The sequence below is a fragment of the Corynebacterium sp. 5QC2CO genome, assembly GCF_024580435.1.
In the GTDB taxonomy this organism is placed as follows: domain Bacteria; phylum Actinomycetota; class Actinomycetes; order Mycobacteriales; family Mycobacteriaceae; genus Corynebacterium; species Corynebacterium jeikeium_D.
This window is the reverse complement of record NZ_JANIKI010000002.1, coordinates 173,015-288,357: the sequence shown is the minus strand read 5'-3', so window position 1 is coordinate 288,357 and position 115,343 is coordinate 173,015. Positions and strand designations below refer to the sequence as shown.

The 115,343-nt window shown below is 58.0% G+C and carries 106 protein-coding genes, 5 tRNA genes and 1 pseudogene (2 of these 112 running past the window's edge); 85 read left to right on the top strand and 27 right to left on the bottom strand.

All coding sequences use genetic code 11. The features are described 5' to 3' along the window. Nucleotides 1-205, bottom strand: partial view of an RNA helicase gene (locus tag NQ014_RS03280; protein ID WP_257073778.1) — the beginning only. Its footprint begins 2,315 nt before the window's first position; 205 of the gene's 2,520 nt are visible here — the first part of the coding sequence; the start codon lies at nucleotides 203-205; its stop codon lies beyond the left edge, outside the window. A gap of 42 nt (nucleotides 206-247) precedes the next feature. Continuing rightward, nucleotides 248-1,450: a PAC2 family protein gene (locus NQ014_RS03275; protein ID WP_257073714.1), complete on the bottom strand. Its 1,203-nt coding sequence runs from the start codon at nucleotides 1,448-1,450 to the stop codon at nucleotides 248-250. Nucleotides 1,451-1,679: 229 nt separating this feature from the next. Between NQ014_RS03275 and NQ014_RS03270 the strand changes: the two genes are divergently transcribed. Beyond that, the gene (locus tag NQ014_RS03270) at nucleotides 1,680-2,792 is read left to right on the top strand and encodes a DUF4192 domain-containing protein (protein ID WP_257073712.1); all 1,113 of its coding nucleotides are present in this window, start codon (nucleotides 1,680-1,682) and stop codon (nucleotides 2,790-2,792) included. A gap of 26 nt (nucleotides 2,793-2,818) precedes the next feature. Here NQ014_RS03270 and galE read toward each other — a convergent pair whose 3' ends face one another. The 6 genes from galE to NQ014_RS03240 form a co-directional block, all read right to left on the bottom strand. After that, nucleotides 2,819-3,802 (bottom strand): UDP-glucose 4-epimerase GalE, encoded by a 984-nt coding sequence (gene galE, locus NQ014_RS03265; protein WP_257073710.1) that lies wholly within the window; start codon nucleotides 3,800-3,802, stop codon nucleotides 2,819-2,821. After that, entirely contained in the window at nucleotides 3,799-4,479 is a 681-nt protein-coding gene (locus tag NQ014_RS03260) for a metal-dependent transcriptional regulator (RefSeq protein ID WP_257073708.1), read from the bottom strand. The genes galE and NQ014_RS03260 overlap by 4 nt, the downstream gene beginning before the upstream one ends. 303 nt (nucleotides 4,480-4,782) lie before the next feature. Beyond that, nucleotides 4,783-5,772, bottom strand: a complete 990-nt coding sequence (locus tag NQ014_RS03255; RefSeq protein WP_257073706.1) for a sigma-70 family RNA polymerase sigma factor — start codon at nucleotides 5,770-5,772, stop codon at nucleotides 4,783-4,785. 136 nt (nucleotides 5,773-5,908) lie between these two features. Then, nucleotides 5,909-6,343: a D-aminoacyl-tRNA deacylase gene (gene dtd, locus NQ014_RS03250; RefSeq protein ID WP_257073705.1), complete on the bottom strand. Its 435-nt coding sequence runs from the start codon at nucleotides 6,341-6,343 to the stop codon at nucleotides 5,909-5,911. Further along, nucleotides 6,344-7,909 carry a class I SAM-dependent methyltransferase gene (locus NQ014_RS03245; protein ID WP_257073704.1) on the bottom strand — a complete coding sequence of 522 codons (1,566 nt, stop codon included), beginning with the start codon at nucleotides 7,907-7,909 and terminating at the stop codon, nucleotides 6,344-6,346. It abuts the gene before it with no gap. Between the two features lie 38 nt (nucleotides 7,910-7,947). Further along, a complete protein-coding gene (locus NQ014_RS03240; RefSeq protein ID WP_257073703.1) occupies nucleotides 7,948-8,487 on the bottom strand; it encodes a DUF3099 domain-containing protein in 540 nt (179 codons plus the stop codon). Between the two features lie 174 nt (nucleotides 8,488-8,661). Between NQ014_RS03240 and NQ014_RS03235 the strand changes: the two genes are divergently transcribed. The 4 genes from NQ014_RS03235 (at nucleotide 8,662) to NQ014_RS03220 (ending at nucleotide 13,033) form a co-directional block, all read left to right on the top strand. Beyond that, a complete protein-coding gene (locus NQ014_RS03235) occupies nucleotides 8,662-8,910 on the top strand; it encodes a DUF3039 domain-containing protein (protein ID WP_005509477.1) in 249 nt (82 codons plus the stop codon). Then, nucleotides 8,907-10,652, top strand: a complete 1,746-nt coding sequence (locus tag NQ014_RS03230; RefSeq protein WP_048733265.1) for a DEAD/DEAH box helicase — start codon at nucleotides 8,907-8,909, stop codon at nucleotides 10,650-10,652. The genes NQ014_RS03235 and NQ014_RS03230 overlap by 4 nt, the downstream gene beginning before the upstream one ends. Nucleotides 10,653-10,703: 51 nt before the next feature. Beyond that, the gene (locus NQ014_RS03225; protein WP_257073702.1) at nucleotides 10,704-11,135 is read left to right on the top strand and encodes a hypothetical protein; all 432 of its coding nucleotides are present in this window, start codon (nucleotides 10,704-10,706) and stop codon (nucleotides 11,133-11,135) included. Nucleotides 11,136-11,425: 290 nt separating this feature from the next. Further along, nucleotides 11,426-13,033 (top strand): SLC13 family permease, encoded by a 1,608-nt coding sequence (locus tag NQ014_RS03220; protein ID WP_257073701.1) that lies wholly within the window; start codon nucleotides 11,426-11,428, stop codon nucleotides 13,031-13,033. 362 nt (nucleotides 13,034-13,395) lie between these two features. Here the strand turns inward: NQ014_RS03220 and NQ014_RS03215 are convergent, their stop codons facing one another. Then, nucleotides 13,396-14,958, bottom strand: a complete 1,563-nt coding sequence (locus NQ014_RS03215; RefSeq protein WP_257073700.1) for an RNA polymerase sigma factor — start codon at nucleotides 14,956-14,958, stop codon at nucleotides 13,396-13,398. Between the two features lie 395 nt (nucleotides 14,959-15,353). Continuing rightward, on the bottom strand, nucleotides 15,354-16,109 hold the full coding sequence (ppgK, locus tag NQ014_RS03210) for a polyphosphate--glucose phosphotransferase (RefSeq protein ID WP_257073699.1): 756 nt from the start codon (nucleotides 16,107-16,109) through the stop codon (nucleotides 15,354-15,356). 118 nt (nucleotides 16,110-16,227) lie between these two features. Here ppgK and NQ014_RS03205 point away from each other — a divergent pair, with 118 nt between their 5' ends. After that, nucleotides 16,228-17,121: an inositol monophosphatase family protein gene (locus NQ014_RS03205; protein ID WP_257073697.1), complete on the top strand. Its 894-nt coding sequence runs from the start codon at nucleotides 16,228-16,230 to the stop codon at nucleotides 17,119-17,121. A 9-nt stretch (nucleotides 17,122-17,130) separates the two neighbouring features. Here the strand turns inward: NQ014_RS03205 and cei are convergent, their stop codons facing one another. Further along, nucleotides 17,131-17,739 carry an envelope integrity protein Cei gene (gene cei / locus NQ014_RS03200; RefSeq protein WP_257073696.1) on the bottom strand — a complete coding sequence of 203 codons (609 nt, stop codon included), beginning with the start codon at nucleotides 17,737-17,739 and terminating at the stop codon, nucleotides 17,131-17,133. A 203-nt stretch (nucleotides 17,740-17,942) separates the two neighbouring features. On the opposite strand from cei, the gene NQ014_RS03195 reads away from it, so the two are divergent. After that, nucleotides 17,943-18,239 carry a DUF4193 family protein gene (locus NQ014_RS03195; protein ID WP_016422655.1) on the top strand — a complete coding sequence of 99 codons (297 nt, stop codon included), beginning with the start codon at nucleotides 17,943-17,945 and terminating at the stop codon, nucleotides 18,237-18,239. A 109-nt stretch (nucleotides 18,240-18,348) separates the two neighbouring features. Here the strand turns inward: NQ014_RS03195 and NQ014_RS03190 are convergent, their stop codons facing one another. Then, nucleotides 18,349-18,825 (bottom strand): DUF3093 domain-containing protein, encoded by a 477-nt coding sequence (locus NQ014_RS03190; RefSeq protein WP_257073695.1) that lies wholly within the window; start codon nucleotides 18,823-18,825, stop codon nucleotides 18,349-18,351. A gap of 166 nt (nucleotides 18,826-18,991) precedes the next feature. Between NQ014_RS03190 and dut the strand changes: the two genes are divergently transcribed. The 3 genes from dut to NQ014_RS03175 all read left to right on the top strand — a co-directional run bounded on the left by dut (nucleotide 18,992) and on the right by NQ014_RS03175 (nucleotide 21,742). Beyond that, nucleotides 18,992-19,444 (top strand): dUTP diphosphatase, encoded by a 453-nt coding sequence (gene dut, locus NQ014_RS03185; protein ID WP_257073694.1) that lies wholly within the window; start codon nucleotides 18,992-18,994, stop codon nucleotides 19,442-19,444. Nucleotides 19,445-19,562: 118 nt separating this feature from the next. Next, nucleotides 19,563-20,342, top strand: coding sequence for a DUF3710 domain-containing protein (locus NQ014_RS03180; RefSeq protein ID WP_257073693.1), 780 nt, complete (start codon nucleotides 19,563-19,565; stop codon nucleotides 20,340-20,342). A gap of 134 nt (nucleotides 20,343-20,476) precedes the next feature. Further along, entirely contained in the window at nucleotides 20,477-21,742 is a 1,266-nt protein-coding gene (locus tag NQ014_RS03175; protein WP_257073692.1) for a class I SAM-dependent RNA methyltransferase, read from the top strand. On the opposite strand, the gene NQ014_RS03170 is transcribed toward NQ014_RS03175, so the two are convergent. Together NQ014_RS03170 and NQ014_RS03165 are read right to left on the bottom strand one after the other, a co-directional pair. Continuing rightward, nucleotides 21,743-23,044 (bottom strand): HRDC domain-containing protein, encoded by a 1,302-nt coding sequence (locus NQ014_RS03170; RefSeq protein WP_257073691.1) that lies wholly within the window; start codon nucleotides 23,042-23,044, stop codon nucleotides 21,743-21,745. 40 nt (nucleotides 23,045-23,084) lie between these two features. Continuing rightward, complete coding sequence (locus NQ014_RS03165) at nucleotides 23,085-23,675, bottom strand: DUF3000 domain-containing protein (protein WP_101688165.1); 591 nt, start codon at nucleotides 23,673-23,675, stop codon at nucleotides 23,085-23,087. A gap of 134 nt (nucleotides 23,676-23,809) precedes the next feature. Between NQ014_RS03165 and hemE the strand changes: the two genes are divergently transcribed. The 3 genes from hemE (at nucleotide 23,810) to hemQ (ending at nucleotide 27,286) form a co-directional block, all read left to right on the top strand. Then, nucleotides 23,810-24,919 (top strand): uroporphyrinogen decarboxylase, encoded by a 1,110-nt coding sequence (hemE, locus tag NQ014_RS03160; protein ID WP_257073688.1) that lies wholly within the window; start codon nucleotides 23,810-23,812, stop codon nucleotides 24,917-24,919. Between the two features lie 105 nt (nucleotides 24,920-25,024). Next, the gene (gene hemG, locus NQ014_RS03155; protein ID WP_257073686.1) at nucleotides 25,025-26,503 is read left to right on the top strand and encodes a protoporphyrinogen oxidase; all 1,479 of its coding nucleotides are present in this window, start codon (nucleotides 25,025-25,027) and stop codon (nucleotides 26,501-26,503) included. A gap of 84 nt (nucleotides 26,504-26,587) precedes the next feature. Further along, complete coding sequence (gene hemQ / locus NQ014_RS03150; protein WP_257073685.1) at nucleotides 26,588-27,286, top strand: hydrogen peroxide-dependent heme synthase; 699 nt, start codon at nucleotides 26,588-26,590, stop codon at nucleotides 27,284-27,286. 91 nt (nucleotides 27,287-27,377) lie between these two features. Here hemQ and msrB read toward each other — a convergent pair whose 3' ends face one another. The 3 genes from msrB to NQ014_RS03135 are packed head-to-tail and all read right to left on the bottom strand — an operon-like array spanning nucleotide 27,378 to nucleotide 30,008. After that, nucleotides 27,378-27,803 carry a peptide-methionine (R)-S-oxide reductase MsrB gene (msrB, locus tag NQ014_RS03145; protein ID WP_257073683.1) on the bottom strand — a complete coding sequence of 142 codons (426 nt, stop codon included), beginning with the start codon at nucleotides 27,801-27,803 and terminating at the stop codon, nucleotides 27,378-27,380. Next, the gene (locus NQ014_RS03140; protein ID WP_257073682.1) at nucleotides 27,796-29,184 is read right to left on the bottom strand and encodes a glycosyltransferase family 87 protein; all 1,389 of its coding nucleotides are present in this window, start codon (nucleotides 29,182-29,184) and stop codon (nucleotides 27,796-27,798) included. The genes msrB and NQ014_RS03140 overlap by 8 nt, the downstream gene beginning before the upstream one ends. 11 nt (nucleotides 29,185-29,195) lie before the next feature. After that, on the bottom strand, nucleotides 29,196-30,008 hold the full coding sequence (locus NQ014_RS03135) for a dihydrofolate reductase family protein (protein ID WP_257073681.1): 813 nt from the start codon (nucleotides 30,006-30,008) through the stop codon (nucleotides 29,196-29,198). Nucleotides 30,009-30,111: 103 nt separating this feature from the next. On the opposite strand from NQ014_RS03135, the gene NQ014_RS03130 reads away from it, so the two are divergent. After that, entirely contained in the window at nucleotides 30,112-30,609 is a 498-nt protein-coding gene (locus NQ014_RS03130) for a ferritin (protein WP_005509579.1), read from the top strand. Nucleotides 30,610-30,942: 333 nt separating this feature from the next. Here the strand turns inward: NQ014_RS03130 and NQ014_RS03125 are convergent. The 4 genes from NQ014_RS03125 to NQ014_RS03110 all read right to left on the bottom strand — a co-directional run bounded on the left by NQ014_RS03125 (nucleotide 30,943) and on the right by NQ014_RS03110 (nucleotide 31,359). Next, nucleotides 30,943-31,015 (bottom strand) — tRNA-Gly (locus NQ014_RS03125). Between the two features lie 27 nt (nucleotides 31,016-31,042). Beyond that, nucleotides 31,043-31,117, bottom strand: a tRNA-Val gene (locus NQ014_RS03120). A gap of 32 nt (nucleotides 31,118-31,149) precedes the next feature. Continuing rightward, nucleotides 31,150-31,220 (bottom strand) — tRNA-Cys (locus NQ014_RS03115). A 66-nt stretch (nucleotides 31,221-31,286) separates the two neighbouring features. Then, nucleotides 31,287-31,359 (bottom strand) — tRNA-Gly (locus NQ014_RS03110). A gap of 357 nt (nucleotides 31,360-31,716) precedes the next feature. Here NQ014_RS03110 and NQ014_RS03105 point away from each other — a divergent pair. The 14 genes from NQ014_RS03105 to NQ014_RS03040 all read left to right on the top strand — a co-directional run bounded on the left by NQ014_RS03105 (nucleotide 31,717) and on the right by NQ014_RS03040 (nucleotide 44,321). After that, nucleotides 31,717-31,791 (top strand) — tRNA-Val (locus NQ014_RS03105). Nucleotides 31,792-31,977: 186 nt separating this feature from the next. Beyond that, nucleotides 31,978-32,568, top strand: a complete 591-nt coding sequence (locus NQ014_RS03100) for a copper resistance CopC family protein (protein ID WP_257073679.1) — start codon at nucleotides 31,978-31,980, stop codon at nucleotides 32,566-32,568. 4 nt (nucleotides 32,569-32,572) lie between these two features. Beyond that, on the top strand, nucleotides 32,573-33,181 hold the full coding sequence (locus NQ014_RS03095; RefSeq protein WP_257073677.1) for a copper chaperone PCu(A)C: 609 nt from the start codon (nucleotides 32,573-32,575) through the stop codon (nucleotides 33,179-33,181). Nucleotides 33,182-33,467: 286 nt separating this feature from the next. Then, nucleotides 33,468-34,694 (top strand): Dyp-type peroxidase, encoded by a 1,227-nt coding sequence (locus NQ014_RS03090; protein ID WP_257073676.1) that lies wholly within the window; start codon nucleotides 33,468-33,470, stop codon nucleotides 34,692-34,694. Between the two features lie 159 nt (nucleotides 34,695-34,853). Beyond that, the gene (gene thrS, locus NQ014_RS03085; RefSeq protein WP_257073777.1) at nucleotides 34,854-36,848 is read left to right on the top strand and encodes a threonine--tRNA ligase; all 1,995 of its coding nucleotides are present in this window, start codon (nucleotides 34,854-34,856) and stop codon (nucleotides 36,846-36,848) included. 157 nt (nucleotides 36,849-37,005) lie between these two features. Next, nucleotides 37,006-37,635, top strand: a complete 630-nt coding sequence (locus NQ014_RS03080; protein ID WP_005511478.1) for an HIT domain-containing protein — start codon at nucleotides 37,006-37,008, stop codon at nucleotides 37,633-37,635. Next, nucleotides 37,629-38,330 carry a phosphatidylinositol phosphate synthase gene (gene pgsA / locus NQ014_RS03075; protein ID WP_257073675.1) on the top strand — a complete coding sequence of 234 codons (702 nt, stop codon included), beginning with the start codon at nucleotides 37,629-37,631 and terminating at the stop codon, nucleotides 38,328-38,330. The genes NQ014_RS03080 and pgsA overlap by 7 nt, the downstream gene beginning before the upstream one ends. A gap of 11 nt (nucleotides 38,331-38,341) precedes the next feature. After that, nucleotides 38,342-39,244, top strand: a complete 903-nt coding sequence (locus NQ014_RS03070; RefSeq protein ID WP_048731328.1) for a phosphatidylinositol mannoside acyltransferase — start codon at nucleotides 38,342-38,344, stop codon at nucleotides 39,242-39,244. 2 nt (nucleotides 39,245-39,246) lie between these two features. Continuing rightward, nucleotides 39,247-40,389: a glycosyltransferase family 4 protein gene (locus tag NQ014_RS03065; RefSeq protein ID WP_257073673.1), complete on the top strand. Its 1,143-nt coding sequence runs from the start codon at nucleotides 39,247-39,249 to the stop codon at nucleotides 40,387-40,389. A 53-nt stretch (nucleotides 40,390-40,442) separates the two neighbouring features. Beyond that, on the top strand, nucleotides 40,443-40,946 hold the full coding sequence (locus tag NQ014_RS03060) for a hypothetical protein (protein ID WP_016422677.1): 504 nt from the start codon (nucleotides 40,443-40,445) through the stop codon (nucleotides 40,944-40,946). Between the two features lie 139 nt (nucleotides 40,947-41,085). Then, nucleotides 41,086-41,988 carry a pyridoxal 5'-phosphate synthase lyase subunit PdxS gene (gene pdxS, locus NQ014_RS03055; protein ID WP_005511452.1) on the top strand — a complete coding sequence of 301 codons (903 nt, stop codon included), beginning with the start codon at nucleotides 41,086-41,088 and terminating at the stop codon, nucleotides 41,986-41,988. A 2-nt stretch (nucleotides 41,989-41,990) separates the two neighbouring features. Beyond that, nucleotides 41,991-42,869: an acyl-CoA thioesterase II gene (locus NQ014_RS03050; protein ID WP_257073672.1), complete on the top strand. Its 879-nt coding sequence runs from the start codon at nucleotides 41,991-41,993 to the stop codon at nucleotides 42,867-42,869. Beyond that, nucleotides 42,869-43,489: a pyridoxal 5'-phosphate synthase glutaminase subunit PdxT gene (gene pdxT / locus NQ014_RS03045; protein WP_257073671.1), complete on the top strand. Its 621-nt coding sequence runs from the start codon at nucleotides 42,869-42,871 to the stop codon at nucleotides 43,487-43,489. The genes NQ014_RS03050 and pdxT overlap by 1 nt, the downstream gene beginning before the upstream one ends. A 79-nt stretch (nucleotides 43,490-43,568) precedes the next feature. After that, nucleotides 43,569-44,321: a YebC/PmpR family DNA-binding transcriptional regulator gene (locus tag NQ014_RS03040; RefSeq protein WP_257073670.1), complete on the top strand. Its 753-nt coding sequence runs from the start codon at nucleotides 43,569-43,571 to the stop codon at nucleotides 44,319-44,321. Nucleotides 44,322-44,846: 525 nt separating this feature from the next. On the opposite strand, the gene NQ014_RS03035 is transcribed toward NQ014_RS03040, so the two are convergent. Then, a complete protein-coding gene (locus tag NQ014_RS03035) occupies nucleotides 44,847-45,311 on the bottom strand; it encodes a DUF3817 domain-containing protein (protein ID WP_257073669.1) in 465 nt (154 codons plus the stop codon). Between the two features lie 115 nt (nucleotides 45,312-45,426). On the opposite strand from NQ014_RS03035, the gene ruvC reads away from it, so the two are divergent. The 8 genes from ruvC to NQ014_RS02995 all read left to right on the top strand — a co-directional run bounded on the left by ruvC (nucleotide 45,427) and on the right by NQ014_RS02995 (nucleotide 54,772). Next, the gene (gene ruvC, locus NQ014_RS03030) at nucleotides 45,427-45,984 is read left to right on the top strand and encodes a crossover junction endodeoxyribonuclease RuvC (RefSeq protein WP_048731311.1); all 558 of its coding nucleotides are present in this window, start codon (nucleotides 45,427-45,429) and stop codon (nucleotides 45,982-45,984) included. A gap of 82 nt (nucleotides 45,985-46,066) precedes the next feature. Continuing rightward, the gene (gene ruvA, locus NQ014_RS03025; RefSeq protein WP_257073668.1) at nucleotides 46,067-46,687 is read left to right on the top strand and encodes a Holliday junction branch migration protein RuvA; all 621 of its coding nucleotides are present in this window, start codon (nucleotides 46,067-46,069) and stop codon (nucleotides 46,685-46,687) included. A 66-nt stretch (nucleotides 46,688-46,753) separates the two neighbouring features. Then, complete coding sequence (gene ruvB / locus NQ014_RS03020) at nucleotides 46,754-47,866, top strand: Holliday junction branch migration DNA helicase RuvB (RefSeq protein WP_070438353.1); 1,113 nt, start codon at nucleotides 46,754-46,756, stop codon at nucleotides 47,864-47,866. Nucleotides 47,867-47,931: 65 nt separating this feature from the next. Further along, complete coding sequence (gene yajC, locus NQ014_RS03015) at nucleotides 47,932-48,396, top strand: preprotein translocase subunit YajC (protein ID WP_257073667.1); 465 nt, start codon at nucleotides 47,932-47,934, stop codon at nucleotides 48,394-48,396. Nucleotides 48,397-48,706: 310 nt separating this feature from the next. Beyond that, nucleotides 48,707-50,632 carry a protein translocase subunit SecD gene (gene secD / locus NQ014_RS03010; RefSeq protein WP_257073666.1) on the top strand — a complete coding sequence of 642 codons (1,926 nt, stop codon included), beginning with the start codon at nucleotides 48,707-48,709 and terminating at the stop codon, nucleotides 50,630-50,632. A gap of 6 nt (nucleotides 50,633-50,638) precedes the next feature. Beyond that, nucleotides 50,639-51,856 (top strand): protein translocase subunit SecF, encoded by a 1,218-nt coding sequence (secF, locus tag NQ014_RS03005; RefSeq protein WP_257073665.1) that lies wholly within the window; start codon nucleotides 50,639-50,641, stop codon nucleotides 51,854-51,856. Nucleotides 51,857-51,966: 110 nt separating this feature from the next. Then, nucleotides 51,967-52,503, top strand: coding sequence for an adenine phosphoribosyltransferase (locus NQ014_RS03000; protein ID WP_257073664.1), 537 nt, complete (start codon nucleotides 51,967-51,969; stop codon nucleotides 52,501-52,503). A 7-nt stretch (nucleotides 52,504-52,510) separates the two neighbouring features. After that, nucleotides 52,511-54,772 carry a bifunctional (p)ppGpp synthetase/guanosine-3',5'-bis(diphosphate) 3'-pyrophosphohydrolase gene (locus NQ014_RS02995; protein ID WP_257073663.1) on the top strand — a complete coding sequence of 754 codons (2,262 nt, stop codon included), beginning with the start codon at nucleotides 52,511-52,513 and terminating at the stop codon, nucleotides 54,770-54,772. A 122-nt stretch (nucleotides 54,773-54,894) separates the two neighbouring features. On the opposite strand, the gene NQ014_RS02990 is transcribed toward NQ014_RS02995, so the two are convergent. Beyond that, the gene (locus tag NQ014_RS02990; protein WP_257073662.1) at nucleotides 54,895-55,734 is read right to left on the bottom strand and encodes a peptidylprolyl isomerase; all 840 of its coding nucleotides are present in this window, start codon (nucleotides 55,732-55,734) and stop codon (nucleotides 54,895-54,897) included. 292 nt (nucleotides 55,735-56,026) lie between these two features. On the opposite strand from NQ014_RS02990, the gene NQ014_RS02985 reads away from it, so the two are divergent. Further along, the gene (locus NQ014_RS02985) at nucleotides 56,027-56,698 is read left to right on the top strand and encodes an MBL fold metallo-hydrolase (protein ID WP_257073661.1); all 672 of its coding nucleotides are present in this window, start codon (nucleotides 56,027-56,029) and stop codon (nucleotides 56,696-56,698) included. A 43-nt stretch (nucleotides 56,699-56,741) separates the two neighbouring features. After that, complete coding sequence (hisS, locus tag NQ014_RS02980) at nucleotides 56,742-58,025, top strand: histidine--tRNA ligase (protein WP_257073660.1); 1,284 nt, start codon at nucleotides 56,742-56,744, stop codon at nucleotides 58,023-58,025. A 27-nt stretch (nucleotides 58,026-58,052) separates the two neighbouring features. Here hisS and NQ014_RS02975 read toward each other — a convergent pair whose 3' ends face one another. After that, nucleotides 58,053-58,940: a neutral zinc metallopeptidase gene (locus NQ014_RS02975; RefSeq protein ID WP_257073659.1), complete on the bottom strand. Its 888-nt coding sequence runs from the start codon at nucleotides 58,938-58,940 to the stop codon at nucleotides 58,053-58,055. 271 nt (nucleotides 58,941-59,211) lie between these two features. Here NQ014_RS02975 and aspS point away from each other — a divergent pair, with 271 nt between their 5' ends. From aspS to secG, 45 genes and pseudogenes are all read left to right on the top strand, one after another. Beyond that, nucleotides 59,212-61,041: an aspartate--tRNA ligase gene (gene aspS, locus NQ014_RS02970; protein ID WP_257073657.1), complete on the top strand. Its 1,830-nt coding sequence runs from the start codon at nucleotides 59,212-59,214 to the stop codon at nucleotides 61,039-61,041. Nucleotides 61,042-61,188: 147 nt separating this feature from the next. Beyond that, complete coding sequence (locus tag NQ014_RS02965; RefSeq protein ID WP_257073655.1) at nucleotides 61,189-62,370, top strand: phosphotransferase family protein; 1,182 nt, start codon at nucleotides 61,189-61,191, stop codon at nucleotides 62,368-62,370. 148 nt (nucleotides 62,371-62,518) lie between these two features. After that, nucleotides 62,519-63,844 carry a replication-associated recombination protein A gene (locus NQ014_RS02960; RefSeq protein WP_257073776.1) on the top strand — a complete coding sequence of 442 codons (1,326 nt, stop codon included), beginning with the start codon at nucleotides 62,519-62,521 and terminating at the stop codon, nucleotides 63,842-63,844. A 128-nt stretch (nucleotides 63,845-63,972) separates the two neighbouring features. After that, nucleotides 63,973-66,633 (top strand): alanine--tRNA ligase, encoded by a 2,661-nt coding sequence (gene alaS / locus NQ014_RS02955; protein WP_257073653.1) that lies wholly within the window; start codon nucleotides 63,973-63,975, stop codon nucleotides 66,631-66,633. A gap of 37 nt (nucleotides 66,634-66,670) precedes the next feature. Further along, nucleotides 66,671-67,174, top strand: a complete 504-nt coding sequence (gene ruvX / locus NQ014_RS02950; RefSeq protein WP_257073650.1) for a Holliday junction resolvase RuvX — start codon at nucleotides 66,671-66,673, stop codon at nucleotides 67,172-67,174. A gap of 259 nt (nucleotides 67,175-67,433) precedes the next feature. Beyond that, the gene (gene mltG / locus NQ014_RS02945; protein WP_070602568.1) at nucleotides 67,434-68,660 is read left to right on the top strand and encodes an endolytic transglycosylase MltG; all 1,227 of its coding nucleotides are present in this window, start codon (nucleotides 67,434-67,436) and stop codon (nucleotides 68,658-68,660) included. Nucleotides 68,661-68,674: 14 nt separating this feature from the next. Further along, nucleotides 68,675-69,490, top strand: coding sequence for a shikimate dehydrogenase (locus tag NQ014_RS02940; protein WP_070642987.1), 816 nt, complete (start codon nucleotides 68,675-68,677; stop codon nucleotides 69,488-69,490). Between the two features lie 26 nt (nucleotides 69,491-69,516). After that, the gene (locus NQ014_RS02935; protein WP_306438414.1) at nucleotides 69,517-70,128 is read left to right on the top strand and encodes a prepilin peptidase; all 612 of its coding nucleotides are present in this window, start codon (nucleotides 69,517-69,519) and stop codon (nucleotides 70,126-70,128) included. A 94-nt stretch (nucleotides 70,129-70,222) separates the two neighbouring features. Continuing rightward, a complete protein-coding gene (gene aroC / locus NQ014_RS02930) occupies nucleotides 70,223-71,410 on the top strand; it encodes a chorismate synthase (RefSeq protein ID WP_257073648.1) in 1,188 nt (395 codons plus the stop codon). A 40-nt stretch (nucleotides 71,411-71,450) separates the two neighbouring features. After that, a complete protein-coding gene (locus NQ014_RS02925) occupies nucleotides 71,451-71,972 on the top strand; it encodes a shikimate kinase (protein ID WP_048731844.1) in 522 nt (173 codons plus the stop codon). 87 nt (nucleotides 71,973-72,059) lie between these two features. After that, complete coding sequence (aroB, locus tag NQ014_RS02920; RefSeq protein WP_257073646.1) at nucleotides 72,060-73,169, top strand: 3-dehydroquinate synthase; 1,110 nt, start codon at nucleotides 72,060-72,062, stop codon at nucleotides 73,167-73,169. Then, nucleotides 73,166-73,642 (top strand): type II 3-dehydroquinate dehydratase, encoded by a 477-nt coding sequence (gene aroQ / locus NQ014_RS02915; RefSeq protein ID WP_257073644.1) that lies wholly within the window; start codon nucleotides 73,166-73,168, stop codon nucleotides 73,640-73,642. The genes aroB and aroQ overlap by 4 nt, the downstream gene beginning before the upstream one ends. Beyond that, nucleotides 73,639-74,811 (top strand): Xaa-Pro peptidase family protein, encoded by a 1,173-nt coding sequence (locus tag NQ014_RS02910; RefSeq protein WP_257073642.1) that lies wholly within the window; start codon nucleotides 73,639-73,641, stop codon nucleotides 74,809-74,811. The genes aroQ and NQ014_RS02910 overlap by 4 nt, the downstream gene beginning before the upstream one ends. Before the next feature lie 87 nt (nucleotides 74,812-74,898). Continuing rightward, entirely contained in the window at nucleotides 74,899-75,462 is a 564-nt protein-coding gene (gene efp, locus NQ014_RS02905) for an elongation factor P (protein ID WP_016422706.1), read from the top strand. Between the two features lie 48 nt (nucleotides 75,463-75,510). Further along, nucleotides 75,511-76,032 (top strand): annotated as a pseudogene (gene nusB, locus NQ014_RS02900) (transcription antitermination factor NusB); the annotation flags it as partial. 434 nt (nucleotides 76,033-76,466) lie between these two features. Further along, nucleotides 76,467-77,036: a bifunctional pyr operon transcriptional regulator/uracil phosphoribosyltransferase PyrR gene (gene pyrR, locus NQ014_RS02895; RefSeq protein WP_016422708.1), complete on the top strand. Its 570-nt coding sequence runs from the start codon at nucleotides 76,467-76,469 to the stop codon at nucleotides 77,034-77,036. Then, complete coding sequence (locus NQ014_RS02890) at nucleotides 77,033-77,986, top strand: aspartate carbamoyltransferase catalytic subunit (RefSeq protein ID WP_016422709.1); 954 nt, start codon at nucleotides 77,033-77,035, stop codon at nucleotides 77,984-77,986. The genes pyrR and NQ014_RS02890 overlap by 4 nt, the downstream gene beginning before the upstream one ends. Next, entirely contained in the window at nucleotides 77,987-79,348 is a 1,362-nt protein-coding gene (locus NQ014_RS02885; protein WP_257073638.1) for a dihydroorotase, read from the top strand. It abuts the gene before it with no gap. Between the two features lie 71 nt (nucleotides 79,349-79,419). Further along, on the top strand, nucleotides 79,420-80,619 hold the full coding sequence (gene carA / locus NQ014_RS02880) for a glutamine-hydrolyzing carbamoyl-phosphate synthase small subunit (protein WP_257073637.1): 1,200 nt from the start codon (nucleotides 79,420-79,422) through the stop codon (nucleotides 80,617-80,619). Between the two features lie 24 nt (nucleotides 80,620-80,643). Beyond that, nucleotides 80,644-84,003: a carbamoyl-phosphate synthase large subunit gene (gene carB / locus NQ014_RS02875; protein WP_048731855.1), complete on the top strand. Its 3,360-nt coding sequence runs from the start codon at nucleotides 80,644-80,646 to the stop codon at nucleotides 84,001-84,003. Between the two features lies 1 nt (nucleotide 84,004). Then, nucleotides 84,005-84,874 (top strand): orotidine-5'-phosphate decarboxylase, encoded by an 870-nt coding sequence (pyrF, locus tag NQ014_RS02870; RefSeq protein ID WP_257073635.1) that lies wholly within the window; start codon nucleotides 84,005-84,007, stop codon nucleotides 84,872-84,874. A 421-nt stretch (nucleotides 84,875-85,295) separates the two neighbouring features. Continuing rightward, nucleotides 85,296-85,622 carry an integration host factor, actinobacterial type gene (gene mihF, locus NQ014_RS02865; protein WP_016422714.1) on the top strand — a complete coding sequence of 109 codons (327 nt, stop codon included), beginning with the start codon at nucleotides 85,296-85,298 and terminating at the stop codon, nucleotides 85,620-85,622. Between the two features lie 5 nt (nucleotides 85,623-85,627). Then, nucleotides 85,628-86,200 (top strand): guanylate kinase, encoded by a 573-nt coding sequence (gmk, locus tag NQ014_RS02860; protein WP_016422715.1) that lies wholly within the window; start codon nucleotides 85,628-85,630, stop codon nucleotides 86,198-86,200. Between the two features lie 117 nt (nucleotides 86,201-86,317). After that, nucleotides 86,318-86,596 carry a DNA-directed RNA polymerase subunit omega gene (gene rpoZ, locus NQ014_RS02855; protein ID WP_005510796.1) on the top strand — a complete coding sequence of 93 codons (279 nt, stop codon included), beginning with the start codon at nucleotides 86,318-86,320 and terminating at the stop codon, nucleotides 86,594-86,596. 27 nt (nucleotides 86,597-86,623) lie between these two features. Then, nucleotides 86,624-87,904: a bifunctional phosphopantothenoylcysteine decarboxylase/phosphopantothenate--cysteine ligase CoaBC gene (gene coaBC, locus NQ014_RS02850; protein WP_257073633.1), complete on the top strand. Its 1,281-nt coding sequence runs from the start codon at nucleotides 86,624-86,626 to the stop codon at nucleotides 87,902-87,904. A gap of 118 nt (nucleotides 87,905-88,022) precedes the next feature. Next, nucleotides 88,023-89,240, top strand: a complete 1,218-nt coding sequence (gene metK, locus NQ014_RS02845; RefSeq protein ID WP_257073631.1) for a methionine adenosyltransferase — start codon at nucleotides 88,023-88,025, stop codon at nucleotides 89,238-89,240. A gap of 49 nt (nucleotides 89,241-89,289) precedes the next feature. Then, nucleotides 89,290-91,326: a primosomal protein N' gene (locus NQ014_RS02840; protein ID WP_257073630.1), complete on the top strand. Its 2,037-nt coding sequence runs from the start codon at nucleotides 89,290-89,292 to the stop codon at nucleotides 91,324-91,326. A gap of 60 nt (nucleotides 91,327-91,386) precedes the next feature. Continuing rightward, nucleotides 91,387-91,890, top strand: a complete 504-nt coding sequence (def, locus tag NQ014_RS02835; RefSeq protein ID WP_016422719.1) for a peptide deformylase — start codon at nucleotides 91,387-91,389, stop codon at nucleotides 91,888-91,890. A 93-nt stretch (nucleotides 91,891-91,983) separates the two neighbouring features. After that, nucleotides 91,984-92,958, top strand: a complete 975-nt coding sequence (gene fmt, locus NQ014_RS02830; RefSeq protein ID WP_257073629.1) for a methionyl-tRNA formyltransferase — start codon at nucleotides 91,984-91,986, stop codon at nucleotides 92,956-92,958. Beyond that, the gene (locus NQ014_RS02825; protein WP_257073628.1) at nucleotides 92,959-94,416 is read left to right on the top strand and encodes an RsmB/NOP family class I SAM-dependent RNA methyltransferase; all 1,458 of its coding nucleotides are present in this window, start codon (nucleotides 92,959-92,961) and stop codon (nucleotides 94,414-94,416) included. 11 nt (nucleotides 94,417-94,427) lie between these two features. After that, nucleotides 94,428-95,096: a ribulose-phosphate 3-epimerase gene (gene rpe, locus NQ014_RS02820; protein WP_257073627.1), complete on the top strand. Its 669-nt coding sequence runs from the start codon at nucleotides 94,428-94,430 to the stop codon at nucleotides 95,094-95,096. Nucleotides 95,097-95,112: 16 nt separating this feature from the next. After that, nucleotides 95,113-96,165: a bifunctional diaminohydroxyphosphoribosylaminopyrimidine deaminase/5-amino-6-(5-phosphoribosylamino)uracil reductase RibD gene (gene ribD / locus NQ014_RS02815; RefSeq protein ID WP_257073626.1), complete on the top strand. Its 1,053-nt coding sequence runs from the start codon at nucleotides 95,113-95,115 to the stop codon at nucleotides 96,163-96,165. A gap of 69 nt (nucleotides 96,166-96,234) precedes the next feature. Beyond that, nucleotides 96,235-96,822: a riboflavin synthase gene (locus tag NQ014_RS02810; protein WP_016422724.1), complete on the top strand. Its 588-nt coding sequence runs from the start codon at nucleotides 96,235-96,237 to the stop codon at nucleotides 96,820-96,822. 11 nt (nucleotides 96,823-96,833) lie between these two features. Next, on the top strand, nucleotides 96,834-98,096 hold the full coding sequence (locus tag NQ014_RS02805; protein ID WP_257073625.1) for a bifunctional 3,4-dihydroxy-2-butanone-4-phosphate synthase/GTP cyclohydrolase II: 1,263 nt from the start codon (nucleotides 96,834-96,836) through the stop codon (nucleotides 98,094-98,096). Beyond that, entirely contained in the window at nucleotides 98,097-98,579 is a 483-nt protein-coding gene (gene ribH / locus NQ014_RS02800) for a 6,7-dimethyl-8-ribityllumazine synthase (RefSeq protein ID WP_048731874.1), read from the top strand. A gap of 2 nt (nucleotides 98,580-98,581) precedes the next feature. Further along, the gene (locus tag NQ014_RS02795) at nucleotides 98,582-99,076 is read left to right on the top strand and encodes a PH domain-containing protein (RefSeq protein WP_069358696.1); all 495 of its coding nucleotides are present in this window, start codon (nucleotides 98,582-98,584) and stop codon (nucleotides 99,074-99,076) included. A 29-nt stretch (nucleotides 99,077-99,105) separates the two neighbouring features. Continuing rightward, nucleotides 99,106-101,154, top strand: coding sequence for an excinuclease ABC subunit UvrC (gene uvrC, locus NQ014_RS02790; RefSeq protein WP_257073623.1), 2,049 nt, complete (start codon nucleotides 99,106-99,108; stop codon nucleotides 101,152-101,154). 112 nt (nucleotides 101,155-101,266) lie between these two features. Beyond that, nucleotides 101,267-102,157, top strand: a complete 891-nt coding sequence (rapZ, locus tag NQ014_RS02785; RefSeq protein ID WP_070642960.1) for an RNase adapter RapZ — start codon at nucleotides 101,267-101,269, stop codon at nucleotides 102,155-102,157. A 23-nt stretch (nucleotides 102,158-102,180) separates the two neighbouring features. Further along, nucleotides 102,181-103,128 carry a uridine diphosphate-N-acetylglucosamine-binding protein YvcK gene (gene yvcK / locus NQ014_RS02780; RefSeq protein WP_257073621.1) on the top strand — a complete coding sequence of 316 codons (948 nt, stop codon included), beginning with the start codon at nucleotides 102,181-102,183 and terminating at the stop codon, nucleotides 103,126-103,128. 191 nt (nucleotides 103,129-103,319) lie between these two features. Continuing rightward, nucleotides 103,320-104,318: a DNA-binding protein WhiA gene (gene whiA, locus NQ014_RS02775; RefSeq protein WP_257073620.1), complete on the top strand. Its 999-nt coding sequence runs from the start codon at nucleotides 103,320-103,322 to the stop codon at nucleotides 104,316-104,318. Nucleotides 104,319-104,501: 183 nt separating this feature from the next. Continuing rightward, complete coding sequence (gap, locus tag NQ014_RS02770) at nucleotides 104,502-105,506, top strand: type I glyceraldehyde-3-phosphate dehydrogenase (RefSeq protein ID WP_048731894.1); 1,005 nt, start codon at nucleotides 104,502-104,504, stop codon at nucleotides 105,504-105,506. A 110-nt stretch (nucleotides 105,507-105,616) separates the two neighbouring features. Then, a complete protein-coding gene (gene pgk, locus NQ014_RS02765; protein WP_257073619.1) occupies nucleotides 105,617-106,828 on the top strand; it encodes a phosphoglycerate kinase in 1,212 nt (403 codons plus the stop codon). 69 nt (nucleotides 106,829-106,897) lie between these two features. Next, on the top strand, nucleotides 106,898-107,686 hold the full coding sequence (tpiA, locus tag NQ014_RS02760; RefSeq protein ID WP_257073617.1) for a triose-phosphate isomerase: 789 nt from the start codon (nucleotides 106,898-106,900) through the stop codon (nucleotides 107,684-107,686). Between the two features lie 202 nt (nucleotides 107,687-107,888). Beyond that, nucleotides 107,889-110,717 (top strand): phosphoenolpyruvate carboxylase, encoded by a 2,829-nt coding sequence (gene ppc / locus NQ014_RS02755; RefSeq protein WP_257073615.1) that lies wholly within the window; start codon nucleotides 107,889-107,891, stop codon nucleotides 110,715-110,717. A gap of 101 nt (nucleotides 110,718-110,818) precedes the next feature. Then, nucleotides 110,819-111,055 carry a preprotein translocase subunit SecG gene (gene secG, locus NQ014_RS02750; protein ID WP_005510775.1) on the top strand — a complete coding sequence of 79 codons (237 nt, stop codon included), beginning with the start codon at nucleotides 110,819-110,821 and terminating at the stop codon, nucleotides 111,053-111,055. 117 nt (nucleotides 111,056-111,172) lie between these two features. Here secG and pgl read toward each other — a convergent pair whose 3' ends face one another. Genes pgl through zwf form a run of 3 tightly spaced genes read right to left on the bottom strand, consistent with a single transcriptional unit; the run spans nucleotide 111,173 to nucleotide 114,608 of the window. After that, on the bottom strand, nucleotides 111,173-111,940 hold the full coding sequence (gene pgl, locus NQ014_RS02745; RefSeq protein ID WP_257073613.1) for a 6-phosphogluconolactonase: 768 nt from the start codon (nucleotides 111,938-111,940) through the stop codon (nucleotides 111,173-111,175). Continuing rightward, nucleotides 111,937-112,953 (bottom strand): glucose-6-phosphate dehydrogenase assembly protein OpcA, encoded by a 1,017-nt coding sequence (locus NQ014_RS02740; RefSeq protein WP_257073610.1) that lies wholly within the window; start codon nucleotides 112,951-112,953, stop codon nucleotides 111,937-111,939. Before NQ014_RS02740 ends, pgl begins: the two co-directional genes overlap by 4 nt. Nucleotides 112,954-113,003: 50 nt before the next feature. Continuing rightward, nucleotides 113,004-114,608, bottom strand: a complete 1,605-nt coding sequence (gene zwf / locus NQ014_RS02735; protein WP_373467699.1) for a glucose-6-phosphate dehydrogenase — start codon at nucleotides 114,606-114,608, stop codon at nucleotides 113,004-113,006. Nucleotides 114,609-114,741: 133 nt separating this feature from the next. Here zwf and NQ014_RS02730 point away from each other — a divergent pair, with 133 nt between their 5' ends. Next, nucleotides 114,742-115,104, top strand: coding sequence for a GntR family transcriptional regulator (locus NQ014_RS02730; RefSeq protein WP_257073774.1), 363 nt, complete (start codon nucleotides 114,742-114,744; stop codon nucleotides 115,102-115,104). Next, on the top strand, nucleotides 115,101-115,343 hold the 5' end (the start) of the coding sequence (locus NQ014_RS02725; protein ID WP_257073608.1) for a hypothetical protein. 477 nt of this gene lie beyond the right edge of the window; the window shows 243 of its 720 coding nt (coding positions 1-243); its start codon is at nucleotides 115,101-115,103; its stop codon lies beyond the right edge, outside the window. Before NQ014_RS02730 ends, NQ014_RS02725 begins: the two co-directional genes overlap by 4 nt.

Here is a 115,343-nt window from a genome sequence, read left to right as displayed (position 1 = left end):
AGAAGTGGGCAGCAATAGCCACCATGGACTTGCCCGACCCTGTCGGAGTGGCAAGGATGACGTGGTCGCCACCAGCGAGACCAATAGCGGCCTCCTCCTGGGCAGGGTAGAGCGTGATGCCCTGATCCCTGGTCCAGGCAATGAACGAGTCCATAATCGCATCGTCGAAAAGGGACTCAGGAACCTCAGCTAGGTCGGGAAGCATTTCAGATAGTGACACGCTTCCCACCCTAGCGGTAACCCCGGATTAGAAGCGGAACCAGGGCTTCCAGCCGCGCCGACGGCGAGGCTTTTCCGGTTCACCGGATTCTTCGCTTTCCGCCTGCTCTTCCCGAGGCTGTTCGGACTCAGGCTGTTCGGCAGTGTCGTCTGCAGAAAACTCCACAGACCTATCATCCGCCGAGGCCGACTCGGGTTCTTCCGAGTGTGCGTCAGTGTCCTCTGATGTAGTTGCCGAGGAATCCGCGTTGGCCGGGGTCTCCGCCTCGTCGTCAAGCGAGGAAGAATCTTCTACTGGACGCAGCGGCTGAGAAGCGAGGAACTTCTCGAACTCAGCGCCAATCTCGTCGGCCGAAGGCATCTCGCCGTTAGGCCCAAGCAGGGGAGACGCCTCCAGCTCTTGACGACGTTGAACCTCCTGGTCGTACTGTTCCTCGAGAAGATTGACCAGCTGAGAGATCTCGCCGGAATCATTCGTCTGCGTATTGAGCAGCTCCGCCACCCGCGCGGATTCCTTCTCCAACGCCTCAAGCGGGAGCTCGAGCTTGGCTAGCTTTGCTACCTCCTGCAACAGCCGCAGTGACGCCAGCGGATACTCAGAGGCCGCGACATAGTGTGGCACCTGTGCGGTGAAACCAAAGGCATCACAACCGCGGCTTGCGAGCTCGTACTCAATGTTCAGGCTCGCAGCACCCGGAACCGTGACGCGGTTTCCCCAGGTATGCATATCACCGAGTTTCCGCTTATCTGTGCCGTGGGCGATGATACCCAGCGGTCGGGTGTGCGGAACCGTCATCGGCGCCGAGTACAGCGACACAGTCCGACCGACATCGTAGCGCTCCGCCAAATCTGCCACGGCAGTCGAGAAAGCCTCCCACCGCATGTCTGGCTCAGGGCCAGAAAGCAGTAAGAACGGCTTGCCGATGTTGTCGCGAACCACATTGAGCGACAGGTTCAAATCGGATACATCCACAATCTGGTCGTGGTTCATCGTCACAGAGGGACGGCGAGAACGATAATCAATCAGCTCGTCGATAGAAAAGTTCACCAATGGACGGTGCTCGAGAGCGTCCAAGAGGAAACTAGCTGATTCCGAGACGGCATTACCGGCATCCGCATAACCGCTAAGTGCAATGACCAGGGTCAGATGCCCCTCGCTTCCCGTTACGTCAGGAACCGGGAAAACTACCTCGTACATATTGCCCTGAGGCTTGTCGGTCGGATCACTCACGTACGACTACCTCCTGCATCACATTTTTCGTCATTTGAAGTAAACAACCACGATACCGCAGAAATTATTCCAGTTATCCACAAGTTGAAAGTAGTCCACAGATGGGCCGATTTTTCCGGTCGCGCACAAGCAAGGCTTTTGCGGATTCGATAACAATGAGAGCCACCAGATGGCGAGAGGATTGTCCGCTGTCGAGCTATTCCAATGGGGGAAAAGGGGTAAGGAATTAATGGGAAACAAAAAGAACTTCGGTGCAGGACAAAAGCCTGAAATTGAGCCGAGTGTTTTTCTGACGAACCTGCCGGGAATCGTTGGATTCTATCCGCGGGGGCAGGTAGTGATTGCGGCGTTGTATCGTCAGCAGGTCGAAGATCTCATCGATGGCAAGGTCGAGTTTGATCCGACAGCGCATGCTGGCCCGATGCTGATTAAGGATGTGGACTCGATGGAGAACAACCCGGACATGGTGCGGGCAGCCGCGGACTTCCTGCTCGATGAAGGATGCACTCACGCAGATGTGTTTATCATCGACGAATCCTGGGGGATTGAAAAGAACTCAACACCTATTACAGGCTGGCTGCGAGAAGGCGGCCTGCACGAGGTGCGTTTGGCGGGCGTTGCCACTATTGCGGCGGGGGAAGTTGTCACGGACGAGCAGGGAGAGATCGTCGGCATTGTCGGTGACAGTCTGATGACCGACAATGCAAATCTAATCTCCCGGCAGGGAGAGCAGATTTTCAAAAACTATGAGGAGTACCGCAGCTATTTTCGAGGTGGCCAATTCCGCGACAGTAAAGACAGGGCTCTGATTGAACGCCTCCGGGAACGAGCGACAGCCGTTGAGCAGCCGAGGAAGCTCAAGATTGGTTCGGACAATCCCGCGCTTATTGAGCACTTCGACATGCTAAAAACCGCCGTGGAAAACGTGGCCGATGGTGTTATGGATGCACATGAGGCGGTGCGCGATGAAAACGCAGGATATGCCATTGCAGCAGCACTGACCAACGTCACCTTGCGCGATATGTCCATGATTTTCATTACTACGCAGTTGGCGCAACCAATGGGAGAAATCTGGCGCGAGGCCGCAATTGTCCACCGCGGCAGCCTGCGTGCAAACGCTTTAGCGTGTTTTGCCATCGCAAAGTTCGCGGCTGGGCTGGAGAACTATGCGCAAACAGCCCTTGATGAGGCAGCGGCGGAGCAGCCGAATCATTCACTGACTCAGTTGCTGGAAATTGCGGTCGCCAATCAAATTGTGCCGAGGTGCGTTGGCACAATTCTTGGTGCGGCACAAGAGGTACTGCGCAGGGTATACAAGGTGAAAATGCCGCGTATTGATTAGCGCCCCTGCAAACTGTGCTGCAGTACCTAGCGGTGCGCCGAGTGGGCTCGGTCGCCGAGGGTCTTGGTGTACTCCCATGCATCGGCGACGATGGTTTCCAGCTCCGTATGATTGGGCTTCCATCCGAGCTCGTCCATGGCGCGCTGAGAAGAGGCAATAAGGGTTGCCGGATCGCCAGCTCTGCGCGGCGCATCCTCAGCGGGAATCGGGTGACCGGTGACCTTACGGCAGGTCTCAATGACCTGGCGAACTGAAAAGCCGTCGCCAGAACCGAGGTTAAAGATACGGTGCGTACCCGGCGTGTTGGACTCCAGTGCCAAGACATGCGCATCGGCGAGGTCTTTGATGTGGATGTAGTCACGCACGGCGGTGCCGTCCGGAGTCGGCCAGTCATTGCCAAAGACCATAATCTTGTCGCGGTGACCGAGCGCAACTTGCAGTACCAGTGGGATGAGGTGAGTTTCCACCTCACGGTTTTCGCCAAAACCGCCCCAGGCACCCGCCACATTGAAGTAACGCAAGCTGGTGGCGCCGATGTTGTATGCCTTGGCGTAAGAGGCGATGGCGTAGTCCATTGCCAGCTTGGTGGCACCGTAAGGGTTGGTCGGCGCGGTTGGCATGTCTTCGGTAATTGGTGTCTTCTCTGGCTCACCGTAGGTTGCAGCTGTCGAAGAGAACACCAGGTTATTCGTACCGGTATCACGCATCGCGTCGAGTAGCTTCAGGGTTTGGCCCACATTGTTGTGCCAGTAGTCGGAAGGAACTTCGACGGACTCGCCAACAAGCGATTTCGCAGCGAAATGAACGACGCCGTCGAAGCTGTCGGAGGACAGAACCTCGTAGGCCTTGTCCGCCACATCACCTTCGACTAGGGTCGCGCCCTCCGGCACCGCATCACGGTTGCCAACAGAGAAGTTGTCCAGAATGGTGACGTCGTGGCCAAGAGAAATCAATACTGCCGAGCACACGCTACCGACGTAGCCGGCACCACCAGTGACGAGGAGTTTCATTTGATAATCACCATGATCGCGTGAGACAGAGTATCCGGAATGTCAAGAGAATGATCACCGCGGGCGAGAGTCACGCGGCCGGCGGCAACCTCGGCAAGTGCCTCAGCACCCGGCATAATTCCGGCCTTGTGGAGACGCTTCATGTAGCTCTGCTCGACCTGCAGGATTTCGTTAATCTGGACGATTTCAATGGTGTATTCACCGGGGTTTAGGTCGGACAGTCGGCGAACGTTCTCTAACGGCTTTGGTGACTGAGTCCCACCGAGGTCTTCCAAACCGGGAATCGGATTGCCGAATGGGGAGCGTGTGTAAGAGTCGAGCACGTCGAGAAGTTTGCGCTCGACCTCGTCACTCATTACGTGCTCCCAGCGGCAGGCTTCATCGTGAACCTTGTCCCATTCGAGGCCAATGACATCCGTAAGTAGGCGCTCAGCTAGGCGGTGCTTACGCATGACAGCCGTGGCCAGCCTGCGGCCCTCGTCGGAAAGCTGCAAGCTGCGATCTGGGGCAACTACGAGAAGGCCATCGCGCTCCATGCGCGCAACGGTTTGGCTAACGGTCGGCCCCGACTGCTCAAGGCGTTCGGCAATGCGAGCACGCAAAGGAATAATGCCCTCTTCTTCGAGTTCGAAAATCGTACGTAAGTACATTTCCGTGGTGTCAACCAAATCCCTCACGGTTTTCCTCCGATAACACAGTCTTAAAAGTTTTCACTCAAGTATTAGGATAACCACACTTGCGCAAGAATGATGTTAGGGCTCGCAAATCCAGTGGCTTTGGTGCCGATTAGGCAGCGAAAAGCTTGGTTCGGTGGGCGCTGCTGAGACGGAAGGGAGCGTACGCGATGTCGGAAGCTCGACGTGCAGACGAAAACGCCGACCGCCAGTGTGGATGAAACTCCCGCACGGGGTCGGCATTGAAGTCCAGCTCTAGCTCAGGGCTGAAATTGGGAACCCTATCGATGTCACCGCCATGTGGCGTTAGTTTGCGTACTCACGCAGCTTGTCAGCACGGTCGCCCTCGCGCAGCTTGGACATTACTTCCCGCTCAATCTGGCGGACGCGCTCTCGAGACAGGCCAAAGTGGCGGCCAATCTGATCCAGCGTGCGGGGCAGGCCATCGTCGAGACCGTAGCGGAGCTTAATGACTTCCTGCTCCCGAATCTCGAGAGTGGACAGAACCTTGCGGACATCGTGGTGACGCAGGGAAGCGACAACTGCCTCCTCGGCATCAGTTGCCTCTGAGTCCTCGATGAAGTCTCCCAGAGGAGCTTCCTCATCAGTGCCCACAGGCATGTCCAAGCTCACCGGGTCGCGGGACTGACGCAGCAGCATCTCAATCTTGGCTTCTGGAATGCCGGATTCCTCTGCCAATTCCTCATTCGTAGCCTCACGGCCGAGCTGCTGGTAGAGCTCACGCTTGATACGAGAAATTTTGTTGACCTGCTCAACCAAATGGACAGGGAGTCGAATAGTGCGCGACTGATCAGCCATACCGCGGGTAATAGCTTGCCGAATCCACCACGTTGCGTAGGTGGAGAACTTGTAGCCCTTGGTGTAGTCGAACTTTTCCATGGCGCGGATGAGGCCCAAGTTGCCCTCCTGGATTAAATCCAGCAGCGGCATGCCGCGGTTGGTGTAGCGCTTCGCCAGCGAGACCACAAGACGGAGATTGGCTTCGAGTAGGTGGGCACGTGCGGCCTTACCTTCCTTCGCCAAAATCTTGACATCACGCTTCTTTGCGCGGGTCATTTTCGCGCCGGTCTGCAGCAAATGCTCGGCGTATACGCCAGCTTCAATGCGCTTAGAAAGCTCCACCTCTTCTTCAGCGCTGAGAAGAGCAGTCTTTCCGATGCCGTTCAAATACACACGAACCAAATCGGCGGACGGGTTGGAGTTATTGCCGGAGCGGCGCCCCTTGTCCCTTGCCTGACCTTCCAGTTCGTCATTTTGAATATCGGCACTCTTCATGAATCTGCCTCCTGGATTTTTAAGTGGACTCAATAACTACAACGCACGGAGTTACGAAAATGTTCCCGTGAAAGACGATGAATGTCAATAGGGTAATTTTGCCATGCAAATATAATGTTAAGAATGACTACCGTCACTAGCATTCCACGAGAACTGTAAAGGGTCCATCATTGACTGATGTGACCTCCATCATTGCCCCAAATTGTCCCGTTTCGACCGTCAAGCCACGATCGCGCAAGTTCTCGACAATTTTTTCAATGACGGGCTCGGCCTCTGGGCCCGGAGCTGCGTCTACCCACGACGGCCGCCGTCCCTTCTTTGTCGCCCCCATCAACGTGAATTGGCTAACGACGAGCACCGGGGCGCCAGCGTCGACAGCGCTGAGCTCGCCATCCAGAATGCGCAGCTCCGCAATCTTGCGGGCCATCGTTTCCCAAGCATCGGCAGCGTCCTCGCGGCCAACGCCTACGAGCGCCAAAATGGCGCCAGTATCGCCTCCGTCAACGTGGCCAACAACGGAGCCGTCGACAGTGACTGACGCGGATTTAACTCGGGTGAGAACGGCTTTCATTTACTGTTTATCCTCCAAGAGCTCGGTGGGGAGAATCAGACCATGGCGAACCAGGTCAACGACAATGGGAACTAGGGCGTCCTTGATTGCAGGTACTTTGGACTCATCGAAGGCTCCAAACATTGCCATGATGTCGATGACGGAGCCCAGCGCAGCTTCGGGATGCAGCGCACCCAGAACGGTTGCCACGGACTCATCGATTGAGTGTGTCCAGGCGGGGCCGTCGGTGCGTGAGATGCGCGTATCGAACTCAGTGAAGCCCTGGCCGCTTTCGACGTCGGCAAGCGAAACGCGTTCGATGGCGACGCCGGGGCGCACAGTAAAGGCAGCTTCGAGGATGGTGCCAGCAGTTTGTGTACGAAGCCATTCGGCGCGGCCGAGATACTCCTCGGCTTCGGCGGCGAAGGGAGCACCCAAAGGCTGAGGCATTTCCTCACAAGCAGCGGAAGTCGGGCCGTTGATGCGTTGGACTGTGATGTAGCCGAACCCGATGCCTGTCACACCGCTGTTGCGGAAATGCTCCAGCCAGGCACGGGAGCGCTCGCAGCCTTCTGGACTGCGGGGGTCGATGGACTCGTCTCGAAGCCAGGTGCCGATGTATTCCGCCGGCGTAGCGAGATCCCGTTGTGTTACCCACACTTCGAGGCCCTCAGCAGGGAGCCAAGAGGCGATGCGCTGTTGCCAACTTTCGCCCTCGATATGGGCCCAAGCGCCGAGTAGATGCGCCGTGCCGCCGTCGGTAAGATAGTCGGCCAGATTGCGGATCATAAGCTCGGTGGCACCGTCCAGATTCAATCCTGAGTCACGGTAAACATGTTCCACACTTGGCAGCCCTACGACGAACGGCGGGTTGGCCACAATGCGGTCAAACTTTTGTCCTGCAACCGGTTCAAACCACGAACCTTCGAGGGCCTGCGCCTGGTCGAAGCTATTTGCTGCGAAAGTAGCGCGGGCAAAAAACAGCGCCCGGGGGTGAATGTCCGTCGCGACAATCGACTTTGCATCAGGCTGGGCAAGGCTCTGGATGCCACAACCGGCGCCGAGATCGAGGACGGATTCCACCGCCGAGGTCGGCGAAATATCGAGGAGGGAGCGGGAAGCCCGCCCTACGCCCAGGACATGATCGGGTCCAGGAACGTGATCGCTCATAGAGGCGTCGCGGTCGGAAAAGACAATACGGTCGACTCCCGCAATCTCGACCGGGCGCACATCGATACACACCTGTGCGTTGGCGGCGGTGCCGGCAAGTATGCCGCTGTCCAGTAACTTGGCTGTCAGCTCAGCCCCAAATAGCTGCTCTGCGTCGGCGAAATCGCCCAGGATGAGAAGCCGCAACGCGGTCACAGTATCCGCAGAAACGCCCTCAGTTTCGGTTAGTAGAACATCGACAACGCCGGGTTCACCGCGGTCCAGCGCGGCCAACCCCTCGGCGCCTAGGACTCGACGCAGTGACTCGTCGGAAAACTCAAGGCGCCTAAGCGTGGTTGCGAATTCCTCCGCACAGTCGACAAAAGCACGAAGCTGCTGATCAGTCGGTGGGGTGAAGGTGGAGGGGGAAAAGGTCATCGTAGGCACTACCTTCGTCGTAAAGCGGGGCGCAGGGGCTAGTTAGGGGAGCTTGATGACGGATCGTCGTCTTCCGGCATATCGATGATATTTGCATCATCGAAGGGATTTGAGGTGGTCTCGTTACCTGACTGCGGCGGTGTGTCGGTGTCATCGGTACTGGCGGCAGAACCGAGTGCGCGCATCTCCGCTTCCTTGAGGGCGCGCTGGCGCTGCTGCTCCTCCCATTTGCGGTTTTGCTCGCGTACAACTCCAGGCTTGTAGACGCGCGGTTTGCGCTTGTCAGCGGGTTCTCCAACACCATTGGCGATGACAACCGCGATCCACGGCATCGGTACGGAGACAACCATGAGAATCGCCGCAATCCACGGCACATCCCACCACAGATAAAAAGCGCCGGAAAGAAGCAGCAGCGGAATGCGAGACCATTGCAGGGCCGCGTAGACGTGGCGGCGGTGGTCATAGTTGCGAATTCGAGAGCCGCGGGCGTCGGTAATCAACGCCGCGTCTTTCTTGCGTCGCCGGGAACTTCCGCGCTTCGGCAGCGCGGAGTCGCGACGGTCATTGATTCGCGCCATGGTTGTCTAGCATACGCCTGTGGCGTGGGGTCGTCTCAACTAGCTATGCCCGTTGCAGCCGCATGCTCGCGTAGTCGTAGCGATGTTGTGGATGGCTGTGGAAGGCAGCGGTCAGCAGCGGCCAGCACCTGGGTCGCTAGGCATAATTTGACCGATGGGGCACAATTGGAATCTGTGAGCACTCCATTGAAGACGACAAAGACGATTGAACGCACTGATACCCGCGTCGATGAGTCGACGAGGGACGACACTCCGAAGTTCTTCCATTACGTCAAGAAGGACCAGATCGTGAACTCCGCGGTCAACGGCTCCTACGTCGTTGCTCTGTGCGGTGAAACCTTCCCTGTGAAGAAGTCGGCGAAGCCGGGTTCGCCGGTATGTCCTGACTGCGAGCGGATTTACAAGTCCCTGCGTCGCAAGTGAGCGGGCTTCGTAAATGGCAGCAGGAGGCCCTCGACAAATACCTGGCGACTAACCCCAAGGACTTCCTTGCAGTGGCGACACCGGGCGCAGGTAAGACGACCTTTGCCCTGCGCATCGCCAGTGAGTTGCTGTCGCGTCGGATTGTCGAGCGCATCATCGTCGTAGTTCCCACTGAGCACCTGAAAGTGCAGTGGGCTGCTTCCGCTGCTCGTTCGGGGATTGCGTTGGATCCCAAATTCACCAACGCCAAGGGTGTGGTAAACCCCTCCTACCAGGGAATTGTTGTGACCTACGCCCAAGTCGCAGTGCATCCGTTTAAGCACCATGCCGTAGCCACCGCTCGGCCGACATTGGTGATTCTGGACGAGGTGCACCACGGCGGCGATGCCAAGAGCTGGGGCGACGGCATTTCCGAAGCTTACGGCGATGTCGAGCGCCGCCTGTGCCTAACTGGTACGCCGTTCCGCTCCGATGATGCGGCGATTCCGTTTGTTCGCTACTCGCCGGACGGCGATGGATACTCGCGTTCCGTCGCCGATTACACGTACGGCTATTCCAATGCGCTTGCCGACGGCGTCGTGCGCCCAGTGGTCTTTTTGGCTTACTCCGGTGAAGCTCGCTGGCGTGACAGCGCGGGTGATGAGTTCGCTGCGCGACTGGGGACTGTGATGAGCCCAGAGGAGACCACGCGTGCTTGGCGCACCGCGCTTGACCCGAAGGGCGAGTGGATGCCTTCTGTACTGCGGGCAGCACACACCCGTCTCTCGCAGATGAGGCAGCATATCCCGGACGCGGGTGGCCTGGTTATCGCCTCCGACGCGGCAACTGCTCGTGCGTACAAACGTATCCTGGAGCAGATTGCCTCTACGCCGGTGGCGTTGGTGCTCTCGGATGAACCGGGCTCGTCGGAACGAATCAAGACTTTCTCCGAGTCCACCGATGAGTGGATGGTGGCCGTGCGCATGGTCTCCGAAGGCGTGGACGTGCCGAGGCTGGCGGTCGGTGTGTACGCGACCAGTTCCTCCACTCCACTATTCTTCGCGCAGGCTATCGGACGATTCGTGCGAAGCCGCATGCCGGGGGAGACTGCTTCCGTCTTCTTGCCGTCGATTCCGGTGCTGCTCGACTTGGCCTCGCAGATGGAGGTGCAACGCAACCACGTGCTCGGCAAGCCGGATCGGCCTTCGGAAGGCTGGGAAGATGACTTGGTCGCTGAAGCCAATCGCCGCAAGGATGAGCCCGACGAATTGCTGCCGGCCTACGAATCCATTGGCGCGGATGCTGAACTCGACTACCTCATCTACGACGGCTCCTCCTACGGCACCGCAACCGTTGCCGGTTCCGCCGAAGAGGCCGACTATCTGGGTTTGCCAGGGCTTCTCGACGCCGACCAGATGCGACTCCTGCTGCGTCAGCGGCAGGATGAACAGCTTAAAGCCGCCAGTGCCCGAGAGAAGGAAGCCCGCGAGGAGGCGAGGGAATCGTCGTCAAGCGGAGGCGAAGGGGGCGCGGTCCACCGCATTGAGGGATCGGCGTACCCGAGGCCGCAGAAGGTGGCCAGTGAGGTGTTGCCGAAGTTGCGGAAGGAGCTCAATACGCTGGTGTCGATGACAGCGGCGCGAACCGGTAAGCCACATGGTCAGGTGCATAACGAGGTTCGGCGCGCCTGTGGTGGCCCGCCGACTGCACTGTGTACGGAGGAGCAGTTGCGCGATCGCATTAGCTACCTGCGTAATTGGTAGGGTTTCAAACGAACTGAGCAATCTATCGGGCAAATTATGGTGGAGAGAAGAATGTCGGCAAGCAGTGATAAGTCGAGGCCGTCGGAATTGACCGGCGGTGGTTTGTCGGCTGTACCAGGCAATGACGGTCGGAATATTGGCGTGCTGGCACTGATCTTTGGCGTCGGCGGACTCTTGATGTCCTGGATGATTGTTGGTGGCATCCTCGGCGCCTTTGGCATTGTTCTGGGCATCATCGCGATGGCGAAGGCAATGAGCGCGAAGAGGCGCGTGCAGGCAGCTGGGGGAGACGCTGTCATCAGCGGTTCGTTCGGATTGGGCGTTGTCGGGATTGTGACGGGTATTGCAGCCGCCGTGGTGTCGCTGATGCTGTATTCGTCGACATCAGATGCGATGTCGAAGTGCGAGAAGTTCGAGCGCACCTCTGGAGAGTATGTCGAGTGCATCTCTAATCAGATGGGAACCGATCAGCCAAAGAAGTAATCGGAGTGAGTTCGGACGCGAAGTCAATAGCGGTTTTACTTTGGGCCCGGAGTTTCGGTGAACGCCAGATGCGCAATCAGGAAATGAGCTAACCCCGTAATCCACCCCCGAAGTCCAACTGCCTGCAGTTTCGACCGGGGGTTTCTTAGTGAAATCTCATATTTGGCCGAGTATTGGTAATGATATTGGTGTCAGAAAGTACCCACATTTGGCATCCCCTACATGCGGTAAACGTTTCAACATGCGTGCAATACAGGATGTCTGCTGATTATTGAATAGGAGCGTGAATCGTGGCAGCGACATCTACGCGCGACAACTCCCCGGAACTGTCACCTGGTCAACAAGACCGTGGTTACCTCAGCCGGGAGCTTTTCCGTAAGCGCACCGGTCTAGGGCTCGGTATTATCCTGTCCTTGCTGGTGTACTTCTTTATGCCGGCTGAGCTCGATCACAACCTGCGTGCAACCGCAGGTGTAGCAGTGCTTATGGCCGTGTGGTGGATGTCCGAGGCTATCCCGATCGCCGTTACGGCTCTGCTGCCGTTGGCGCTATTCCCGATTCTCAACCTCGCGGAGATTAAGGATTTCTCGGGCAAGTACACAGACCCGACCATCTTCCTCTTTATGGGCGGCTTCCTGTTGGCACTGGCGATGCAGCGTTGGAACTTGCACAAGCGGGTCGCATTGTGGGTTCTGGTGCTCATGGGGTCGTCACCAAAGATGCTGATTCTCGGCTTCATGGTAGCTACTGGCTTCCTGTCGATGTGGGTGTCCAACACGGCTACGGCCGTGATGATGCTGCCAATCGGTGTGTCCGTGCTGAGCCTAATTGTCCGAATGCTGCACGATGAAAAGATTGCTGCAGAGGATGCGGGTTCTGCGAGTGAATCCGTCGCTGAAACCCCCGGTGGGGATGCGCTGGAGGAGGCCGAGGAGTCGTCGTCAAGCTATGACCCGATGCCAAAGTCGAACTTCGGTATTGCGCTGATGCTGGGTATCGCCTACGCGGCATCGATTGGTTCGCTGGGCACGATTATTGGTACTCCGCCGAATGCGATGCTGGCGGCCTACATGGCGGAGCAGGGAGTCAATATTGGATTTGGCCAGTGGATGCTGCTCGGTGTCCCAGTGGCGGTTGTGCTCATGCTCTGTGCATGGTTCCTGCTGACAAATGTTCTGTTTAAGCCGGAGATTACGCATATTCCGGGTGGTCGCGAACTCATGCGTGAAGAGCTGAAGCGCCTTGGCCGTATGTCGACTGGTGAGCGTCGCGTGCTCATGGTGTTTATCGCGGCTGCACTGGCGTGGGTCTTTGTTCCGGTGCTACTGCCCGACACCAAGATTGCCGATGCGGTGATTGCAATGACCGTGGGTATTGCGCTGTTCCTTATTCCGGGCGGTCCTGATGGCGTTAAGCTTATGCGTTGGGAAAATGCGTTAGAGCTGCCGTGGGGCGTGCTGCTGCTGTTCGGTGGTGGCCTGGCGCTGTCCTCGCAGTTCGGTGCCTCTGGGCTGTCGGACTGGATTGGCGAGCAGCTGTCTACTCTCGGCTGGATGCCAGTGGCTGCACTCGTGGTTGTCGTCGGCGCCGTTGTGCTGTTCCTGACCGAGTTCACCTCTAACACCGCGACGGCCGCGACCTTCCTGCCGCTGGTTGGTGCGATGGCAATCGGCTTGGGCCACGACCAGATGATCTTCGCAGTTCCGGTTGCTCTGGCGGCTACTTCGGCATTCATGATGCCGGTTGCAACACCGCCGAATGCTATCGCCTACGGCTCCGGCTACGTCAGCATGGACAACATGGTCAAGGCCGGTGTCTGGCTGAACGTCGTCGCACTGATCGTGATTTCTGTGGCATCGCTGACGCTGCTGCAGTGGGTATTCGGCGTCGTGTACTAGCTGGGTATTTGGTAGCTGGTAGAGGATGGTGGGCCAGCGTGCTGGACCACCATCGGACTGTTTCGCCTAGCGTTGCTTAGATGCTCCTTCGCCCCGTTCCACTTCGGTGGTCCGGGGCTTTTGGCTGCACATGTGAAACTGTGTGAGTTTATGACACTTTCAGGCCATTTTTCAGGCCATTTTTGACATAAACGCAGTCAGTAACTCGGATTGGCCCACCGCCGCCCGCCATAAACGCCGTCAGTAACTCACTAGCGCTGATACCAAAAAGAAGAATCGGGCCCGAATAAGGTGTGAAACCTCATTCGAGCCCGATTTTCGGGGTCTAGCTGTTAGCCCATTTACGACTCCAGGTTAAAGCTTTACTCCAAGTAGTCGCGCAGCACCTGCGAACGCGATGGGTGACGCAGCTTGGACATCGTCTTGGACTCAATCTGACGGATGCGCTCGCGCGTCACACCGTAGACCTGACCAATCTCGTCCAGGGTACGTGGCATGCCGTCGGTAAGGCCGAAGCGCAGACGGACGACACCGGCTTCACGTTCGGAGAGTGTCTCCAGAACGTCGCCAAGCTGATCCTGGAGGAGCGTGAAGCTAACGGCGTCAACGGCGATGACTGCCTCGGAGTCCTCAATGAAGTCACCGAGCTGGGAGTCGCCCTCGTCACCGATGGTCTGGTCCAGCGAAATCGGTTCACGAGCGTACTGCTGAATCTCGAGGACCTTTTCCTCGGTGATATCCATTTCCTTAGCGAGCTCTTCCGGAGTGGGCTCGCGGCCCAGATCCTGGAGCAGCTCGCGCTGGATACGGCCGAGCTTATTAATGACCTCAACCATGTGAACCGGAATACGAATGGTTCGAGCCTGGTCGGCCATTGCACGAGTAATGGCCTGGCGAATCCACCACGTCGCGTACGTGGAGAACTTGTAGCCCTTGGTGTAGTCGAACTTCTCGACCGCGCGAATCAGGCCGAGGTTGCCCTCCTGAATCAAGTCGAGGAAAGCCATGCCACGGCCGGTGTAGCGCTTTGCCAGGGACACCACAAGACGGAGGTTGGCCTCGAGTAGGTGATTCTTGGCGCGCTGACCGTCGCGAGAAATCTCGCGCAAGTCGCGCTTTTGAGCGTAAGCGATGCGCTCGCCGGCTTCCTTGGCCTCGTCAATTTTGTACTGCGCGTACAGACCGGCCTCGATGCGCTTTGCCAGACTGACCTCTTCCTCGGCAGTCAGCAGCGCGACCTTACCAATCTGCTTGAGGTAGGCGCGGACAGAGTCAGCGGAGGCAGTGAGGGCAGCATCCTTGCGGGCCTGACGCAGACGAGCGGACTCGTCCTCGTTCCAGACCTCGTCGCCCTCGTCCTCTTCATCCTCGTCTTCGTCCTCGTCCTCGTCGTCCTCTTCTCCATCCTCGTCGAGGTCGTCGTCTTCGAGGTCGTCATCATCCAGATCGTCGTGAAGATCATCGTCTTCGAGATCATCATCCAGATCCGGGTCGTAGTCCCGCTCCTGCTCCAAGTCGTGGTCGAGTTCCTCGTCTTCGAGCTCCTCGTTCTCAGTTGCGTCGAGAGCCTGCGCGTCCTTCGCCTTCGCCGCAGCAGCCTTGGCCGCGGTGGCCTTCGCAGCCGTTGTTCGCTTAGTTGCCTTCTTGGCGGCGGCCTTACGCGTGGTCTTCTTAGCGACCGACTTCTTGGCCGCCTTCTTCACGGTCTTCTTGGCAGCTGCCTTCTTAGCGGTCGCCTTTTTCGCCGCAGTCTTGGTAGCAGCCGTCTTTTTGGCAGCAGTTTTCTTCGCGGCAGTCTTCTTTGCCGCGGTCTTCTTTACTGCCTTCTTGATGGCCTTCTTTACAGCCTTCTTTGCAGGAGTAGCTGAACCGGTGCCACTCCCGGTGGATTGGTCCTGAGCTTGCCCCAGTTCGTTGCCTGCCACGAACGCCCTTTCACGATGTACGTTGTGTGCGCCGCCAAAGCCGCCGCCAGCTTCTCTCTGTCAGAGAGAAGCTCAACGCGCCAGTGGTGCGCCTTTACTTCGTCTATAGCCAACTAGCCGAATGGAAAACATTCAGAGCTGACCTTTTCGTGCCACGGTCATCAGTGTTGCTTTCTGGCTCTTAGCGAAGAAGTAATCGGTGAAAATCCTCATCGAAGCAGTGCGCTTGAATTCGATTTTCCCAATCCTCCTCGAGCCTGTTGATTATTCAACCTTGCCGTGAGTCAACTTCTTATTGTAAACCAATTCTGAAAATCGCCGCCACGGGGCATGGCTTCAAGCACGTGTTACGCCCGCCACGTAGCGATCAATCCCCGTATAAGAAATGAAACTGTTTAAGGGTAAAGCCCCTGGTCAGCTGCAAAGGCGGCGCCAGCAATACCCGCATTATTATCCAAACTTGCGGGCACAACTGGAGTCTTACATGTCAACAGCGGAATCCACTTTTCGTATTCGCGGCTGATTCCGCCGCCGACGATGATTCGTGACGGCCAAAACAGCGCCTCGTAGATCTTAAGCACCTTGCTCACGCGCTCAGCCCACTCTTCGAAGCCGAGCCCCTCCACATCTTTAACTCTCGCGGACGCAAAGTGTTCAGCCTCCATGCCATCGATGACGAGGTGGCCTAACTCCGAATTGGGGTAGAGCAGTCCGTCATGAATAAGCGCGGAGCCGATGCCGGTACCAAAAGTCAGCAACAACACGGCGCCAGTCTTATTACCCGGATCGCCAAACTGGACTTCAGCTAGGCCGGCAGCGTCAGCGTCGTTAAGCACGTGCGCCCTGTTGTTGGGCAGATGCTTAGCGAAGAGCTCCTGGCAGTTCGTATTAACCCAAGAACCGTCAATATTGGCGGCCAGCAAGGCAATCTGATTCTGTACGACGGACGGAATCGTAATGCCGATGTCGGAATCCCACTGCGCAATCTCCACGATTTCCGCAATGGTCTTCGCAACTGCTTCCGGAGTTGCCGGCTGTGGCGTGAAAATCTTAATGCGATCGCCAATAAGCTGCCCAGTATCAAGGTCCACGCGGCCACCCTTGATTCCAGAACCTCCGACGTCGATGGCAAATCCAATTCGTTGTCCCATAGCTCAAATTGTACGAAACAGACACAATGGGGGCATGAGCAATAACTCGCATGGCACCGAACAACTCGCTAGCAGGACAAATAATAGGGGGTTTAGTGCACCGAATAGCCCCGGATCCGTGCGACCCAGCATCAGGGAATTGCGCGATCGCGCGGTACTTATCGCCCGCGCAGCCGCGGCGCACATCGCTAGTCGTCGGGTCGAACTCGGCTCCGATGGCGTTTTAGCAAGTTCCGAAACGAAGTCCTCACCTGTAGACCCGGTCACCGTGGTCGACCGTGAATCTGAGGAGCTCATTCGTTCGCTCATCAAGGCGTTTAGCAGCTCCGACCGAATTTTGGGCGAAGAAGGTGGGCTTGACGACGGTGCGGACTCTCCAGCGCAAACTGCCGACGCGGCCGAAGCGGTGACCTGGATCGTAGACCCCATCGATGGCACAGTGAATTTCCTCTACGACCTGCCCAATTTTGCTGTGAGTATCGCCTGCGCCGTAGGCGATGAGGTAGTGGCGGGTGCAGTAGCAAATGTGTCCTCGGGAGAGATTTACAGCGCAGCAAAGGGAGAGGGCGCTCAGGTATCTCGGCCGGACGGCACTATCCAGACGCTTAGTTGCTCCCCAACGGCCGAGCTGGAAAAGACACTTGTGGCAACGGGATTCAGCTATTCCGCTAGTCTCCGGAAGGTGCAGGGCCGGATAGCGTCGCAGTTGCTGGGGGAGTGTCGAGATATTCGTCGCATGGGATCGGCGGCGCTGGATTTGTGCATGGTGGCGCACGGCCGTGTTGATGCGTATTACGAACACGACATCAAGATTTGGGACTATGCAGCAGGTGCTCTGATTGCGGCTGAAGCAGGCGCAAGGATTAGGGTCCCGGAATTCACTCAGTGTGCTAACGCTGCTGGCCGGCCGGAGGGAGACCCGCTCGACTTCGGTGTCGGTGCGGCGAATCCGGAAGTTGCCGATGCGTTCTTCGAGGCATTGGATGGTGCTATCGCGAAGGCTAGGAATTAGTGCATCGGTCTAGGAGCAGGTGCTCGAGCCTAACGAGCTCAACCCCTCTAGGTCGGCTTGTTCGCCACGGTTCAATGCGGACAACGTTTCCTCAACCTGGCTGGCTACTTCGAGGTCCTTAAACCCCTTACCCAACGACACATCGACGGTTGCATCCGGCCGTCCATCGTGGATGAGCTCAAAACAGGGGAAAAGAGCGTGAAGCGCTGCGGCGTGGCTATTGAACTGCTCGCCATAACGCAGCTGGCCGAAGCAGCCGAGGTCTTGGTTTTCCACAATAGGGTCATTGCCGTAGGGAACCTGCTCATCGAGAACAAAATCGAGCTGCCGCAATTGCTCGGCGACGGTTGTAGCCTGGCCGACTTTGCCGTTGGCGTTATAGACGCGCACATGAACATCCGACGGTGGAACGACGTGTTCTCCGATTAGCGTGGTGGAGGAAACAGGGGTGCCAGCCGCGGGGAGGGTACAGGGGACCGGATAACTGGCCGGTTGGCTGCGGAATGCCAATACCCACGACGTAGCGGCAATCACTACAGCAACTACGGAAACCACCACGTAGGGAACAATTTTTCGTCGATGTGATGCGCTCGAAGTGCTCGCGGGGCCTGAACTCATAGCCATCATGTTATCCTCTCCACGGCTTATGGGCATAGAAACCTATTCTGACCTGCAGAGATGACAGATTGCGTGAATTGCCTTAATATCCGCTGAGAAAGGCACTGGAGAGTACAGGGTGTCAATCGTCTCAACGCGTTGTATTCTCCGAGAAAAAGTCAGTTCACAATGTCTAGCAAAGGTCCAGAAAGAAGGTTTGGGACATGGCTGTAAACTACGATGCCCCGCGTACTCGTGAAACCGAAGAGCTGGAGACCGATTCCCTCGAGGGCCTTCAGGCTGCATCTGCTGAGAAGGAAATCGACGACACTGACGACGGCGAAATTGTTGAGCCGTTCGAGTTGCCGGTCGCCGACATCGCGGGTGAAGAATTTGATATGGATGTTGCCCCGAAGGGGGAGGATGAATTCACCTGTGGCTCTTGCTTCATGGTGATGCACCGCTCAATGATCGCAATCGATAACGGCGATGGATTCCCCATCTGCCAGGACTGTGCCTAATCCCCGCACAGCCGGGATACCTTCCTAGGAAAAGGAAAACCGCCACTATCACGGTAATGGCGGCGCTGGAGCCGTCGGCAAGCGTGTAGCGGCGGTGAGAGATTGTGACCTAGCGGTCGAAGAGACTATCAAGCAGTGCCTCGGGGCGGCGGGTGGAGACCAGCCAATAGGGGGTTGGGTCGTCCGGATCGTCGAGGACTAGCAGCACCATCGTGGGAATCCACGTGTGCGTAACCAGGAATGCTGCTGGATCGAGCTGACGGCCCAACGCATTGCGCTGCGCGGACTTCGGGACCACCAGGGATTTGGCAACAACCGATGCTGGCAAAACTGCCGTGCCAGCGTGAAGCCAGCGTTCACCAGTGCTGTCCACTTCCACGGACACCGTGGTCTTCGACATTGTCAACAGCACCCACACGCCCACGGCCAGACAAATAATGCCGCCGACGACAAGCCAAATCGGTGAACGGTTAAAGCCAATCTGGGCCGTGCATACGAAAACGGCAGCAGCGCCGAGTATCCAGAACCACCAGGGAACCCAGAGCTTTTCGGAATAGACAATCGATGAATCTCCGCTCGAGCTCATTGTTATTGCCGCTCCTTCAGAGACGGATGCTGAGCTGTCGTCGCGACGAGGCTGCAGGTTATCTTTTCCACTCACGGTTATCCATTCTAGGGCACGGCTATGCTCGGAACTGATAAGGCCGAAGTGCGGTTCTTAAAAGACGCGACAGTGAAGGATATACAAAGAGATGACTTATGCCCCGGTGCGAGTGAAAAAGCTCGCTAAAGACGCAGTGATTCCCCAGCGTGCGCATGCCGATGATGCCGGTGTGGATTTGAGCTCAGTGGAGGATGTCGTCCTAGCACCAGGGCAGCGGGCGCTCGTGGGAACCGGTATTGCCATTGCTTTGCCGGCGGGCACAGTGGGATTGGTTCATCCTCGCTCCGGATTGGCTTTCAAAAAGGGGCTATCCATTGTCAACGCTCCCGGCACGGTTGATGCCGGTTACCGTGGTGAGCTTAAAGTCTGCCTGATCAACTTGGATCCGACCAATGCGGTGGAGATCGCCAAAGGCGATCGAATCGCACAGTTGGTTGTGCAGAAGGTCGAGCTCAGCCCGCTGGTGGAAGTCGATGAACTCGATGAAACTGAACGCGGTGCGGGCGGTCACGGCTCAACCGGAGTGTCCACGACGCTTTAAAACGCCTCTGACAGCGCGGGGACCCTACCAAGTGTGGTTCAATGCGTGAAGAGCTCAATAAAGCGTTTACAAAGGCGTATACAAAGATTTCTTTTTAGCGAGGTGTCAATAAACCACCATGTGGCCATTTGGAAAGAAGAACCAGCCAGAAGAACCAGCTGCTGAGGCAGAGGCCGTTACCACCGACTCTGCGGCGCCAGCTTCTGAGGAAGCTACTGCAACCCTGCATGACGACGCGCCGGAAACTGCCGCGGAGAACGCACCAGCAAACGGCCCCTTCGACATCAACAGCGCTAGCCCGACGCAGTTTGATTTTTCGGACTTCGCGAAGGCCAGTCTGAACCTCGGTTCGATGCTGCTGCCTATTCCTCACGTTGGTGATATTCAGGTGGAGATGGGGCCGACAGGTCCGACCATGCTGCACGTCGCCACTGAGCATGGCCGCGTAACTCCTGTAGCATTCGCTGCTCCGACGTCGGGTGGCCTCTGGGAGGAGTCCGCTCAGGAAATCAAGGACGGTCTTGAGTCCGATGGACTCGATGTCCATGTCGAGCAGGGGCCGTGGGGTTCTGAGGTCGTAGGTCGCACCTCCGATATGGAAATGCGAATCATTGGCGCCGACGGCCCGCGTTGGATGCTTCGCATGACGGCCTCTGGTCCGGCTGATCGGGCGGCGGATCTTGCGGATCTCGCCCGCGGTCTCCTTGCCCGTAGCTTCGTTTCTCGCGGCGAGAACCCGATGCCGGCAGGTCAGCCGCTTCCGGTTACGCTGCCATCCCAGATGGCCGAGCAGATTCGTCAGGCATACCAGCAGCAGACCCAGGCTGCTCAAGCTGAAGGTGAACCTGGGCAGGTGCCAGGCGCTACAGGTATCAACCCGGATGGCTCCACCAATTAGTTTGGTCCACCCTCCAGCAGAGAGAAGCTAGCTGCTTGACCAGTTAGAAGAGGATCTGCAGGCGCCACTGTGCACTACCCGCCGCCGTCACCCGACGGCGGCTTTTCTCTTGTCAGCGGGTAGTATCACACTGCGTGAACATCGAAGTGACTATTGACCGTCCCGCTGCCGGCGGAGAATTCATTGCCAGCTATGACGGACGAATCGGTTTCGTCACCGGCGGTATCCCCGGCGAACGCGTTGTTGTCGAAATTGCCAAACCTGATGCCAAGCTGTGGCGTGGCAATGTCGTTGAGGTTCTGGATGCCTCAGAACATCGAATTTCGCAGCGTTGCGAAGCAGCTCAGCAGGGCGCGGGTTGTTGCGACTGGGGTTTCATTGATCCTGAGCACGCGGCGCGTCTCAAGGCTGATGTCCTGACCGATTGCCTGCGCCGTCTTGGACGTTTCACCGCCGACGAACTGCCAGCTATCGATGTTCTTCCACTGGCTCCGACCTCCCGTTGGCGCACGCGCGTGCGGCTGGGTGTGGATTCCCAGGGACGAGCGGGATTACGTCGTTCCCGTTCCCACGAGCTCGTCATCGGCTCCGAGTGTGTCCAAACAGTTCCCGATCTCATCGCTGGCTTTTCGACGGCCAGAACCATCCCCGTCGCTAAGCCTGCTCGCGGTCGAGGGAGCAAGAAGCCGAAGCCAGGAGAACTCCATGTGGCCATGGACACGGAGGGTAACCGAAGTGCTGTGTACGTATCTGGCATCGGCAGGAACCGCAAGCAAACGTTGATTGAAGGCGAGCCAACTACACAGCACACGGTTCACGGAATTACTTTCGATGTGCCGACGACCGGTTTTTGGCAAGCCCATTGCCATGCCCCCGAGTTCTATGGATCGCGCATCATCGACCTGTTGGCTGGTCAGTCTTTCTCCTGTGGTTGGGATCTTTACGGTGGCGCAGGCGTTCTGTCGGCGGCACTGCGCAAGCTAGTTGACGCAGAGGGCTCAATTCTCTCTGTCGAGGGTTTTGCCGCAGCCGCGACGGCGGGGCGCAAGGCTTTCACTGCAGCTGACCACAGTGGAAATGCGTCGCCTGCGGCACCAGTCCGGTTCGTTACTGGGGATGTCACCAAGGTAGTGCGCCGCGAAGTTGCTAATGAGGAAACACCAAACCCGGATATCGTCGTTCTCGACCCTCCGCGCTCCGGTGCTGGTAAGGATGCCATTGCCGCTATTGCTGAAGCCAAGCCACGCACGGTCGTACATTTCGGTTGTGATCCGGCGACTTTTGCCCGCGATGCCCGGTACTGGGCTGACTACGGCTACGCGTTCAAACACCTCGAGGTCGTGGACGCATTTGGTCTAACGCATCACTTTGAAACCATCGCGGTGCTGGAGCAGCTGTAGCTAGAGTGGCTGCCGCATGGGCGCAAGAACGTTGGCGCCAATCACGTCGGCAAGCAAATGTGCCTGCCATGGGCGGAAACCCTGTTCCCTGAGGTGAGCGGAGATTTCGGTAACGGCTGGCAGGCCGCCAGCGTAGTTGTCGTGGTGGCGGAAAACGAATGAGCCGACTGCGCGACTGTGAATCCACCAAACCAGTTCACGTGTCTGCGCGGAAGTGATGAGTGTGTCTTTGCGCAGGTGTATTTGGGCACAGACGTTGTCGATGCAGTCTCGCGTGGTTTCGAAAATCTCGGCAGCTTGTGGGGCATGCTCAGCCCAACGTCGAAAGTGGGGCATCTCGTTGGGAGGCTGCTTCTGGGGCTTCGGCCATGACGACCTGGGTTCCTGACGGGCTTCATTAACGACCTTCAACCAAGCGTCCGCAGCACCGCGACGGCGACGTGGAAATCCACGGATTGCAGTCAGCTCACGCTGCGTACCGGGGAGTTGTTCTGCGATTGTACGTAGAACGCTGTGACCCATGACGTGTGTTGGGGAGACATCACGGCGCTGCGCGATTTCGTCACGCTCAGTCCACAGTGCACGGGCGACGTGGAGTTGTTCGGGAGTGCGCAGCTTCCCAATCCCTTTGAGCCCCTGCCACGAGTGTCCGACGTGCAGACCATCGAGGTATTTACGGTTTAGAGCTAGTTCGCGTTCGCATTCCTGTTCCAGCCATTCCAAACGGTCGAGCTCAGTCAGCGCCTGACAAAGAACCTCGGCGAGTTCGATGAGCAGCTCGACATCCAGGGCTGCGTAGTCCAGCCAATCCGCCGGCAGTGGACGAGTAGACCAATCCTCTCGACCGTGCCCTTTGGCAAGTCCAACTCCGAGGAGTCGTTCTGTTAGAGCTGCTAAGTTGACTCGCTCCAGTCCGAGAAGGCGGCCGGCCAGCTCAGTGTCAATGACTTTGGTGGGGTAGAGGCCCAGAGCCGCGAGGCAGGGAAGGTCAGAATGAGCTGCGTGAATGATCCAGGTCAGGTCGTTGACTGAGGAACCGAAAACGGTCATCGCCTTGCGGCCGTCTTCGGGATCGATGAGAAAGGTGCCCGCTCCACGGCGGCGAAATTGAAGGAGGAAGGCGCGGTCGTCGTAGCGATATGCCGAAGCTCGTTCAGTATCGACTGCGAGCCAACCGTGTCCGTTGGCCAGCTGCTCACCGGCGTCAACAATGTCGTCGATGGCGGAGAGCACGCGTGGAGTTCCCTCGGCTGGGGCAAGTCTTACTTCTACGTCGGGACTAGTTTCCACGTCGGAGCTCATCGCACGCCTCTTCGGTCGTCGGTATCAGCAGTCGTCGGTATCAGCCCAGCAGGGATACGCCGACGGGTGGCAGACCAGCGACGTTCGCTAGTACCTGAGCGAAGGATTCAACGTGAGTGCGCAAGTCGGTGCCACGAGCAGTCCACGATGCGCGCATTTCTAATTGAAAGGCCTGTGGCTTGCCGCCAATCTCGCCGTAGCGGACAGAGTTCGTAGTTGTCACCGTGCCACCCAAGTTCGACAGTTCGGCGTTGTTTTCAGCCAGAGCTTCGGTGAGCCATTGCCAGGCAACCTGGGGAAGGAGCGGATCTTCCGCGAGGGAGGCATCCATATCTGCCTGGATGTATGCAACCAAGCGCATGTCACCGTCCCAGGTTTCCTCACTGCGGGGGTCATGAAGCAAAATTAAGCGACCAAAGGCATCATCGTCCGAGGACTCAGGGACAATATCAGCTTCGGGCTGCGTGACCTCAAGCGAGACAGCGTGGCTAAACGGTGCCAGCTTCTGCGGTGGCCGAACGGTGCCCAGAGCAATCTCAGGTCGCAGTTCAGCAGAGTGCATTGACTCGACCGCGGCGCGGAAGTTCTGTGGCGTTGAATCGGTTCCATTCACGCGCCTGAACTTAGCCATATGACGCTTGCATTAGTGGGAGGCGCGCCGAAAAGAGCGGAAAGCGACCAAGCGGTTCGTCGAAAACGCACGGCAGGGCGAGCGATTTCCCTGTTCTTAGTACCCCACACATTTATTTCTAAGGTAAGTGGGGCATGATTGTCCGTATGAACAATCGTCGCACTTTGACTGATGCCCCGATTCTTGATGCAGCTTACGGTCGAACTCCTTCGCGCCGCCCGGTGTGGTTTATGCGGCAAGCCGGTCGTTCACTGCCTGAGTACCGTGAGGTGCGCAAGGACATCGGTATGTTGGACTCCTGCTTCCGTCCGGAACTGCTCGCTGAGATTACTATGCAGCCGGTACGTAGGCACGACGTTGATGCTGCGATTCTTTTTTCCGATATCGTCGTGCCGCTGAAGGCCGCGGGTGTCAACTTGGATATTGTTCCTGGCCGCGGTCCAGTAATGGATACTCCGGTGCGCTCGGAAGCAGACATCAAGGCTCTACCGGAAGTCACGGAAGAGCAACTCGCTCCGGTGGCCGAGGGTATCGGCCTCATTCTGCAAGAGCTGACTGATACCCAGGCACTCATTGGTTTCGCCGGTGCACCGTTCACCTTGGCGTCGTACCTGATTGAAGGCGGTCCATCCCGCAATCACGAGCGCACTAAGGCGCTGATGCACTCGGACCCTGAATTGTGGGATCACCTGATGCAGAAAATCACTCCGATGGTGATTGCTTTCCTGCGTGCGCAGATTGGTGCTGGTGTGGACGCTATTCAGCTCTTCGACTCCTGGGCTGGCTATCTCACCGTGCGCGACTACCGCCGCTTTGTGTTGCCGTACTCGAAGGAAATCTTCCAGGCCGTCGCCGACGCCGGCATTCCGCGCATCCACTTCGGTGTGGGGACCGGAGAGCTTCTCGGTGCGATGGCTGAAGCCGGCCCAGAAGTCATGGGCGTCGACTGGCGTGTGCCACTGGACGTTGCTGCCAACCGCATTCGTGCCACGCTTTCCGACGTTCACCGAGGCGCAGACCCGGCGCAAAACAGCCTTGCATTGCAGGGCAACCTTGACCCGGCGATTCTCTTTGCCGGTGAAGATGCAATGACCCAAGAGATTCAGCGCATCTGCTCTGAGGCGGACCGTGCAATTAAGCGTGGTGACGCCCGTGGACATATCTTCAACTTGGGTCACGGGGTGCTACCGAATACCGATGCCGACGCGATTACGCGCGCTGTTGAGATCATTCACGCAACGTAAAAGCCGACGCAACAGGCGTGTAAAACACGCACTAGCTAATTTCCTACAAGTCTTATCGACCGTGCCCGCTAGCGGCGCGGGCATAGAGAAAGCGTACGAAATACCGTGGTTGCACAACCTTCTACCATTGCCGTCGTAGGTGGCGGTATCTCCGGCCTGACCGCAGCGTATGAGTTGCGTAAAAAGCTCGGACCCGCCGCAAGAATAATTGTCATCGAGTCCAGTGCACAGGTTGGTGGCAAGCTGAAGACTCGACCAGGAGCTAACGGCCCTCTCGAAGCGGGCGCTGAGGCGTATCTGGCGTTCCGTCACGATGCCACCGAGTTTTTCAAGGAACTCGGTTTGGCAGATCAGCTAGTCGCCCCTTCGGGGCTGCCTTCCAAGCTCTACATTGGCGGTGAACTCAAGGACCTTCCGCGTAACACGGTCACCGGTATTCCAGGAAGCTCAGAAGGGTTGGACTATCTCCTCAGCGAGGCCACCCTCGCCAAGATTGATGCCGAGTCGAACCCCGAGCTCACTCCAGCCTTGCACTGGGTACTGGGAGACGACATGAACGTCGGCCAGCTGGTCGCGGCGCGGCTCGGTGAGGAAGTCGTCGACCGCATCGTCTCCCCGCTGCTCGGGGGCGTCTACTCAACCACCGCATACGACCTTGGCCTGCGTGCGACCATCCCACAGCTGGCGGCAGCGCTTGATGAAATGGCCAGTGTCGGTGATCATGTCAGCCTCACCGGCGCTGTCCAGCGCGTTCTGGAAGCACGTAAGCAGGCGCAGCAGGCGCGTCTGAGCAGTGAGGCTGCGACAGACTCGACGAAGGCGAAGCGACCGGTGGTCTTCCAAACGTTCCGCGATGGCTTCGAGGTTCTCTACAACACGCTTGTCGACGAATCGGGAGCCGAACTCCTCTTGTCGACGAACGCTACCGGTCTGCGGCAGCATGACAGTGGCTTTGAGGTGACAGTGGAAGCGCCGTCGGAAAGCGGCACGAGCGTTAGCACTATCGACGTCGACGGTGTTGTGCTGGCAGCACCTTCTGCAACCACATCGGAGCTGTTGAGCAATCTTGCGCCAGAGGCGGCTGAGCTCATCGGTGGGGTAGACACGTCGAACTCGGCGGTGGTCGGTATGTGTTTCGACTCGTCGGAAGGACTGCCGGAGATCAACGGCGTGTTGTGCGAGATTGGTGCGGACCTGTCCGCGAAAGCTTTCACAGTGTCGTCCCGGAAGTGGCCACATATTGGTGAGCGCTACGGTGCCGTTGTGAGGGCGAGCTTCGGCCGTTTTGATGATGACTCGCACGTGCATCGCAGCGACGATGACCTGATTGCCAGGGCAAAGGCGGATTTGGCTAAGGCGACTGGATTTGATGCCGAACCGACAGCGGTTTTCGTCCAGCGTTGGTGGGCGGGGATTCCACGCTTCGATATGGGGCATGGAGGCCTGATGGATTTTGCTCGCCAGGAGTTGGACGAGGTGCCTAAGCTTGCAGCAACAGGGGCATGGCTCAGTGGCCCGGGCATTCCGGAATGTATTTCCAACGCCAAGGCTGCGGCCAGCAAGATTGCTGCGGAGATAGCATAAAGCTGCGAGATTGGTGCTGAGTACGAAACTGGCGCTGACCCATCGTTTGTAAACAAACCTTTCAACCGAACTAGGAGATAACTAATGACCAAGCTCGATTTCAAGAAGCTCAATGACACCATCCGCTACACCATGTGGTCTGCCTTCAAGGTGACCCCAGGTGCACTCGGTGATAACCGCGAAGAGGCAGTGGCTAAGACCAAGGAATTCCTGGCTCGTTACGAAGACACTGATTTGACCATCCGTGGTTTCTACGATGTTTCGGCCATGCGTGCTGAAGCTGACTTCATGTTCTGGATTCACGCAGAGAAGCTGGAAGATCTGCAGGCGTTCTACAACGCCTTCCTGCGCGAGACTCCGCTGGGCCAGGCATCCACTCCGCACTGGTCGAACGCTGCACTGCACCGTCCAGCTGAGTTCAACAAGTCGCACCTGCCGTCGTTCATCATGGGTGAAGAGCCGGGACGATGGATTGCGGTTTACCCGTTCGTCCGTTCCTACGACTGGTACCTGCTGGAGCCGACCGAGCGTCGACGTATCCTTGCTGAACACGGTATGGCCGGTCGTGACTACCCGGATGTGCGCGCCAATACTGTCCCGGCGTTCGCACTCGGCGACTACGAGTGGATCCTTGCATTCGAGGGGCCGGAGCTCGACCGCATTGTGGACTTGATGTGGAAGATGCGTTACACCGAGGCTCGTCTGCACGTCCGCGAAGAGATTCCGTTCCACACGGGCCGTCGCGTCGATGACATTGCGGAGATTATCACCGTTCTGCCGTAGTCTGCGCGATCTACGAGTGAATCAGCAGCGCCGCTGGTCAAGGCCCGGTAACTGACGGGATTTTGACCAGCGGCGCTACTTCTTTATCTAGTTATTCAGCCGTCTTGTCCGGTTCCAGCGTGAGTGAAATTGAATTGATGCAATAACGCAGGTCGGTCGGAGTATTGTATCCCTCACCCTCAAAGACGTGGCCGAGGTGAGACTTGCAACGACTGCACAGCACTTCGGTACGGACCATACCGAGGCTCGTGTCTTGGCGCTCAATAATCCGGTCTCCAGCTAGTGGAGAGAAGAAGGATGGCCAACCGCAGTGAGATTCGAACTTCTCGTTCGACCGAAACAGCTCGTAACCACAAGCCCGGCAGCGGTAGACACCTTGAGTTTTAGTATCGGTGTACTCACCGGTGAAGGCGCGTTCAGTACCTGCCTGACGCAAAACCTGGTACTCCGCGGCACTGAGGCGTTCGCGCCATTCTTCTTCGCTCAGATTCCAGTCTTCGTTATGCGAATCAACCATTCTGAATAGCCTCCTCAGACTTGAGATCAGATTCCTGATTAGATTTCCTGCCTGCGATCTTCCAGTCGCTCAGCCAGCTGAAGCCGGATGCAAAGCTACGCCCATTGACGGCATCTACAATCGTCATTCGAATGAGTGCTGCCGTGATGGAGAGAATAAGAACGGCCCATCCAATACCGCCGATTGCAACCGTGAACCACGGGAAAAACAGGTCATCCTCATCAATCCACCAATTGGCGTAGAAGAAACAGAATACGACTCCGAGTCCTGCGCCCCAATTCAACATGACTGTCGAACCAATATTTCCTTCATTGTCGCGAGCCAAAACCAATGGGCGAAGCACGGTGAGAACCATTGGCAAGAGTGTCATCGAGTAGTACTGCTGTCCCAGGCTGGAAAGGAAGAACGCGCCGGTGAAGAGAACTCCGGAAGTCGTAGCAATCCAGAATTTCTCATCCCTTTCGAGCCAGCGAAGAAGGAGCACGACAGATACCAAGACGAAAATGCCGAAAAAGACTTGCCACAGCAAGATCAGTGTCGGGTGGGCACCCAGCCAAACAAGCTGCCCAGTCAGTGAAGCATTTGCAAAGTCACGGACAACTCCCAGGTAGGGGATAGTGATATCTAGGTAGTCACGTGGTTGGACCATGAGCGGCCACGCGATGACATTGGCTGCAATTACCACCCCGATACTGGTCAGTACCGTAGAGAACTGCCTGCGCATGAACGGTAGGAACAGCATTGGCAAGAATACGGGCTTGATAGTGATTGCGATACCGATAATCAGGCCGGCCAGGATATTGCGTCGCTCGGTCAATGCAATAAAAAATAGCACTAATGCAAGGAACAGTGAACCGTTAACGTTCGTAAAATCAAGGGTGTTGGTAACGGGTTCCGTAAGGTAGAGCAGTGCTATCGACGCTGGAATGATGGGGCCAGAGCGCGCAATACCAAGCCACCTGAGTAGCAACACAATTGCCGCAATGATTGCAGCTGACTGAAATACCGCAAACCAGATTCGGCCCGATTCAAGCGAGCCGAACAAATCAATCGGGGCTAAAAGTAGGGTAGCGCCTGGGGAATACAGATAGTGTGGATCGGCTGTTACGTAGTCTTCCGAATAAACGGGTACCTGCGATACGAATCGATTAATTGCCGACCAGACCGTCGTAAAGTCATCTGTGCCAGACACGTCTTTCGGCAAAACCCAGGTGCGGTGAAAAATCACCACAGCTGCGATAGGCCACAAGAAAGCGCTGAGTCCTCGCGACACCTGCCGAGACAGAGGGCGTGGAGCCACCGAATTTGTCTCTGGCGTGTCCTTGGACGTTTGCGTTAATGCCGTTGCGCTTGCGCTCACGTCGATTTTTGGTTTACTCACAATACTCCACCCTACTGGGTGAAGCTGCGGGAATAGCGTAGGAAGATGTGTGAGTCGGAACGTAGGATATCCCGCACTTCAAAAGCCTGCGGGGTCGTCGAGTTCGAGTCCTCATCAGGGTCGTTCTCGCCGAAAGTCAGGGGGCCGTTACCCACCCACATCGGCGACAATGTCAGGAACAGTTCGTCGACGCACCCGTTTTTGAATGTTTCTCGATATATCGTCGGCCCACCCTCTACGACAATGTCTCGATACCCATGTTCAGCCAGCCATGCTAACGCCGCTTTTACCGAGGGGTCAGGGAGCTTAACGACGCGAGCCCCGGCCGACTCCATCTTTCTAGCTTTGTTCTTGTGAGCGGCCTTTGCTTCTTCATCATTAAAAATATCTTCAGTCGGGGTGAAGATTATCGGAGGATTGACTTCTGCATTCGCGAAAAAGTCAGATTTTATATCTAAATCCAACGAGCGCGAGAGTGTGGACATCGCCACGTGCTCGGAGCGACCTAGCTTCTGTCGAACGGCCTCTAGGTACTCCGGTATCTCAACTGGCCCGTACCCCTCGGACGCAATGGTGCCTGTACCAACGAAAACGACGTCGGCAAGCGCGCGAAGCGTGTTGAAAACCGTGGCATCGGTGTCGTTGCCAAGCTGGCCCGAGGTGCCTTCGACGGCGCCGCGTCCGTCCAAGCTGGTGACGGCGATGGCCGTGACGGTGGAGGCGGCGAGGGACAACGCTGCTGAATCATGTGCCGTTTGCGCAGGTCGGGAAAGAAACTGCAGAGTTTCGTCGGTCGATGGGCTTCTGGAGGTGAGTGTAGCCATACCGCTGAGGTTAAGCCGACAATTGCAAAATAGGCAAGGCCTGGCTTATAAGGGGAGTATTATAATCGTTGTCATTTATAAGGGTTCCACTTATAGTAGTGGCATGCGACTAACAGATACTCTTGAGAAGGCATTCAACGACCAGATCACTATGGAGCTCACCGCTTCCCACGTTTACCGCCAGCTGGCAATCGAGCTGGATCTGCTGGATCTCTCCGGCATGGCAGAGTGGATGCGTGCACAGGCGGATGAGGAAGTTGATCACGCGAATCAGTTCATCGCACACCTCGATGCTCGCGACAACCACCCGCAGATTGGTGCCGTCGACGCACCGGAGGTGAAGGTCACTTCCGCAATCGATGCATTCCGCATCGCTCTAGAGCATGAAGAAAAGGTTTCGGCATCTATCCGTAACCTCCGCAAGCTTGCTGATAGCGAGGGGGATCTCGACTCCCGCCCGCTGCTGGACAGCTTCGTGGTTGAGCAGATTGAGGAAGAAGACACCGTGCGTGGCATCATCGGTCGCCTGGAGATTGTTGGCGACAACGGTGCTGGCCTGCTGCGTATCGACCGGGAGCTTGGCGCTCGCGACGCAGCTTAAGATCGAGCTCGATTCACAGTTTCGATAGAAATGACCGCCCCAGGCACTTAGCCCTGGGGCGGTCATTTCTATTCAGCTGGGATATCAATTGATGGGCTTGGCGTCCAGTCAAACCGAAATTCGGGGAGCTGTCATGGGCTGACCGTCCATAGCATTTAGACGAGCGAGCTGCTCAGCAGAGCTCGCCGAATTGGAAAACCTGCCAGCCAAGACGCCTGCCGGACAACATTTTTCCTGCTTAACCCAGGGGAGCGGTAGGACTCAATGAAACTGGTTGCCTAACAAAGGTTAAACGAAAACTCCCTCCCGGATACCCGGAAGGGAGTTGGTCTGAGCGGATGACGGGACTCGAACCCGCGACCCTAACCTTGGCAAGGTTATGCGCTACCAACTGCGCTACATCCGCAAATACGCTCACCCAAAAGGGCTTACGTGGTGCGCGATACTAGGATTGAACTAGTGACCTCTTCCGTGTCAGGGAAGCGCTCTCCCACTGAGCTAATCGCGCAATACATCGAAACCGATAAGGAATCTCTGCTGAGGTGGAAACGGGAATCGAACCCGTGTACACGGCTTTGCAGGCCGTTGCCTCGCCACTCGGCCATTCCACCGTGAGGCTGCCGCCTCAGTGGTTGCCTCGAAGTTATACCACAGAGTTTAACTTCTTGAGAAACCAGAGCGGATGACGGGACTCGAACCCGCGACCCTAACCTTGGCAAGGTTATGCGCTACCAGCTGCGCTACATCCGCATCACGTTGCAAGGAGAGCGAAGAAGAATCTCAATTGCTCTCTTGCGGTGCGAAAAATACTTTAGCGTGCTTGTGCGATTGATTACAAATTACCAGGTGAACATCTGTATTGTGCCTGTGGGCGTAGGGCTAAAGACCAACCTTTGATGCCTCTGAATCGCAACGATGTCATTTATTCGCTTTCGCGGGTTTGTTACGGGGGACTATCGAGTCGCTATCGTCATGGAGTTCCATTGGTGGGTTAATAAATCTTCGAACTGCGCAATCGCAAACACAACGCAACTCAATTAGGGAAATTTCCAAAACGCGTGCTAACTTATTCCGCAGAGCAGCAAAGGCTTAGTGCTTTTCTGCCCGAGTCCCATAGCTCAGTGGAAGAGCGTTCCGTTCACACCGGAAAGGTCGCTGGTTCGAACCCAGTTGGGACTACCAGTTAGAAACCCCGGTCGGCGCATCGTATAGAAACGGCGCGGCCGGGGTTTTGCTGTGTGACCTGAACTATATTTGTCCCTCTCGGGAACTTTTCTGGACTACCATCCGACAATAGGTATAAGGGCAGCGGTCAGACTACTGCTGTTCTTCTCGAACTGTCCCGCTTAAAGGAGTTGAACTGTTCTAGTGAGTCCCCGGGTCGCTTCAGGCGAAACGTTTTGGTTCTCAAAGTCGGGTTTCCGACGTGCAGTAGCCGCCGCTGCGGCGCTTGCGGTCTTTGCCGGCGCGTCCGTTATCAATGCAGCCCCTGCGAGTGCTCATGATTCCGTCCTGTCGTCGAATCCAGGCGACAAGCAGGTTCTCGATGAATTTCCGCACCACGTTTCTCTCAAGTTCTCCGGCAACCCCAAGAACAACTTCAACACCGTTGCAATTAGTGATGCAGATGCCAAGGAAGTCCTGTACTCCCATGAGCCAGAGGTAGTGGGTAATGAGGTCTCTTTGGATATTCCTGAGGAGATCAATCCAGGGCCTGGCAACTACATTATTGGTTTCCAAATCACCTCCTCTGATGGTCACTCCACCCGAGGAAAGACCTCTTTCTCAGTGGCTGATCCGGATGCTGCTGGCGCAGCCGAAGCTGGGGCAGAATCTCGTCAGACCGGTGCGCACGCCGAGGAAACGAAGTCAATACCGCTATGGGCTTATGGCCTCGGTAGTGGACTCATCGTCATCATCGCCGCTGTCGTCATCGTTATTAATCGAAAGGCAAAATAGACACATGAAGCTCAATCGCACTGCAACTGCACTGATCGCTGGTTCCGCAGCTCTGACCCTTGCTCTGGCAGGTTGCTCGTCCGACGATAACACTGCTGCTGAGGTGACTGAGTCCGCAACCTCCGCTGCGACCGAGGCTACCTCTGAGATGGAGAAGAGCGATGCTGCTGTGCAGCTGGCTGATGCCTACATCAAGGAAAAGCCGGCTGACAAGGGCATGACCGCCATCTTCGGTACGCTGACCAACAACACCGATAAGGACATTAAAGTTTCCTCCTTCAAGCTTGAGGGGCTGAAGGAGGGCACGAAGTTCGAGCAGCACGACACCAAGGACGGCAAGATGTTCGAGGTGCCGGAAGGTTTGACGATTCCGGCTAATGGCGAACTTGTTCTCGAACCGGGCAGCACTCACTTCATGATCATGGACAATGATGAAGCTATGGATGTGGGAGCTACGTACAAGCTCGTCATTGAGCTTTCCGACGGCTCTAGCATCACCCAGGACGTTGAGGTTCGTGTCCAGCCAGCGGGTGAAGAAGACTACGGTAATGACGGTGACCTGAACAACCCAGAGCATATGGGCGGCGGTGAGATGGATCACTCGAGCCACTAATTCTTGTGACAAGTTGGTCAAGCAATGGCTCGTCGTAAAGCGGGCGTGAGCTCAGGTACGTCGAGGAATTGACTAACTGGATCTAATGGTGGCAGAAGCGCTGGAGTTGGCAGGTTATTGCAGTATATGCATCGAACTCCGGCGCTTTTCTTTTTCCGAAAAAGGTTTTCGATACGGTCGAATTGGATAGGCCAGTGGTTGCGTTGAAGCCATTGAAAAATCGGCGGATTTCCATCCACCTCTTGGGCTCCAGTTTGAAGTAATCAGAAAGGTAAGAGTGCACAACATGTCCGAAGGCTTTTCCAGAAGGCGTTTTCTTGGCGGGCTCGGCACCGCCGCAGGAGCCTCAGCGCTCGCCCTGGGGGCGCCGGAAGCCCAAGCGATTGGGCTGGAACGTCCGCAGGAGGAGCCGGCGAAACCGCCTTTGCAGGCAGCAACCGTACCTTTTGATGGCGCTCACCAGGCGGGAATTGCGACGCCCGCACAGGCGAATCTATGGCTAATAGCCTTCAACGTGAAGAAGGGGGTCGATCGCAATCGCCTCCAAAACCTCATGCGTGCCTGGACGGATGACGCTCGCCGAATGACAGCCGGCAAGGCTACTCGAACGGACTTGGAGCCTGAGCTTATGGGGAGTCCGGCCAATCTGACTATCACAGTTGGATATGGGGAAAACTTCTTCACAATCATCGATAGGGAAGACCAGAAGCCGGAGTGGCTGGGGGATCTGCCAAAATACGTTAACGATGAGCTTCGCCCGGAGTGGAACGGCGGAGACCTGTGCCTGCAGATTTGTGCGGACGACCCGGTAATGGTCTCTCATGCGGCACGAATGATGATCCGAAATGCGGGTTCCTATTTGGATGTCCACTGGGTGCAAGCTGGTTTCCAGCACGCCAATGGTTCTAGGCAGGAAGGCGAAACCCCGCGTAATCTCTTCGGTCAGAAGGACGGTACGGTCAACCCGCGCACTCGTGAAGAATTCGACAAGCAAGTGTGGATTGATAGTGGCCCGGACTGGTTGCGGGGCGGTACAGCGATGGTTGTCCGCCGTATTGAAATGGATATTCCAGGCTGGGATGTCTTGGACCGCGAAAGCCGCACTGTTATTACCGGCCGAGATATCGGCACCGGTGCGCCAATTGGCGGTAAGGACGAGTTTGAGACCGTCGACCTGGCGAAGACTGATGAATATGGTCTGCCTCTGACGGATCCGAACAGCCATGTTGCACTGTCAATGCCTCCGAAGGAGAAACCTAATCAAAGGATTCTGCGACGGGTCTACAACTATGACCTGCCACCGGAACCGAATGGTCGATTCGAGACCAACACCGGCCTGGTATTCATTTGTTTCCAGAAGGACCCGTTGGAGCAGTTCGATCCGATTCAGGAGCGGCTGTCCAAGAACGACCGTCTCAATCAGTGGATTTTCCACATTGGATCCGCTGTGTTTGTCATGCCGCGAGGAACTTCTGAGGAGGAGTACTGGGCGCAGGACCTTTTCGAGGCCTGAGTTTTGACCGTGCGGTAAAGTGTGTGAACGACTGACGAAGGTCACCAGGTATGTGATTTTCGAAGACACTTTGAAAAGGAGTACACGCACGCCGTGTCAGAAGAATTTGCAACCCCAGCACCGTTTTCCGTGCCCGCAGGAGTTTCTGCGGGCGAGGCGATGAGAGACCTGGGTTTCCCGAACAAGGGCGTTGACGCCATCGTTTGTGTCCGCGACCCTGAAGGCAATTTGAAGGATCTGTCCTTTAAGCCAGACGTGGAAACCGTCTTCGAGCCCGTTCCGGCGAATACTCCGGACGGTCGCGATGTCATCCGCCACTCTGCGACTCACGTGATGGCTCAGGCCGTGCAGTTGGAGTTCCCTGGGACGAAGCTGGGCATCGGCCCTGCCATCGACAATGGTTTCTACTACGACTTCCGTGTCGATGAGCCTTTCTCTCCGGAGGATCTCAAGCGCATCGAAAAGCGTATGAAGAAGATCATCAAGTCTGGTCAGCGGTTCGAGCGCTTTGCGTTCGAGTCTGCTGATGAGGCGCAGGAAGCGCTTGCCGACGAGCCGTATAAGCTCGAGCTGATTGTTGAAAAGTCGGCCGGCAAGGTCTCCGAAGATGATGAGGCCAATGTCGACGTCGGTGGTGCAGGTACGACCTTGACCGGCTACCGCAACGTCAATCCGCGTACCGGCGAGACCGAGTGGTTTGATCTTTGCCGCGGCCCGCACGTGCCGACCACTCGCTACATCCCTGCTTTTAAGATCACGCGTTCTTCCGCTGCGTACTGGCGGGGTGACCAATCTCGAGATAACCTGCAGCGTGTTTACGGCACTGCGTGGGAGTCCAAGGAAGCGTTAGACGAGTACCTTGACCGCATGCTCGAGGCTGAGAAGCGCGATCACCGCCGTTTGGGCTCCGAACTGGATTTGTTCAGCTTCCCGGATGAGATTGGTTCTGGTTTCCCGGTATTCCATGTCAAGGGTGGCATCATCCGCAACGAGATGGAGCAGCACTCCCGTCGCCGTCATATCGAAGCGGGCTATGACTTTGTGAACACGCCGCACGTAACTAAGGGTGACTTGTTCAAGAAGTCTGGTCACCTGGACTTCTACGCGGATGGCATGTTCCCGCCGATGCAGCTCGACGGCGAATATGACGAACACGGCAACTGCACCAAGGCTCCGCAGGACTACTACGTCAAGCCGATGAACTGCCCGATGCACAACCTCATTTTCGCATCGCGTGGTCGCAGCTACCGTGAACTTCCGATTCGTATGTTCGAGTTCGGCACCGTCTACCGCTACGAGAAATCAGGTGTTATCCACGGTCTTACCCGAGCCCGTGGCTTTACGCAGGACGATGCCCACATCTACTGCACCGAGGATCAGCTGGAAGAAGAGCTCACTAGTGTCCTCGACTTCATCATTTCGCTTCTGCGTGATTACGGCCTGGATGACTTCTACCTGGAGCTGTCTACGAAGGACGAAAAGAAGTTCGTCGGCTCGGATGAAATTTGGGAGAAGTCCACAGCTATTCTCCAGCGCGTTGCCGATGCTTCTGGCCTCGAGCTCGTTCCTGATCCGGGCGGAGCTGCTTTCTATGGTCCGAAGATTTCCGTCCAAGCCCGCGATGCCATCGGCCGTACTTGGCAGATGTCGACGGTACAGCTCGACTTCAACCTGCCGGAGCGCTTCGAGCTCGAGTACACCGCACCTGACGGAACCAAGAAGCGCCCGATTATGATTCACCGTGCGCTTTTCGGCTCCATCGAACGTTTCTTTGGCGTCCTATTGGAGCACTACGCAGGTGCTTTCCCGGCTTGGCTGGCTCCGGAACAGGTTGTTGGTATTCCGGTTGCGGATGACTGTATCCCACACCTGGAGGACTTTGCTGCACAGCTGAAGTCTCGTGGCATCCGCGTCCACGTGGATACGTCCGATGACCGCATGCAGAAGAAGATTCGCAACCACACCCAGGCCAAGGTTCCGTTCATGATTCTGGCTGGTGCCCGCGACATTGAGGCAGGTGCCGTCAGCTTCCGGTTCCTCGATGGCACCCAGATTAACGGGGTGGCAGTTGAGAAGGCTGTGGACATCATCTGTGATTGGGTTGCTTCGCGGAATAACGAACAGCCGAACAAGGAGAATGTCTCTGCTCTCTAGAGGTCGTTAACGCTCTCTAATTCGACTGCGTTGTTTTAACTGGTGAACCACGCGTGGTAATCCAAAGAAGTTGACCGCGAGGTCGTAAACTACAGCAGAGAAATATATGTGGTCGGGGCTCGAATGGGGTCCCGGCCACGCAACGAAGGGGATGGCAGTGAATCAGTCGGGAAGTGAAGAGTTGCCTCCGCAGCAGCAGGGCAATGCCGGCCAGCAGGAATCGTCTGATGGCGTATACGTCGACAGCGGTTACGGCGAACCGGATCGGCTCACGCGCTTATGGGCACCGTACCGGCTGGATTACATCGTCAAGCGTGGTGTGCATAACTCCAAGCCATCCCGTAACCCCTTCGTTGATTTGCCGAAGCAAAGCGATGAGGAAGCACTCATTATCGCTCGCGGCGAGTGGGTGTACGCCGTTTTGAATCTGTTCCCGTACAACCCAGGGCACCTCATGGTGGTTCCATATCGCGAAGTCGCCAACCTTGAGGACTTGACCGACGAAGAAACAGCCGAGATGATGCGATTTGCCAAGCATGCGGTTCGTACTCTCAAATCGGTTTCGCGTCCGCACGCCGTCAATGTAGGTTTCAACTTGGGCAAGGCCTCCGGCGGTTCGGTCGCCGATCACCTGCATATGCACGTCGTACCGCGCTGGTCGGGTGACAGCAATTTTATGACCGTGATCGATGGCACCAAAGTGTTACCGCAGGCTCTTCGTCAGACTCGCGAGTTGCTTGCCGACGGCTGGCGTGCCCTTAATCAAGAGGATGGGGCAGCATGCTGAGTGTCCGTGGCAGGGCTCCAATCCGCCCAGTAGTTGAACCGATTGCCGCTGCACTTTTGCGGGTCGGCATTAGCCCGAACACGGTCACCCTGGTGGGAACGGTAGTCTCCGTTCTGCTTGCGGTAATCCTGATTCCTACCAACCATCTTTTCGCAGCTGCCGTGTCAATCGCTATTTTCACTGCTTTTGACCTGCTCGATGGCACGATGGCCAGACTGCGAGGGCGGGGAACGAAATACGGAGCGACGCTGGATGCTTCCTGTGACCGTATTACGGATGCTGCACTGTTCGGGGCGATAGCGTATTGGGTGGTGTATCACCATGGCGCGGATTCAGTGCTGCTCATTCTGACACTGATTACCATGGGATCGTCCCAGGTCATTTCCTACGTTAAGGCTCGCGCAGAGGCTAGCGGACTCAAGGTCAACGGTGGTCTCGTCGAACGTGCGGAGCGCCTGATTATCGGTCTAATTGGCATTGGGCTCCAGGGGCTTGGCGTGGACTATGCCCTCTACATCGCAATGTGGCTCCTGGCGATTGGGTCGGTATTCACCGTCGTTCAGCGCTTGTACATGGTGGCTAAGCAGCCAGGAGCGTTGGATCCCATCGCCCCGCCAGAAGGCGCAGCTGATAGTTCATCTATCAACCCTGACTCTGCTACGAAGTCCACGGGTTCGGCTGATTCCAACAACTAAAGGAGGATACGATGACTAGTTTCTTCCTGCCTCGCTCGAAAGATGATTTCGTTGCGCTCGGCTATATGGCCGGGTGGAAGATTTTTGGTCTGCTGCCGGAACGCGTGGCCTACCGCATCGGCAACATAGCCGCCGATCGTGTAGCAGCAAATCCAGCGACTACCCGCCAGCTTCGAAAGAACCTGGCTCGCGTTATGGGCTGTCCGCCTGAGGAAGTGCCGCAAGGGCTTATTCGGGCTTCCATGCGTTCCTATCTACGCTATTGGGTGGAGGCATTCCGGTTGCCCTCCATCGCGTCGCCAGAGTTGGCAGACACGGTCGAATCCACCAGCGATGGGCTCGAACGAGTTGCTGAGGCCCTCGAGGCCGGAGATTCCATCGTCATCCCACTGCCACATTCTGGTAACTGGGATATGGCAGGTATGTGGCTCGTTTCCCGCCATGGTCGGTTCAGTACCGTGGCGGAACGGCTGAAGCCAGAGGTACTTTACGACGCTTTCGTGGAGTACCGCGAATCCCTCGGATTCCACATTCTCCCGCTTACCGGTGGCAAACCCGCGATGCCGGAACTGCAGAAGCGATTGGAAGAAGGTGGCGTTGTGTGCCTGCTGTCTGATCGTGACTTCGGCGGCCACGGGGTCCCGGTCACATTTTTTGGCGAGCAGACGACAATGCCGGTCGGTGCAGCAAAGCTGGCACAGGACACGGGCGCTCGGCTTATGCCCGCGGGCCTGTCCTACACGCGCGATGGTTGGCGTTTTGTAGCGCATCCATTTGTGCCGACCGAAGGGCGCGATCTACCTGACATTGTCCAGGACATCGCTACTGTTTTTGAATCTGATATTGCCCAGCATCCAGCGGATTGGCACATGATGCAGCCACTGTGGCCGGCGGATAAGAAGAGGTCAAAGTAGCCGTGCGAATCGGAATGGTGTGCCCGTACTCGTTCGATGTCCCAGGAGGGGTTCAAGCTCACGCGATTGACTTGTGTGAGGAGTTTATCCGTCGCGGCCACGAGGTCAGTCTTATCGGCCCGGCTAGCGCGCAGGCGGACGTGCCGGATTTCGTTGTTCGAGGTGGTGCCGCCATCCCGATTCCGTATAACGGCTCGGTCGCTCGGCTATCTTTTGGTCCCCGCACCAGCCGTCGAGTCCGCACATGGATTGAGGAGGGTAGCTTCGACATTCTTCATATCCATGAGCCGAATTCGCCCAGTTTTTCAATGCTGTCGTTAGTAAACTCGGTCGGGCCAATTGTCGCGACCTATCACTCTGCCGCGACGGACTCCCTGGCATTGAAGTTGGCCACGCCATTTTTGCGGAAGTACCTTGAACGCATTCGGGGAGGCATCGCTGTCTCGGAAGTGGCTCGTCGCTGGCAGGTTGAGCAACTCGGCGGCGACCCGGTTCTCATTCCCAATGGTGTCCGTGTTGGAGATTTCGAGTCCTGCCCGGCCGCCTCATCGTTGTCTGAGATTCCGCCACGGCGTGAAGGGGTCTATCGGCTTGTCTTCCTCGGACGCTTCGACGAATCCCGCAAGGGCTTTGACGTCTTGCTCGACGCGTTGCCAACAATACGTGCGGAGATTCCACAGCTTGAGGTCTGTGTCGTTGGTGATGGTGATATCGCGGCAGCTCGTCGTAAAGCGGGCAGAAACGCAGATGTCCTGCATTTCGTCGGCAGACTGTCGGAGGATGCTAAGGCGTCAATACTCGCCGATGCGGATGCGTACATTGCCCCGCAGCGTGGTGGGGAGAGTTTCGGCATCGTGCTGGTAGAGGCGATGGCGGCGGGTGCGCCGGTGATCTCCAGCGACATCGATGCGTTCAAACTCGTGCTTGACGACGGCCATTACGGGCTTCACTTTGAAAACGGTAACTCCGCAGACCTTGCGGATGCAGTCGTACGCCTTTTGACGCAGCCAAAGTTGGGGGAGGAGCTTCGCGCACTCGGGCATAAACGGGCTTGGGAGTATGACTGGTCGCAGGTCGCCGACGGCGTTCTGCGTGTGTACGATACGGTGCGCATGGATGGCGAAAAAGTCGTCATTGCGCCATAGAGATTTCCGTCGTGGCAGCTGATTAAACGCAGCGGAGTGAAAGTGGGTTTTCGGTGGACGTAACCGTTCCAATCTGGGTCGTTGTCCTAGTCATTGCGCTGATTGTCGTACTCGTTAGCGGTTTGGTGGCTTCATCGACAGCGACGCGTTTGAACCGTATGCACATTCGCACGGACTTGGCGCGTTCTTCACTGGAAGCGGCGTTGGGGCGAAGGGCCGCTGTTGCTCGTGCTGCCTACCCGGAACTCGCCGGCGTAGTGACGAAGGTGGAAGCCACACCACTTAGAGCCAACAACACTGGGCAGCGCGCAGACGTGGAAAACGAACTGACTAGGAAAATTGTGGCGCTCTATGAGGAACAGCCCGTGGACCGGACGATGGCAATTGAGCTTTCTGACGCCCACACGCGTCTCGAGCTCGCCCGCCGTTTCTACAATGATGCGGTGACGGATACGAAAGCACTGCGAGCCAGGCCGCTAGTGCGCGCGCTGCGGCTGGCGGGTACTGCACCTGAACCGGAATATTTCGATGTTGCAGACGGACTGACAACGGCTTAATTGTGGGAAAACCTGCTGTTGTGCTGGAAGTTTGTCGTGTTTTCTGACTCAATGAACAGCACTGTCTAGTTCAGGCGTTATAGTGTTAAACGACTACAAACGGTCACATTCACCAGTTTTATTAGGGAAGTAGGGTTCGTTGAGCACGGTTGAGAACAACTCCGGGCAGGGCACCGCACGCGTGAAGCGCGGTTTCGCTGAGATGATGAAGGGCGGCGTCATTATGGACGTCGTTACGCCGGAGCAGGCCAAGATCGCTGAAGATGCCGGCGCAACTGCCGTGATGGCGCTGGAGCGTGTCCCCGCCGATATTCGCGCAGAGGGTGGCGTGTCGCGTATGTCCGACCCGGACATGATCGAGGGCATTATCAATGCGGTCTCCATCCCGGTTATGGCCAAGGCCCGTATCGGCCACTTTGTTGAGGCACAGGTTCTGCAGTCCCTTGGTGTTGACTTCATTGACGAGTCCGAGGTTCTGACTCCGGCCGATTACTCGAACCACATCGACAAGTTCGACTTCACCGTGCCGTTCGTCTGTGGTGCGACCAACCTGGGTGAGGCTCTGCGCCGCATCAACGAGGGCGCTGCCATGATTCGCTCCAAGGGCGAGGCCGGTACCGGTGATGTCTCCAACGCTGTGACTCACATGCGCACCATCCGCGCTGAGATTAACCGTCTGCGTTCTATGGCTCCGGACGAGCTCTACGTTGCCGCCAAGGAGCTGCAGGCACCGTACGAGCTGGTACGTGAGGTCGCTGAGACCGGTAAGTTGCCAGTTGTGCTGTTCACCGCAGGTGGCATTGCAACTCCGGCTGACGCTGCAATGATGATGCAGCTCGGTGCTGAGGGTGTCTTTGTTGGTTCCGGTATCTTCAAGTCCGGTGATCCGGAGAAGCGCGCCAAGGCTATCGTCCAGGCAACCCAGCACTACGATGATCCGAAGGTCATCGCCGATGTCTCCCGCGGTCTCGGCGAGGCAATGGTCGGCATCAACGTCGACGAGATTCCGCAGCCGCACCGACTCGCTGAGCGTGGCTGGTAAAAATGGCTAACATCCGCGAGGTATTAGATTTGGAGCAGATTGACCGGGACATTTTCCGTGGCCCAGTCATTAAGTCAATCCTGCAGCGCACTTTCGGTGGCCAAGTTGCCGGACAGTCCCTCGTCGCGGCGACGCGCACGGTGGGTAATACCTTCGCGGTGAACTCCCTCCACGCCTACTTTGTAGGCCCGGGCCGCCCCCATATTCCGACGGTGTACATGGTCAAGCGTATTCGCGATGGCCGGTCTTTCTGCCACCGCTCCGTCGAAGCTGTGCAAGATGGCCGTACGATTTTCGTCATGCAGGTCAGCTTCCACCGTAAGGGGGATGAGGGACTCGAGCACTCTGACGTGATGCGCAAGGTGCCAGATCCTGAAGATGTGGTCACCGACACCTCTGAGATGACGAACACACGTCGTCTACTAATGCGCGAGTGGGCGGACTGGGATATCCGGGTAGTGCCGGATGATCAGTTCGAACACAACAAGTACACCCCGTCCCAGCAGCTGGTATGGTTCCGGTGCAAGGATCGCCTGCCGGATAACGAGACCTTCCACGTCTGCACGCTGGCGTACATGTCGGATATGACTTTGCTGTCATCGGCACTCGTTCCGCATCCAGGCGTTGAGGTCCAGGAAGCCAGCCTCGACCACGCGATGTGGTTTATGCGTCCGTTCCGTGCGGATGAATGGCTGCTCTACGACCAGATTTCGCCATCGGCGCACGCGGGTCGCGCATTGACTCACGGTCGCATCTTTAACCAAAAGGGCGAGCTCGTGGCCGTCGTCACGCAGGAAGGGCTGACCCGAAGCCTGGCCCCGGGTGTCGAGCCCGTGCCAGTGACGGCGAACTTCGATGTTCGCAGTGAGAACCTAGATTAATGACACAGGAAACAATTGGTATCCTCGCTCTTCAGGGCAACGTTGCCGAACACGGATATGTTCTTGATCAGCTCGGCGTCCCACACCGAAAGGTGCGCTTGCCCCGTGACCTGGAGGGACTTAGCGGCCTAATTTTGCCCGGCGGCGAGTCCACGACCATGAGCAAGTTGATGGTCTTCAATGAGCTTGAAGCCCCGCTTAGGGAAGCCCTCCGCGATGGCCTTCCGGCATATGGCACCTGCGCAGGCATGATTTTGCTTGCCGACGAAGTGCTCGATACCCGTCCGGATGCCGTTAGCCTGGGAGCGATTGACATCACCGTCCGACGTAACGCATTTGGCCGGCAAGTGGATTCGTTCGAAACTGACTTGGATATTCCGCAGCTGGCGATCAGCGGTGACCAGCCGCCTGTACACGCCGCCTTTATTCGCGCACCGTGGGTCGAGCGTGTCGGTGATGATGTTGAGGTGCTAGCGCGGGTGCCAGAATCGGCTGGAGAGACCGCAGGTACAGTGGTCGGAGTACGGCAGGGGGCTGCTATGGCCACCAGCTTTCACCCGGAGTCGACGGGGGAGACGCGGCTCCACGAGTTCTTTTTGCGAGAGCTTGTCGGCATTTAAATCCCCGGTTTGTATAATGAACACCTGACGAATTCCCATCTACATGGGTATTGACGAGAGGATTGGTAGGAACTAGCACATGGCGGGTCATTCAAAATGGGCAACCACAAAGCACAAGAAGGCTGCTAATGACGCCAAGCGCGCCAAAGAGTGGGCGAAGATGATCAAGAACATCGAGGTCGCGGCTCGTACCGGCGGCGGTGATCCTGCTGGTAACCCCACCCTCGATGACATGATCAAGAAGGCCAAGAAGGCCTCGGTTCCCAACGACAACATTGAGCGTGCCCGCAAGCGTGGTTCCGGCGAGGAGTCCGGCGGTGCTGACTGGGAGACCATTGTCTACGAAGGCTACGCACCTGGTGGTGTCGCTTTGATTGTGGAGTGCCTGACCGATAACCGTAACCGTGCTGCTTCCGATGTGCGCTCGGCGTTCAACAAGAACAACGGCAACATGGCGGACAACGGTGCCGTTGCGTACCTCTTTGACAAGAAGGGTGTCGTCGAGCTGCCGAAGGGCGAGCTGACCGAGGATGACCTGCTTATGGCGGTTCTCGATGCCGGTGCAGAGGAGGTCAACGACCTGGGCGAAAAGTTCGAGGTCGTCTCCGCATTTACCGATCTGATGAATGTCCGCACCGCTCTTGTCGACGCTGAGATGGAGTACGACTCCGCAGATCAGGACTACCGCGCTTCAACCACGGTGGCTCTCGATGCTGACGGTGCACGCAAGCTGTTCCGTCTGATTGACGCTCTCGAAGAGTCCGACGACGTGCAGAACGTCTACTCGAACGCCGACATCAGCGACGAGGTCATCGCCGAGCTCGACGACTAGGCGTTCGCTTGGCGACGGTTCCGCTGACTGGCTTCTCGGCGTTAAAGGGTGCCCGTGCAGGGTAGTCCGCAGCGCTGAATTGCGCGGCGAGCTGGTGTGAATGGAAAGTCCCCATCGGAAAATCGTCCGATGGGGACTTTTTTTGGGGGGGGGATAGACAAAGAGTGTGTCTTATCCTCAAGATAGTGACTGGTCAGAGCCCAGCTGTGGCAGCTTCACACCCTGGGGGTTCAGGAGAAAAACTGACAACCCGAACACTGGCAACCTCAAAAAACTACGGGCTGTGCGTGTGAATACGGGCTGCAAATGTGAAACTGTGCGAGTTTATGACACTTTCAGGCCATTTTTCGGGCCATTTTTGTCATAAACGCAGTCAGTAACTCGCATTGGGGGAAGTAGCGAGGGTGCCCACCCGCCGACGCGCCCGCCGACGCGCCCGCCGACGCACCGGTCGACACACCAGGTGGGCACACTTTTTGCCTATAAACCCGATTTTGGTTTCTGAAAGTTTTAGTAGAACCCTTTTTAAGAGAACCACTGAGTCGGAGGCCCGGCCATCAGCAACAGTGTGAAGACCACGGCGAGAACAATCAGGATGACGAATGCCGAGATAAACGGGCGGCGAATAATCATCGCGAGTGCCCACTCGAATATGCCCTGTGGCTCCTCGGATGCGTCGGTAAAGCGCCAGGGCCGATCCAAAAGACCAGCCTTCAGGGTGTTTCGTTCAAACGGATAGGTCGCGAATGGAATGATAGATGAGGCGAGGCCGATGACACCGCGGCCAAAGCTCCACTGCTGGTTGATCCACACCATGATGGTGGTGACTACGTAGCACAGGAACGTAAAACCGTGGATGCTGCCGAAGATGGTGGTGGCGACGTCAGTGACTTTGAACAGGTACTTCAGTGCCAGCCCTAAGAGCAGCAGAGCCCACGTGACCATTTCAGCTGCAGCGAGAATGCCGTAGAGCTTCTTCGGTGAATTCATGGTGTTAAACCTATCAGAACCTACGGTTGGTGCTCCTTCTAGCTTCGATACAAACAGCTGTTCGAAATGTGGTATTAGTGGAGAGGTGAATTATCGAGCTGGATCTCTGCGGGTGATGGGTATCGACCCAGGCCTTACTCGTTGTGGTCTCTCCATTGCGGAAGGTGCTCAGGGCAGGAAAGTCATTCCCATTGCGGTGGGGGTCGCCCGCACACCAACCACGGCATCGTTGGAGGACCGTCTTCTACGGCTTTCCAATGCTGTGGAGCAGTGGATGGATGAGTACGAGCCGGATGTGGTTGCGATGGAACGGGTATTCGAGCGCGGCAATGTGTCCACCGTAATGCAGACTGCGCACGCGGTTGGTGTGCTCGTCCTCGCTGCGGCTAGACGCGGTTTGGAAGTGCATATGTACACGCCGTCGGAGGTAAAGAAGGCGCTTACCGGCAACGGTCGGGCTGATAAGAAGCAGATGACCATGATGGTGACGAGAATCCTCGGGTTGGAAACTCCGCCAAAACCTGCAGATGCAGCGGATGCGTTGGCTATCGCTATCTGCCACTGTTGGCGTGGTCCGGTTCTACAACGCCAGCGCGACACCTTGGCTGCGCTTGCTAAGCAACACGAGGAGCGGGAGTTGGAGCTTTCTCGCCGTGAGAATCCCTCGCGGTAGGGGAGCCTGCTAGAGCACACTTGTGAGTTCGGCGTTTATCTCGGTGTCTTTAGGGAAGCCGTAGTGAAAGGAATTGTGAGAAGTGATTGCATCTCTACGCGGTGAGGTTATCGATCTCGGTGCGGACTATTGCGTTATTGAGTGCGGTGGTGTCGGGCATTTGGTCACCATTACGGGCAGGTTAGCTTCTCAGTTGGTGAGGCATGAGCAGACTTTCATGTTGACCACAATGGCGGTTCGTGAAGATGCGATAACGCTCTTTGGTTTTGCCAACTCGCAGGAACGTGAGATTTTTGCGCTCTTGCGCACTGTCTCGACAGTGGGGCCAAAAGTAGCGATGTCTGTTCTATCGGTACTGTCGCCGGCCGAGATTGCCAATGCGGTTGCCTCAAAGAATGCCAAGGCCTTGCAGGCGGCTAACGGCGTCGGCAAGCGATTGGCGGAGCGCCTGTTGGTTGAGTTGAAGGATAAGGTCGAGGTTTTCGCGGATAGGGCGGTATCCCAGCCGGAGGAAGCTGCAAGCGGAGCAGCGCCTGGCATTGTTTTGAAGGCAGATCTGGATCAGGTCGTTGGTGCATTGGTCGGGCTTGGGTTCCCGGAAGCTGATGCGAATGAGGCAGCGGAGACCGTTGTTCGGATTGATCCGACCTTGGATACAACAATGGCGCTGAAGGCGGCGCTAAAGACATTGGGCGAAAAGTAAATCCAGGTCGAGGACCTGCAGCTACATTGATGATGAAAAATGGCAGTGCACTAGGATGAGGGGACTATGAGCGATATCGAGCGCACGGAGTTTAACGTGTCGGGCAATCCCTTCAGGGACTCTTTAGGTGGAGCAGCCAACGACCATTTTGGCGGTGGGGGAAATGGTGCACAACGTGATGTCGATGCCCGCGCTCAGGTCGAGGAAGTCGATGCGGAATCGAACCTGCGACCAAAGTCGTTAGGGGAGTTTATCGGCCAACCCAAGGTCCGCGAGCAGCTGGATTTGGTGCTTTCCGGGGCACGGGGACGAAATGTGACCCCGGACCACATTCTGCTGTCGGGACCTCCCGGCCTGGGTAAGACCACCATGGCCATGATTATTGCGCAGGAGATGGGGTCCTCCCTGCGAATGACGTCCGGTCCGGCGCTTATTCGCGCTGGCGATTTGGCAGCAATGCTATCGAACCTGCTCGAGGGCGATGTACTCTTCATTGACGAGATCCACCGCATTGCCAGGCCCGTGGAGGAAATGCTCTACATGGCAATGGAAGATTTCCGTATTGATGTCATCGTGGGCAAGGGGCCTGGAGCTACGTCAATTCCACTCGAGATTCCACCTTTTACGCTGGTAGGCGCAACGACGCGCTCGGGTATGCTGACTGGCCCACTGCGTGACCGATTCGGTTTTACTGCGCAGATGGAGTTCTACGAGGTCGAGGATCTGACAAAGGTGGTTACCCGTGCCGCTGGGATCCTCGGGGTGGATATCAGCCCAGAGGCTGCAGTGGAGATTGCCTCGCGTTCGCGAGGTACCCCGCGAATTGCCAACCGTCTATTGCGTCGCGTTCGCGATTTCGCAGATGTTCACTCCGGTGGCGTTATTGATCTTGGTGCGGCTAAGGCGGCATTGATCGTCTTCGACGTCGATGAGCTTGGGCTTGACCGTCTGGACCGCGCAGTGCTAACTGCCCTGGTCAAGGGGCACGGTGGCGGCCCTGTGGGCGTGAATTCCCTGGCGTTGGCAGTCGGTGAGGAACCCTCGACTGTGGAAGAAGTGTGCGAGCCCTACCTGGTCCGTGCCGGGATGATTGCACGTACATCGCGCGGACGCGTGGCAACTGCCCGAGCATGGCGGCACTTGGGGTTGCAGCCCCCGGAGGGAACTATCGGAGAATAGCTTTCTCATCGACCTGCCGGGGCAGTGTGGAATTGCTAGCTGGCAATTCGTTAAACTCGGCAGACATGGATCAAACTATTCTCCTCCTACTTATTTTCTTGTTCCTGGCGCTGCCAATTTGGCAGATCATCAAGCAGAACAAGCAGGTGCGCACCATTAGGGACATGCAGGATAAGTTGGCTCCGGGCGCGGAGGTCATCACCGGTTCCGGTATGCATGCTGTGGTCGTTGATACGACTGAAACAACCGTCGACCTGATCATCGCTGACGGCATCGTGACCCGTTGGGAAAAGGGCGCCATTGCCCGCAACCTCACCACCGGTACCGGAGCTAGCTACGCTCACCGTGACCGACGTGGCCGTGTTTCCGATGCGCCAGATGACCACGTCGGCGACGTCCAAGAAATCACCGGCCACGGTCCGGCTGACAATGCAGCTTCGGACATCAATGAGCAGGTCGAGAACCCGAATACTCCGAGTACCCCGGATAACCCGGGTACAGACGGTTCCACTTCCACCGAAAAGCAGTAGCAGTTCTTTGCACGCCCACGCCCTGCTGGTTTGCATGCATCCCACCTTCAGCGTGCGCCGTGAGGCTAGGGGCGCGCCCCAGGTTTCGCCGTCGGCAAGCGTGGGCAAGATTTTCACTAAATAGGTACAAGTCAAAACCGGCGCACTACGCTAAATCGGTTATTCTCTAGCGGTTGGTGTTTATAGCTTTGCTTAGCGACGCCCGCAATGCCTCTTCCTGGTATCGCGCGATTTCGCGGTGCGGTTATAGACCTGCGTTTCTACCCGAAACGCTTAAGTACCTAAACGTCACGATTCAGGAGACTTTGCTTTGAACAGCAAATCCAGATCCGGTGCGAATACATTCAAGAGGAACTGGCCACAGTGGCTATTGGCGCTGTTTGTTGGCTTCCTCGTCCTTACGTACGCACTCGTCTTTTTCACCGGCGGCGGATCAGCCAAGCCAAAGTTGGGCATCGACTTGCAGGGTGGTACCCGAGTAACCCTGGTGCCGCAGGGCGAAAAGCCGACGCGCGATCAGCTGGACCAGGCTCGCAAGATTCTGGAGAACCGCGTAAACGGCATGGGCGTCAGTGGCGCCCAAGTTGTCACCGACGGTGACACACTGGTCATTACCGTGCCAGGTGAAGACTCACAGGAGGCGCGTACGCTCGGCCAGACTTCGCAGCTCTTCTTCCGTCCGGTAGAACAGCCCACCCAGGGCCCTGATGAAGCTGCCTTTGGCGAGGTAGTTAAGAAGACTGCTGAAGATTGGGTCTCAGTCGGTGTCCTGTCGAAGGAGGATGCCGCCAAACGCGTTGATGACCTCTACAAGGACATGAACGAAACGCAGAAGCGTGCAATTGATGCCTTCAAGGAACAGAACCCAGATCAGCCGGTTCCCGAGGAACTGTCCAAGTCGCTGGGCGAAGCCCCGAAGTTGGATGCAACAGCTCCGGCAAAGCCGGCGAACTCAATTGAAGCGGCCGAGCTGCGTACGAAGGTTCGTGACGTGCTGTTGGCGACCCGCCAGTCCGAAGATCCAACGACACAGTTTGCAGCCGCTGCGCTAATGACCTGCGATAACCGCGATGCAGTTGATCCGCTACAGGGTGCCGATGACCCGGCCAAGCCGCTGGTGACCTGTGCGCCCGAAGGCGGTAAAGCCATCTTCCTGGGCAAGGCTCCGCTACTGATTGGGCAAGATGACGAGGCTAAGGGCGAGCGCCTGTCCGGCGACGCTATCGACACCAATGCGCCGATTACCGGTGGCTACGATCAGCAGTCTGGTCAGATTCAGGTCTCCTTTAGCTTCAAGTCCGGGAAGAATGACACCGGCGCTCGCACATGGACCAAGTTGACCAATGACTACCTGCAGCGGCAGGTCGCAATCGTGTTGGACTCGAAGGTCATTTCCGCTCCGGTGATTCAGGAGGCAACCCCAGTCGGTTCTGCCACCCGCATCACGGGCGACTTCTCAATCGACGAGGCACAGGGGCTGGCCAATAACCTGCGTTACGGTGCACTACCGCTGTCGTTCGCAGGTGAGGACGGCGAACCGGGCGGCACGACCACGACTATCCCGGCCATGCTTGGTTCGGCTTCCTTGGAAGCCGGCCTGCTTGCCGGCATTATCGGTATCGCCCTGATTGTCGTCTACGCGATTGCTCTCTACCGCGGCCTGGGGGTGATTTCGCTGGTTTCGCTGGCAGCAGCTGGCGCGATGCTCTACGGCGTCCTTGTCCTTCTTGGTCGTTGGATTGGCTACTCGCTCGATCTCGCTGGCATCGCCGGTATCATCATCTCTATCGGTGTAACGGCTGACTCCTTCATCGTCTTCTTCGAACGCATTAAGGACGAAATCCGCGCGGGTAGAACTTTCCGCTCCGCGGTTCCGCACGCTTGGCGACGAGCACGGCGCACCATCCTATCGGGTAACTTTGTGTCCATCATTGCGGCTGTGGTTCTTTACATCCTGGCCGTTGGCGATGTCCGCGGTTTCGCGTTCACACTTGGTCTCTCCACAGCATTCGACATTGTGACGGCTTTCCTCGTGACTGCGCCGTTGGTCATCCTGGCTACTCGTAAGTGGCCAGCTTTGTCCAAGCCGTCGATGAACGGCTTCGGCTCGGTCATGGAGATTGCACAGAGGAATAAGACTGTAGCTGCCGGTAAGAAGGCCGGAGCCTCCGATGCCTCCGCCAGTACGGCTGCCGACACCGGTGCAGCTCACTCCAGCGCGAATGAGGGGAAGTAGGAATCCATGAATACTACTCAGACGAATCCGGCGCTAATCACTGAGCCAGAAAGCGTGAAAGACGACTCCTTCTTCCGCCGCCTCTACACCGGCGAGGGTGGAATCAACATCGTCGGCAAGCGGAAGCGCTGGTACCAGATTGCCGTCGCCATCATCGTTGTTGCTTTCGCAGCGATGCTGATTCGCGGGTTCAGCTTCGGTATCGACTTCGAGGGCGGTACCAAGATGACTATGCCGCCGGCCTCAGTGACAACTGAGCAGGCCGAGGAGGTTTTCACCGAGGCGACCGGCGTGAAGCCGGAGCTGGTGCAAATTATCGGTTCTGGTGAGGGCCGAATCCTGGAGATTACCTCTGAGAAGCTGACTCAGGACCAGATTAATAGTGCTCGTATCGCGTTGAATGATGCATTCAAGCCCGTCGATGTACAGGGGCAGCAGACCCCGGATGCCATTGGTGACTCGACCGTGTCGGAGTCGTGGGGCTCTTCGATTACCAACCGAATGCTGCTGGCTGCAGTGGTGTTCCTGGGTCTGGTGTTCATCTACATCACCATTCACTTCGAGCGCGACATGGCCATTGCCGCAATTCTCGCCCTGGTTGTGGATGCAATCGTGATTATGGGCATCTACGCGCTCATTGGTCTTGACGTCACCCCGGCAACCATTATCGGCTTGCTGACAGTGCTGTCCTTCTCCCTGTACGACACGGTCGTGGTTTTCGACAAGGTCGACGAGAACACGGCAGGCTATCGTTCATCGACACGTAGAAGTTACGCCGAGTTGGTGAACCTGGCGGTCAACCAAACCATCATGCGTTCTATCAACACCACGGTGTCGACGCTCCTGCCGATCCTTGCACTGATGGTCATTGCCGTGGGCATGCTGGGGGTCGGTACGCTGAAGGACCTTGCACTCGTTCAGCTCATCGGCATTATTCAGGGTACGTTCTCTTCGATCTTCCTGGCTTCGTCGCTGTTGGTGTCTCTCAAGTCGCGGCAGCGTGAATACCGCAAGCATGACGAGGCGGTACTGTCTGCTCGCGCAAAGGCATCTGAGGGGGCCGGATCGGACACCGATTCCGCCACTGCTGATGTTGCGGAGGACTCGGGCTCGAAGGAGCCGTCGGCAAGCGAGATGGAGCAGTCGACGCCGAAACGAACGGTGACGACTCCGAAGCTTGAGGTCGATGAAGACAAGCCGCTGTCCTGGCGTCCGGGGCAGTAGGAGGTAGCGCCTCCCGTTGGTTCGGGTGAAACTACTTTAAAAGCGCATTGTGCGGGTATCGTTGACAGGTACCCGCACTTTTTCTTTTCGCCGAAAAGGAGCTTAAACCTGTGTCGTATGCACACGCGCGTGAGGCATTAGCTGATCAGATTCGGTTCGTGCCCGATTTTCCAGTTGAGGGCGTAATCTTCGAGGACTTGACGCCGGCGCTTGCCGACGCCACGACGTTCGCCCTGATTGTGGACGAGATTTCCGCCAAGGTGGAAGAGTTCGGGGCTGATGTTATAGGCAGCCTAGATGCGCGTGGATTCCTGCTGGGTTCTGCGGTGGCGTACAAGCTCGGACTGGGAGTGCTCGCTATTCGTAAGAAGGGTAAGCTGCCACCGCCTGTGCTGACCGAGACCTATGAACTGGAGTATGGTACGGCAGCGCTTGAGATTCCGGCTAGTGGGTTTGAGCTGAAGGGCAAGAAGGCCGTACTTGTCGACGATGTGTTGGCAACTGGTGGCACCCTGTGTGCAGCTCGCGCCCTGCTGGAGACAGCTGGTGTCGAGGTAACCGGGCTGTGCACCGTGCTGGAGGTTGAAGGCCTGGGGGCTCGAGAGAAGCTTGCTGATTTGCCTTTGTACGTGGTTAATAAGGGGTGAATGAGTCATGGCTGAAGGGCCCGCACGCCGTTATGGTGCCCGCCTAGCGCGAAGCCTTACCGGCAACAGAACGAAAATCCGCCCGGTGCTAGATCCCCTTGTCGCGGTGCATCGACAGGTGCATCCGCGTGCAGATTTGGCTGTGCTTCAGCGTGCCTACGATACCGCCGAGCGCCTTCACGACGGCGTTTATCGGAAATCCGGCGAGCCATACATCACTCACCCGCTTGCAGTCGCCACTATTGCCGCCGAGATCGGCATGGATACCACCACGCTGGTGGCAGCGCTGCTGCATGACACGGTCGAAGATACCGATTACACGCTGGAGGACCTGGAGCGGGACTTCGGGCCAGAAGTCGCACGGCTGGTCGACGGCGTGACCAAATTGGATAAGGTCGCGTTGGGCTCCGCCGCCGAGGCAGAGACCGTGCGAAAGATGATTATCGCCATGAGCCAGGACCCGCGCGTGCTGGTTATCAAGGTGGCTGACCGGCTGCATAACATGCGCACAATGCGCTTCCTGCCGCCGGAAAAGCAGGCTAAGAAGGCCCGTGAGACCCTCGAGGTGATTGCACCGCTGGCGCATCGTTTGGGAATGGCCAGCGTGAAGTGGGAGTTGGAAGATCTCTCCTTCGCCATTTTGTACCCGAAGAAGTACGACGAGATTGTCCGCTTGGTCGCAGATCGAGCGCCGCAGCGGGACCGGTACATCCAGGAAGTCTCCGAGATGATTCAGAAGGATCTGAAGGAGTCTCACATTGCTGCTGAGGTACAGGGCAGGCCGAAGCACTACTGGTCGATTTATCAGAAGATGATTGTCCGCGGCCACGAGTTCGACGAGATTTTTGACCTGGTCGGACTTCGAGTTCTGGTGGACACGACCAAGGATTGCTATGCCGCGATGGGTGCCGTCCACTCGCTGTTCAAACCTATGCCGGGGCGATTCAAGGACTATATTTCCGCGCCGCGTTTCGGGGTTTACCAGTCGTTGCACACAACGGTCATCGGTCCAGGTGGCTCCCCGCTAGAAGTGCAGATTCGCACCCATGAGATGCACTACAACGCTGAGTACGGCATTGCCGCACACTGGCGCTACAAGGAAACCAAGGGCTCTCACAAGGGAGATTCCGCCGAAGTCGATCAGATGGCGTGGATGCGTCAGCTGCTGGATTGGCAGCGCGAGGCCGCAGATCCTAACGAGTTCCTGGACTCCCTGCGCTATGACCTCTCAGTCACCGAAATTTTTGCGTTTACGCCTAAGGGCGATGTCATTACATTGCCCGCGGACTCCACGCCGGTCGACTTTGCCTACGCGGTCCATACTGAAGTAGGTCACCGATGTATTGGTGCCAAAGTCAACGGCAAGCTAGTGGCGTTGGAATCACCGCTAAAAACTGGCGACCGCGTCGAGATTTTCACGTCCAAGGATGCCGATTCCGGTCCGTCTAAGGACTGGGAGAAGTTTGTTAAAACTCCACGTGCGCGGGCAAAGATCCGTCAGTGGTTCGCCAAGGAGCGCCGTGAGGAAGCGCTCGATGCCGGCCGTGACGCGCTGGCTGCAGAGGTACAGCGCGGCGGTCTGCCGATGCACCGCCTGTTCACTCCGGCATCCATCAAGCAGATTGCCTCCGAGCTCCACTATGCGGATGTCGATGCACTCTATACCGCTATCGGTAAGGGACAGGTCTCAGCGCAGCATGTGACTCACCGCCTGATGGCGCAGTTCTCGAGCGCGGACGATGCCGAAGAGCAGTTGGTCTCCCGCACGCCAATTTCAAAGATGAGCGTGCACAACACTCCGCGCCGCGCTGACAGCACGGGTGTGTTGGTAGAAGGCAGCGCGGATATGGCCGCTAAGCTCGCCAAATGCTGTACGCCTGTGCCGGGCGATGCCATCTTTGGCTTCGTCACGCGCGGCGGTGGGGTCAGTGTGCACCGTACGGACTGCACTAATGCGGAGAAGCTACACCAGGAGCCGGAGCGCATTATCGAGGTTTCCTGGGCAACAGATTCCTCCGGTGCGGTCTTCATGGTTACTGTGCAAATCGAAGCGCTTGACCGTCATGGACTGCTCTCGGAGATCACTCGCGTCTTCTCCGATCAGAAGGTCTCAATCCTGTCGACGTCCTCCCATACCTCCGATGACCGCGTTGCCGTAATGCGTTTTAGCTTCGAGGTTTCGGACACTAAGCAGATGGGCTATATCTTCAACATTCTGCGCGGTGTCGAGGGAGTCTTCGATGTCTACCGCATTACTTCTGGTCAGTAGGCGGTTTAGCAGCCCATCGATATGTGAAAGAGGATGAGGCCGCGTAGGTATTAAAAACAGGGCCAAGGTGAATCACCTTGGCCCTGTTTTTGATTAATTTTTCAATCAGTTAGTTGAGTCAGCTACTTGACTTCCGCCTTCTCAATACGGACTTCCTTAGCTGGCTTACCGTCAGAGGTACCGCCACCCTCGATACCGTTCTTCGCAATGTCCGCAACCGTCTTGGTGCCCTCGTCAGTCATGGCGCCAAGCACGGTGTACTGCGGAGGCAGCTGAGAATCTGCCCAGTTGAGGAAGAACTGGCTGCCGTTGGCATCCGGGTCGCTCGGGTTTGCCATGGCGATAGAGCCCTTCGGGTACACCAACGGGGTGTTCTGATCCAGGCCGGAATCCTTGACCGGCCACTCGCCAGCGAACTTGAAGCCCGGTCCGCCGGTACCGGTACCAGTCGGATCGCCACACTGCAGAACGTTCAGGCCACCACCGGTAATACGGTGGCACACGGTGTCGTTGAAGTAGTTGGACTTGGCCATGTGCTCAATTGCATTGACACCGCAAGGTGAAATAGCGCGGTCCAGCTCCATCGGAATGTCTCCCTGGTTAGTCTTCAGGGTGATGGTTACAGTGCCAGTGGCGGGAACGTTGTCGGTAGCTGGCTTATCGATGTCCTTCGACGCCTCGCCATCATCCGGGTAGTCACAGGTCACGGTTTCCGGAAGTGGGGAAGAGCGCTTCATTGGAACCTTTTCACCGCTGACGGGAGTAGCTGTCAGGGCTGCAGGTTCGACTGGAGTCGTGGATTCATCAGCGGCCTCATTGTCGTCAGCGCCGCCAGCCGTGGTCAGCAGGTAGATTCCGCCACCGATAAAGAGCAGGATAGCCAAGGTGGTTACGACGACGCCCAGTGGCTTCAGCTTCTCGGCACGTGCACGGCGCTTAAGTTCGCGCTCGAGCGTCCGCATCGCATCTTTGCGCCTTTGCTCATTATTGGCCACTAGTCTTTCTCCGTATCTGTTAGTCATCTATTGCTGGTGACGGAACACCAGCGGACGATTTTGCCCATTGATAGTGACCGAATTTGAAGTGAAAGCTCAGTCGGTCACCGTCGCGTACACAATCGACCATTATGCCCGGGATTGCTTCCCATTTGCGAGATGACAGGCCAAGGCGCTAGGGGAAAGGTGCTCTCCTCCCGTTGTTGGAAGGCGCAAATAGCCTGCCGGGGGCTGTACAGAATCGTTACAATGGAGCGCCATGGAGATATTTGGTTTTGCAGCCGGCCCTTTTCAGACCAACTGCTACGTGGCAACAGGCGCTCCGGAAATGGACGGCTTGTCCACCCCATGCATCATTATTGACCCGGGCATGGGGGCGTTCGAGGTAATCCGCGGCGAGGTTGAGAAGCGAGATTGGAAGCCGGAAGCAATTCTGCTGACCCATGGTCATATCGACCATGTCCGCGATGTCGCAGAGGCCGCCGACTTCTGGGATATCCCCGTCTTCATTCACGAAAGCGACAATGTGTTGCTGGCCAATCCGAAGCTCGGCGGTTCTTCCTTCGGACACCTCTTTGACATCGATTCTATGCAGGCTTATGTGAAAGCCGATTTCTTCGAGGATGGCGACGAAGTAAAGTGGGCAGGGTTGAATTTCGAAGTCATTCACGCACCGGGTCACTCTCCGGGGTGCGTAATGCTGCGTGCTTCCGATGGGGAAGATGAGATTATCTTCAGCGGGGACGTCCTCTTTAAAGGGGCTATCGGTCGCGTAGATTTGCCGGGCAGTAGTCCGGAGCACATGCAGCAGTCGTTGAAGGATAAGGTCCTCCCGCTGGCGGATGACCTCATGATTCTTCCGGGCCATGGCTCCGCATCGTCGATAGGCGAGGAGCGCGCGACCAACCCGTTCCTGCAAAACCTCACCTAGCCTGGCTGACACGTCGTGAGAGTTGGCAGGTAGAGTTAGCGGGGTGAACTCTAGCCAGAAGCCAAAGAAGTTGAAGCCATTCTCCGCGCCCAAGGGCGTGCCGGATTACGTCCCGCCGGTCTCCCGCGAATTCGAGGCGGTGCGAAACTCATTCCAGCACCGCGCACGACTTGCGGGCTATGAGCACATTGAGCTGCCAATTTTCGAGGACACCGGGCTTTTTGCACGTGGCGTAGGTGAATCGACGGACGTCGTCACCAAGGAGATGTACACGTTCGCCGACCGCGGCGACCGCTCGGTCACACTGCGCCCGGAGGGTACCGCGGGTGTGATGCGCGCGGTCATTGAGCACAATCTGGACCGCGGTCAGTTGCCGGTTAAGCTTTCCTACGCGGGGCCTTTCTTCCGTTATGAACGCCCGCAGGCAGGCCGTTACCGTCAGTTGCAGCAGGTGGGCGTAGAGGCAATCGGCGTCGATGACCCTGCGCTGGACGCTGAAATCATCGCGCTTGCCGACGCATGCTTCCGCGGTATCGGGCTCGAAGGCTTCCGCCTTGAACTGACAAGCCTTGGCGACAACACCTGCCGCCCTGAATACCGTGTTAAGCTGCAGGAGTTTTTGTTTGACCTGCCTCTGGATGAGGAAACGCGCCACCGTGCAAACATCAACCCGCTGCGCGTCCTTGACGATAAGCGACCGGAAATGCAGGAAATGCTTGCCGACGCGCCGCTGATGCTGGACCACCTTTCTGACAGCGCTCGTGGTCACTTTGAAGCTGTGACTGGACTGTTGGATGACATGAAGGTGCCCTATGTCATCAATCCTCGAATGGTGCGCGGACTGGACTACTACACCAAGACGTGCTTCGAGTTTGTTCACGACGGCCTTGGTGCTCAGTCGGGTATCGGTGGCGGTGGTCGCTACGACGGGCTGATGGCGCAGCTAGGCGGCCAAGAGCTGTCTGGAATTGGCTTTGGTTTGGGTGTGGATCGCGCGCTGCTCGCACTTGAAGCAGAGGGCAAGCAGGCCAGCGATGGTCGGCGCGTCGATGTGTATGGTGTTGCGCTCGGTGAAGAAGCCGCTCACGCTATGGCGGTGCAGATCAATAAGCTGCGTCAAGCGGGTATCCGCGCGGATATGTCCTACGGTGGCCGCGGTCTGAAGGGGGCAATGAAGGGCGCCGATCGCGCTGGAGCCCGATTTGCGTTGGTCCTCGGCGAGTCTGAATTGGCCGCGGGCGAGGTTCAGCTGAAGAACCTCGAGTCCCACGAGCAGCACGCAGTGGCCCTAGATGCACTGGTTCAGGAGTTGCAGTCGCGCATCTAGGAAACGCGCATTTGTTGAGTGCGGAATCTAGCTGTAGACGCCGCGCTCGAGAGTGTCGCACTGAGACATCTTGCCGGATTTGTAGCCGGTGAGGAATGCCTTCGTGCGCTGCTCGGCCGAGCCGTGGGTCCAGGAGTCTGGCTGGACACCACCGCCGGAATGCTGCTGGATGGTGTCATCGCCAATGGCCTTCGTAGTTTTGAGGGCATCGGCAACCTGCTCGTCGGAAAGCGGTTCGAGGATTGCGTCCGGCCCCTTGTCCGCGTAATGAGCCCAGATACCCGCGTAGCAGTCGGCCTGTAGCTCGATCTTTACGGCATCGGAATCGGGGCCAGGTTCGTTGTAGTTACTGCGGCCGAGCGTACCCTCCAGCTTTTGGATGTGGTGACCGAATTCATGGGCTACGACATATTCCTGTGCGAGCGGTCTGTTGCCTCCGCCCATGCGCTCCAGGGTGCTAAAGAACTCCGTGTCGAAGTAGGCCGTTTGATCGGCGGGGCAGTAGAACGGGCCGGTGGACGAGGACGCTGCGCCGCAGCCCGACTGAGTGGAGCCTTCAAAGAGGACTAAGCCTGGGTTCGTGTACTCGATGCCGGCCTGCGCGGGCAGCTGTTCTTCCCAGACTCGGTCGACTGAGATGCCGGTGAATTCCATCCGGCAATCAATGCGGCTGTTGGCGTCTTCGCCGGTCTTGCAGGGATCCTCACCAGGGGACTGCTGTGCAGTCTGAGAGGACTGGTTGTTCTGGGCACCTGTCAGCTGTCCCAATTGTCCCGGATCACCGCCGAGAAGTAAGTACAGGCCAATGAGGACAAGGCCACCGATGCCGCCACCGCCTACTGCAATAGCGCGGCCACCACCCGAGCGTCGCTCGGCACGAGCCGAGCTCTTTTGGAAGTCATTCCGGAAGGTCATAGGAGTAAGACTATTGCATAGGGTGCGGAAAACGGGCCATTGAATAGCGCTGCGTCAAAGTGTCCGTATGTAAGTCAACGTCAGGGCCTACGAAAATCTATGTATAAGTGAGTACATGAAGCCCGAGGTAGACCCAAGGCGATGACCGGTAGTAGGCAAAATAGCCGGGGTCTTCTTCTCACCTTTATAGCTTCAAGGTAGACTACACGGACGAAACCGCTATCCACAGCGTTAATCCCTATAGCACCAATTTTGGAAGGACCAATTCGCAGTGCTTCGTACGCATCTTGCCGGAGACCTCCGCGCTGACCTCGCCGGCAGCACAGTAACCCTGACCGGTTGGGTAGGACGCCGCCGTGACCACGGTGGCGTAATCTTCATCGACATGCGTGACCGCTCCGGTTACGCCCAGGTTGTGTTCCGCAACAGCGAAGTTGCTGAGCGTGCACACCACCTGCGCAGCGAGTACTGCATTCAGGTCACCGGTGTCGTTGAGAAGCGCCCGGAGGGCTCCGAAAATCCGAACCTGGCATCGGGAGAAATTGAGGTCAATGTTACGGAGCTGACCATCCTCAACGAGTCTGCGGCATTGCCGTTCCAGCTCGAGGATGTTGGAACTTCTGGCACTGTGGGCGAAGAAGCCCGCCTGAAGTACCGCTACCTAGACCTACGCCGTGAAGGCCCGGCCAAGATTATGCGTCTTCGTGCGGCTGTCAACCGCGCAGCACGTAAGGTGCTGGACAGCCACGACTTCACCGAAATCGAGACTCCGACGTTGACTCGCTCTACGCCGGAAGGCGCTCGTGACTTCGTGGTGCCGGCTCGTTTGAAGCCGGGCACTTTCTATGCACTGCCGCAGTCCCCTCAGTTGTTCAAGCAGCTGCTTATGGTCGCGGGCATGGAGCGCTACTACCAGATTGCCCGCTGCTACCGCGATGAGGACTTCCGCGCTGACCGCCAGCCGGAGTTCACTCAGCTCGACGTTGAGATGAGCTTCGCCGAGCAGGACGATGTCATTGCGCTGGCAGAAGAGATTCTGGTTGCTATCTTCGCCGAGGCCGGTGTCACTGTTCAGACCCCGATTCCACGCATGACCTTCAAGGAGGCCATGGAGAAGTACGGTTCTGACAAGCCGGACCTGCGCTTCGACATTCCGCTGGTGGAGTGCACCGAGTTCTTCAAGGACACCACTTTCCGTGTCTTCCAGAACGACTACGTCGGTGCAGTTGTTATGGACGGTGGCGCATCGCAGCCTCGTCGTCAGCTCGACGCCTGGCAGGATTGGGCCCGCCAGCGCGGCGCAAAGGGCCTGGCCTACATCCTCGTTGGGGAGGACGGCACTCTGGGTGGCCCGGTTGCCAAGAACATTACTGACGCAGAGCGTGAAGGCATTGCGGCGCACGTAGGCGCGAAGCCGGGTGACTGCATCTTCTTCGCTGCAGGCGACGCTAAGAGCTCCCGTGCACTGCTGGGTGCTGCTCGTGGAGAGATTGCCAAGAAGCTCGGCCTGATTAAGGAAGGCGACTGGGCATTCACCTGGGTCGTCGACGCACCGTTGTTTGAGCCGGCTGCTGACGCTACCGCTTCCGGTGACGTTGCCCTGGGCCACTCCCAGTGGACTGCTGTGCACCACGCCTTCACCTCGCCGAAGCCAGAGCACATGGATACCTTCGACAAGGATCCGGGCAACGCACTGGCTTACGCCTACGACATCGTCTGCAACGGTAACGAAATTGGTGGCGGCTCCATTCGTATTCACCGCCCAGATGTCCAGAAGCGCGTCTTCGATGTTATGGGCATCGGCGAGGAAGAGGCACAGGAGCAGTTCGGCTTCCTGCTGGACGCCTTCCAGTACGGCGCTCCGCCGCACGGTGGTATCGCATTCGGTTGGGACCGTATCGTTTCCCTGCTGGCCGGCGTTGACTCCATTCGCGAAGTTATCGCCTTCCCGAAGTCCGGTGGCGGCGTTGATCCGTTGACTGACGCCCCGACTCCGATTACCGCTCAGCAGCGCAAGGAGACCGGTATCGACTTCAAGCCGAAGCCAAAGCAGAAGGCAGACGGCGTTAAGGCAGCAGCCGACGCAGGCGACAACAAGTAAACAAAGAAATCACATTGCGAGGAATGCGATCTGCCACTCCAGCGTGAACAGCGCGAGTGGCGCCAATTCCTCCTAACCAAGGCGGTACTGGCCACAACGCAACATCGGTATCGCCTGACTGAAACTGGCTCATTGAAAGGGCATTCAATGGAGTACTCGGACGACGCTGCAGCAGAAGTTGACAGCGTAGTTAAAGATGCAGAGACCCTGCTTTCCGCACGATTCGGCGGCACTCCAGTGTTGTCGGATCCAGAAGTACTTACAGGCCAGTCAAACGCTCTTGTTGTCCGCGTACGGGTCGCCACAAATCCCTTTATGCAGGAACGCACGGTCGTCGTAAAGCAAATTCCTACGACGACTGAAGGCGTTGATCCCGCCGTTTTACGGGAAGTCGTGGCGTACCAGTTCATCAATACGCTGCCTGACGACGTCCGCCCGGGGCCTCAGCTCCTTGCTTACGATGTTTCAAAGCAGCTATTGGTTCTGAGCGACGTCGGTGTCGTGGACACTCTTGCGGACGTACTCTTTCGTGGCGATGAAGAGCGACGATTGCGCGCATTCCGCAGCCTCGGTGCTTCGCTGGGCCGGATGCATATTCACACGCATACTCGCGAAGAGGGGTTTGAGACCCTGCGTCGTCGTATGTGGGTGAAGAACAAGGTCGATCGTGAGGCTCTCGAGGCGCGTGACCACGGCATTGTGTCGGGGATTCGCTTTGGCATGCGAGCTATCGAGGGGTCCGGCATTCCCGTTCCCGACGCTGTGCGCTCTTTCGGTGAGGATGCTGCTCGTCGAATTGAGAAGGGCACGCATAGGGCGTTCACTCCGTTTGACCTCGCCCCGGACAACATTCTGCTGGCGGACAAGGTCCAGTTCCTCGACTATGAGTGGGCTGGTTACCGCGATGTCATCTTCGACGTGGCCAGCGTCGTCGCAGGCTTTCCGCTGCACGTTTTCGTGGAGCGCCCATCGGAGGCAGAGGTCGACGTGTTTGTCCGTGCCTGGATGGAAGAGATTCGTGACCATTGGTATCGCGGCACGAGCGACCGCCGTTTGATGGCGTTCATCGCTGCGGCGTTGCTCGGTTGGTTTTTCATCTCCGCAACGGTTTCCTTCTTCGGTTCTCCAAAGCAAGCGCTGTGGGTGGGGCATGAAGGACGCACGGACCTGAAGCCGGAAGTTGGCGGCTCAGCACTGGAGCGGCGCGACATGGCTAACACGGCTCGCGCGATTGCACAGTTCGCCCATAAGTGTGAGGACGATCGTGCCGACGAGCTGGAACAGTTCGCGCATGCAGTCATCGATTTCTTAGAGCAAGAGAAAGGCTAGGGCACACGTGGCGGATCCGAATAAGCTGCCGTCAGGTGGTGCAAACGGCTCCGCCGATGACGCTCCAGGGCTTTTCGACGAGCCTTCGGTCGCCGGACCTACAGCGGCCAAGAGCCAAGGTCGGAGTGCGGGGCCAGCAAGCACTGGCCTGAACTCCGATGCGAGCGCCTATTTTCACCCAGGTGCACACGCGCCGTTGGCGGTTCGGATGCGACCGCGAAACCTCGATGAAGTCGTTGGTCAAGACCACCTGTTAGCCCCCGGAGCACCGTTGCGCCGTCTGGTCGAAGGTGGCGGCGACACTTCCGTTATTCTGTTCGGCCCTCCTGGAACTGGCAAAACCACTCTCGCCAGTTTGATTTCCGCGGCGACCGGACGACACTTTGAAGCGCTTTCCGCGCTTAATGCCGGAGTGAAGGAAGTTCGTGCGGTTATCGATACCGCTCGTCGCACACTCGTTAACCAGGGCATTCAAACGGTGCTCTTCATCGACGAGGTGCACCGTTTTTCCAAGACTCAGCAGGATGCCCTTTTGGGTGCCGTGGAAAACCGGATTGTCCTTCTCGTCGCGGCAACGACGGAAAACCCATCCTTCTCAGTGGTGTCCCCGCTGCTCAGTCGGTCACTGCTGTTGCAGTTGCAGCCACTGGACGACGAAGCCGTCGGCACGCTCATTGATCGAGCACTTACCGATGAGCGCGGCCTGAATGGTCGCGTCAGTATGACAGACGATGCACGTAAACAACTCATTGCGCTGGCAGCTGGAGATGCCCGTCGTTCCCTCACGTACCTCGAGGCAGCCGCAGAAGCCGTAGCCGATGGTGAGCAGATTACCGCTGAGTCGCTTGCCAATTCGATCAACAGGGCTGTGGTTCGCTATGACCGCGACGGCGACCAGCATTACGACGTCACCAGCGCGTTTATTAAGTCCGTCCGCGGATCTGATGTCGATGCTGCCCTGCATTACCTGGCGCGGATGATTGAGGGTGGGGAAGACCCTCGGTTTATTGCCCGCCGAATCGTAATTCTGGCCAGCGAAGACATCGGTATGGCCGACCCGACAGCTCTGCAAACCGCCGTCGCCGCGGCGCAGGCAGTTGCCTTGATAGGCATGCCGGAAGCCCGGCTGACGCTGGCGCAGGCCACGATTCACTTGGCAACAGCACCGAAGTCGAATTCGGTCATAAGCGCAATCGACGGGGCATTGAAGGATGTTCGTTCCGGGAAGACCGGGCCGGTGCCACCACATTTGCGCGACGGACATTACAGCGGGGCTAAGGACCTTGGTCACGCGGTGGACTATATCTACCCGCACAATGACCCCATGGGTGTCGTCGCCCAACAGTATCCGCCAGATGAGTTGGTCGGCACTGATTATTTCGTCCCATCCAATCACGGTCGTGAAAACGGCATGGCTGAATACCTCGGACGCATTCGCCGAATTATCCGGGGGACCCGCCGGAAATCGAAGTAGTCGAGATCGGTCGGAATCTACGGGGTGCCGGTGGGGTGGTTTTAAAGTTGCTCGAACCGAGCGGGTAGACTGCTAGTTTTGTATTAAACATCTCGGACGCTCGACGTGAAACGAGGAAGTAGAACACCGTGCAGACTCATGAAATTCGAAATCGCTTCATCCAGCATTTCGTAAAGGCGGGACACACCGAGGTCCCCAGTGCCTCCCTGGTTTTGGATGACCCGAACCTGCTGTTCGTTAATGCCGGCATGGTGCCGTTCAAGCCCTACTTCCTCGGCAATGAGACTCCGGACTTCTCCACCGCTACCTCAATTCAGAAGTGCGTGCGCACACTGGACATTGAAGAGGTGGGTATCACCACCCGCCACAACACCTTCTTCCAGATGGCGGGTAACTTCTCATTCGGAAATTACTTCAAGGAAGGCGCCATCACTCATGCATGGAGCCTTCTGACTGGTGCTGTTGAGGACGGCGGCTTTGGCATCCCAGCCGAGAAGCTGTGGGTGACAGTTTACCTCGATGACGATGAGGCCCACGACATCTGGCACGAGAAGGTTGGTGTGCCGGAAGAGCGCATTCAGCGCCGAGGTATGGCGGACAACTACTGGTCCATGGGTGTGCCTGGCCCGTGTGGTCCGTGCTCAGAGATTTTCTACGACCGCGGCCCGGAGTACGGTGCCGATGGTGGCCCAGAGGCGGACGAGGATCGCTACATCGAGATTTGGAACCTCGTCTTCATGGAAAACGAGCGTGGCGAAGGAACAGGCAAGGACTCTTTCGAGATTCTTGGCCCGCTGCCGAAGAAGAACATCGATACCGGTATGGGTATCGAGCGCGTTGCTTTCCTGCTGCAGGGTGTTGACAACGTGTACGAAACCGACCTGCTGCGTCCGGTTATCGACGAGGCTGAGAGGCTCACCGGTTCGAAGTACAGCTCGAACCACCAGGACAACATCCGTTTCCGCGTCATCGCTGACCACAGCCGCACCGGCTTGATGCTGATGCTCGACGGTGTTACCCCCTCGAACTCCGATCGTGGCTATATCCTGCGTCGCCTGTTGCGCCGCATCATCCGCTCTGCGCGTCTGCTCGGCGCTAACGGTCCAGTGCTGGAGAAGCTGATTGGTATTGCGGCCGAGACCATGACCCCTTCGTACCCAGAGATCGCGGAGAACTGGAACCGTATTCGCCGCGTCGCCGTCGCCGAGGAAAAGGCCTTCACCAAGACTCTGTCCGCTGGTGAGGAGCTGTTCGAGCGCGCTGCCACCAAGGCAAAGGCAGAGGGCAAAACCGTTCTATCCGGTCACGATGCCTTCACCCTGCATGACACCCACGGCTTCCCAATCGACCTGACCATCGAGATGGCCGAAGAGGCCGGCCTGACCATCGATCGCGAGGAATTCGATCGCGAGATGGCTGAGCAGCGTGCGCGCGCAAAGGCCGACAGCCAGGCAAAGAAGCAGTCGCACACCGACCTGCACGTCTACCGCGAGTTCATCGATGAACACCCGACGTCCTTCACCGGTTACGATCGGCTTGCCGACGAATCCACGATTCTCGGCATCATTGCTGATGGCCAGAAGCAGTCGTTTGCCGCAGAGGGCGATGAGATTGAGGTCATCCTCGATCGCACTCCGCTCTACGCCGAGGCCGGCGGTCAGCTGGCTGACCGTGGTCGTATCGTGACTGATTCCGGCGCTGTGGTCCACATCAACGATGTTCAAAAGGTGGGCAAGAAGCTGTGGCTGCACAAGGGCATTGTCACCGCCGGTGAGTTCACTCCGGGAGTCTCCGCTGAAGCTTTGGTCGACGAGCAGTGGCGTCACGGTGCTCGTCAGGCGCACACCGCAACACACTTGATTCACGGTGCTCTGCGTCAGGTCCTGGGGGATACTGCAACTCAGGCTGGTTCCATGAATAAACCGGGCTACCTCCGTTTCGACTTCAAGTACGGTGAGCAGCTCACACCGGAACAGCTCCGTGAGATTGAGCAGATTACCAATGAGGCTGTCGACAACGACTGGGCTGTCAATACTGCCGAGATGCCTTTGGAAGAGGCCAAGGCCGCTGGTGCCATGGCATTGTTCAACGAGAACTACGGCGACATCGTCCGCGTTGTCGAGGTCGGAGGCCCGTTCTCAATTGAGCTGTGTGGCGGTACCCACGTTTCGCATTCTTCGCAGATTGGTCCGGTAGCTGTGCTGGGCGAGTCCTCGGTCGGATCGGGCGTGCGTCGTATTGAGGCCTACTCGGGTATGGATTCCTTCCGCTACCTGTCCACCGAGCGCCTCCTGGCTGAACGACTGGCCACTGAATTCAAGGCTCCGTCTGCTGAGCTGCCAGACCGCATTGCAGCGCTGGCTGAGAAGCTGAAGGCTGCAGAGAAGCAGCTCGCTGATTTCAAGGCCGGACAGCTGCTGGCCAATGCCGCGTCTCACCTGGAGTCCGCTCGCACCATCGGCGATGTCACCTACCTCGGCCTTAAGCTTCCCGACGGTACGGAGATGAAGGACATCCGTTCGCTGGCTAATGACTTGGCGAAGCGCCTTGCGGATCGGCCAAGCGTCATTGCGTTGATTTCCAACGCCGGCGGCAAGGTTCCGTTTGTGGCTTCGGTTTCGGATGAAGCCGTCAATCGCGGTATTAAGGCCGGCGATTTGGTGAAGCTGATGGGCGCCGAGGTCGGCGGCAAGGGCGGCGGTAAACCGGCAATGGCACAGGGCTCCGGCTCTGATGCCTCCGGTATCGACGCAGCATTGGCCGCTGTTGAGGCCGAACTGTCCAAGTAGCCAATTAACGGCTGTGCTATCGGAAGAGCAGTAAACAATGGCTAAGCCCCGTATTGATACTCCCGGTCAGGATGATCCCGGTCGGGGTCGACGGCTCGGAATCGACGTCGGCGATGCCCGCGTTGGCGTCGCGGTCTCTGACCCCGACTGTATCCTGGCGACCCCGGTTGAAACAGTCACTCGAGCAACGGGGCGAAAAGATCCTGACGGGCCGGATATTGACCGGCTCGTGGAACTTGCCACTGAACTTGAGGTCGTCGAGATTGTTGTCGGCATGCCCCTTATGCTCGACGGCTCGTTCGGGACTTCTGCGCGGAAAGCTACTGACGTTGGATTCCGGCTGCAGCGCCGACTCGGTGATCGAGTCGTAGTGCATTACGCCGACGAGCGGATGACGACGGTAATGGCCCAATCACGACTGCACGCAGCAGGTATTGATGTTAAGTCCGGTCGGAAGATTATTGACCAGGCTGCGGCAGTAGAAATTCTGCAGTCCTGGTTGGACAGACGGGCAAAAGCTTTGGACGAAAATACCGAGTAGGGGCACACAAAAGTTACCGAAAGGTGACAATTCACCCACCTTTGCGCAATTATTAAGTGTGTAATACCTAAGCACGTTTGTCGCGTGCATAGGATTTGAAAAGTTGAAGTGGCGATTCACACCTACAATGCAACCTAGTGCTACGACTTCGTCGTAAAGCTATGTCGCACCAGTCGTTATTAGTCGCGTGTCGTACCCGAATGGGAAGACTCCTTGCTGATACCGATGGGAGAGTGAGCTGCATTCGAGGAGATTATTGATGAGTAAAGACGCGCAGACTGCGCGCCGCACTGATAGCGGCGGTGCCGACCGGGACCGCGCTGGTGCTCGCAGCGGTGGGGCAAAGCCTCGAGTTCGTCACCGCCAAACGGCAGTGGCAATCAATGTGACTTCTGTCCTGTTATGCGTGTTGGTCCTCGGAGTGATTGGCCTCGTCTGGAACCGTGGCGGCATTGTTGACGATTACGATGGCAAAGCTGAGGGTCCATTGACGATTGTTGAGGTCAGTGAAGGCACGTCACTTACTGATTTGTCCAACCAGTTGGTGGAAAGCGGCGTCGTCAAGTCTTCCCGTGCGTTCATCCAGGCCGCGAATGAGAACTCTCATTCAAGTGAATTGCAGCCTGGTTTCTACCGACTCCATCAGCGGATGAAGGCCGACGAGACCGTCGAGGCTCTTCTGGATGTCGAAAATCAGGTCGGTACCGTTGACATTCCGACTGGCGCCCGTTTCGCCGATACCCGCATTGTGTCCTCATCGGATGTACGTAAGGGAATTTTCTCGCTTATTTCTGAGGCCACTTGTGTTGAGGACAATGACTGCGTATCCAAGGCCGATCTCGAACGTGCTGCTGGCGAGGCCGATTTGGCCGCGCTGGGTGTTCCAGAATGGGCACGGGACGCGGTAGCTGCGCGTGGCAACGACCCTCGTCGTCTTGAGGGACTCATTACGCCGGGTATTCATCACCTTGACCCGCAGCAGACGCCCGAACAGATGCTGGCAAAATTGGTCAAGGAATCGGTGAAGAATTATGAGGACACGGGTCTCATGGCTTCAGCGGACATGGTTGGTCTTACTCCATACGAGCTGATTACCGCAGCTTCTTTGATCCAGATGGAGGCGCCAGATGGCGACTTCGATAAGGTCGCTCGCGTTATTCTCAACCGTCTCGACGAACCGATGCAGCTGCAGTTCGACTCGACAGTCAACTACGACCTGCCAGATCAGGAAATCGCAACCACGGATGAGGACCGCGCGCGAAAGACCGCGTGGAACACCTACGCCAAGGAGGGGCTGCCGGAAACCCCCATTGCTTCGCCCTCCATCGAGGCGATTCGTGCCATGGAAAATCCGGCTGACGGCACCTGGCTGTACTTTGTCACGGTGGACAAGGAAGGAAATACTGTCTTTAGCACGACCTTCGAAGAGCACGAGGCCGCTATCGACGAGTCACGCAACAATGGCGTGCTGGATTCCAACCGCTAAGAGGTAGAACTCCTATGCCTATAACTCATCGCGCAGCCGTGCTGGGAGATCCGATTGATCACTCGTACTCGCCGGCTATTCACAACGCCGGTTACCGCGCTGCGGGAATGAATGACTGGCACTATGATCGCATCCGATGCAACGCCGAAGAGCTTGCCGACGTCGTTGGTGGCGCAGACCCCAGTTTCCAGGGGTTTTCCGTCACGATGCCCGGCAAGTTTGCCGCGCTGGACTTCGCCGATGAAGTCAGTGAGCGCGCGAGGCTCATTGGTTCAGCGAACACTCTGGTCCGTCGCGATTCGGATTGGTTTGCCGACAACACCGATGGCGACGGCGTACTGGGAGCACTGCGCGAGATAGACTGCACGAACGCACCACGTGGCCGCGCCGTTGTTGTTGGTGCCGGTGGCACAGCACGGCCGGCACTTTGGGCGCTGTCGCAGCTGGGGGTCAATCATGTGACCGTGGTAGCGCGCTCCGAGCGCGCATATGACATTGAACCATTAGCTGCCGCGCTGGGGATGGAATTTGTTTGGGTGACTTTTGATGTTCCAAACCTGGCAGATATTGCTGGTAATGCCGACGTGCTGGTCTCTACGGTGCCGTCAGCCGCAATTGAGTCGGTTGCTGGCTACCTCGCTCGAGCACCGAAGATTCTCGACGCCATTTACAATCCCTGGCCAACCCCACTTGTGAAAGCAGCGGAACGCGGAGGGACACAGGCGGTCGGTGGATTGTCCATGTTGCTACATCAAGCGGTGGGACAGTTTGAGCAGTTTACTGGACGCACTCCCGATGTCGAGGCGATGCGTGCAGCGCTGCCGAACTAGCTCACAACCGTTACAATCCCAAAGTTATGGGGTGGGGAATAACTGAGATAGGGCTGTCTCCGATTGGACAGCACAGGATTGACCCGGTCTACCTTGACCGGGTTTTCTATTTCCTAGTCGTGATGCTTGTACTCGGCTGGGGCGGTACTGGCTGCTGGTTAGATGGGACTCGGCGAAGACTGCCGAACTGGTGGTTAGTGCTAGGGGCAGTGGGTCTGATAGCAACCACTGGAATAGTGCTCCAGCAAAAGAGCACCTTGGCTGGCGATCTCGCCAGTGCAGTCGCAGCCATAGGAACAGGAATAGGCCTCTGGTTTGGCCTCTATGTAGCAGTCTTCATCTTCAACCCACGCTCTATGGGGGCTGGAGATGTGAAGCTCGCAGCAATTCTCGGGGGCGGTGTCGGTCTGGTATCGGGCGAGCCAGTGGCGACAGCAATTTGGATTGCAGTGGCAATTCTGTTGGCTGCCGGACTCACTCTCCTCATGGCAGGAGTCACCGCGGGAAAGCGGGGCTGGGGTGACCGTCGTAAAGCAAAAACAGCGCCTGTACCGGCGAGCGTGCCTCATGGGCCTGCGATGCTTGCAGCAACCGCCATTGTGTGGGGGATAAGCGGAGGGTACCTACAAGTCCCCTGAAGCGGTAGACCAGGGGCGATGAATTGGGGCATATTTGAAACTTGTATGCCCCCAAATGCACAAGAAGTACGGCAAACGTGACATTATGATACCTATGCTTCGTTGGACTACCGCGGGTGAATCTCACGGCAAAGCGCTTATCGCTCTCGTAGAAGGCGCGCCAGCCGGACTTCCCCTGACTACAGATGACGTATCACGCCACCTCGCACGCCGCCGCCTCGGCTATGGTCGCGGGGCGCGAATGAAGTTTGAGGCTGATGAGGTCACCCTGCTGACTGGCATTCGACATGGTGAGACGCTGGGATCGCCGATTGGCATTATGGTCGGCAACTCCGAATGGCCCAAGTGGACTGAGGTCATGAGCCCGGATCCAGTTGACCCAGTTGTTTTGGATACAGCTCGTGGCGCCACCTTAACCCGCCCGCGCCCGGGGCATGCCGATTTCAACGGCATGCTGAAGTACAACCACACCGATGCTCGAAACATCCTAGAGCGTTCATCGGCTCGCGAGACTGCAGCACGTGTGGCGGCATCGGTTGTGGCACGCTCAATTCTGCGTGAGACTCTCGGTGTGGAAGTTGTCAGCCACGTTATTTCCATCGGTCGTTCGGAGCCCTACGAGGGGCCACTGCCGACCTTCGCTGATCAGGACAAGATTGACGAGTCGCCAGTGCGTGCATTCTCCGCAGCTGCGGAGGAGTCGATGATTGACGAAATCAAGGCCGCCAAGAAGCAGGGCGACACCCTCGGTGGCATCGTCGAGGTCGTTGTCCACGGTCTGCCGGTGGGTCTGGGATCGCACATTTCCGCTGATGCCCGTCTGGATTCGCAGCTTGCGGCTGCCTTGATGGGAATTCAGTCCGTCAAGGGCGTGGAGATCGGCGACGGTTTTGAGGAAGCCCGTCGCCGTGGCACCGAGGCCCACGATGAAATGGTGCGTACCGACGACGGCGTGGATCGGGAAACTAACCGCGCCGGTGGCCTGGAGGGTGGCATGACTAATGCTCAACCTCTCGTTGTGCGTGCTGCGATGAAACCAATTTCGACCGTTCCGCGTGCGCTGAAGACCGTCGATATGGCCAGCGGCGATGCAGCTACCGCAATCCACCAGCGCTCTGATGTCTGCGCGGTCCCGGCCGGCGGTGTTGTCGCAGAGGCAATGGTCGCGCTGGTACTGGCGCGTGCAGTGATGGAAAAGTTCGGCGGCGATAGCCTGGAGGAAACCAAGCGTAACGTTGAGGGCTACTTGGAGCAGACTCGACGTCGCCTTGATTGGAAATAGCGCCACAGTCGCGCACACGAAGAAGGGTAAAACGAGGGGAATGTCCGTTCCTACTATTGTCCTTGTCGGACCGCCCGGATCGGGAAAGTCCACCATCGGTCGTCGACTGTCTCGTGCATTGAGCACAAGACTCACCGATACCGATGAGATGATTGAACAGCGCATGGGCAAGACTTGTGGGGAAGTCTTTTCCGAGCTGGGAGAGCCGGAATTCCGCCGTATCGAGGAACAAATCGTGGCGGAGGCTCTGACCCACGACGGAATCGTCTCACTTGGCGGTGGTGCCGTGATTTCGCAGGCGACCCGTGACCTGCTGGCAGACCATAACGTCGTCTACCTCGAGATCAGCATTGCAGAGGGGGTCCGTCGTACAGCGGGTAACAATTCGCGCCCGGTGCTCCAGGCGGATGACCCTGAGGCTCATTACCGCGCGCTCTATGAGGCTCGCCGAGCTTTTTACGAAGATGCAGCCACTTTCAAGGTGCGTTCCGACGAACGTTCTCCGCAGCGCGTTGTGGCCGAGATCCTCAGCTACCTCGATGAAACCTGCGACGAGGCTTAACTGGCGACTCTTAAAAGGCGGCAGCTAATCACTGCCGTATAACCAGCAACTCCATACATTTCTTACGCTAACGACTAGGGACTGACAATGAACTCAACCCGCACAATCCGTGTTGAAGGCCCATCCCCGTACACGGTGACCATGGGGCATGGACTCACCGAGCAGATTGCGGAGGCCGCTACCTTTGCCTCCCAGGTTGCGGTAATTCACCAGGGGAGCGTTCAAGAGCTGAGCTTCGGCGTCATCAAGGCACTGGCGGACAAGGGAGTCGACGCTTTCAGCATCCAGATTCCGGATGCGGAGGAGGGCAAGACGCTCGCAGTTGCTGAAACAGTTTGGGACACTTTTGGTGAACGCGGTCTGGGCCGGCGTGACGCGGTAATCGCGATTGGCGGCGGTGCAGCTACAGACTTCGGTGGATTCGTCGCCGCCGCGTGGATGCGTGGAGTGAAGGTTATCCAGGTCCCGACGACGCTGCTCGGCATGGTCGACGCAGCTGTCGGCGGTAAGACCGGTATCAACACTGCAGCCGGCAAGAACCTGGTCGGCGCTTTCCACGAGCCTGCCGCGGTGTTCTGTGACCTTGATGTCCTGCGCACCTTGCCGAAGGCCGAGCTGATCGCGGGCTCGGCAGAGATTATCAAGGCTGGATTTATCGCGGACACGAAGATTCTCGATCTTTACGAGGCAAACCCGCAGGCCTGCCTCGATGTCGACGGTGACCTGCCAGAACTGGTCGAGCGCGCGATTGCTGTCAAGGCACGCGTTGTTGCAGAGGATCTGAAGGAATCTAGCCTCCGTGAGATCCTGAACTATGGCCACACTTTCGGTCATGCTGTTGAGCACTTTGAAAACTACCGCTGGCGCCATGGCCATGCCGTAGCTGTAGGCATGGTTTATGTTGCCGAGCTGGCCAAGATCACCGGACATATTGATCAGGAACTCGTAGACCGCCACCGTCGCATCCTAGAGTCCATTGGTCTGCCAACGACCTACCAGACAGGTCGTTTTACCGAGCTCTACGATGCGATGACCAGGGATAAGAAGAACCGCGACGGTGCGATCCGATTCGTTATTCTAGAAAACCCCGGTGAAACAGCCCGTCTTGAAGGCCCGGGAATGGATGACCTCGAGCGTGCATACGAACTGCTCTGCAACAATGGGCACGCCGCATCGGAGGAGTCAGCCCGCTCATGACCTCTCTTCGCGCAGCAACTGATGCCACAACGGCGATTCCGACCGTGCTTGTTCTGAACGGCCCGAACCTCGATCGTTTGGGCAAGCGTCAGCCAGAAATTTACGGTGCCACTACTTTGGCCGATGTCGAATCTGAACTTCGCACCCTAGCCAAGGAGCTTGGCGTCGTAGTGGATTGCCGCCAATCCAACTATGAAGGTCAACTCATCGAGTGGGTTCACGAAGCTGCCGACTACGGTTGGCCAGTCATTATCAATCCAGGGGGGTTGACACACACCTCCGTCGCCCTACGTGACGCGCTTGCCGAAGTTGCCGACGGCGCGGGCTTCCACGAGGTTCATATTTCAAACATTCACGCCCGGGAGGAGTTTCGGCACCATTCGTATCTTTCGGCGCTTGCCGCGGGCGTTATCGTCGGATGCGGAACTGATGGGTATTCCATGGCACTGAGAAGGGTGAGTACGAAACTATGACAGATATCTCCACGAACTACGCCGCCCGCCGAGCCGCTCTTATCGACGCATTGTCCGACAACGACTGCGACGGTTTCCTCACAGTCGATCCGACGCATGTTGGTTGGCTTACAGGTTTCCACGGCTCGAATGCTGGTTTGATTGTTGCGGCCAGTGGGGAAGTGCTGCTTTCCACCGACGGCCGCTATACGGTTCAGGCTGGCAAACAGGCACCGGACGTGGAGTTACTCACCGCCCGCAACACCGGCGTGGCACTCGTCGGTCAATGCCGAAAGCTGGATATCTCGCGTCTTGGTGTTGAATCTGAGTTCCTCACTATGGCCGCTTATCAAGAGCTAGAGGATGCCCGGCCACAGGCACTCGAGCTGGTATCGACTACGGGCGTCGTCTCTAAACTGCGGGAGGTCAAGTCCGATACAGAACTCGTCGCTCTGCGCCACGTCGCCGACATCGCGGTCCGCGCATTCGAGGACTTGCTTCACGACGGCATCGTGGTCGCCGGCCGCACGGAGCGCGAAGTCGCCGCACAGTTGGAGTACCGCATGCGCATGCATGGCGCCGATCGGCCAAGCTTCGACACGATTGTCGCGAGCGGCCCGAATTCCGCCAAGCCACACCACGGAGCGGAAGATCGCGTAATCGAGGCAGGTGACCTGGTCACTATTGACTTTGGCGCCTTTGCCGGGGGCTACAACTCAGATATGACACGTACCCTCTTTGCCGGTGAGGCGGGAACGTCGTCAAGCGAAAACGATCCGAACAATACGTCGTCAGATTTGGACGGCGCGATTGTTGCCGGGGTGGAGTTCGCAGACGAGAAGGCCCGAGAGATTTACAATGTCGTGCTGGAAGCCCAGCTGGCTGGCGTAAAAGCGGCCGTGCCAGGGGCTGATGTTGTGGCTGTAGACGCAGCATGCCGGGACATTATTGAAAAGGCTGGTTATGGGGAGCACTTCGTTCATTCCACCGGCCACGGAATCGGTATTGAGGTGCATGAGGCTCCATTTGCTGCTCGCACCGGCAAGGGGAAGTTGGCAGCTGGCATGACGTTGACCATCGAACCTGGTATTTATGTGCCGGGGTTCGGCGGTGTGCGCATCGAAGATACGTTGATTATCACCGACACCGAGCCGGAAATTATTACGCAGCTGCCGAAACCGCGAGCCTAACATCACGGCGTTTTATTTTTCTCTCGATGAGATACGGAGTATCGTGGTTTCGTCAGAGAGCTTTTTAACAATTTCAGGAGAGTTTAGTTGGCTACCACCGCAGATTTTAAAAACGGTCTAGTTATCAAGCACGACAATAAGCTTCAGCAGATCGTGGAGTTCCAGCACGTCAAGCCAGGTAAGGGTCCGGCATTCGTCCGCACCAAGCTGAAGGACGTTCTGACCGGCAAGGTTGTTGACAAGACTTTCAACGCTGGCGTCAAGATTGAGACTGCTACCGTCGACCGCCGCGACATGACGTACCTGTACCACGACGGTGAAGGATACGTCTTCATGGACGACAAGACCTACGACCAGATTTCCATCCTGGACGCTCAGATGCCGGAGGGTGCTAAGTTCCTGCTTCCGGAAACCACCTGCCAGGTGTCCTTCCATGAGGGCAACGTTCTTTTCGCTGAAATGCCTGTTTCGGTTGAACTGAAGGTTGAGCAGACCGACCCGGGTCTGCAGGGCGACCGCTCCACCGGTGGCACCAAGCCGGCAACTTTGGAGACTGGCGCTGAGATTCAGGTGCCGCTGTTCATCGAAACCGGCGACGTACTGAAGGTCGACACCCGTGACGGCTCCTACCTGTCCCGCGTCAACCACTAATTCCCTCATCTAGTTCACCCTTTTGTTGAGAGCGATACATACACATCCATGACTGAAAAGGATCACAAGTCCGTCGAGACTTCGGATGCGCAGGAGTCCGCGAAAGTTCGCGAACCTAACTACAAGCGCCACGGCGCGCGCTACCGTGCGCGCCGTCGTGCGGTAGATCTGCTATTTGAGGCCGAGCAGCGAGGCGTCGACGTCGTCAAGCTTCTTGAAGAGCGGCTGGAAATGGTCCGTAATCCCGATCTGGATGTGAATCCAATTGCGGAGTACACCGAGCAGATCGTGCGCGGTGTAGCTGCGGAAATTATCGGTATCGACTCGACGATTTCTTCGTACCTGACGGAGGAGTGGCCGCTGCGTCGCCTACCGGCAGTCGACCGTGCTATTTTGCGTCTTTCCACCTGGGAGCTGTTCTACAACTCCGACGTGCCTCCGCGTGTGGCCGTGGTGGAAGGCGTTGAGCTGGCATCGGAATACTCCACTGATGTGGCGGCACCGTACATCAACGCAGTTCTCGATGCCGAGGCCAAGATTGCCGACCAGGCACGCCTGGCAGCCGCAGCTGTTAGCACTTCGGTGGGCGATTCCCAGTTCGACGAGGCTATTCAGGCACAGGCTGCTGCAAATGAGGAAGCTGACAAGGCACTGGCTGACTCCGATGAGATGGCTAAGATTACCGGCCTGGACATGAGCGATATTGCCAAGCTGGTGGCTGAAGACGTGGCTAAGAGCGAGAACGGGTCCTAGCCAATCAAAGCGGCCGGGCTCACTGCGAGCCGATCACAGTCGGTTCTCGCGGATTGTCTGAAACTCCAAGTCCCTTTTTTGGGGGCTTGGAGTTTTGTTGCATTTAGAGGCAATTTAAGTGTGAGTGCTATTCTGGTCAGCGGAAGTTTGCACCGCGACCGTAGTTGCGGGTCACGCAAACTGATAATCAAATATCCACAATCAAGACATCCTTTAACGGACCGCACTGAGAGGCGGGGAAGGAGGTCACGATGAGCGAAGGAACGCCGCAAACAACCGAGCTGCTCAATGCAGACGAAGTTGCACGTACCATCGCGCGCATCGCGCACCAAATTATTGAAAAAACTGCGCTGGATAGCCCAAATGCTGGGCGCGTAGTTCTCCTCGGCATTCCATCTGGTGGCGTACCGCTGGCGGAGAAGCTAGCCGATTTGATTGAACAGTTCTCCGGCATTCGCCCGGAAACTGGATCGCTTGATATCACCCTGTACAGGGATGACTTGCGCAAGGGCCCGCACCGCGCCCTGCAGCCCACGAACATTCCAAACTCCGGAATCGACGGCACCACCGTTGTTCTCGTAGACGATGTCCTCTTCTCAGGTCGCACGATTCGCGCCGCACTCGACGCTATTGCTGACATCGGTCGCCCACGAGTAATTCAGCTTGCAGTGCTGGTTGATCGTGGTCATCGTCAACTACCAATTCGCGCCGATTACGTCGGTAAGAATCTGCCAACTTCCCGCGACGAAGACGTCGATGTGCTGGTAGAGGCACTTGACGGCCGTGACGCGGTTATTCTCACCCGGGCGGAGGAACAGTGAAACACCTGATTAGCATTGCGGATTTGACCAAGGATGAAATTGTCGGCCTGATGGATGAGGCCGATCGTTTCAAGGAGGTCATCCGCGGTCGGGAAATTAAGAAGCTGCCGACCCTGCGTGGCCGCACTATTTACAACCTCTTTTACGAGAATTCCACGCGTACCCGCTCTTCTTTTGAGACTGCGGGTAAGTGGATGAGCGCCGATGTTATTAATATCTCGGCTTCCTCTTCCTCTGTGAAGAAAGGCGAGAGTCTGAAAGACACCGCGCTGACTTTGGATGCTATCGGCGGCGATGCCATCGTCGTTAGGCACCCATCGTCGGGCGCGGCACAGCTGATCGCCAAGTGGACTGAGGAATTTGGCAACGGCCCATCGATCATCAACGCGGGTGACGGAAAGCACCAGCACCCGACGCAGGCTCTCCTGGACGCAGTGACGTTGCGTCAGCGCCTCGGTGGAATTGAGGGGCGCAAGGTCGTCATCGTTGGCGATATTTTGCATTCTCGCGTCGCTCGCTCTAACGCCGATCTGCTGAGCAAGCTCGGCGCCGAGGTCGTGTTCGTCGCGCCACCGACGCTGCTGCCGTTTGGCATCGAGACCTGGCCGGTGCGTGTTGCCTACCGCATGGAAGACGAGATCCGCGATGCTGATGCCGTGATGATGCTCCGCGTTCAGCAGGAGCGCATGAACGGAGGCTTCTTCCCATCCCATCGCGAATACGCCACTCGCTACGGGCTGTCGAAGGCTCGCGAGAAGATGCTTCGCGACGACTGCATTGTGATGCACCCAGGCCCGATGCTTCGTGGCATGGAAATTAACGATGCCGTCGCTGATTTGCCGCGCACTGCCGTGCTGCAGCAGGTAGCCAACGGTGTCCACGTCCGCATGGCAGTTCTTTTCACACTGCTGACCTCAGGTGTTTCCGCCAACTTGGAAGGGCAGGCATAAATGTCGAATCGCAATGAGTATGACGAAGCCTCGTACCCCGAGGTAGGACCGCTGGCAGCGTCCGCGAGGGGACAGCTGCTGCTGAAGGGCGTGCGTCCCTACGGTGAAGGCGAAGATGTCGACGTTCTGATTGAAGATGGCGTCATCGCTGAGATTGGTGAAAACCTCACGGTCGAGGACGGGGTAGAGGTCCTGGAGTTCGACTCCCTTGTTCTTTTGCCAGGCCTGGTTGACATCCATGTGCACCTGCGCGAGCCGGGCCGTGAAGATACGGAAACCCTGGCCACTGGTTCCGCTGCCGCAGCACGCGGTGGTTTCACCGCAGTGTTCACTATGGCCAATACCGCGCCGGTAACCGACGACCCCTCGATTGCTGAGTCGGTATGGCTCAAGGGCCAGGCGCTGAACCTCTGCGACGTTCACCCGGTCGGCTCCATTACTAAGGGGCTGAAGGGCGAGACGCTGACTGAGTTCGGCATGATGGCAGACTCGCAGGCGAAGGTACGCATGTTCTCCGATGACGGTAAGTGCGTCGACAATCCGCTGATTATGCGCCGCGCGATCGAATACGCCCGCGGCGAAGACGTATTGCTGGCGCAGCACTGCGAAGATCCGCGTCTGACCGTAGATGCATCGGCCCACGAAGGTCCGACTGCTGCACGACTCGGCCTGACCGGGTGGCCGCGCGTAGCAGAGGAGTCCATCGTGGCCCGAGATGCCATTATGGCTCGCGACTACGGCGGACGCATGCACATCTGCCATGCTTCCACCGAAGGCACGGTTGAGCTGGTCAAGTGGGCAAAGGAGCATGATATTCCACTGACCGCCGAGGTTACCCCGCATCACCTGATTCTCACCGATGAGAAGTTGGAGACCTACGACGGCGTCTACCGCGTCAATCCGCCGCTGCGTGAGCAGCGCGACACCCTGGCTCTGCGTCAGGCTCTGATTGACGGGATCATTGACTGTGTCGCTACCGACCACGCTCCGCACGGCTCTGAAGAAAAGTGCTGCGAGTTCGAGCACGCTAAGCCCGGCATGCTTGGTCTGGAGACCTCGATGCCAATCATCGCCGAAGAGTTCGTTTTGAAGGGCGATTGTGATTGGCGCTGGCTGGCCAAGGTCATGAGTGAGCGTCCCGCTCAAATCGTGAAACTACCGGGGCACGGCCGTCCGATTGCTGTCGGTGAGCCTGCCAACCTGACTGTTGTTGACCCGGGCAAAAAGTGGACGGTCCGCGGCGAAGACCTGGCGTCGAAGTCCGAGAACACTCCTTATGAGGAAATGGAGATGGCCGTGTCCGTGGCAGCTACCGTGCTGCGCGGTAAGGTGACCGCTCTTAACGGAGAGGTCGCTGGATAATATTCATGTCAACGCATAATAATTCACATGCGTCCCGTATGATTAATGTAAATTCCTCGCACGCTACCCAAATGAAAGGCAATAACGTGAGCAACGAGTCGCAGGCCGCGGCCGCTACAGCGGCAGTCCTGGTATTGGCAGATGGCCGAGTGTTCCGCGGACGCGGTTTCGGCGCCACCGGTACAACCCTGGGTGAGGCAGTTTTTACCACCGCTATGACGGGCTACCAGGAAACCCTGACGGACCCGTCCTACCACCGCCAGCTGATTGTGGCTACCGCACCACAGATCGGCAACACCGGTTGGAACGATGAGGACTACGAGTCCCGCGGAAACAAGATTTGGGCAGCTGGCTTTATTATCCGCGATTTGTCGCGCATTCCCTCCAACTGGCGCTCGGAGCGCAGCTTGGAAGATGAGCTGAAGGCACAGGGCATCATCGGTATCCGCCAGATTGATACCCGAGCGCTGGTGCGCCATTTGCGCGACAATGGTTCAATTGCCGCTGGTATTTTCTCCGGTGAGGACGCACAGCAGCCCGTCGATAAGCTGGTGGAAATCGTTCGCGCTCAGCCTGCGATGAAGGGCGCGGACCTGGCTCGCGAGGTCAGCACCGATGAGGCCTATGTTGTGGAAGCACAAGGGGAGAAGAAGGCACGTGTTGTGGCCTACGACCTGGGCATCAAGTCCAACACCCCGCGTGAGCTGGCTAAGCGTGGCCTGGAAGTCGTAGTTGTTCCGGCTAACACTCCGTACGAAGATATTAAGAAGGAATACCAGCCGGACGGTGTCTTCTTGTCCAACGGCCCGGGTGACCCGGCAACCGCTGATGAGATGGTTGCGGTCGCCAAGGCTGCCCTCGATGACGGCATGCCTCTATTCGGTATCTGCTTTGGTAACCAGATTCTTGGCCGCGCACTCGGCCTGAATACCTACAAGCTGGTCTTCGGTCACCGCGGCGTCAATGTTCCGGTGAAGGACCACCGCACTGGCCGTATCTTTATCACCGCTCAGAACCACGGCTTCGCACTTGAAGGCAAGGCCGGCGAGAGTTTCGATACCCCGTGGGGCGAGGCAGAGGTTACGCACACCTGCCTTAACGACGACGTCGTGGAAGGTGTCGCACTGAAGAACGGCATGGCCTTTTCTGTGCAGTACCACCCGGAGTCCGCAGCCGGCCCGCACGATGCGCACTCTCTCTTCGATGACTTCCTGGCGCTGATCCAGAAGGTCGATTTCAACAAGTCCGCAACCGGAAACTCGAACAAGTAGGAAAGGGCTAAGGGACCTAACACCATGCCACGTCGTACAGACATCAACCACGTACTGGTTATCGGCTCCGGCCCGATTGTTATCGGTCAGGCCTGCGAGTTCGACTACTCCGGCACCCAGGCTTGCCGCGTGCTGCGCGAAGAGGGCCTGAGAGTCACGCTGGTCAACTCCAACCCGGCAACGATTATGACTGACCCGGAGTTCGCAGACTCCACCTATATCGAGCCGATTGAAACCAAGTACATCGAAAAGATCCTGGCCAAGGAAGCTGCAGAGGGCAACCCGATTGACGCTGTCCTGGCAACTCTCGGTGGCCAGACTGCACTGAACGCAGCTATTCAGCTGGACCGCGAGGGCATTCTGGAGAAGTACAATGTCGAGCTGATTGGTGCTGATATTCCGGCCATTCAGCGCGGTGAGGATCGCCAGATGTTCAAGGACATCGTCGCCAAGATTGGTGGCGAATCCGCTCGTTCCCGCGTCTGCCACAACATGGAAGAAGTCCATGAGACTGTTGCAGAGCTCGGTCTTCCGGTCGTTGTTCGCCCGTCGTTCACCATGGGCGGTCTGGGCTCCGGTCTGGCTTTCAACCAGGAAGACCTCGACCGTATCGCAGGTGGCGGCCTAGCCGCATCGCCCGAGGCCAATGTTCTGATTGAGGAGTCCATCCTCGGCTGGAAGGAATTTGAGCTCGAGCTCATGCGCGATGGCGACGACAACGTTGTCGTGGTCTGCTCCATTGAAAACGTTGATGCCCTCGGTGTCCACACTGGTGACTCGGTGACTGTCGCCCCGTCGATGACTCTGACCGACCGCGAGTTCCAGACCATGCGTGACCAGGGCATCGCAATTCTGCGTGAGGTCGGCGTTGACACCGGTGGCTGTAACATCCAGTTCGCCATCAACCCGAATGACGGCCGCATCATCACCATTGAGATGAACCCGCGTGTCTCCCGCTCGTCGGCGCTTGCTTCCAAGGCAACTGGTTTCCCGATTGCAAAGATTGCTGCCAAGCTGGCTATCGGCTACACCCTCGATGAGATCACCAACGACATCACCGGTGAAACCCCGGCAGCGTTTGAGCCGGTGCAGGACTACGTGATTGTCAAGGCTCCACGCTTTGCTTTCGAGAAGTTCCCAGGTGCTGACGACACGCTGACCACCACCATGAAGTCCGTCGGTGAGGCCATGGCTATCGGCCGTAACTACATCGGCGCGCTCGGTAAGGTCATGCGCTCGCTGGAGAACAAGCCAGCTGGTTTCTGGACTGTTCCGGATGAGGACTTCGCAGGTGAGCGCGCAAACGATGTCAACGCTGTCCTTGAGGACCTGAAGCGTCCGACTGAAGGTCGCATCTACGACGTTGAGCTGGCTCAGCGTCTGGGTGCTTCCATCGAGCAAATCCACGAAGCTTCCGGGCTGGATCCGTGGTTTATCGCCGAGATGGAAAACCTGCAGGATATCCGCAAGGAGCTTATCGACGCTCCGGTGCTGACCTCCGACCTGCTGCGTGAGGCTAAGTACTGGGGCCTGTCCGACGCCCAGATTGCTGCGCTGCGTCCGGAGTTGGCCGGGGAAGACGGCGTGCGCGAGCTGCGCTGGCGCCTGAACATCCACCCGGTATTCAAGACTGTCGATACCTGCTCCGCTGAGTTCGAAGCACAGACTCCGTACCACTACTCGGCATACGAGCTGGACCCGGCTGCTGAGTCCGAGGTCGCCCCGCAGACCGAGAAGGAAAAGGTCATCATCCTCGGTTCCGGCCCGAACCGCATCGGCCAGGGCATTGAGTTCGACTACTCCTGTGTCCACGCGGCCCTCGAGCTCTCCCGTGTTGGGTACGAGACTGTTATGGTCAACTGCAACCCGGAAACGGTTTCCACCGACTACGACACCGCAGATCGCCTCTACTTCGAGCCATTGACCTTCGAGGATGTTCTCGAGGTCTACCACGCTGAGAGCCAGTCCGGAAAGGTCGCAGGCGTCATTGTTCAGCTCGGTGGCCAAACCCCGCTGGGCCTGGCGGAGCGTCTGCAGGCCGCAGGAGTTCCGATCGTCGGCACTAGCCCAGAGGCAATCGACCTGGCTGAGGACCGCGGTGAGTTCGGCAAGGTGCTGGCTGAGGCCAAGCTGCCGGCGCCGGAGTTCGGTACCGCCACCTCCTTCGCAGAAGCTCGCCAGGTTGCCGCTGGCATCGGTTACCCGGTGCTGGTCCGTCCGTCCTACGTCCTCGGCGGCCGTGGCATGGAAATCGTCTACGATGAGGCCACTCTGGAGGACTACATCAACCGCGCTACCGAGCTGTCCAATGAGCACCCGGTACTGGTTGACCGCTTCCTGGACAGCGCCATCGAGATTGATGTTGATGCACTGTGTGATGGGGAAGAGGTCTACCTCGGCGGCGTTATGGAGCACATCGAGGAAGCCGGTATTCACTCCGGTGACTCCGCGTGTGCGCTGCCTCCGATGACTCTGTCTGCAGGCATCATCGACAAGGTGCGTGAATCCACCAAGGCACTGGCACACGGCATCGGTGTCAAGGGCCTGATGAACGTTCAGTACGCACTCAAGGACGAGACGCTCTACGTCATCGAGGCCAACCCGCGTGCATCTCGTACCGTACCGTTTGTCTCCAAGGCAACCTCGGTACCGCTGGCTAAGGCCGCATCCCGCGTCATGATGGGCGCTACTATCGCGGAACTGCGCGAAGAGGGCATGATTCCGTCCAACTTCGACGGCGGTTCTCTGCCTGCTGACGCTCCGATTGCGGTTAAGGAAGCCGTCCTGCCGTTCAACCGCTTCCGCGACTTCGAGGGCCGCGCTCTCGACAGCCTGCTGAGCCCGGAGATGAAGTCCACCGGTGAAGTCATGGGCCTCGCCGACAACTTTGGTGCCGCTTTCGCCAAGGGTGAGCTGGCCGGTTTCGGTGAGCTGCCGACCGAGGGCACGATCTTCGTCTCGCTGGCCAACCGCGATAAGCGCACTCTGGTATTCCCGATCCTCACGCTGGCGGATATGGGCTTCCGCATCCTGGCAACGGAGGGTACTGCCGGCATGCTGCGCCGCAACGGTGTTGAGTGTGAGGTCGTCGCAAAGCGTACAACTGATTCAGAAGCACCGACGGACGAGCGCGACATCGTCGACATGATCCGCGATGGTGAGGTTGACATCATTATCAACACCCCGTCCGGTTCCGCTGGCGCACGCTCTGACGGATACGAGATTCGCGCCGCTGCTGTGAGCCAGGGCGTAACTTGTGTGACTACCGCTCAGGGTGCCGTCGCCGCACTGCAGGGCATTCTGGCGCTGCGCAACGGTGAGATGAGCGTTAAGGCTCTGCAGGAACTCCACCCGGCAGAGTTGGCTGCTCAGGAGCAGGCCTAACATGACCGCGAAGGCTGAAGGTTCCGCAGTGGGGACAGTCAAAGGTTTCGGCGATCGCCTCAGCGAGGTTGTCGCCGAGCGCGGTCGGCTCTGCGTGGGCATCGACCCGCACCCTGGGCTGCTGGATGCCTGGCAGTTGCCGCATTCGGCTGAAGGTCTAGAGCGCTTTGCCGCCACATGCGTCGAGGCGTTTGGTGACATCGTTTCCGTCGTCAAGCCCCAGGTGGCGTTCTTCGAAGCCTACGGTTCCAAGGGCTTTGCCGTCCTGGAGCGGACGTTGGCGGACTTGAAGGACGCCGGTGCGCTGTCGATTGCAGATGCCAAGCGTGGCGATATCGGTTCGACGATGGCTGCATACGCTGATGCCTGGCTATCGGATGGCTCGCCGCTGGCAGCCGACGCTCTGACGGTTTCTCCGTACCTCGGGTTCGGTGCTCTTGATCCGGCGGTTTCGTTGGCGTTGGAGAACGGACGCGGCCTGTTCGTGTTGGCCGCAACGTCCAATCCGGAAGGTGCGTCCGTACAAAAGGCGACCGTTTCGGGTGAGAGTCTGGCTCAGACCATGGTCAACCAGGCAGCCGCTATTAATGCCCGCCAGATTGACGCTGGTGCAAAGGCGGGCAGCATCGGCGTTGTTGTTGGCGCAACGCTTGACGACGCCCCGGTGCTCAGTGACCTGCGCGGTCCCATTCTCATGCCCGGTGTGGGAGCTCAGGGTGGAACCCCGGCAGATGTCGACCGTCTGGCAGGGGAATCCAAGGGCCTTGCACTGCCGAATATTTCGCGTGCAATCCTCTCCGCTGGGCCTGATCCTGCTGCGCTGCGGCGCGCAACTATTGAAGCTGCGGCTCCGTTCCTATCCGAGAATTAGCAGCGGATCGCCGAGTTGGCTGAGGCCCGCAGGGCGCACCTCATAGAACAGGTGCCCCTGTGGGCTTCTTTCGTACCTAGCTGCCGGGATTCTCCTAACGCTCTTCGGTTGGCGGTGGCGTAGGTATAGGCAAGCTACTGTGACGATTCCTGGGAGATTTCGTACAAAAACCGTGGTCAATTTCCATTCTCCTGGGCAAACGGTGCTACAATCGCCGGAGTTGGTTGACCACGACCGAAAGGTGGGGCGGATAAAGCCCTGGTGTCATTTTTATCGACACCCCGTCAGCATTTGCCTCAACAACCGGTAAGTGCGGTACGGTCTCCAATCGTTAAGCACGGTGTCGTTGCCTGCCTTCGGTGGACGCGAGGCTCGTGCTAGTAAATAAGAACCTAACCAATCTATTTTTACGGAGGAACACGTGGCCCTTCCGCAGTTGACCCCGGAGCAGCGTGCAGCAGCACTCGAGAAGGCAGCTCAGGCCCGCAAGGTACGCGCAGAGCTCAAGGACAAGCTGAAGCGTGGCGCTATCGACCTGCCAGAGGTTCTCAAGCAGGCTGACGAGAACGAGATCATCGGCAAGATGAAGGTCTCCGCTCTGCTCGAGGCTCTGCCGAAGGTCGGCAAGGTCAAGGCACAGGACATCATGAATGACCTGGAGATTGCTCAGACCCGCCGCCTGCGTGGCCTGGGTGACCGTCAGCGTCGCGCTCTGCTGGAGCGCTTCGGCTACGCAGTGGAGGACTAGTCGCAGTGGCCGGGAATGAAAACGGTCAGTTGGTAGTCCTCGCCGGCCCTGCCGGTGTGGGAAAATCCACTGTTGTCAGTCGGCTCCGTGCCGAGGTTCCCGGACTGTACTTCAGCGTTTCCATGACCACCCGCGCCGCACGGCCGGGTGAGGTCGATGGCCGCGACTATTTCTTCGTGACCCCGGAGAAGTTCCAACAGCATATTGATGCAGGAGAGATGCTCGAGTGGGCTGAAATCCACGGTGGTCTGCAGCGTTCTGGTACGCCGCGTGGCCCGGTGGATAAAGCTCTCGCCGAGGGGCGTCCGGTACTCGTTGAGGTGGATCTGGCAGGAGCCCGTTCCATCCGTAAGGTAGCGCCGAATGCTCACCTGCTGTTCTTGGCTCCGCCAAGCTGGGAAATTCTCGTCAGCAGGCTCACTGGTCGTGGCACGGAAACCGAGGCGCAAGTCAAGCGTCGCCTGGAAACCGCGCGAGTGGAAATGGATGCTCAGCACGAATTCGATGAGGTTGTTGTCAACGACAATGTCGATGATGCTGTGGCGGCCATCGCTCGGGCGCTGACTACTGGCAAGTAACAGGGCGACTCCACATCATCGATAGTAGAAATCGTTTCCAAGCAATGGTGATTCTATTGCTACGACGGTTTCTATTGTCACCCCAGTAACTCACGTTCTATTGAGGAAAGATTTCTCGTGACCCAGGAAAATACCGCCACCGAGGCAGTGTTCGACCCGCCAATTGGTATTACCAATCCGCCGATCGACGAGCTGCTTGGTAAGGCTTCTTCGAAGTACGCTCTGGCTATCTTCGCCGCCAAGCGTGCACGCCAGATTAATGACTACTACCAGCAGATTGACGAAGGCATGCTGGAGTACGTTGGCCCGCTGGTTACTCCGGGGGTCGCTGAGAAGCCTCTGTCCATCGCTCTTCGTGAAATCAACGCTGGTCTGCTGGACCACACTGAGGGCTAGAGCATTTCCTTAAGGGGAGATATCTGTATGCATGCCGCCGGTAATGCTGACGTATCCGAATGTTTAAAGGTTGTCGTCGGGGTTGCCGGCGGCATCGCTGCGTATAAGGCCGCACACGTTGTTCGTGGCTTCAAGGAACTCGGTCACGATGTTCGCGTCGTTCCCACCGAGTCCGCATTGAACTTTGTAGGCGCAGCTACTTTCGAGGCGCTGTCGGGGAACCCGGTGTCGACTACGGTTTTTGACGCAGTCGATGAGGTTCAGCATGTCCGCGTGGGGCAGGAGGCTGACCTCGTCGTCGTAGTTCCCGCGACTGCCGACTTTATGGCGCGTGCCGCACACGGGCGTGCCGACGACCTGCTCACCGCAACTTTGCTTGTGGCGACCTGCCCGGTGGTTCTGGCCCCTGCCATGCACACCGAGATGTGGAACCATCCAGCTACCCGGGATAATGTCGCGACTCTTCGTCGCCATGGCACTATTGTCCTCGATCCGGCCCATGGCCGTTTGACTGGCAAGGACACTGGTCCAGGTCGTCTGCCGGAGCCAGAGCAGATTGTTTCGCTGGCATTGGCGGCAGTCGAGAATCCACGCCACTTCCGCCGCGACTTCGAGGGCGTACGCTTCATGATTACTGCCGGTGGCACCCGTGAGGCTATCGACCCCGTACGTTTTATCGGCAACCACTCTTCCGGACGCCAAGGCTTCGCGCTAGCTGAGATGGCAGCACAGCGTGGCGCTCAGGTCACTGTGGTGGCAGGACATACAGATCAGTTGCCGACACCGCTGGGCGCAAATGTTGTAAAGGTTGATTCCACTTTGGAGATGGCCGAGGCCGCCCACGAACACTCCAAGTTGGCCGATGTCTGCATTTTTGCCGCCGCCGTCGCCGACTTCCGTCCGGCATCGACCGCTGGGGCCAAGATGAAGAAGGGCGTCGCAGACGACGCCTTGAGCAACATTCGGCTCGTAGAGAACCCGGACATTCTGGCTACCACTGTGGAGCGTCGTAAAGCGGGCGAGATTCCGGCAACCACGACGATGGTGGGCTTTGCGGCTGAGACCGGCGACGAGACGACGACGCCGCTCGAGCTTGCGAAGCAGAAGATTGTGCGCAAGGGCTGCGATTTGCTCATGTGTAACGACGTCTCGGGTGGGCAAACTTTCGGTGCCACGGACAACGTCGGATGGTTGCTGTCTCTCGATGGCGAGCAGTGGGACGTGCCGCGGGGCTCAAAGTTCTCGGTGGCTGGTTCGATTTTGGATGCAGTCTCCGAGCTGCGACAGGAACCTCAGCCAGCGGAGTAGCGGGCGCCTACTACGGCGACTGAACCGCTTGGTCTATAATTATCGAATCAAACGAAAACCCACGCCGCAGCGACACCGCAGGGGTGGGGAAATGATCTAGAAGAAAGTTGTACTGCTCGTGGCCTCTAATCTTCGGCTGTTTTCCAGTGAATCTGTTACCGAGGGGCACCCAGATAAGATTTGCGACTCGATTTCGGATTCCATTCTTGACGCTATGCTCGCGCAGGATTCTGCATCGATGGTCGCCGTTGAGACTGTGGTGACTACCGGTTTAGTCCATGTTGTTGGCGAGGTTCGCACGCAGAGCTACGTTGACATCCCCGGTATTGTCCGGAGTCGACTGAAGGAGATCGGTTTCGATTCTTCTGAAAAGGGCTTTGACGGCAAGACCTGTGGCGTCTCCATTTCGATTGGTGAGCAGTCCTCAGACATCAACGACGGTGTACACACTTCTCTGGAAGCACGCAGCTCTGGTGGAGAAGTCGAAGCAGAAGATCTCAAGGGCGCTGGCGACCAGGGTCTGATGTTCGGCTACGCTACCAACGAAACTCCGGAGTACATGCCGCTACCGATTGCGCTGGCGCACCGCCTGGCTCGCCGCTTGACGCAGGTACGCAAGGAAGGCATCGTCCCATCGCTTCGACCGGATGGTAAGACTCAGGTCACCTTCGCTTACGACGAAGACAATAACCCGGTGTATTTGGACACCGTTGTGGTGTCCACGCAGCACGACCCGGATGTGACCCAGGAGTGGATCACCGAGCAGATTAAGACCCACGTAGTCGATTGGGTGCTCGACGACGCTAACCTGCGCGAGCGTTTTGTTACCGAAGAATTGAAGCTGCTGGTCAACCCGTCTGGCCAGTTTATTATCGGTGGCCCGATGGGCGATGCCGGCCTGACCGGCCGCAAGATTATCGTCGACACTTATGGCGGTATGGCTCGTCACGGTGGCGGCGCATTCTCGGGTAAGGACCCGTCAAAGGTGGACCGCTCCGGCGCTTATGCCACCCGTTGGGTTGCGAAGAATGCCGTGGCTGCGGGTCTGGCTGACCGCCTGGAGATTCAGGTTGCCTACGCTATCGGCCGCGCTCGCCCAGTAGGCCTTTACGTCGACTCTTTCGGCACCGGTCACGTTTCGGACGACGCCATCCGCGAGGCTATCAACAAGGTCTTCGACCTTCGCCCGGCCGCTATTATTCGTGACCTGGACTTGCTGCGCCCGATTTATGCGCAGACCTCCACCTACGGTCACTTCGGCCGAACTGACTTGGACCTGCCGTGGGAGCAACTCAACCGCGTCGAAGAGCTCCGCGCAGCCGCTGGCCTGGGATAAACACCACCCGCCAGCATGACCCTGGGGTGGGGAAGTAGAGTAAGACTCTATGACCGACGCCCCTTTCGCACCCGCCGCCGCAGCTGAGAAGCTGCCAGTCGCGCGGGTGCTTCCACTTTTGGGGCTGCCGCAGTTGGATCGCCCCTTCGATTACCTGGTTCCGCGCGCGCTAGCGAAGGAAGCGGTTGTCGGTTGCCGCGTGCGGATTCGCTTCCACGGCCAATTGGTCAATGCGCTGGTGCTGGAGCGCTGTGCCACGCCCACTCACGACGGCAAACTGTCCTATCTCAAGGATGTCATCAGCTCTGAGGTTGTCTATCCGCCACAGCTTCGACGGTTGGTGGATTCTCTGGCGGAGTATTACGGCGCAACGCGCTCAAACATCATTCGCTCCGCCATCCCAACCCGCCATGCACGGGCCGAACGTGCCCGCAAGGAGAACACGCCCCCGACGTGGGAGGAGTTGGGAAAGCTTGCCACCGAAGATCCGGACCTTTCCGCTTGGGGCAACTATGTGTTCGGCGAATCCTTTGTCGATTCCGTCCGCAAAGGTGCCCCGGCACGCGCAGCGTGGCAGCCAGTTCCAGGCGAACAGGTCGCAGCCTTGCTCGCCGCGCTCAGCGTTTCGGTCGCCCGCGATGGTGGCGGTGTTCTCATCATTGTTCCGGACGCACGCACGCAGGCGCGCTTCGAGAGCGCTTTTCGCGAGCTCATTTCTGCCCGTCAGCTCACTCTTCTCGGGGCTGGCCTCGGACCCGAGTCCCGCTATCGCCGGTACCTGGATATCCTGCACGGCCAGGGGCGCATAGTAGTCGGCACGCGCTCGGCAGCGTACGCGCCAGTGAAGAATCTGCGTTTAGCTGTGATTGTCGATGATGGCGATGACAACCTCGTAGACCCTCGCGCACCCTACGTCCACTCTCGCGAGGTGCTGGTCACGCGTAGTGCGCAGGAGGGGTGCGCTCTCATTTTTGCGTCGTATAGCCGTACAGCCGAGGTGCAGCTGCTGGTCTCCTCAGGTTGGGCGCACAATCTGGTCGCAGGCACTGACGCCCTTGCTGAGTCCATGCCGGAGATGATTGCCTCGACGGACACTTCCGAAGACCCGGATGACGTCAGTAGGGGACGCCTTCCTGCCATCGCTTTTCGACGGGCAAAAGCCGCGCTGCGCGAAGAGCTTCCGATTCTGGTCCAGGTACCCCGCAAGGGATATGTGCCGACACTGTCGTGTCGCTCCTGTGGCGCGCCTGCGCGCTGTCGCTGGTGTAACGGTCCACTGGGAATTCCACCGTCCGATAACCCGGACGATCCAGCGCCACCGACCTGTCGGTGGTGTGGTCGCATCGACATCCACCACCGTTGCCATAGCTGCGGTTCCACCAAGATTCGGCCAGTCGTGGTCGGCAGTGAACGTACGGCGGAAGAGTTTGGCCGTATTTTCAGTCCATTCCCAGTCGTCGCTTCCTCTGGCGAACGGATTGTTGACGACATTCCCGAAGGCCCGAGGGTCGTGGTGGCCACGCCGGGAGCCGAGCCTTATGCGCCGGAGGGCTACGGTGCAGTGATGCTGCTGGACACTTGGGCGATGCTCGGCCGACAGGACTTGCGCGCTCACGAAGAGGCCTACGCGCATTGGTCTCGGGCTGTCACGCTTGCGCGCCCGCGGGAGCGAGGCGGGGCAGTGGTTATCGATGCGGATGCTGCAGTCCCGACTGTGGCCGATCTTCTGGCATGGGACGCGGTAGGCGCTGCGAACAGGGAATTGGCCGACCGTACAGCTGCCGCTCTGCCTCCAGCCTTTCACGTGGCAGCAGTGGATGGGACTGAAGAGGGCCTGCGTAACTTCATGGAGTCCCTGGAGGTTCCATCGGGTGCGGAAATCCTGGGTCCGGTAGACCTTCCCCGCAACGCCAGGCCACCAGCAGGCGTGGAGCCGGGTACACCTATTCAGCGGATGCTGGTGCGCTGTGACCGTCGGCAAGCACGGGCAGTGGGCGCGGCGTTGAAGGCGGCACAGGTCGTTCGAGCGACCAGGAAGGACCCGACGCCGGTGCGCGTTGTCGTCGATCCGATTAATTTCGGCTAGCTGCTAAAATAGCTCCGTTAACGCTTAATTCACACCAGTTTTCTTGGAGGCACTAAGTTCATGGCAGTTCGTGAGGTACGTCTTTTCGGCGATCCGGTGTTGCTGTCCAAGGCGGATACCGTCACTGATTTCGACGCGACGCTGTCGCACCTGATTGATGACATGTTCGACACGATGGACGAGCAACAGGGCGTCGGGCTCGCGGCAAACCAGGTCGGCGTGCTGCAGCGCGTCTTCGTCTACGACTGCAATGGCACCCGCGGGCACATCGTCAATCCGGAATGGGAAGCCATCGGCGACGAGACTGTCCACGAAATCGAAGGATGCCTATCTATCCCGGGTATTAATGGACCCGTGACTCGACACGCGCGTGTGCGCGTTACTGGCCAGGATCGCCACGGCACACCGGTGAGCTTCGAAGCCGATGATTTGCTGGCTCGCTGCGTGCAGCATGAAAGCGACCACCTGGACGGCGTGCTGTTTTTGAAGCGTCTCGAGGGCGACGAGCGCAAGACCGCAATGCGTTCTCTGCGTGAGCAGGACTGGTTCCTCAACCGCGGTTAACTCGCCTGCGCCTAGCCCCCGGGTGTGGCGCCCCGAGTTTCATCACTAGATTAGCTAGAACAACTAGGTCCACCAGGAAGGAATCCACTTACTGTGCGCCTGATTTTTGCCGGAACCCCGGAACCCGCTGTCGTTGCACTGAAGAAGTTGCTCGAAGACTCCCGCCATGAGATCGTCGCTGTTCTCACGCGCCCCGATGCCCGCCGTGGCCGCGGCAAGTCGCTTTCGCCCTCGCCGGTGAAGACTTTGGCCTTGGAACACGACATTCCCGTGCTCACCCCGACGACCTTGCGCGATGAGGAAATCCAACAGCAGATTCGCGAACTAAACGTTGACTGCATCCCTGTGGTCGCCTACGGCAATCTCGTGCCGGAGGAATTGCTCGCTGTACCGACGCACGGCTGGGTAAATCTGCATTTCTCGCTGCTTCCTGCTTGGCGAGGTGCCGCGCCGGTGCAGGCAGCTATCGCCGCTGGCGATGAAGTCACGGGTGCCAGTACTTTCCGGATTGAAAAGGGCCTGGATACCGGACCAGTTTTCGGTACCGTCACCGAAGCGATTCGCCCGACCGATAATGCCGACGACCTTTTGACCCGCCTGGCATACTCCGGCGCGGATCTCCTAGCCGCCACCATGGACGGCATCGAAGCCGGTGCGTTGCGTCCGACCGCTCAGCCGGAACAGGATGTCAGCTACGCTGCTAAGTTCGGGCCGGAAGACGCCCGAATCATTTGGACTCAGCCGCGCCATCTTCTCGACCGCCGCGCTCGCGCGTTCACGCCTGCCCCAGGTGCGTGGACGACTCTCGACGGCGCACGTTTGAAGGTCGGAGAGCTCACCCCGCTTTCCGACGAGGACAGCGCCGCGGTCGACGAGGTGCGAAAGGCAGCCGCTCCGGAGGCGGTAGCCGCCACGCCGGGTGAGTTGGTAGCGGAGAAGCACCGGGTATCTGTGCGTTGTGCCGATGGCTATGTGCAGCTGATGAGGGTGCAGTCACAGGGTAAGAAGATGATGGATGCGTCCGACTGGGCGCGAGGTAGCCAACCCGGCGGAAAGGTCTGCGAGTAAATGGGCAACGACAAACCCCGCCACACCGGTGGCGGACGAAGCCGCAGCAACCGCTCCGGAGAGAACCGCAATGACCGCAACCGTAACCGTAACAATCGCGGTGGGGACAACCGTGGTGGCATCGACCAGCCGCGCAAGGTCGCACTGACGGTACTAGCCGACGTTCGCGAGATTGATGCTTACGCGAACCTGGTGCTGCCCAAGTTGCTGAAGGCACACAAGCTCAAGGGGCGGGATGCTGCTTTTGCAACGGAGCTAACGTACGGCACACTGCGGGCGGAAGCCCTGTTGGACGCCGTGATTGAGGCATCGTCGTCACGCCCGTTAAGCGATATTGCTGGACCGGTGATGGACGTGCTGCGCCTGGGCACGTACCAGCTGCTGCGTACGCGCGTCGACGCCTACGCGGCGGTCGATACCTCGGTGCGGGCGGTGGCGAAGGTGGCGGGACCTGGTGCGCGCGGGTTTGTCAATGCCATTTTGAGGAAGGTTTCCTCGAAGACCGAAAGCGAATGGGTGGCTGAGATCGCGCCGGATCCTGCGACCGATCCGATTGGCTATGTGGCGATGAAGCATGCCCACCCGCGCTGGATCGCGATGGAGTTTGCCCGAGCACTCGGTGCACAAGCCGGTGAGCTGCAGCAGGCACTCGCTGCCGACGATGCCCGCCCGCTGGTGCATTTGGTCGCTCGTCCGGGCGAGATTACTGCTGAGGAATTGGCACTGATCACTGGCGGTGAAGAGGGACCGTGGTCGCCGTACTGCGTGCGCTTGGATTCCGGTGCCCCAGGTGAGTTGGAGCCGGTCCGACAGGGCCTGGCTGCGGTGCAGGACGAGGGTTCTCAGCTCATTGCGCGTGCCGTCACCATGGCACCCGTTGCTGGTGAAGACAGCGGCCGCTGGTTAGATCTGTGTTCCGGCCCCGGTGGTAAGTCAGCTTTCATCGGCGGCATCGCAGCTATTGAGGGCGCGAAGCTCGATGCTGTTGAGGTATCAGCGACTCGCGCAGAACTGGTGAAGAAGGCCACGGCCGGGCTGCCAGTGACGGTGACCGTTGCGGACGGTCGTGATACCGGGCTGGAGGCAGGCTTTGACCGCATCTTGGTAGACGCGCCGTGCTCTGGTTTGGGCTCGCTCCGCCGTCGCCCGGAAGCGCGCTGGCGGAAGTCGCCGTCCGATCTGAACTCCTTGACCGCGCTGCAGTTTGAACTGCTTAGTGAAGCTGTGCGTCTGGCACGGCCGGGTGGCATCATCGTCTATTCCACGTGTTCTCCGCACCTGCGGGAAACCAGGGGCATTGTCGACAGGGCAGTGACGGAATTGCCGGTGACGGAGCTGAATGCACACGAGTTGGTAGCGCCGATTACTGATGTCGGACCGTATCCATCTGTGCAGATGTGGCCACACCGCCACGGTACCGATGCGATGTTCTTCTCAGTTTTGCGCAAGAACGACTAGGCTCAGAGGTTATGAGCGCACCAATTATTGCCCCGTCCATTCTCGCTGCTGACTTCGCTCGCCTCGACCGCGAGGTTGAGGCTGTAGCCAATGCAGATTGGCTACATATCGACGTTATGGATGGCCACTTCGTTCCCAACCTGTCCTTCGGCGCTCCGGTGCTGGAGGCCGTAGCTGCGGTGACGGACAAGTACTTGGATGTCCATCTCATGATTGAGAACCCGGAGAAGTGGGTCGACACCTACATTAAGGCGGGGGCGAGCTCCGTTATTTTCCATGTGGAAGCCGCCGACGATGCCATCGCACTGGCACGCCGCATTCGTTCCCAGGGTGTTAAGGCCGGGTTCTCGCTGCGCCCGGGTACCCCGATTGAGCCGTGGCTGGATCACCTCGCCGAATTCGACGAGGTGCTGGTCATGAGTGTCGAACCCGGTTTCGGGGGCCAGTCCTTTATGCCGGATCAGCTGGCCAAGGTCGAGAAGCTGCGCGAGCGCATTGATGCCGAAGGTCTGGATACTCTGATTGAGATTGACGGTGGTATCTCCGCCAAGACCATCGAATCCGCTGCCGCCGCTGGTTGCGACGCCTTCGTTGCAGGGTCGGCCGTTTTCGGCGCTGATGATCGTGCGGCGGCTGTCGATGAGCTGCGCGCATTTGCAACCGCTGCTGCAACTAAGTAGACGGCGGTGAGAAACGGTGGCACAGTTTCCGGATCTCGTCTCCGCACAGCCGCTGACTGACGCCCAAGCTATGGCATTGGCCATAGAAGCCGGGCAGCGGGTTCGAGGCACCACCTATCCCAATCCACCGATTGGTTGCGTCATTCTCGATACCGCAGGGATTGCGGTAGGTGTGGCCGGAACTGAGCCTGTAGGCGGGCGACACGCAGAGCCACAGGCATTGGAGATGGCGGGGCCACGAGCTCAGGGCGGCACTGCAGTGGTCACACTCGAGCCGTGCAATCATATCGGCCGTACACCACCGTGCACCGAGGCACTTGCGGCAGCCGGTGTTTCCCGCGTCATATTTGCGGTCGCCGATCCTAATCCCGTGGCCGCTGGCGGCAGCGAGTGGTTGCGATACAAGGGCATCGACGTGGTCGAGGAGTTCCAACGCAATCGTGTGGCGGATGGCTATCTGCGTCCATGGTTGCACTGGCAGCGGACTCGTCGCCCGCACATCACGCTTAAGACCGCCGGTACGCTGGATGGTTTCGCCGCCGCTACCGACCGCACCTCGCAGTGGATTACGGGGGAGCAAGCGCGGGCACGGGTACATATCGATCGTGCACGTCGGCAAGCGATTGTCGTCGGAACGGGAACAGTGCTCGCCGACAATCCGCGATTGACCGCGCGCACACCAGACGGTGAGGAGCTGTCAACGCAACCTCTGCGCATCGCGATTGGCACCTCGGAGGTCGCCTCCGATGCGAATATCCGCGGCGATAACTTCCGCCACATTCGCACTCACGATGTGGAAGTGGCGCTGGAGACAATGGCGGATATGGGACTTATTGACGTCCTGGTCGAAGGCGGCCCACGGCTCGCCAGCGCTTTCTTAGAAGCAGAAGCTGTCGACGCAATCGAGTCCTATATTGCCCCGGCGTTTCTCGGTGCTGGTCTGCCAGTGACATCGGCCAACCACGAGACCACCATCACTGACATCTCCCGTTTCCGAACCGTCGCGGTCGAGACTCTGGGGGATGACATTTTGATCACGGCACTCCGCAGTGGCAAAGATCGCGGGTAGACCGGCTAGAGTTAATTTTGTAAAAATCTTTCAATTTATAACAAACGGTAAAGGATTTTCCTGACCACTATGTTTACGGGAATTGTTGAGGAACTCGGCGAAATTCGCGAAATCCACCGCGAAGCCGATTCCATTACTCTGACCATTCGCGCGACCACCGTGCTTGACGACGTGCACCACGGTGATTCCATTGCTGTCAATGGCGTTTGTTTGACCGTCGTGGAGTTTGGCGATGATTTCTTTACCGCTGATCTCATGCAAGAGACTCTGGATAGGTCGAGCCTCGGCCAGGTAGAGGTCGGCTCCAAGGTCAACCTAGAACGTGCAACCGCAGTCGGTCAACGCCTCGGCGGCCATATCGTGCAGGGACATGTCGATGGCACCGGCGAGGTTATTTCGCGCACGCCAGGGGAGCGCTGGGAAGTAGTGCGGATTTCGCTGCCGGAGCATCTCTCCAAGTATGTCGTGGAAAAGGGCTCAATTGCCGTGGATGGTACTTCGTTGACCGTCTCTGCAGTAGGCGAGGGGTTCTTTGAGGTCAGCCTGATACCGACGACGCTGACGGACTCCGTTATTGGTTCGACCGCGGTAGGCGCCAAGGTCAATTTGGAAGTCGATGTGCTAGCCAAGTACGTCGAGAAAATGTTGGAAAGATAAGCTACAAGACTGTGATTAAGTTCGATTCTGTAGAGCGGGCCATCGCGGACATCGTGGCCGGTAAGGCCGTGGTCGTCGTCGACGATGAAGATCGTGAGAACGAGGGCGACATCATCTTCGCCGCCGAGAAGGCAACGCCTGAACTTGTTGCCTTTATGGTTCGCCATTCCTCTGGTTACATCTGCGCGCCGCTGACCGCCGAGGACTGCGAGCGTCTGAATCTGCCACCGATGGTGTCAGAGAATGAGGATGCCCGCGGTACCGCATACACAGTGACCGTAGATGCCAACACCGGTACGACCGGTATTTCCGCCACAGATCGTGCGAATACCATTCGTACTCTGGCTGACCCCACGTCGAGCCCGCACGATTTCACCCGACCAGGACACGTGGTCCCGTTGCGAGCTCGCGATGGCGGCGTCCTTGTCCGTGCCGGCCACACCGAGGCTGCGGTCGATCTCGCCCGCCTGGCAGGGCTTCGTCCTGCCGGCGTGCTGTGTGAGGTTGTCTCCGAGGAAGACCCGACCGGTATGGCGCGCGCGGAGGAACTGCGTCGCTTCTGCGACAAGCACGATTTAGCGCTAATCTCCATTGAGCAGCTGATTGAATACCGTCGCCACAACGAGCACTTGATTGAACGCGTTGTCGAAACCAAGCTGCCGACCGACCACGGCGAGTTTCGTGCCGTTGGGTACCGCAGTCTTATCGACGGTGTCGAGCATGTCGCTCTCGTTGTGGGGGATGTGTCTTCTAACGATGGTCAGGACGTCCTCGTGCGTGTGCACTCCGAATGCCTCACTGGCGACGCACTGGGATCTCGCCGCTGCGACTGCGGTCAGCAGCTGCACAACTCCATGCGCATGGTTCACGAAGCGGGGCGTGGCGTCATCCTCTACATGCGCGGTCACGAAGGCCGAGGCATTGGTCTGATGCCGAAGCTGCAGGCCTACCACCTACAAGATGAAGGCGCTGACACCGTTGATGCCAATCTCGCACTCGGCTTGCCGTCGGATGCCCGCGAGTACGGCACTGGTGCACAGATTCTGCAGGATCTTGGGGTTACCACTATGGCGCTGCTGACGAACAATCCGACCAAGCGTGCCGGCCTAGGTGGTTATGGGCTGGAGATGAGCCGCCGGGTACCGGTGCCAGTTGAGGTCAACGAGGATAACTTGAAATACTTGTTGACAAAGCGCGAGCGCATGGGCCATGAACTCCCTTGGTTGGATGAGTACATGGAGACCCACGGCATTTCGACAGAAGGAGCACAGTAGATGAGTGGCGCAGGTCTTCCTGAAATTTCCGTTCCCGATTCCACTGGTGTGACCGTCGGTCTGGTCACCTCTCACTGGAACGAGGAGATTACTGGGCAGCTTCGTCGTGAAGCGCTGGCACAGGCCGAAGAGGTTGGCGCTGTAGTTACGGATGTGACTGTCGTCGGTGCTCTGGAAATTCCGGTTGTGGTGCAACAGCTCGCGCGAACTCACGACGCCGTGGTGGCGCTGGGGTGCGTTATCCGCGGTGGTACGCCGCACTTCGACTATGTCTGCGACTCGGTGACTGAGGGCCTGACGCGGATCGCACTGGATTGTGAAACGCCAGTTGGCAATGGTGTGTTGACCTGCAACACTGAACAGCAGGCAATTGATCGTGCCGGCGGTGAGGGAGCTGCGGAGAATAAAGGTCGCGAGGCCATGGCCGCAGCGCTGCATACCGTCGCAGTGTTGAAGTCCCTTCGTGAAGGTGGAGCTGAGTAAGAATGGGCAACTCCGAACGCCACAGCAATTCGACTGCCGTCGACACCGGTAGCGAAGACAAATGGCTGTTGGAAATCACCTCGCAAAAGCTGCGTCTGTGGGCGATTATCGCTGCAGTTGTGGTCTTCGCTATCCATATCTTCATGGGTATCGTGGTGGACTTTGGTAACACCGGCGCTTCGGTGACCATTATTGACCAGCTAGCTTTCCCAATGATTGGTTTGATCATCGCCGGGGTAATCCTGCTGCTGACTCGGGCTCGCGTTCGCGTCAATGCCAGGGGCGTGGAAGTCCGCAATCTGCTCAATGCGAAGTTCTACCCGTGGGTCGATATCTACGGCCTGAGTTTTCCAAAGAAGTCCCGCTGGGCTCGCTTGGAGCTGCCTGACTTTGAGTTTGTGCCGATGCTCGCGATTCAGTCAGCCGACGGCAGCCGCGTCGTGGAAGACATCCGCCGGTTCCGTGAACTTGAAGACAAGTTCATGCCGGAGGACTAACCCAAGGACACGTTTTAAGGACACCGTAAGTGACTGACCCTTCTCAGTACCGTCCCGCCCCCGGCACCATTCCCACGGAGCCGGGGGTGTACCGTTTTCTCGATTCAACCGGGCGCGTTCTCTACGTCGGCAAGGCGAAGAATCTTCGTGCGCGTTTGTCTAACTATTTCCAGGACTTAACTCGGCTGCATCCCCGCACCCGTCAGATGGTGCAGTCCGCTTCGAAGGTGACGTGGACTGTCGTCCACAATGAGGTCGAAGCGCTGCAGTTGGAGTACACCTGGATCAAACGCTTTAATCCGCGGTTCAACGTGATGTACCGCGACGATAAGTCGTATCCGATGTTGGCCGTCAGCGTTGGAGAGCTGTACCCGCGGCTGTTCCTCTACCGAGGGCCACGCCGGAAGGGCGTGCGTTATTTCGGCCCCTATTCACACGCGTGGGCTATCCGAGAAACGCTCGACTTGCTTACACGAGTTTTCCCAGCCCGCACCTGTTCAAAGGGAGTCTTCAACCGGCAGCAAGCCCTGGGGCGGCCCTGTTTGCTCGGGTATATCGACAAATGCTCGGCGCCTTGTGTCGGCCGTGTCAGTGCCGAGGAACACCGCGAAATTGTCCGTGGTTTTACCAGCTTCATGTCGGGAAATACGGGCCCGGTCACGAGGCGCTTAAAGAAGGAAATGGAGGAAGCTGCCGGCGAGTTAGACTTCGAGCGCGCCGCTAGTCTGCGCGACAACCTCGCTGCCATCGACAAGGTCATGGAGCGGCAGTCAGTCGTGCTTTCCGACGCCGCTGATGCCGACTTTATTGCGCTAGCAACCGACGAACTGGAAGCGGCCGTGCAGATTTTCCATGTTCGGGCGGGACGTATTTACGGTCAGCGCGGCTGGGTAGTGGAGAAGTCCGGCGAATACGCGACTACGGAGTTTCGAGAGGGAGAGACCGACCCCGGCTTGGGTGGGCTGCTAACGCAGTTCCTGACACAGTTCTATGGCGACGCCGCCAAGCACGCGGATGTCGACGGCGATGAATCAACCACTGCCGCCCAGGTTGTGCCACGCGAAATTCTCGTCCAGGCCACGCCCGACGATCTTGACGAGGTTACTGCATTTTTGGCCGATATTCGTGGCACTAATGTGGATATTCGCGTCCCACAGCGCGGTGACAAGCGGACGCTCATGGAGACCGTGCAGAAAAATGCAGCTGAAGCGCTGCGCCAGCACAAGCTAAAGCGAAGTGGAGATTTAACTACTCGATCGCAGGCTCTCTCCGAACTTCAGGACGCGCTGTTTATGGATGAAGCGCCGCTGCGTATCGAATGCACTGACATCTCGCATATTCAGGGCACCGATGTGGTGGCCTCGTTGGTGGTCTTCGAGGATGGATTGCCCAAGAAGTCCGACTACCGCCGCTACCGAATCAAAGATGCAGCGGGTGACGGTCGCTCGGACGACGTCGGTTCTATCGCTGAGGTGGTGCGCCGTCGTTTTCTGCGCCATAACGAGGACAAGCTCGCCATGCCCGATGATGCAAGCGAGATGTTCGTCGAAGAGACGACTGATGCCGTCGATGAGCAGTCGCGGAGTAACCGCAAGTTTGCCTACCCACCACAGTTGTTCATCGTCGACGGCGGTGCACCGCAGGTCGCAGCCGCACAGGCGGTCCTCGATGAACTCGAGGTCACCGATGTGACGTTGGTGGGAATTGCCAAGCGCTTAGAAGAGCTGTGGATTCCCGACGATGATGAGCCGCTCATTCTGCCGCGTAATTCGGAAGCGATGTACCTAATCCAGCGAATTCGTGATGAGGCGCACCGCTTTGCCATTAATTATCACCGTCAGCAGCGATCTAAACGCATGCGCTCGTCGGTGCTTGATGGCATTAAGGGGCTGGGGCCAGCACGCCGCAGTGAGTTGGTCAAGCACTTTGGTTCCGTTGCGGCGCTGAAGAAGGCCAGCGTCGAGCAGATCGAAGAAGTGGCTGGTTTCGGGCCGATGCTCGCGAAAACTGTTTACGATTACCTCCATCCAGACGAGAAGTCGTCAGAGCCAAACTCGGATGTCGGTCCGGGAGAGTAGGCGTAGAAGTAAGTAAACAAGTGGCTAAAACCGCACTTGAAACAGTGCTAGGGGGTTTACTTCCGCTAGTAAAACCGAGAGCGGTTGGGCGGAATTGTATTAGAGTGATGGCATGATTACTTCGGGTTATTCCCCTCAGGCTGAAAAGTCACTTGTGTTGATTACCGGCATGTCCGGTTCCGGACGCAATACGGCCGCCAGCGTCTTGGAGGAGATGGGCTGGTATGTCGCAGACAACCTGCCCCCGGAGTTGATTATGCGCATGGTCGAGTTGTCGTTTGAAGCGGACTCTCCAGTAGAGCGCCTCGCTATCGTCACCGACGTGCGCTCGCGCGCGTTCGCCGGCAGTTTGGGGGAGGTGCTCGACGGACTCCGCAATGAGGGGCGCCAGCCCTATGTCATCTTCTTTGATGCCAATGACGACACCCTCATCGCCCGCTACGACTCTGTCCGTCGCACCCATCCGCTGCAGGAAAATGGCACGCTTTCACAGGGTATTGCCGCTGAACGTCAGATGCTGCTGCCAATAAAGGGCATGTCGGATTTAGTAGTGGATACTTCTGACATGAGCGTGCACGATTTGCGCCGTGAGTTAGAGCATCAGCTGTCGGATACCGCTAGCAAAATCCAGCAGATCACCATCGAGTCCTTTGGGTTTAAGCACGGTGCACCGCGCGATGCCGACATGCTTTTCGACGTCCGTTTTCTCCCCAATCCCTATTGGGTACCTGAGCTGCGTGCGGGCCGCGGTACCAACAAAGCAGTGGCCGAATACGTGCTGTCCCAACCTGAGTCTCAGGGCTTCTTGGACAACGTCACAAACTTGATTGAATTGGTTTTGCCCGGGTATCGCCGTGAGGGCAAGGGTTTTATGACTATCGCTGTGGGATGCACCGGAGGCCATCACCGAAGTGTGGCCATGTCGGAGGCGCTGGCTAAGAAGCTCGAGGGAGTTTCCGGGATCAACGTCAACGTCGTCCACCGCGATATTGACCGCAACTAGCGGTTTTCGTGGAGGTGTAGAAATTGACATCAATTACCAGTCTGGGTGGCGGTCATGGTCTCTTTGCCACGCTGAGAGCTGACCGTCAGGTTGCGGACCATGTCACAGCGGTGGTCACAGTTGCCGACGACGGCGGATCCTCTGGCCGCCTTCGTCGTGAGCTGGGCCAGATTCCCCCTGGAGATCTTCGCATGGCACTCGCCGCGCTTTCCGCAGATACGGAAAAAGGCGATCTGTGGGAAAAGACACTGCAGCACCGCTTTGGCGGAACCGGTGCACTGGCAGGGCATGCGATTGGCAATCTCATCATCGCTGGCCTCACCAGTGTGATGGGAAATGAAGTCGACGCCCTTGACGAAATCGGCCGGTTGCTGCAAATCCAGGGTCGTGTCGTGCCCATGTCGCCAATCCCGCTAGAGATTGAGGCCGAAGTCGTAGGCCTGGAGCAGGATGCCCGCGTCGTGCGCCAAGTCCGTGGCCAGGTCGCTGTGGCCACGACACCTGGCCAGGTGCGCCGAATCCGGCTGATTCCTGAGACTCCGCCGGCATCCGAGGAGGCTATTGAAGCTATCCTCAATGCTGATTTGGTGACGCTGGGTCCGGGTTCGTGGTTCACTTCGGTTCTGCCACATCTTCAGGTGCCCGGGCTGCGGGACGCTCTGCAAGAAACCAAGGCCACAACCGTCGTGGTATTGAATCTTGTCGCCGAGCCGGGGGAGACCGCCGGTTTTTCTTCCGAACGGCACATCCACATGCTCACGCAGCACGCACCTAACTTGAAGCTCAATTACGTGCTTGTCGACGACAACACGCCGCTCGCGGATACCGAACGGGAATACCTGCAGCGAGCGGCGGACAGCCTAGACGCGAAGGTTGTCTTCGCCGATGTGCAAGAAGTTGACGACCACGGAGCTCTAACGGGTCGGCATTCGCCGGAGAAGCTAGCTGTCGCACTTCGTCAGTTCCTCTAAAGCGTCCGTCCAATCGAGGATTTTTATGCATTCTCCTGCGGGGATGCAGCAGGCAATCAACTAATTGCCACTCGATTGCTTCCGGATACTATCCTTGAGGTTTATTGCTAAAGCTCAAATGGGGTTAATTTCACTTAAATTAGCCAGGCCCAAACCCAGCTCGTACAGATGAAATGAGGATGGACAGCATCGTGGCATTGACGGCGAAGGTCAAAGACGAACTAGCCCGCGTGTCAGTTTCGCAGGAAAGCGCTCAGGCAGCGGAGATTGCGACCCTGTTCCGCTTCGCAGGAGGACTCCACCTGGTGGCAGGTTCGATTGTGCTGGAGGCTGAGTTGGATTCCGGCGCTGTCGCACGCCGCCTGCGCTCCATGCTGGCCGAACTCTACGATGTCAAAGCCAGCCTCAATGTCTTGTCTCCCGGTGGGTTGCGAAAGACTTCGAAGTACATCGTGCGGGTAACCGATGGCGCGGAGCTCGTCGTTAGGCAAACCGGCCTGATTGACTCTGCAGGACGTCCCGTACGTGGGCTACCACGCAAGCTGATTATGGGACAGAAGATTGATCAAGAAGCTGCATGGCGGGGTGCTTTCTTGGCACATGGTTCGCTGACTGAGCCGGGGCGTTCCTCAGCTTTGGAGGTCACTGCTCCCTCTGCTGAAGCGGCACTCGCATTGGTGGGATGTGCTCGTAGGATCGGAATTACGGCTAAGAGCAAGGAAAATAAGTCCCGCGGTGGCGATCGCGTAATCATCCGGGAGGGCGATGCAATCGGTGCGCTGCTGACGCGAATGGGAGCCCAGACTACTCGCCTGCAGTGGGAAGAACAGCGTATGCGTCGTGAAGTGCGAGCGACGGCGACTCGTTTGGCAAACTTCGACGATGCCAACCTGCGGCGGTCGGCTCGTGCGGCTGTTATTGCGGCAGCACGAGTGGAGCGTGCATTAGAGATTCTCGGTGACGATGTACCAGATCATTTGGTATCTGCAGGACAGCTGCGCATTGAGCACAAGCAGGCATCATTGGAAGAACTTGGGCAGCTAGCCAATCCGCCAATGACCAAGGACGCCGTCGCAGGACGCATCCGCCGTTTGCTCTCCATGGCGGACAAAAGAGCAAACGAACTCGGAATTCCCCCCACAACTGCAGTCGTTACAGACGAACTTTTTGACAAAGAAGTTGACGAGTAAAGCACCTGCTATACCTAGTCAGCTGCGTAAATTTGGATAAATCTCCGTTTATTTGGGATTTTTGAGCGAAAGCACCGCTGCGCGAATGAGAAACCCAACGTACACTTCTGTAGTGAACCTGTTGGAGCGCAATCAGCGCCCTGACAAGTGGCATCGATTCGCCAATCCATTAAGGAGATTATTGTGACGGTTCGTGTAGGTATTAACGGTTTTGGTCGCATTGGCCGTAACTTCTTCCGCTCCCTGCTCGCTGCGGGCGCTGACCTGGAAGTCGTTGCTGTAAACGACCTCACTGATAACAAGACCCTGGCTCACCTGCTCAAGTACGACTCCATCATGGGCAAGCTTGACGCAGAGGTCACCTACGACGATGAGTCCCTCACCGTCAACGGCAAGCGCATCGCGGCATACGCTGAGCGCGACCCGAAGGACCTGCCGTGGGGCAAGCACGAGGTCGACATCGTCATTGAGTCCACCGGTTTCTTCACCGATGCCAACGCTGCCAAGGCCCACATCGAGGCTGGCGCCAAGAAGGTCATCATCTCCGCTCCGGCTAAGAACGAAGACGCAACCTTCGTTGTCGGCGTCAACCACACTGACTACGACCCGGAGAAGCACAACATCATTTCGAACGCTTCTTGCACCACCAACTGCCTGGCTCCGATGGCTAAGGTTCTGGACGACAAGTTCGGCATCGAACGCGGTCTCATGACCACCATCCACGCATACACCGGTGACCAGCGTCTGCACGACGCTCCGCACAAGGACCTGCGTCGCGCCCGCGCTGCTGCTCTGAACATTGTTCCGACCTCCACCGGCGCTGCAAAGGCAGTCGCTCTGGTTCTGCCGCAGCTCAAGGGCCTGCTGGACGGCTACGCACTGCGTGTTCCGACCCCGACCGGCTCTGTCACCGACCTGACCTTCACTGCTAAGAGCGAGGTCACCGTCGAGTCCGTCAATGCTGCCATCAAGGAAGCTGCCGAGGGCGAGCTCAAGGGTGTTCTGGGCTACAACGAGGACCCAATCGTTTCCAAGGACATCGAGGGCGACCCGCGTTCCTCTATCTTCGACGCACCGCTGACCAAGGTCATCGGCGATCAGGTCAAGGTTGTCTCCTGGTACGACAACGAGTGGGGCTACTCCAACCGCCTCGTCGACCTGGCTGTCTACGTCGGTGAGCGCCTCTAATAACTCACCTGGTTAATCCCAGACCCCGAACGGGCCGGGGTGGTTGTGCCTGAGTAGGGCACGCCACCCACGGCCCGTTTTTTACACACTTTCACAAGGATTTCATTGAGATGACTGTTAAGACTGTCAAAGACCTGATCAACGAAGGTATTGAAGGCCGTTACGTCCTCGTCCGCTCCGACTTTAACGTTCCGTTGAAGGACGGCGTTATCACCGATCCGGGTCGAATCGATGCTTCGCTGCCCACTCTGTCCGCGCTTGTCGAGGCCGGCGCCAAGGTCGTTGTTATGGCGCACCTGGGTCGCCCGAAGGGCGAGGTTAAGTCCGAGTTCTCCCTGGCCCCGGTCGCTGAGGCGCTGTCTGAGCGCCTGGAGCAGTACGTCGCGCTCGCCGGTGATGTCTCCGGTGAGGACGCGCACGAGCGCGCTAATGGTCTGACCGAGGGCGATGTACTCCTGTTGGAGAACGTCCGCTTCGATCCGCGCGAGACCTCCAAGGACGAGGCAGAGCGCGCCGAGTTTGCAGCCGAGCTGGCCGCACTCGTTCCAGACGGAGCATTTGTTTCCGACGGTTTCGGTGTTGTTCACCGCGCTCAGGCTTCCGTCTTCGACGTCGCTAAGAAGCTGCCGCACTACGCCGGCAACCTTGTTCAGGCTGAGCTTGAGGTTCTGCGCAAGGTTGCAGAGACCCCGGAGAAGCCGTACACCGTCGTGCTCGGCGGTTCCAAGGTTTCCGACAAGCTGGGCGTTATTGAGGCGCTCGCACCGAAGGTTGACTGCCTGGTCATCGGCGGCGGCATGTGCTTCACCTTCCTGGCTGCCAAGGGCTACGCCGTTGGCGCATCCCTGCTGCAGGAAGAGATGATCGACACCTGTAAGAATCTGCTGGACCGCTACGGCGACAAGATCGTTCTGCCAACCGACGTAGTCGTGGCTGACAAGTTCGCTGCAGACGCTGACAACAAGGTTGTCGACGCCACCGAGATTCCGGAAGGCCGGATGGGCCTGGACATCGGACCAGCTTCCGCTGAGGCATTCGGCAAGGTGCTCGCTGAGTCCAAGACTGTGTTCTGGAACGGCCCGATGGGCGTGTTCGAGATGGAGGCTTTCGCAGCTGGAACCCGCGAGGTTGCACAGGCCATCATCGATGCCACCACTAACAACGGTTGCTTCTCCGTCGTCGGTGGCGGCGATTCTGCAGCAGCAGTACGTACCCTGGGATTGAACGAGGACGGTTTCAGCCACATCTCCACCGGTGGTGGCGCTTCGCTGGAGTTCCTCGAGGGTAAGACTCTGCCGGGCGTCTCCGTCCTGGAAGACTAAGATTTTTCCACCACTGGATTTTCATCGCTTAAAAATCCGCTAATTGATAGGGAAGTGAATTCCACCACTATGGCACGTACACCATTTATTGCTGGTAACTGGAAGATGAACCTGAACCATCTCGAGGCTATCGGTGTGGTGCAGAAGCTCGCGTTCGCTCTGCCGAAGGAGTACTACGACAAGGTTGACGTCGCTGTCATCCCGCCGTTTACCGACCTGCGTTCGGTCCAGACTCTGGTTGAGGGCGATAAGCTCGCCGTTACCTACGGCGCGCAGGATGTCTCAGTCCACGAGTCCGGGGCTTACACCGGCGAGATTTCCGCATCGATGTTGTCAAAGCTCGGCTGCACCTGGGTCGTCGTCGGTCACTCCGAGCGTCGCGATATGCACGCAGAAGACGATGAGCTGGTCGCAAAGAAGGCCAAGGCAGCACTGCGCGAGGGCATGAACCCAATCGTCTGTGTCGGCGAGCCGCTGGAGGTCCGAGAGGCCGAAGAGCACGTCGAGTACGTTGTCTCTCAGGTCAAGGGCTCCCTGGCTAACCTGACCAACGCTGAGCTGGCCAAGACCGTCATCGCTTACGAGCCGGTCTGGGCTATCGGCACCGGTAAGGTCGCATCGGCTGCAGACGCTCAGGAAGTCTGTGCAGCTATCCGCGAGACCGTCGCTGAAATTGCGGACGAGGACATCGCAAAGGAAATGCGCATCCTCTACGGTGGCTCCGTCAAGGCCGAGAACGTCGCTGAGATCGTTGGCAAGCCCGACGTCGACGGCGGCCTCGTCGGTGGTGCTTCGCTCGACGGTGAAGCATTCGCGAAGCTCTGTGCACTTGCTGCAGATGCCGCTCAGAACGCCTAACTGCATATAAATTCAGAACAACTGATAAGATAGGCGTCATGCGCGACCCCGGATTGGTTTTATTGACTCTCATAAAACCGATTCGGGGTTATTGCCTTTAGGCGGACTCAACCCAGGCACACCGACTGGCAAGGTTTCAGCGCAATACATTTCCCGAGGCTTTCCACTTGGAATACCCGGCAATTTTCAAAGGACGTGCTCAATGAACGAACAAGTACATCGTGACACTGACCGACACACTGCAAGCAGTGAGCAATCCTCATCGACCGCTACCGCGAAGCAGCAGGACTTGCTCTGGGAGGATATTCGCCACCTGGGTCGAATTCTTGGGCAGGTAATCCGCGAACAAGAGGGTGACGAGGTCTTTAACCTGGTCGAAAATGCTCGCCGCGCAGCTTTCGAACTCCATCGTGGCGATGGCGACATCGAGAAGCTCACCGGCCTCTTCCGCGATATTGATCCGGCCGAGGCAAGCCCGGTCATCCGTGCTTTCACCCACTTCGCACTTTTGGCTAACCTCGCTGAGGATTTGCACGAGGAGCTGGGCATCGAGGCATCTCTCGATGCTGGCGATCCGCCGCAGGACTCCACGTTAGAGGCAACATGGCAGAAGCTTCGCGACGCCAAGGTTTCCAGCAGCGCGATTGCGGACATGATGGACCACATAGAGGTCGTCCCGGTTCTGACCGCACACCCAACGGAAACTCGTCGTCGCACAGTGTTCGATGTGCAGAAGCACATCACGGCCGCAATGCGGCGCCGCCACGAGATTCAGGCGGCCCCGATAAATGCGCGTACCGCAGACCGACTCGCTGAGATTGATGCCGATATCCGCCGCCGTATCCTGACGCTGTGGCAAACGGCTCTGATTCGCATGAACCGCCCGGATATTCGCGACGAGGTCGAGGTTGGTCTTCGCTACTACCAGCTTTCTTTGCTGGAAGCTGTGCCACAGATTAACCGAGACGTCGTCAAGCACTTGCGTCAGCTCGGCGGCAACAAGCTGCCGGCTAATCCGACGATTCGCATGGGCTCGTGGATCGGCGGTGACCACGACGGTAACCCATACGTGACAGAGGAGACGCTGCGCTACGCCTCCGATAGGGCAGCGGGTACGATCCTGCGTCACTACTTTTCGCAGTTGCATCTGCTGGAGCGCGAGCTCAGTCTCAGCGACCGCCTGACCAAGGTCACCGTAGATCTGGTCGCCTTGGCCAGCCGTGGCCACAATGACGTACCAAACCGTGAAGATGAGCCGTACCGTCGTGCGGTTCACGGCATCCGTGGCCGAGTGGCGGCAACAGCGGTGAACTTCTTCGATGAGTCCATCATTGAGGGCGACTGGTCGGAATTCACTCCGTATGACAGCGCCGAGGAGCTACTTGAAGAGCTCTCGATTATCGACGACTCACTGCGTTCCAGCCACGATGACCTCATCGCCGATCACCGCCTGCGCGATCTGATGGATTCAGTGGAGGTATTTGGTTTCCACCTGTACTCGATTGATATCCGCCAGAATTCGGACTCGCACGAGGAAATCCTCACCGAGCTATTCTCCGCTGCCGGCGTGGTGGACAACTACGCAGGATTGAAGGAAGCCGATAAGGTCGAGCTGCTGACCAAGGAACTGCAGTCCTCCCGTCCGCTGGTTTCGACTTCCGCAGATCTTTCCGAAGCTACGGCTCGCGAGCTAGGTATTATGCGTGCGGCATCTCGTGCGGTGCGCAAGTACGGTCGCGACGCGGTACCGCACTGCATCATTTCGATGTGTACATCGGTCTCCGACCTGCTGGAGCCGATGATTCTGCTCAAGGAAGTCGGTCTGATTCGCCCGAATGGCTCCCAGCCGACCGGTTCTGTTGACGTCATCCCGCTGTTTGAAACCATCGAAGACCTGCAGGCTGGTGCCGACGTGCTGCGTGCTGTGTGGGACATTCCGGTCTACCGCGCATACGTCTCCGCCCGCGGAGATTTGCAGGAAGTCATGCTCGGCTACTCCGACTCCAACAAGGACGGCGGGTACTTCGCTGCAAACTGGGCGCTTTACGACGCGGAGGTCGCCATCGTGGCAGCCGCGAAGGACAACGACATCCGTCTGCGTCTCTTCCACGGCCGCGGAGGTACTGTCGGCCGTGGTGGTGGACCGTCCTACGAGGCAATCCTGGCGCAGCCGTCGGGTGCAGTCCAGGGGTCCGTGCGTATCACCGAGCAGGGCGAGATTATCTCTGCCAAGTACGGTCACCCTGCAGCGGCACGCAGGAACCTCGCCGCACTGGTTTCGGCAACTATCGAGTCGACTCTGCTCGACGTCGATGACCTGAAGAACCCAGCTCGCGCCCACGAGATTATGTCGGAGATTTCCGACCTGTCTCGCGAGGCCTACTCGAAGCTCATGCACGAGGACCCGGGCTTTATTGACTTCTTCACTTCCTCGACTCCGGTCGATGAGATTGGCAGCCTGAACATTGGTTCGCGTCCGACCTCACGCAAGCAGACCCAGACCATTTCTGACCTGCGCGCAATTCCGTGGGTACTGTCCTGGTCGCAGCAGCGTTCTATGGTGCCGGGCTGGTTTGGTGTCGGCTCTGCACTGCAGGAGTGGATCGGCGAGGACGAAGACGGTTCCCGCCTGGCTGAGCTCCGGCAGCTCAACGAGATTTGGCCATTCTTCAATTCGGTGCTGTCGAACATGGCGCAGGTCATGTCCAAGGCCGACCTGAACCTGGCGCGCGCCTACGCTAGCCTGTGCCAAGATAAGGCCGACGGTGAGCGCATCTACGGCATCATCAAGGCAGAGTTCGACCTGACTTTGGAGATGTTCCTGAAGGTAACCGGGTACAAGCACCTGCTGGAGGACAACCCGCTGCTCAGGCGCTCGGTGGACATGCGCTTCCCGTACCTCATGCCGCTGAACATCATCCAGCTGGAGATGCTGCGTCGCTACCGTGCCGGCGATAATCGCGACAAGGTGCGTCGGGGCATCCAGCTGACCATGAATGGTCTGGCAACTGCACTGCGCAACTCCGGCTAGGAATTCGCCTAAGGATACGGCTAGGGATACCTAGGCAGCGGAGCAATTGCGCTAGTATAGTTGGAGTTCTTAAAGAAGCGACGTTTCAAAAGGAAGTGCGCGTGTACCTCGCCATTCAGATTGTCCTGGTCATCACATCAATCCTGATGACGCTGTTCATCCTGCTCCACAAGGGTAAGGGTGGCGGACTGTCCAGCCTCTTTGGTGGCGGCATGCAGTCGAATCTGTCCGGTTCGACTGTGGTGGAGAAGAACCTTGACCGCGTCACTATTGTGACCGTGATTATCTGGTTGCTCTGCATTGTCCTGTTGCTGCTGTTCAATACTTTCGGCTGGTAGGTTCCGCACGCAGCACGCCCCACCGCAGGCCTTTAAGCAATAAAAATTCCCGTCGATAGCATTTCGCTTATCGACGGGAATTTGCTGTTTCTGGGCTGTTAGCGGTGAAGCGGAAGCCTAGAGCTGCGCAGCCGCAGCATCGTCAACAAAGACAACGGTTTCCTGAACACCGCGAACCCCGGCCGCCGGCCACTGCGCTGGGTCGTCCTGCTGAGCGATAGCTGCAATTGCCTCAGCCTTTTCGCCGCCCGCTACAAGTAGCCACACACGCTGAGAGCTGGCGATGGCCGGCATCGTCAACGTGATGCGGGTCGGCGGTGGCTTCGGGCAGTTATGCACGTCCACGACCAAGCGTTCCTGCTCAGCCAGCGCTGCGGTATGTGGGAAAATCGAGTTGATGTGTCCCTCTCCGCCCATACCAAGAAGGTGAAGGTCAAAGCCATTTGGAGCCTTCTCCCGAACGATAGCTTCGTAGCTTTCGGCGGCCTCCGTGGTGGTCACGCCGCTGTCGGCAGCGGCAAACTCGAAGATGTTTTCCTCCGGCACGCCGACAGGGGACAAGAGACGCTTACGAGCAGCCAACGCATTGCGATCTGCCGAGTCGGCAGCGACAAAGCGTTCATCTCCGAAGAACACCAGGACTCGGTTCCAGTCGATGTCTCCGGAATCGTCGGCAAGCGCACTGAGCAAAGCGGTACCCGCGCCGCCACCGGTGAGAACGACGCGTACGAAACCGTCATCCGTGACCGGAGTGGCGTTGCCATGTTGGACGGCGACAACCGCATCGACGAAGCGCTGACGTGCAGCCTCGACGATGCCAGCCTGGTCAGCGGCACGGTGGAACTGTGGGGCAGGGACGGTGCTCGAGGCGTTATCGGTGGTCACTTGTCAGAGACTCCTGGTTCGTTAGCGAAGCTAGTTGTTGTGGACGTCGGAGATTGCATTCCCACCGTGTGAATCTGGCTGAGGCCACGCAGGGCACGTCCGTAGGCAGTATCGTGGTCGAGGTGACGCAGCTCCTCTGCCAAGCACTCGGAGCGTGTTGGACGCGACACTGCGACCTTGAACGGGGGCTTTTCTCCGTTGGTGACCGATGCAGTGGTGGCGCTTTCAATATCGATGCGCAGGGTCTGGCCATTTTCACGCTCAAAGGCGACGGAGGTCACCGGTGGCTTGGCGCGGCCCTTTTCGTCCACCGGAATCTTCTTCTCACCGGTGGAGTAACGGTTGACCGGCAGCCCCAGGCGATCTGCCAACCAGCCGGCGGCGACCTCCACCGATGGCGACTCCTGTGGACCGTAGATGGTCACGGAGGTCACCGGCGAGTGCGGCGGCAAGTCGAAAGCGGATGCCAACACACCGCGCCAGTTCGTCAGCCGTGACCAGCTCAGGTCAGAATCGCCGGGCGTGTAGCCCGTACGGCGCGTGTAGATAGCGTTGCTATTCGGGTCACACAACGAATCGGTGATACGGCGCTGGGCAATCCGGCCGATTGGTGTCGCCGCTGGGACTTGCGGCGCCTCAGACGGCCACCACGCCACGACCGGCGTATCCGGCAGCAGCAGGGGAGTCACCACCGAGCTGTGGTGCTGACCAATCTCACCGGACATGTGCATAACGACGATCTCAGCGGCACCGGCATCACCACCGACGCGGAGTTCCGCGTCGAGGCGATTGTCCAGGCGTGGATCATCGGAGACCAATACCAGCACACGGGATGGGTGCTCGCGGGAAACGGAGTTGACCGTGGAAATAATGTTTTCCAGGTCGTCTTCGCTTTTGGCCAAAACAATCAGGGTGAGGACACGGCCCGTGGTGACGATGCCGCCCTGCTCTCGAAGCTGCACCAACTGACGAGCAATGCTCGCGGTGTCAGTGTCTGGCAAATTGACGATCATGAAAGTGTTCTTTCTGTCAGAAAATTCTTAAGAACTGAGAGGTCGGCAACCTATGGCCGTCGCCAAGCGCGACCGTCGCGCTCGAGCATGTGGTCAGCGGAGGACGGCCCCCACGATCCTGCTGGGTAGCCCTCGGGACGACCGCGTTTGGCCCAGTACTCAATGATGGGGTCAAGAATCTTCCAGGACAGCTCAACTTCCTCGTTGGTGGGGAAGAGGCTGGCCTCGTCGAGAAGCGCATCCAGAATCAGGCGCTCGTATGCCTCTGGCGACTGCTCGGTAAACACCTCGGAGTAGGAGAAGTCCATGTTGACATCGCGCACCTCCATGGCCGAGCCCGGGACCTTCGAGCCGAAGCGCATGAGCACGCCCTCGTCTGGCTGAACACGGATGACCATTGCGTTCTGGCCGAGAGCGGCAGTCATTGTCTCTGCGAAGGGCAGGTGAGGTGCAGACTTAAAGACCAGCGCAATTTCAGTGACGCGGCGGCCGAGGCGCTTGCCGGTGCGCAGGTAGAAGGGGACACCGGCCCAGCGACGGGAGTTGATCTGCAGCGTACAGGCGGCGTAGGTCTCGGTCGTGGATTCGGGGTCGAAGCCTTCCTCATCGCGCAGACCCGGCACGAAGTTGCTGCCCTGCCAATCCGCCGTGTACTGGCCACGCGCGGTGTATTTCGAAAACGGACGCACTGGCTCGACGGCACGCAGAACCTTAATCTTTTCCGCCTGCAGCTCTTCCGGGGTAAAGGCGATGGGCTCTTCCATTGCCACCAGCGCCAGGAGTTGAAGTAGGTGGTTCTGAATCACGTCACGAGCTGCACCGATACCGTCGTAGTAGCCGGCGCGACCGCCCAAACCGATGTCCTCGGCCATGGTGATCTGGACGTGGTCAATGTAGTGAGAATTCCACATCGGATCGAACAACTGGTTGGCAAAACGCATGGCCAGAATGTTCTGGACGGTTTCCTTGCCCAGGTAGTGGTCGATGCGGAACACAGCGTCTTCTGGGAAGACCGAGTTCACGATCCGGTTGAGTTCCTGAGCGGAGGCCAGGTCGTGGCCGAATGGCTTCTCAATAATCACGCGACGCCAATAGTCCTCGCCCGACTGCGCCAGCCCCGAACGATCGAGCTGATGACAGACATCGGGGAAGTTAGCTGGCGGAATGGACAGGTAGTAGGCCCAGTTTCCAGCGGTGCCGCGGGAGCGATCGAGCTCCTCAAGTTGTGCGGCCAGGCGATCGAAGGCCTCGTCATCGGTGAAGGTACCGGTGACGAAGTGAATGCCCTCAGCCAGGCGCTGCCAGACACTCTCACGGAAGTCTGTGCGGGCGCCCTGTTCCACTGCGGTGCGCACATAATCCTCAAAGTCCTGTTTTGACCATTCGCGACGACCGTAGCCGACTAACGCGAAGGAGGCAGGCAGTAGACCGCGGTTGGCCAAATCATAGATGGCAGGCAGAAGCTTCTTTCGGGCCAGATCGCCCGTCACTCCGAAAATCACCATGCCACCCGGGCCGGCAATACGCGGCAGGCGTTTATCCTGCGGGTCGCGCAGCGGGTTGATGTATCCGTCGTGGTTGGTGCTGCCATCTCCGTTGTGCGGAGAGCTGGCAGTAGGGGAGTTCGAATCGTTGCGTTGCAGAGAATCACTCACGGTTTACATAATGTCATATCGAGAAAAGTCCGGTGGAATCGTTTCCGATTCCTCCGATGGGGCCTTGACGGGCCCTTTCTTCTGCCTTAGGTTTATGACATAGGTGGTATACCCATAAACCATGGAGGTGGATATGCAGGCGAAGGAGTCGGACCCTCGGCCCATCTACGTCCAGATCGCCGAGGATCTGAAATCAATGATTTTGTCCGGGGAGCTCTCGGCTGAGGATCGTGCCCCTTCAACCAAGGAGCTCTCGGAGTTCTATCAGGTCAACCCAACCACGGCTGCCAAGGCCATGACGGAACTGTCGATGGTGGGGCTTGTGGAGAAGAAAAGAGGACTCGGCATGTTTGTCACTCCAGACGCCCGTGAGCGCATTCGCGCTGAGCGTCGTGAAGCGTTCCAGCGCACCTACATCGAGCCATTAAAAGCGGAGGCCGGCATTCTCGGCCTCACGCTCCACGACATCATCGCTATGTTGGAGGAGGAGAAATGAGCATCTACGGCGTAATTGGCCCCAACGGCGCTGGCAAGACCTACTACCTGCATACCCTCGCGCAGATGCCTACAGCGGCCCTGGCGAAGGCAGCACCCGACACCCAGATCTTCGGCGCCACCCCGCGCGAATATTTCCGCATCCTGCGCACTGGCTGGGACCAGCTCAATGTGCCCCACGCGGAGTCCCTCCTCGATTTCCCCGCTGACACCCCCATCAAAAGGCTCAGCCTGGGCCAG

Bases quoted from the DNA above. Each gene is read 5' to 3' on its own strand.
- NQ014_RS03135 (WP_257073681.1), bottom strand. From the start codon at position 30,008: ATGGCTACACTCACCTCCAGAAGCCCATCGACCGACGAAACTCTGCAG.
- NQ014_RS02940 (WP_070642987.1), top strand. From the start codon at position 68,675: ATGCCTATAACTCATCGCGCAGCCGTGCTGGGAGATCCGATTGATCAC.
- NQ014_RS02995 (WP_257073663.1), top strand. From the start codon at position 52,511: ATGGCTGAAGGGCCCGCACGCCGTTATGGTGCCCGCCTAGCGCGAAGC.
- galE (WP_257073710.1), bottom strand. From the start codon at position 3,802: ATGAAACTCCTCGTCACTGGTGGTGCCGGCTACGTCGGTAGCGTGTGC.
- rapZ (WP_070642960.1), top strand. From the start codon at position 101,267: ATGATTACTTCGGGTTATTCCCCTCAGGCTGAAAAGTCACTTGTGTTG.
- yajC (WP_257073667.1), top strand. From the start codon at position 47,932: ATGGATCAAACTATTCTCCTCCTACTTATTTTCTTGTTCCTGGCGCTG.
- NQ014_RS03255 (WP_257073706.1), bottom strand. From the start codon at position 5,772: ATGAAGAGTGCCGATATTCAAAATGACGAACTGGAAGGTCAGGCAAGG.
- msrB (WP_257073683.1), bottom strand. From the start codon at position 27,803: ATGGTTGATTCGCATAACGAAGACTGGAATCTGAGCGAAGAAGAATGG.
- aroQ (WP_257073644.1), top strand. From the start codon at position 73,166: ATGACCTCTCTTCGCGCAGCAACTGATGCCACAACGGCGATTCCGACC.
- pgk (WP_257073619.1), top strand. From the start codon at position 105,617: ATGACTGTTAAGACTGTCAAAGACCTGATCAACGAAGGTATTGAAGGC.
- coaBC (WP_257073633.1), top strand. From the start codon at position 86,624: ATGCATGCCGCCGGTAATGCTGACGTATCCGAATGTTTAAAGGTTGTC.
- ruvB (WP_070438353.1), top strand. From the start codon at position 46,754: ATGAGCGATATCGAGCGCACGGAGTTTAACGTGTCGGGCAATCCCTTC.
- rpe (WP_257073627.1), top strand. From the start codon at position 94,428: ATGAGCGCACCAATTATTGCCCCGTCCATTCTCGCTGCTGACTTCGCT.
- NQ014_RS02795 (WP_069358696.1), top strand. From the start codon at position 98,582: ATGGGCAACTCCGAACGCCACAGCAATTCGACTGCCGTCGACACCGGT.
- NQ014_RS03170 (WP_257073691.1), bottom strand. From the start codon at position 23,044: ATGAGCTCCGACGTGGAAACTAGTCCCGACGTAGAAGTAAGACTTGCC.
- carB (WP_048731855.1), top strand. From the start codon at position 80,644: ATGCCACGTCGTACAGACATCAACCACGTACTGGTTATCGGCTCCGGC.
- NQ014_RS02925 (WP_048731844.1), top strand. From the start codon at position 71,451: ATGTCCGTTCCTACTATTGTCCTTGTCGGACCGCCCGGATCGGGAAAG.
- NQ014_RS03240 (WP_257073703.1), bottom strand. From the start codon at position 8,487: ATGGCGCGAATCAATGACCGTCGCGACTCCGCGCTGCCGAAGCGCGGA.
- aroB (WP_257073646.1), top strand. From the start codon at position 72,060: ATGAACTCAACCCGCACAATCCGTGTTGAAGGCCCATCCCCGTACACG.
- NQ014_RS02990 (WP_257073662.1), bottom strand. From the start codon at position 55,734: ATGCGGACGCTCGAGCGCGAACTTAAGCGCCGTGCACGTGCCGAGAAG.
- NQ014_RS03165 (WP_101688165.1), bottom strand. From the start codon at position 23,675: ATGGCTAAGTTCAGGCGCGTGAATGGAACCGATTCAACGCCACAGAAC.
- ribH (WP_048731874.1), top strand. From the start codon at position 98,097: ATGAGTGGCGCAGGTCTTCCTGAAATTTCCGTTCCCGATTCCACTGGT.
- NQ014_RS03180 (WP_257073693.1), top strand. From the start codon at position 19,563: ATGTGGCCATTTGGAAAGAAGAACCAGCCAGAAGAACCAGCTGCTGAG.
- ppgK (WP_257073699.1), bottom strand. From the start codon at position 16,109: ATGGGACAACGAATTGGATTTGCCATCGACGTCGGAGGTTCTGGAATC.
- thrS (WP_257073777.1), top strand. From the start codon at position 34,854: ATGAGAGACCTGGGTTTCCCGAACAAGGGCGTTGACGCCATCGTTTGT.
- NQ014_RS02825 (WP_257073628.1), top strand. From the start codon at position 92,959: ATGGGCAACGACAAACCCCGCCACACCGGTGGCGGACGAAGCCGCAGC.
- ppc (WP_257073615.1), top strand. From the start codon at position 107,889: ATGAACGAACAAGTACATCGTGACACTGACCGACACACTGCAAGCAGT.
- NQ014_RS02885 (WP_257073638.1), top strand. From the start codon at position 77,987: ATGTCGAATCGCAATGAGTATGACGAAGCCTCGTACCCCGAGGTAGGA.
- mltG (WP_070602568.1), top strand. From the start codon at position 67,434: ATGAGTAAAGACGCGCAGACTGCGCGCCGCACTGATAGCGGCGGTGCC.
- pgsA (WP_257073675.1), top strand. From the start codon at position 37,629: ATGCTGAGTGTCCGTGGCAGGGCTCCAATCCGCCCAGTAGTTGAACCG.
- NQ014_RS02730 (WP_257073774.1), top strand. From the start codon at position 114,742: ATGCAGGCGAAGGAGTCGGACCCTCGGCCCATCTACGTCCAGATCGCC.
- NQ014_RS03040 (WP_257073670.1), top strand. From the start codon at position 43,569: ATGGCGGGTCATTCAAAATGGGCAACCACAAAGCACAAGAAGGCTGCT.
- NQ014_RS02810 (WP_016422724.1), top strand. From the start codon at position 96,235: ATGTTTACGGGAATTGTTGAGGAACTCGGCGAAATTCGCGAAATCCAC.
- NQ014_RS02985 (WP_257073661.1), top strand. From the start codon at position 56,027: ATGGAGATATTTGGTTTTGCAGCCGGCCCTTTTCAGACCAACTGCTAC.
- tpiA (WP_257073617.1), top strand. From the start codon at position 106,898: ATGGCACGTACACCATTTATTGCTGGTAACTGGAAGATGAACCTGAAC.
- carA (WP_257073637.1), top strand. From the start codon at position 79,420: ATGAAAGGCAATAACGTGAGCAACGAGTCGCAGGCCGCGGCCGCTACA.
- NQ014_RS02975 (WP_257073659.1), bottom strand. From the start codon at position 58,940: ATGACCTTCCGGAATGACTTCCAAAAGAGCTCGGCTCGTGCCGAGCGA.
- ruvX (WP_257073650.1), top strand. From the start codon at position 66,671: ATGGCTAAGCCCCGTATTGATACTCCCGGTCAGGATGATCCCGGTCGG.
- NQ014_RS02840 (WP_257073630.1), top strand. From the start codon at position 89,290: ATGACCGACGCCCCTTTCGCACCCGCCGCCGCAGCTGAGAAGCTGCCA.
- NQ014_RS03270 (WP_257073712.1), top strand. From the start codon at position 1,680: ATGGGAAACAAAAAGAACTTCGGTGCAGGACAAAAGCCTGAAATTGAG.
- NQ014_RS03090 (WP_257073676.1), top strand. From the start codon at position 33,468: ATGTCCGAAGGCTTTTCCAGAAGGCGTTTTCTTGGCGGGCTCGGCACC.
- dtd (WP_257073705.1), bottom strand. From the start codon at position 6,343: ATGAAAGCCGTTCTCACCCGAGTTAAATCCGCGTCAGTCACTGTCGAC.
- NQ014_RS02935 (WP_306438414.1), top strand. From the start codon at position 69,517: ATGGGGTGGGGAATAACTGAGATAGGGCTGTCTCCGATTGGACAGCAC.
- NQ014_RS03190 (WP_257073695.1), bottom strand. From the start codon at position 18,825: ATGAGCTCGAGCGGAGATTCATCGATTGTCTATTCCGAAAAGCTCTGG.
- NQ014_RS02910 (WP_257073642.1), top strand. From the start codon at position 73,639: ATGACAGATATCTCCACGAACTACGCCGCCCGCCGAGCCGCTCTTATC.
- NQ014_RS03130 (WP_005509579.1), top strand. From the start codon at position 30,112: ATGCGACTAACAGATACTCTTGAGAAGGCATTCAACGACCAGATCACT.
- NQ014_RS02965 (WP_257073655.1), top strand. From the start codon at position 61,189: ATGGAGTACTCGGACGACGCTGCAGCAGAAGTTGACAGCGTAGTTAAA.
- NQ014_RS03035 (WP_257073669.1), bottom strand. From the start codon at position 45,311: ATGAATTCACCGAAGAAGCTCTACGGCATTCTCGCTGCAGCTGAAATG.
- pyrR (WP_016422708.1), top strand. From the start codon at position 76,467: ATGAGCGAAGGAACGCCGCAAACAACCGAGCTGCTCAATGCAGACGAA.
- NQ014_RS03070 (WP_048731328.1), top strand. From the start codon at position 38,342: ATGACTAGTTTCTTCCTGCCTCGCTCGAAAGATGATTTCGTTGCGCTC.
- def (WP_016422719.1), top strand. From the start codon at position 91,387: ATGGCAGTTCGTGAGGTACGTCTTTTCGGCGATCCGGTGTTGCTGTCC.
- dut (WP_257073694.1), top strand. From the start codon at position 18,992: ATGACTTATGCCCCGGTGCGAGTGAAAAAGCTCGCTAAAGACGCAGTG.
- NQ014_RS03245 (WP_257073704.1), bottom strand. From the start codon at position 7,909: ATGACCTTTTCCCCCTCCACCTTCACCCCACCGACTGATCAGCAGCTT.
- secF (WP_257073665.1), top strand. From the start codon at position 50,639: ATGAATACTACTCAGACGAATCCGGCGCTAATCACTGAGCCAGAAAGC.
- NQ014_RS03225 (WP_257073702.1), top strand. From the start codon at position 10,704: ATGTCGGCAAGCAGTGATAAGTCGAGGCCGTCGGAATTGACCGGCGGT.
- pyrF (WP_257073635.1), top strand. From the start codon at position 84,005: ATGACCGCGAAGGCTGAAGGTTCCGCAGTGGGGACAGTCAAAGGTTTC.
- NQ014_RS03195 (WP_016422655.1), top strand. From the start codon at position 17,943: ATGGCTGTAAACTACGATGCCCCGCGTACTCGTGAAACCGAAGAGCTG.
- ruvC (WP_048731311.1), top strand. From the start codon at position 45,427: ATGGGTATCGACCCAGGCCTTACTCGTTGTGGTCTCTCCATTGCGGAA.
- cei (WP_257073696.1), bottom strand. From the start codon at position 17,739: ATGAGTTCAGGCCCCGCGAGCACTTCGAGCGCATCACATCGACGAAAA.
- hemE (WP_257073688.1), top strand. From the start codon at position 23,810: ATGATTGTCCGTATGAACAATCGTCGCACTTTGACTGATGCCCCGATT.
- hemQ (WP_257073685.1), top strand. From the start codon at position 26,588: ATGACCAAGCTCGATTTCAAGAAGCTCAATGACACCATCCGCTACACC.
- pdxT (WP_257073671.1), top strand. From the start codon at position 42,869: ATGACACAGGAAACAATTGGTATCCTCGCTCTTCAGGGCAACGTTGCC.
- aroC (WP_257073648.1), top strand. From the start codon at position 70,223: ATGCTTCGTTGGACTACCGCGGGTGAATCTCACGGCAAAGCGCTTATC.
- NQ014_RS03050 (WP_257073672.1), top strand. From the start codon at position 41,991: ATGGCTAACATCCGCGAGGTATTAGATTTGGAGCAGATTGACCGGGAC.
- NQ014_RS02740 (WP_257073610.1), bottom strand. From the start codon at position 112,953: ATGATCGTCAATTTGCCAGACACTGACACCGCGAGCATTGCTCGTCAG.
- NQ014_RS03095 (WP_257073677.1), top strand. From the start codon at position 32,573: ATGAAGCTCAATCGCACTGCAACTGCACTGATCGCTGGTTCCGCAGCT.